Consider the following 115,343-nt stretch of genomic DNA (forward strand, 5'->3'; position numbering starts at 1 on the left):
TAATCTCACTGATCATAAATCAGACCTTCTATGAAAATTATTTATTTCGCTAAATAGCCTTGACGAACCATCAAATGCAAGTAACTACAAACTTGCACTTGCTGATTTTAATGCCCAATTCATTTGTGAAATAAATAACGGAGGAAAAGAAATGGGAAAACAATATGACGCAATAGTAATCGGAGCTGGTCATAATGGTCTAACGGCTGCTGCATATCTGGCTAAAGCGGGTTTGAAGGTCGGAGTTCTCGAAAAGAACAACTTTATAGGTGGTGCCACTAATACAATCGAATGTACCTTACCGGGTTTTAAACATGATGTTGGCGGCATCATCCACCATATCATTAGAGAGAATCCGATGTTACGGAATGACGAATTAGGGTTGCATAGTAAGTTCGGTCTGAAATATGTACAACCTGAGATTAACACGGTTAACTTATTCGATGATGGCACATCAATGGTTTTGCATAAAAGTGTGGAGGAAACCTGTAAACAGATCGCACAATGGTCTGAAGAAGATGCAGAATCATATGCAAGGTTTATTGATTATACGATGCCGATGATGCCACTAATCAATCAGGGAATGTTTAATCCTCCGCCTGATTTCGGTGCTATGATGAACCAATTGGATAAATCACCTGTCGGACGGGAATTGATCCGGATTATGATGATGAGTATATGGGATATTGCTCATCAATGGTTTAAACATCCAAAAACTTTAATGCATGTTTTGAAAGCCCCCACTGAGCCAATGGTTGGTATGGAGGAAAAAGGCACCGGGGCATATCTTGTTGTTGTTATAACCGGAAATCATGTAGAGGGAGGAGGAGCCTCTTTAGCTGTTGGTGGTAGTGGAATGCTGGCCAAAGCATTGACAGACTGTATTGAATCGTATGGCGGGGAAGTATTAACCAACCAGGAAGTGGTGAAAATCACAACTTCCGGCGGTAGAGCAACGGGTGTCGTTACCGCTGAAGGCGAAGAATACACAGCCAAACATAGTATCATTGCCAATATTGACGCACGTATTGTTATAAATAGGTGGTTGGGTGAAGATGCGGTCAGCAGCAATTTGAGGGCCAAAGTAGACAGAATACAAAACGCCAGTTTCTCGGGGATGATGATTGCCGCAGCCCTTGATGAAGCTCCGCGGTATAAAGCAAGCGATACGGCTCATAAGGCTACTTATGTTGAACCGTTGCCAACCGATATAAATGCATTCCGTTCGATGTTTGATGATTTGCGCTATGGCCGTTTGCCGAAGAAAGAAGCCATGGCTCCTATGGTAGTTGTACCCACAGAACACGACCCGTCAAGGGCACCGGAAGGAAAACATGTTCTCTATCTGTGGTACTACTGTCCTTATGAGTTGGCTGATGGCGGCAAGGAAAAATGGGCAAGCATTAAAGAAGAATTTGCGGACACAGTACAGGACCGCTATTTCTCCTTTACTACCAACATGACCAAAGAGAAAGTCCTGAAGCGCACCGTTTTCTCCCCTGTGGATCTGGAAAATTTCAACAACAATTTGTACCAGGGTAATATTGTAGGAATCGGTGCTTTTATGAATCAGATGTATTCATATCGGCCTATCCCTGAGCTTGGTCATTACAGGACTCCGGTTGAGGGACTCTATCTTAGTGGAATGCATACGCACCCCGGAGGCTCTATCATCGGTGCCGGACGTGCTCAGGTTCAAGTAGTTTTGGAAGATCTGGGCATCGATTTTGATGATGTAATCAGCTAATCGAATACAGGTCTCCATGTAAAACATAAGGAAGAACTCATTTGCTTCATCTAAAAATTTATAGGTGAAGTAAATGAAGTTCTTGCAGTCTATCAATGGAAATCAAAAGGGAAGAGATTTATGAAGCAACAAGGTCAAGAAGATAACATGAGTCGCTCGAAGCCGGGAACCGCTGGCCCTCTCTCAGCTAACGCAGAGTTTGACGAATCCAAAATGAGAGCGTTTGCAAAGCACTTTTTCGATTCGGCTGAATCGGATGACAAGGACAACTTCCTTGCCTGTTTCGCCCCTGAGGCAATCATTTGGATCAACACTGGCGAACTGGAACTAACCCCAAGCCAAACGGCGGAAGTACTGATGGTACAATTAAGCGGTGCTATCACTGACAAGAAATATGAGCAGCGCCGGGTCAATGTATTTCCCGGAGGCTTTGTGGAGCGGCACCTGTTGTGCGGTACCCGTAAGACAGATGGTTATCGTGTCGAGATGCCTGCCTGTTTAGTGATCGAGGTAAATGATGAGGGCAAGATCACGAGGATCGATAATTATGAAGATTCCGCAAAAGCGGCGGAATTTTACGAATAGTTTTTAACCGTAGCATGCTAAGAGATCAGATAAAATAAATCTACACACGGAAAAATCGGCCATTCAGCCTGTTTTCCTTCAGAACAAAACACCTTAATAAGAGAGGAAAAATATGGTAAACTTATTTTATTGTTTGTTGATGTTATCATCAGTGATTTTAGGGATCCTATCACTTGTATTCAGTAAAGGTGCATCCTTAAATACTATTATTATGGTTACTGGTTCAATTCTTGTAATCGGTCTGTCGATAATAGGGATGATTAAAAAAACTTCATCTCCGGGCAAAACAATCATTTTTATAGGCATCTTTCTAACTATTTGGCCAATCATAGGTTTGGCTTCTCAATATATTAGTATGTCGTTAGGTATCTGGGAAATTATCTTAGGTCTTTCAATTATACTTACCGCCTTTATTCCTACCCAAATCTTTCGGGCACCTTTTATTTCTGCAATTGACCGAAGCGGCGATACACTAACCACAGTGAGCAATATCAAATGCAAGAACGATGATATTGTAGTTAAAGCCGTTTTACTTGGCTCGATGCCCTCTACCATCATTATTAAACCTGAAGAACTATGGAAAATGCTTGGTTTGATAGAAAACAATGTCTTATCAAATATAATCAGATTGCTCTTCATTGGCTGGAAACGTACACGAAAAACAACTGATAATAAATAAAAACAAGAGGGTGATCCTTAGGATATAATGTTGCAAAACATTGCTAAACCAACTGCTTATGGAAGCAAAAGGACTTGGGCAAGATTATGAAAGCAGACTTGCTATGAATAGCTGGGTTATAAATCAATATGTAGTACAGGTAATTTTTAAAAATTGAAATAATATGAAACGATTAGAAAACAAAGTAGCCATTATTACGGGAGCAGCCAGTGGTTTTGGAGCAGCCGATGCCAGATTATTTGCCAAAGAAGGCGCTAAAGTAGTACTTACCGATATCGATGAGGAAAACCTAAATCAGGTAACTGACGGAATAACTCAAGAGAACGGTGAAGCAATGTGTGTAATCCTGGATGTTACCTCGCCAGACGATTGGCAAAAGGTTGTGAACAAAACAACGGCTGAGTTTGGTGGCATTGATATTTTGGTTAACAACGCAGGGATAGCCTCTCAGGCTCCTTTTTTAGAAAGTAACTATGAGACTTACAAAAAAATAATCGATGTCAACCTTAACAGTCATTACCTGGGTATTATGGCGGTAGCGCCTTCAATGATAGAACGTAAAGGTGGTTCTATTATCAATATGTCGTCTACTGTTGGTATGGTTGCCCTCCCTGGTGGAGATCCGGGGTATACTACTTCAAAAGGAGGAAGCCGTGCACTTACCAAACAAGCAGCGGCAGAGCTGATAGGCTTTAATATCCGTGTTAATTCTATTCATCCCGGACTTTTTAAAACGGCAATGACTAAGAACCAGGGCTTGCTTGATAATCCAGAAATATATAGTCAATTAACACAGGCAATTCCCATCAAACGGTTTGGTGAACCGGAAGAAATAGCCAATGTTGCGTTGTTCTTGGCCAGTGACGAATCTTCATACATGGTTGGTTCAGAACTGGTCGTGGACGGTGGATTAATTGTCATATAATTGAAGTATGTATATCGGGAGAACAAGAGAAAAGAAAATGCTACCTATAGGTAGGAAAGCTTCGGGCGGATAATCTTACTGCTAAAGGCAAATATATTCGAGTACGCTGAACGGAACATTAACTCATAATAAAGAAAGACAAAAATTACGTTTTTATTAATCTAAATTTAAAATCATGAATAAGATTGAATTACTTAAACAAATTTACGAGAACCAGGCACTCGACCCTGCTACTTTGCATCCAGATTTTACACTCCATTCGTATGGGAATAACTTACTGGCTGGTGAGTTTAGTAACATAGAAGATGTGGTAAAACACCTCAAAGCTATTTATGAATTAACGAACAATACCTTTGAGGAAAAACCATTTAACTTTCTTGCAGATGATAATTTCGGCATGGTTTCACATCGCATGACCGGCGAAAGAAACGGCAAAAAACTGGATGCCGGGGGCTTTGGCCTCTGGCGATTTAAGGATGGGCTCATTATTGACCACTGGGAAATTACTACCGATCCTGACCACTGGGATGATTTCTGGTCATAAAATAATTAATCAATAAGGAACTTTTGCCGGTTTAGCTGTCTCAAAACCTCCAAAGTGCTGGTTATTCGAATCAGGATAATCAAAAAATGCTCTCGTAGAAAGCTGCGGGGTCAAATTGCGGCTCATGCTGTCAGATCTTGGTTAGCAGACATCTTAAAATCGGCCTGACTCGGTTTTAGTAATTAAAAAAGTTCTGGATACCGTCAATATCCAGAACTTTCAGCCATATTATGAATGGCATGCTTATCTATCTATCAATGGTGCAATAGATATAGTATTCCAGCTACGGAATTTTTTTATTTATTGAAAATTTTAAAACCATTGGTCTTCTATTAAGACTCCCTCCTTGAAAATTTAGGAACATAGGCCTCTTGCTGACGACCAGATTTTATGAACAAAATTTGGAAAAAAAGATAAGCAAGCGAATCGTTTACCTTATAAAAATCTACTATTTAATAAAATAGTAAGAAAACAGACGTAAGGCTGGAAAGGTAAAATGAAATGCATAGATATTTACTTTTTAAGGCTCTCAAAAAAGCCCCATCATTACCATAAGCAATCCATTGATTTATGTTTCGATCTTGATTTGAAACCTTTGTACCGTCTTGTAACCTTCTTCCAAATTCTTGTGGTTAATTTTTTTCTACAATATATTAATATTTGTATGATTTATCATTTAAATATAAAGTCAATGAAAGCACTTATAATCCCTTTTCTTATATCTTTTTTAATAACAAACCATCTTAAAGTTACTGATGTTGACACTTTAAGCGTCTTTAGTAAATCTATGGATAGGAATATTCCAGTTGCTGTAGTACTCCCTTCACATTATTCAGAGTCTGAAAAAAAATATCCTGTTTTGTACTTGTTACATGGTGCTAATGGAAATTTCACGAGCTGGCTCAATTCACCACCCAACAAAAGTACTGTCCACAAATTATCTGATCAATATCAGGTAATAATTGTATTACCAGATGGAGGAAAAAGAAGTTTTTATTTTGACAGTCCTAATATTCCCGATAGTCAATATTCCACCTTTATTGCTAAGGAACTTCAGACTTATATTGATTCAAACTACCGGACTTTTAAAAAAAAAGAGGGCAGACTCATTGCAGGTTTATCTATGGGTGGGCATGGTGCTTTTTATATAGCTTCGGAGTATCCTGAACTTTATACCGCAGCAGCAAGCATGAGTGGGGTTATGAACCTTGATACTAAAACCTGGATGGTTCCTGACAGCCTTGCAGAAGAATACACTTCCTATTTGAAAGTGCTATTAGGGCCAGTAAAAAACACTAACCAACATTTTTTCGAATCCTCTATAATAGGACGAGTAAATAAACTTAAAGCAGGTGGGATTTATCTATCCTTTGACTGCGGAACCGAAGATTTTCTTATTGAAACCAACAGAAATTTACATGCCAGATTATTGGATCAAAAAGTCCCTCATGTGTATATAGAAAAGAATGGGGATCATTCCTGGGAATACTGGCAGAATTCTCTTCCATTTCATATGCTTTATTTTTATGGCATTTTGAAAAAAAATGGAACCACAGTAGTAGATGAATAAAAAGGATTCAATTCCCTTATTCTATTTTTCATGTTGCCAGATCCACAAGCCTTTTAAAACTGATCAGTTCTGAAAGATGAAGCAGGTAACCCCGCTCTATTATACAACGAGGCATCCGGGCAATTTTCAAATCCATACCTTACAGCTGTAGGTATTCCAATATTATTGGACCATACGGTAATAGTGCTGTCGTTACTTATCTCAGCTTCTGCAGGATAAAATAGATTGTCTTCCCCTGCAATGCTAAAGCCGGTCAAGGTTTTCCCATAGCTAACCAACCCACCAAAAAAATTGGTAAATGTCAGTTCTGCCTTCCCGCTATCATTAATAGTCATTTTTTTAAATATGGGTCCCGATGTACTTAATTCCTCAAAACCATATTCATTTGTCAGAGCCCACAATGAAAGCCTTTCTCCCACTTCTTTCTTCCGGCCGGGATGGATATCGTAACAGTTTCCCAAGTCAATTGTTGAAGCCATCCCGGTATTTGGAACATTCCGGGCAGTTTCTAACTGAGCTTCTCTGAGATAGGCTGAATTTTCTCCTTTATAATTGAAGGGAGCAATTTCTACAAAATAAAAAGGTAATTTCTCATCGCTCCAAAGTTCTCGCCAAAAACGTATGAGTTCGGGAAAAAGAAGCTTGTACTGACTGGCATCAGCAACATTTGATTCTCCCTGGTACCATATTACTCCTTTTATACTGTATGGCACAATAGAATAAAACATGCCATTATACAACAGTGTCGGTTCTTTATGTTCCCATTCATCCGGTACCTGATCAGAAATTTTTAATTCAGGAAATGATCTTAAATGATTTTTATCTATCCACGCTTCAACTTTTGAACCTCCATAGGCATCTACAATTACTCCAACGGGAGCATTAGTTGCGTCAGATATCTCCCTGGCAAAAAAGTATGCTGTTGCACTATAATCCCAAACATTTTCAGTATCGATTTCTTTCCATTCACCTACAATATCTGCTAAAGGAAATGTACTGGCTTTGCGGTTTACATAAAAAATTCTAATTCCACTATTATTGGCGTGCACCTGTACATCTTTTCTCACTCCAACCGGAATGTTCGCGTATGTTCGAAGAGGTCTATCCATATTTGATTGTCCTCCGGCAAGCCAAACTTCGCCTATCATTATATTTGATAAATTTACAGACGTACTTCCTTTTACTTTCAGTTCATAAGGCCCACCGGATTTTGGAGTTGAAATATAGGTCATCCATTTCCCTTCACTATCTACATTGGCTGTAGCTTCATGTCCCCAGGATCCAGAAACATGTATCTCTTGACCCGGTTTATCGAATCCCCATATCGCAACATCATCATTTTGTTGGAGTACCATTCCATTACTAAAAATCGACGGCATAGATATTTGTCCTTTAACACTTGAATTAGTAAATGTTATGACAAAAATAAGCATGAAAAAGGATGGTAGTTTCGTTCGTGCAAACGAGTTGATACTAACAGCGCTTAGTATCATCAGAAGATTTATTTTCCAAAATATATTATTCATCATTCTTCTCATTCACTTATTTTGATTTGTATACATTTCATCCAGCTCAGACATTTTAAACCGTGTGCTTATGATAGACTGTTGTTCTTTGCCGGGTTTATATTTGATATAAGTAGTTGCCGCAATGGTACCGTCCGGTAATAATTCCATTCCGGGATACCCACAATCTCCACCCGCATAACTGTGAAGCAGTTTCACACGGTACTGACCACGTCGGCCTTTTTTGATATCTTCATACGTTCCCACCCATGCACAAAAATGTCCTTTTGTATTGCTTGATGGTGCCATATCCCGGAAAGCAATCATCAATCGGCCGTCATTTGTGTATAGTCCTTTGTGTCTATCTCCGGTGAGTCCCCATGGAGTTTCTTCAGGAGTACTCCACGTTTTTCCTTCGTCGTTGCTGAACATCATCAGACTGAGGCCGCTTCGGGTATTATCCCGCATAATGCAGCATAATTCGGAGTGATCAGGTGATCGAAATACAAATGGTTCACAGGGATCTTTGTCTTCCACAACAGCAGTAATTACAGGCTCAGACCAGTTCATCCCTCCATCCTTACTGATACTTTTTAAAACCACTAATGGAGAATGATCGGCACCCTCTGGCCCGCGATGATACATTCCGAGATAACTTCCATCTTTCAGTTTAACCACACTGCTAAATGTCATCACGCACTTAAATCCTAGCGGAGTCATTTCGCGCCAGGTTTTTCCACCGTCATCACTCATAATTCTGGGCATTTCAGGATGGGCGGAAAAAACCCAGAGCCGTTCCTGACCTTCAAAATCTACCATCCGATAAATACTCGGACAATTGGAATGCTTTTGGAAACCCTCAGGCAGTTGATCATCCATTCTTGTCCAGGTCAGGCCGCTATCATTACTTCGTGCCATTGGGCCGGAAAATCCACCGTGACCTTTCGTCCACACTGCGAACATCGTTTTGCCATCCGACATTAATAAGGTTGTTGGATGTCCCTGGTATATTTCCTCTGTTCCGGCAGCGATTACTACATGTCGATCAAATTCACCAGATATATCTATAATGGGTAATTTCGATTTATTCCGGGTGATTTTAGAAAATCCCAAGAAAGTGTCAGAGAAAGGAATACAGAATATACCTCCAACAAATGAGAAGGAAGTTTTTAAAAAAAATTTTCTTGAAAATGACGATTTACTCAAGTTTTCATTCATAATATTTCACTCTTGTCTGCTCACACCTGTTATTTCTTATTCGAAAAAAAAGCTGTATACCTTTCCTTTCTTTCCACTGAATACAACTCTTACTTGTTGTCCTTTAAGGGATGAAAGATCACTGTGGTTTTTCCACGAGACTTTTGCTTTTGTATCATTGGTTCGCAATACATTACAATCCTTGCTGCCAAATCCTGGAATGGCTTTGCCTTCTGCATCCTCCAACCCCACACAAACTGTTCCCAGTACTTCTGTATCAATATTTACGTAAAGGGTTTTTCCGATTACTTCCACCGATTTGGTTTTTGCTAATCCGCCTTCAGAAATAAAATTGAGTGAAACTAATCCGTCCTTTCGGATCACATGTCGATAGATTACTCCATCCCCTTCTTTGTCCGGTCCCTCAGTATCGCCGTGGCGGAATTTATAACCGGTGCCGTACAGCCAAAGCTTTTCTCCTCTTTCTATAATTCCCGGCCCTATAAATGTCATATTTGCATTTTCACTGTCCGCTAATCCGGTCGTTACAAATGGAGACCTGTCATATCGGTTCCAGTGAATTCCATCTTTGCTGCCGACAAAATGAGTCTCCAGCCGGCCATCACTGATATGCGCTTCACGCAGAAACATGGATGGAAAAGCAACATACCACTGGGGGTCAAGTGGATACGGTTGTGCTGAAATCGTATAAACATCCATATTAGACGGATCTTGTTCATCTGCAGCAAGAACCGTTGGAATTTCATCTACTATTCTTGGCAGATCATCGGGTTTATCAGGATTATCACCTTTGCCGGATGGTTGGACTCCAGTTGGAGAATCCAGAGAATTCAGTTCAAGCCGGACTACTTTTCTCAGCCTGTCCGACCATTCCCCCTCCACATTCCAGCCACGCAGATACAGCACATACTTGTTAATTCTACTATCCCAAAAAACATTATTCTGTGTATCCGCCCGGAAGGGTAACAGAGCTTTTTCATCCCGCTGCCAGCGTAACCCATCTGGTGAGGTAAAACGAAAAACTCCTTCTCCATATACATGTGCGATATAAATATATCTCTCACTTTTTGATGCATTTGGATCTTTATACACCGTTCCGTCGAGGTATGGGATTCCCACTAAATTGTTGTTGGTGGAGCCATGATATTCTACAATTCCCAAATCCGGCTTTGTCCAGTTCACACCGTCCTTTGATTCGGCATAGGCAACATTGGGCTTATTGTCTGCATCCCGGCAGATATACCACATTCTTATTATTCCCTCCTCTTCAATCACCGTTGTATAGAACGTGATCATTCGTTCCTCCCAGGGACGATCTCGCCGGATCACAATTTCACTTTTCTCGGGTGAATTGACGTGAAGATTCGCATTCTCACTTTCTGCTATAAAAGATGGATCAAGGAATAAATGGCGCTGAACGGATTGAGAAAAAAGAGGACTGACCGCTCCAAAAAAAAATAATAAATACAAAAAAATAACAGATCTCCAACCAAGGAAACATGTCTTCTTCAGCATTATTTGTCGCGGAAATTTTGTAATGGCAGACATAAAATAATTCGTTAAAATGCTTCTCAGGATATTAGAAAGGCAATAAATGACCTACCTTTAACTCCATTTAATATCTGATATTACATAAATATTATTTGTAAGACAAATAATATTTATGTAGCTTGATTTATCTACTATAACGATGTTCAAGCTTTTTTAGATGACATCCACCTCTAATTCAAAATCAGATTACATGAGTCATCTTCATCCCAAAGTGATTGTCTTTTCATTCATGTTTTCAGGATGCTTTTTTTCTTTTATTCCTCAGAATAGTTCAGCTCAGAATTCTTCCTTTATTAGCGGAGAAATCGCCAATAGTACCCCTTCAATCGTCATACCATCTCCGAATGATTCCCGGATTGCACATCTTTCGTGGCCTAAAATAATTCGAACTGCTAAAGGAAATCTAGTAGTTGCATATAGTGCTGGTGTTGGCCATAACCGAGGTGGTTCAGGACCAGCCGTTTCTGTTTCCCGGGATAATGGTAAAACATTTACGCCACCCAAGTTGCTGGGATATTATCCTGAAGATGACGAGCGTTATAAAGACGCAGGAAATTTTGCTCTTGGAACTGCATCCGATGGAGCTATTATTCTCCTGGCAATGGCGTATAGTGGAAACGAAAATAATACTATTATTGGCTGGCGTTCAGAAGATGAAGGAAGCACATGGAAACCTGTGAATACCGATAAAATCGCCCAGAATAAAACAGGATCTATTTATGGAGAGATTTTAAATGTACCTAACGTTGGTTTAGTTGTTTTCGGTCATTACCGCCGCCCAAGTACACCTTCGCAAGGTATTTATATGTCCGTTTCCAAAGATAACGGGCAAACCTGGGGCTCCCCTCAAACGGTTACCGAGCAGGTATATGTAGAGCCGGCAGTTACATTTTCGAATGGCCGGTTTGTCGGATTGTTCAGGAACTCTGCAAGCGTAGGAAATAATAAATATGATTTGGCGGTATCGGATGATCTGGGAAAAACATGGACAATTTCACCGTCTGTTATCAAGATTCCTGAAGAGCTTGAAGGAGTGCAGCCCAGCCCTTTTATAACTGTGTCGAAAAAAAATCCGAACAAATTATTTGCCATTCAATCCATTCGGGGAGATATGGAGAATACCCGCGGGCGAATGTATTTGTGGTCGGCCGAGGTATATGAACTGGAATGGAAAAACCTTGGAATGATTGTGACCATAGACCGCCAGGCTGATCATCTGCATGATTGGTCGTACCCTTGGATGACATCCCTCAATGAAGATGAATGGCTGATGGTTTTCTATGCAGGAAAAGGTAACGGATCTAACTCCATTTATGGATTGACGCTTCGTCCGGATTCACATTAAAAAGGATCGAACTTTAATCAGCATTAATAAAAGAATCAGTTTTAGAATGAAGGAAAAATTTTTATCGCTGTTCACTCTTTTGTATGTACTTCTGCCCATTTCAGCCGATATATATGCTCAGAATGCATCATCAGAAAACATACAATCCATTCCCCGGGTTGACGGTACATTTGACTGGAAAAAGATAGATATCTCCACTCCTACTTTTCGTATCACTGGCTCGTTTACCGCTTTCTTCAAAAATCAACTGATCGTAGCCGGTGGATATGATCAGGATGAACAATCATTCACAGATGCAATCCATGTATACAACCACCTCTCAAACCAATGGGAAACGTTAGATATAAAACTTCACGAAAAAGCAGGTTATGGATCTACATCGGTGGCTGACGGTAGAGTTTATTTTCTCGGAGGGATGAGTACAGAAGGTGTCAGTAAAAAAGTCTCTTATTTAGAATATGATGAACTCACCAACTCATGGAAAACAGAATCAATCGCAGATTTACCGAAAGCTGTAGCTTTAACCGGCTCATGCGTCTTCAATAATAATATTTATCTGGCGGGGGGAATTTCTCATCCCGATTCTACCCCACTATCGGATTTTTACCGATACAGCAGTAATTCCAATAGTTGGGAAAAACTGCAATCTCTTTCTGAAAATCCGGGACAATCGCCCTCTCTGGTTGTTCAGAATAACGGTGAAAAAGATCTCCTTTACCTTTTCTCAACTGCTGAAAGGGATCGTTCTGTTTTGATGAGTTATGATTTCTCGTCGGGAAACTGGAAAAAAGGAACATCGCCACCGGTTTCTCTCTCACGACCGGCCGGAGTAGCAAAAAACAGTTTCAATCTCTTTTTCCTACCGCGTCAAAAAATTAACATTTTTGACAAAGAAAGCAGCACAGAGCCCGTGTCCAACCTCGGCCTCATTTATCACACCATCACAAATAACTGGATGGTTGTTGAAAATCCTGATATCACAAGTGCTACAACTTTATTTGCAGATGAGAGTGGGCTGACCCTGCTTCAAAATTCTGGCGGAAATCTCTCTTTTCATATGGTGAACTCTCCGGACGAAGGGTATAGTCTCCGGTTTTTAGACTTGCTCTCATTTATTATCTATATCGCTCTGCTTTTATACATCGGGTATTGGTTTTCCCAGCGTTCCAATGATACTGAAGATTATTTCAGGGGAGGTAAAAGAGTTCCGGCATGGGCTGCGGGAATCAGTATTATTGCCACAAAGTTAAGCGCCGTAACTTTTATGTCGATTCCTGCAAAAGTTTTTGCAACAGACTGGCTATACATCCTGATTCCTCTCAACGGATTATTCTTGGCCTATTTTGTTGTAAAAGTCGTTCTGCCATTTTTCCACCGGCTCAATATTACATCTGCTTACGAATATCTGGAAAGAAGATTTAATGTTGTGGTCCGTTTCTTGGGAAGCTTAAGCTATTTACTGTGGGAAATCAGCCGCATTGGAATTCTACTTCTACTTCCGGCCATTGTTATTTCTGTGGTTCTGCAAATTGATATTTATTTATGCATAGCGTTGATCGGAATTGTTGCCACACTTTATACACTTCTCGGGGGCATTGAAGCCGTAGTCTGGACAGATGTGTTACAGGTATTGATTATGTTCGGTGGAATTGTACTTGCGCTGATCATCATGATTTATAAAACAGATGGAACTATTCCGGAGCTAATTCAAACGGCTGCAAGTCAACATAAACTAAGAGTTTTTGATTTTAACTTTGATTTTACAACAGCAACCGTCTGGGTGATTATGATTGGCTGGATAGGCAGAATCCAGGAATACGTTTCCACTCAATCCATTGTTCAGAGATTTGTAACCGTGAAAGATGAACGTGAAGCGGGTAAAAGCATGTGGATTTCCGCCATTGTTGTACTTCCAATTATTGTATTCTTTTACTTAGCCGGAACAGGTCTGTTTTTGTTCTACCAGGAATTTCCTCAGGCTCTTGATCCCAACCTGGAACAGTTAGACGCTATTCTCCCCTATTTTGTGATTACTCAACTGCCGGCAGGTATTGCCGGGCTTGTAATTGCAGCTATTTTTGCGGCGGCCATGTCCAGCCTGGACAGCGGTATTCACAGTATGTCTACTGTGATTACTACAGATTGGTATAGACGATTTTCATCAAACTACACAGAAAAACAATCTTTGAAACTGGCCAAATACCTGGTTGTAATTTTAGGGATTTTCGGAACAGTTTCTGCGATGTTAATGGCCGGGCTGCCTATCCAGTCACTTTTTGATCAGCTTATGCTAATTATGGGATTGTTTGGAGGAGGATTGGCAGGTATGTTTTTATTGGGAATGCTGAGCAAACGGGCAAATACAACCGGCGTATTAATCGGTTTCTTTGTAAGTGCTTTTGTACAGTATGCTGTCAGTTTTCACACAAATATCCACTTTCTTTTGTACTCCGTTACAGGATTGGCTTCGTGCTTTGTAATCGGGTACATCGCCAGCACGTTTTCCCCCACAAAAGGTAGTAACAATCAGGAATATACTGTGTATGGCTTATTAAAAAACTGAATGGAAACGAGAATCTCTGCAATTCGGGAATTCGTTCTGATCCATTAATCTTCAGTAAAAAAGCTGAGGGTTAATTCTCGGTAGGCCAAGTCGGTTTTTGTGGGATTATTCGTTTCCTTATCCCAGCCGGTTTTCCAGTGAAAGATGTGAACAGTGTTGTCATCAATCAAAATTGCGGGATAGGAATACTGGTTCTCTCCGTCGTACTCAAGCTGTTTATAATGATGCCAGGTAATCCCCCCATCGTCACTGATTCTTGAGGCAAGAATATATCGATCATCAATACCCCGGTTACTTGTTAAATTCTTCATGGGATTGTGAATCAATAGAATTTTATTTGTACCGGGAATCAATTCAGCTCGTGCGGGCGCCAATGGATGCTGAATCCCAACTTTTTCCGGAGTACTCCATGTTTTTCCAAAATCTTCTGAGGTTGACCTCAGTAAAAAACCGGTCGCACTTCGGCCAAACAAAACCAATTTTCCGGGTTCATACTCTACTAACGACGCTTCATAAAAACCAAATTCCCCCAGTCCATACGGATTTTCATAGTTTACGATGGTTTCATCATTTAACCGAAACCATGTTAAGCCCTGGTCTCGCGAAGCAAACAAATCTGTTCCCAACAGCTTCCCTTTTACCCGGGACTCCCCTTTCGGCAACACGCTGTGTACAACGTTCACCACCAGGTGATTACTTAACGTCACAAAGCGATCATGGGAGCCTGTTGTATATTCGTGAAAATCGCCGGACACTTTGGTTTCATCCGACCAGGTTTGTCCTCCGTTGGTCGAATACCGAAAAACTTTGAATGCCGTCCATACATCTTTTATCATTTTTGAATAGGCAATCCCGATTTTACCGCCTTTAAATGTTACAACGGACGGATGTAAAAGAGAGACCCCATCTTCGTGGAAAATGATTTCTTTATCGCTCCACGTTTTCCCTTCGTCTGAACTTACAATCCGTGCAATTTGCGAAATATCTCTGTCACCCATGCCGGATATGGAGTTGTAATACATCTGGATATCCCCGTTGGCAAGTTTCAGCATGGTGCCTTCACCCTGGCGGGGTGTTGAACTCTCTACAACTTTGCTCTGCTGAGAATTCGGATATTGAAGAGTTGTACTGCTTTTTATTTCGGAATATTCGCTGTAAATACTGCCTTTGAATGCCCTCACACGAAATGCATATTTAGATTCCGCCAAACAACCTCCTGCCTGAAATTGAGTTGTATTCACCGGTACAAAACCAATCTTTGCCCAATAGTTTTCGTCTTTTTTCTTCCTTTCGATGATAAACCCTTCCTCCCCTTCGGATTGATCGGTCCATTCCAAATTGAAGTGAGAAGCAGAACCCGGCTCAACCTTCAAGTTTCCAGGCCGTGAAAAAATGGACTGTCCAAATATCGGATCATTTAGAAGTACATATAAAACAATACTTATCAATAACTTAAATATTTTCATTGGAAAGGGTGCGTGTAGTGTTAAGATGGATCATTAAGAATGATTCTGTTAACAGGCATAGTTATCTCCAAAAGTTCGGGCTTTTTTGTTATGCTGATCTGAACTTTTGCTTATTGAACCCAATGCTCTGCATTTTCAGTTGCCTGATCTTTTTCTCCGGTCGTAGGAGGTTCTTCCAACGGAAGTTGACCATACCTCTCAATCGCCTCAAGGTTTGGTCTTCCGATAGATTGACCGAATTCAGCTCCCTGGCTATCAAGCTGATCATGGAGTTTTGAAATGGAAACTTCCCGGACAGATTTATTTCCTTTGATCGCAAGACCGGCAGCAGTTCCAGCGGCTTCTCCCTGGGCCATACAGATGGGAATCACCCTTGTTGAAGCTACCGCTTCATGGGTTGCTGACAGGCATTTTCCAGCCATCATCAGGCCATCCACTCCTCTGGCAATTAAGCTTCTTAGCGGAATCGTGTAAGCCACTACATTTTTCGATTCAACCCAACTTCCGGATGGGCGATGAATATCAATATGATATCCGCCCATTGCCACGGCATCATCAAAAACTTTTCCTTCAAATAGATCGTCCGCTTTGAGAACGTAATCACCCATAATTCTTCGGCTTTCCCTCACGCCCAGCATCGGAGCAATTTCAAGCAGATAACAATTTTTTCCGCCCGGAATATATTTTTGAAAAAAACTTACAATTTGTGGGATTTGGGAATAGACTTTACTGTAAGCCGTACTCAGGCTATTCACATCCGTGGGATCTAAACCCAATACACGTGTCATTACAATGCTAACCTGATCAGGTTGATGTACTTTTACTCCTACCACTCTTGTTTGGGGAATATCAAGATCTCCGGCTTTTCTGGCTTTTTCCATTAATCCTGCAAACCCACCCAATACAAATACATCGGTCGTATTCAGATTGTTTTGGAGTTTCTTCCATAAATCCGGGAAAGGAGCGAACCACTCCCTGTAGTTCAATGATTTATCCTGGCACCCTGCCACGAATTCTTCTTTATTCAAGCCACCTAACCTAAACACAAGCGTAGGAGCCTGAACAAGACCGTCTGCCGTTCTCCCTTTTTCCCACGCTACTCCACCTCTTGCAGCTACATCTCCATCGCCACTGCAATCAATGGTTATATCTGCATAAATTTTTTGTCGGCCTGATTTATGTTCAACGACGATTCCAGCAATACGATCATTCTCACGGATAGTATCGACCATATGTGTATGAAGCATCACATCCACACCGGCTTCTTCCGCCATTTGAATGGCAAGGATTTTCCAGGAATGGTTATCCACACTGACCAACGAACTGCACTTTGGATCAAATACATAGCCGGATGCAGCACTTTTTTTCTGCAACCGTGAAACGTACTCGCCGGGCAGCCCCTTTACCACCTGCCTGTATTCCCGGTCATGAAATCCCAGCCAAGGAAGTGTGGCAGAGATGCCTCCTAAAAATCCATTGTATTCCACCAATAACGTTTTCGCACCCTTTCTTGCCGCTGAAATGGCCGCTGAAACACCCGCCGCTCCAGCACCAACTACTAACACTTCTGTTTTTAAATCATTCATATTTTTCACGATTTCTTATTTAAAACTTGTCACTCACTTTTTTTCACTTGCCAATTTCAGATTTCCGCTAACTGAATAAAGAGTAGCATTCGATAATTGGAATTTTAGTTGAATATTTGATCCTGTTAAGTCAGACAGAGTTTTATCAGACCAATGAATTTCTTTATCAGTAACTTCTCCCCTCGTAATTGGCTCACTGTCATCAAATCCAAAGCCTTCAAATGGATTTCCGGATTCATCTAATACTGCCACGTGTATTTCTCCTTCATCTTGAATATCGGCCGTGAGTTTTAGGTCGCTTCCTGTGATTTCAAAAGGGTTTGTTGTGATGAAACCCGGAGTATCATTTTTTGAAGGTGTAAATCCTGCAAAGCGGTCCGACTCCAGTGTAGCCAGATTTAAAGTAGTTGTTCGGGTATCGGGAATATGTCTTTCCGGAAGACCGGCATAGTAGATTTTAATCTGATCATCTTTTACGATAAATGATGATGGATAGATCATGCCATAATCGTATCCGGTTGAATCTTCAGCGTTAGGAATAAAAGGTGTACCTGCATTAATTCGCTGCCAGTGATACGTGTCTGTACTCCAAGCCAGTTCCACGTGCACTTGGTCTCCATCACCATGCCTGAAGACACTTATTAATCCGATATAATAACGATCTGCATATTGCTGAACAGGCATGGAATACGTTTGAGCTGTATCGGTTCCGCGAATAATTTCTACCGGATCAGACCAATTCAAAAAATCCTTGCTCTCCATTCGCAGCATCGTGCGGTTTGTACCGGGCCCCTCGCTATAGCCACGGGTAAATAGCACATATTTATTAAGTTCGGGTACCCAAAGAGCATTGTTGTGGGCGTCTCCATACAAGTTAAAAGGTTCTCCGTCTTTGATTTTTACAGGCTTCTCCCAGTGAATTCCATCCGGCGAAAAAGAGACTTCCAAATAATAGGGGAACCTCTGTCGGGAGACCATTTTATATTTCCGGCTTTCATCCTGGTAATTTGGATCTTTCAAAATTCCTATTTCATTCCCGCCGATATTCACCAGGTTTGTCGGTTCTCCCTCATAGGTAAAAACATCCAGATCAGGACGTGTCCAATGGAGTCCATCCTCAGATGTCATGTATGCTTCTGCAATCCTCATCCCTTTCCACATACTGTCTTTGGGTTCAATTTTATCCACCCAATCATCTTCAACCCACACGTGGTACCATAATTTGTAGATTCCCTCCTCTTCATCATATTTTGCATTTGGATAAAGGATAGAGGTTCGTTTTTCCCACTCGGGCACATCGAGGTCTGTCAACGTCGGTGGATGGTCAGAATCCCAGTTGGCATACGACGGATGATTTGTCCACCGTACCAAAGGATTTCCTGCATACTTTTCTACCTGATGGACCAGCAATTCTGCATTCTGTGTTTCAGCTATAATCTCAGAATCAAACATCAAAAACTTTGATGCTGGTGCAGACGCCTGTTTGCAGCTACTAAAAAGAAGGAGAGTAAGTAAACCAACCACGAGATTTACAACCGTGTAATAGCAGAATTCATTTTTTGAGTTCACGATCTGAGCATTCATATTTTTATTAATATAATATTTGTATGACAAATTAAACAGCCAGACTTCTACTTAGAATAATTTTATTTCAAACCTGATCTTTCCGGGGATAAATAGGGGGCAATTTTTCCCGGTCTACAATTGCATTGTTTTCTCTTAATTGATTACGAAGCAATTGGATATTAATCGAGCCGAAAGAGACCGCACTCTCTATTACCTGCCGGCTTGCAAGACCTGCCGCCTCACCCATTGCCATGCATGGAGCCATCACCCGAACCGGCCCCAAAACCTGTCCTTCTACACTTACCGCCCTGCCGGGACAAATTAGGTTTTTGATAGGCTTCGGAATCATCATCCTGTATGGGAGCGGCGTACTCAACCCCTTTGTTACTTTGTGTTTGTAGCCTGTTACTTCATCATCGGCGAAAGGCTGCTCACTGGGTTTATCCGGATGAGGCAAATCCCATCCGTACATGCTGAATCCGATACAATCATCAAACGATTTATCTGTCTGCAAATCTTCGACTGTCAAAATAAAATCGCCCACAATTCGCCGGGTCTCCCGGATACCCAATTGCGGGGCAATCGCTTTAATTTTTGCATCCTTGAAACCGGGAAAATATTTCTTAAAAATCCGCATTAACTCATGGATTTCCTTTCTACCTCGCTTCATCCCATCGGATATAGACTCGCCATCCGTTCCGTCCACACCAATAAGGCGAATAGTATTGATATAGAATTCCCCTTTCTGAGGTAATTGTGTACAGATGAAAATATCATATGGAAAATTCCATTCACCTTGGTCTTTAAGTTGATTGATCAGGTTTCGAAACTTTGGATCTCTCTCTTTTTCAATGCCTTGTGTAAGTTCTTCTTGGTCAACATCATAGACATGGAATATCAGGGACGAAGGCGTCATTTTCCCGTCTTCTTTTCTTCCTTTGATGGTTTCGCAACCACTTCTGGCTGCCACATCAGCATTTCCGGTAGCATCAATCACAGCCCTGGCCGGAACAGCAATCAGGCCACTCCGATTAAATACCACTACATGTGTAATGATATTATTCTTCGTCATTACATCGACGATTTGAGTGTGGAGTAAAACGTCTACACCGGCTTCTTCCATTTTTTCGTCTAAAAACATATCCACCGAAAATGGGTCCAGAGGAATGCCATGAATAAACCAGTCATACCATCCAAACGGATGATATTTTTCATCATGGTTTAGAAGCGGAAGTAACGCATGATTTTTCGACGTAGCTTCTTCAGCTAATTCTTTAAAAATGCCGCCAACTACCCATTCACCCTCCTGGGTTCTGCCACCTAACCATTGAGAAACGAGTCCTGTAACGGCCATTCCGCCCAGCTGTCCCATGCTTTCAATGAGCAATGTTTTTAAACCGGCTCGTCCGGCGGATAAAGCAGCTGCACATCCGGAGGGACCACCTCCGCATACTACAACATCATATTCCCCGAATTCTGAAATGTTAGATTTGTAACTGATTCGTTTGTTAGTCATCAATAACCTGTTTAACTATTTTCATTTTTTTGAGGCATTGTATAGATCGTCAGCCCGTCAAGTGATTTGCCTGATTTAAAAGGAAGACTTGCTACATAGCCGATCACCACACTGCTTATAATTCCAATCCCGCTATACAGGAAAAAGTGGATGGGCGTATAATTCCGCACATACAACAGAATCAACGCACTTCCAATTGCCCCGATTATTGCACCCGTTCCATTTGCCCTGATACTGAAAATTCCCAAAATAAACATGCCGGTCATGGCTCCTGTAAAAAGACTAGCGAACTCAAGAATCACATCCCAAATAGAAGTAATCTCAAAAAATGTCATCAACACAGCCGTAATGGTAGACATCAACCCTAAACCAAGAGTTAAGAACCGGGAAAGAGAAAGTTTTTTTGCTTCGGTATTCAATGCTTTTGTGCCTTGTAAAAAATCGCGCATAAGAACGGTGGTGCTGCTGTGAATCGAACTGTCTACGCTGGACATGGAAGCTGCAAATATTCCGGCTATCAACAAGCCGGTTATTCCGGGTGGTAAATTCTGAGCTATGAAAAAGGGTACAATTCCGTCGTTTGATAATGAAGGATCAATCAACCCGGGGTTTACCTTATAAAAAACGAAAATTGCCGTTCCTAACCCGAATACCAAAACCGCCCACGGAATATTTGCAGCTACACTGGCCCACAAAGCTTTTGCAGTTTCCTTTTCATCCCGTGTAGTGAGGTAACGCTGCACACTGGACTGATCGGAAACAAGAAGCCCTGTTCGGTTAAAGATGTTTCCGATAATCACAATCCAGAAGACCGGGGCAACATAACTCCAGTCCATGCTCCCCAAGCTAAACTTTTGACTCTCGTTAGCTATTCTTATGAATTCACCGAAGCCACCATCTATACTTAAAAGAATGTATATGATACAGACAATAATCCCACCAAAGAGTACAATGGCCTGTAAAACATGGGTCCAAATAACAGCATGCATTCCTCCCAAAGCAGTGTATGCAGTAGCAAGAATGCCTATCACAATAATACAAACTCTTGCATCGATACCGGTAACGGCCGACAGCGCAATGGCGGGCAAATATATGATGACCCCCATTCTTCCAATCAACTGAAACAACAAATAGAGTCCGGCAATAAATTTTCGAATGATGTTGTTAAACCGTTTTTCGAGGTACTCGTATGCACTGACTACATTTAACCGTCTGTAAAAAGGTACAAATGCATAAATCACAATGGGCACCACGATAACCCAGGTAAAAGCGCCAGCAAAATAACTCCAGTTTGTGGCAAAGGCTTTGGCCGGAACAGACATAAAACCAATCGCACTGGCCTGAGTAGCCATCAGACTGAGACCTGCTGCCCAAAATGGCATTTTTCGTCCACCCAAAAAATAATCATCTGTGGTTTTATTGTAGTATGAGAAATAGTATCCCATGACGATAATAAGTACCAGATAAATCACAATAACGGCATAATCCAATCCCTTTAAATGACTTTTTGTGAGGGCCGGCACAGAAGCCGTATAAATTTTGGTCGTTCTTACACTCGGATTTATCTCTCCTCCGGGAATGACTATTCTGTCCCGAAAATAGATAGCAGAGGTTCCCACGAGCCCGGTAGAAATTTCGCCGGCTTCTCTCCATGTATCCGTAATAGTATTATAACTCAGAACGGTGTTCGTAAATTTATAGTCGTAACCGAGTTCCAGTACACGGCCTGTATCATAACCGTCTGATCCGCTGATTACAAGAATTTGTGAACTACCAACCGGCAGAACGGATGCCACGTGTGCGGGTCTGGGGAGGGCGGTTAGTTTTTTCCAGGAGTTATCCATGCCACTTTTGGCAGGATCGTACATGTAAGCGTCAGTAAGATAGTCTGTGTCAGATTTACCACTAAACAGAAAAAGACATTCATACTCACCATTGAACTGTTTTACCAGCGAAGCTCCGAATCTCTCCTTCCCCGGCCAGGGCGTTAATTCCTGCCATTCATTATTGCCGCCAAGATTAAGTTTCCAGAAATTTTGTAATGGTACTTCCTGATTTTTGATGCTGGCTGTTCCGCCGGCAATGTAGATACTATTGTTCAGGATAGAAGCCGAAGCGTATGATATTTCCCTGGGAAGAGGTGGTAATTCCCGGCTTATCGAAATGCTCTTGTCTAACTCATTCCATTTCAGGTACAGGACGTCTTTCAACTTTTCTGATTCATTTTCTCCCCCTAAAAGAATTAACCCATCGTTTACAGAAACAGTTGCTCCATGTGCTGCAGGATACGGTAATGTTCCTGCATCTTGCCAATGAAATGATTCATTCTCCTCCATTAAAAGATAAATGGAATCATGATATTTTTTTGATCCTCCCTCCCATACCGGCTGATCAAAATTAGAACCTCCGGCAACGATAACCATATCGCCCACGGTTCCAATAAAGGCTCCCGATAACCCAAGGCTGTCAGGTAAATCGGGCAGACTGGAATTTTCGAACGTAATCCAGCTTTTTTTTGCACTTTTTTGATAAGCCAAAACAGTATTTGTACAACAGCTAATAATTACAAAAAACAATATGATGCGAACTACCTTCAAACTCAACCAGATCTTCTTTTTACCAATACTATTCTTTTTGATGAAAATGATAATCGCTAAAAATGACGTGTATTAACTAAGAAATCATTCCCGGTATTGGTTTTATATTTTATAGAAATTAAAAAACCATTGGAGTTTATTAACTGCTCACTCCAATGGTTTTTATCATTTTTAATCCATGAAAATTTATGGCTTACAACGGATTTTATGGAATGATCAGTTGAACAGCGCCTTCTCCGGCACTACCTACCTGCATTCCTGTAACGGCATACGCATGGATTACCCCATTCGTAAACTGAATATTTTGAGTTGCTACTTTTCGGGTATTAACCACCATATCGTAATAACGTCCGCTCGCATTAAAATCTACATAACTAATCGTTAAGAAATGGTCTGCAAGCTTTGTGGGATACTGTTCGGCATTTACAGTAAAATCCTGGCGCAGATGTTTACCGTCCATCATGTTGTATAACAAAATGTCCCTCAGTTCATCTACAGGAACATCCTGCATTGTTTCATAGTCGTGATCTCTTAGAAATAATTTCCAAGAAATATTGCCGGGCGCAAAGAGTGTATACTCTACACTTTCGCTTGCAAGCAATTCATCAAGACCGGTAATTTCTAACGCCTCAATCAACATGGTAAAGTCATTACTGCCATCTGCATGAACATGGGTAGGCAACCACTCCATCATGGTCATATCAAACTCGCCTATATAAGGTTCTGCCTCTGGCAGCTCATACAATTCACACTGACTGAGGAACACCATCAACAATGGAAGCATAAGAACTTTCGCTACTTTAGACGTAGAGTAAGTGCTTTTCTTATTCATCTTTTTTGTTTTCATAATTATTTATTACTTAAATTTTTTAGAAGAGTGTTCATTGCTCGGATTAGTAGTATGAATTTTGATCCAAATTTGGATTTTGGGTCAATTCTTCAACATGGATTGGCCAAAGAATCTGTTCTTCAGACAAAATCTCGGATAGCTCTATTGCTTTTCCATTTCTTACCAAGTCAAAGAAATAATGCCCTTCACCCACCAATTCAATGAGTCGTTCATGCAGAATTATGTCAGTCGCTTCGGCTTTGCTTGCGGCGGAAATAGCTGCTAATCCGGCTCTTTCTCTTATTTCATTCACCAAAGATACTGCACCTGCCGTGTTCCCGGTTTCATTCAGTGCTTCTGCTTTTAACAACAGGATATCTGAGTATCTGAACAAAGGGATATTTGAATCACTATTGCTGTATCCTTCACTATCGAATGTTTTTCCGGGAAACTTAACGAGGAACGGATGTTGAACAAGATCTTCCGGACGTTTTTCTCTGTAATAAACGTCGGTTCGTTCATCTTCAGGATATGCAGCTACATGATCGTGCACAATCTGGTCGAATTGCACTCCAGCTCTTAAACTGCTTGAGTATGGCTCTACAAAAAAGTAAGATGCAATCGAATTGGTTTGCTGATACGAATTATCATAAATCATCGCGAAAATATATTCTGGTGTATCTTCTTCACTGAATATCTCCGCGAAGCTGTCAACCAATTCATATTCAGGGCTATTTATGATATAGTTAGCAGATTCAATGACTCTGTTGAAGTACTCTTCACCACCATTTTCCCGTTGTGCAATCCATAAAGATACATGGGTATTTAAAGCATGAGCTGCTCCAACGGTTGCCCGTCCTCTGGTTTCCGTATTTGTAGAATAGCTCTCTGGCAAATCACGGATAGCTATATCAATATCCTCCTCAATTACATCAAAAACTGCGGAAATAGGTGAGCGGGATAATTGCAGTTCCTGGGCCACAGACGTATATGCTTTGGTTGGCAACGGTACATCTCCCCAAATCCTGACAAGCCAAAAATAACTTAAAGCCCTCAAAAAATGAGCTTCAGCAATTATTTGACTTCGTTTGACTTCTGTAATGCCCTCGGTAATCCCCGGAACCACATCTATAATCTGATTGGCTCCATTAATTACCGCATAGAATGGACCCCAGTCTGCCTGAGACATCGTTGGCTGCAATTTGCTTTCGTCTATCGTTTCCAGCGCTGTACCATCAAAGGTAACTCCGTCACCCCGGATTTCGCCGTATACAAAGAATCGATTCCCACCTCCAAGTGCATTCAGCAACCGGTTGTAGACACCAAAAATACCTGCTTCTGCATCTTCTCCATTTTCGAAAGAAATTTCCGGAGTCAATTCACTTACCGGTGATGTATTCAGGATATCATCACACGAAACGAATAAAAGCAGAAAAATGAGTGATAATCCTTTTAAATAAGTTTTCATAGTATATTTTTTAGAAGTTAATATCGATTCCAGCGGTTACAGATGTAGAAATAGGATACTGATAACCAGATACCTCAGGGTCGTAACTTCCCCTCCAGTTTGTAAGCGTCCATAAATTATGTCCCGTTACAAAAATCTGTGCATTTCTTACAGAGAGTTTATCTGTTAAACTTCCGGGAAAGTTATAGGATAAAGTGATGGTTTTGAGACGGAGGAAAGAAGCGTCGTCTATCCATCGGGATGTTCCTCCCCGGTCATTATCTACACTGAAATTCCGGGCTCTCGCATTAATGGGTACATCGGTAACATCTCCGGGTTGTTGCCATCTGTTCTCATACGCATACAGAGTAACTGCTTGGTAAAGCCCGTTCCAACTCTCCAGATCTTCGCGGAGCACATTATATTTTTCATTTCCGTAGGAGAAGTTGAAGAAAACATCCAAGCTGAGATTTTTCCAGGCAAAACTATTGGTAAAACCACCTATAAAATCAGGTTGTTCATTCCCAATGATTTGGCGGTCGTCTGAATCTATAATTCCGTCTGAATTCAAATCTTTCAGAATGATATCCCCTGCCTGAAATTCAGGACCATTTGCCTGGTTTCTCAGTTTAGTTCCTGGTTCGGGACCAGCCGGCACATCATCGTCAGTAGAATAAACTCCTTCAAATACGTATCCATAATAAGTGCCAATGGACTCTCCTTCCCGATAAACCTCATTCCCAAAAAAGACATCTTCTCCATTGGGTAATGAAAGAATTTTATTGCGGTTAAAAGAGATATTAAAATTGGTTGTCCAGCTTAGATCACCAGCCAGGTTTCGTGTGGTAAGATCAAACTCAAATCCTTTGTTTTCAATTTCTCCCAAATTCACTAACACAGAAGAAAAACCAGTACTACTTGGCAGTTCTTTATTAAAAAGAAGATCTTTGGTGTTCTTATTGTAATAATCCACTGAAAAGTTTAACCGATCTTCCAGCATGCTAAGATCCACACCTAAATCAAACTGACGGGTACTTTCCCAAGCTAATTCCTGGTTGGGCATATCCACAGATCGAATACCACCTCTGCCTAAATAATCGGCACCGGTAACAATCACTCCCTGTGAAACAAAATTTTCGATTCCCTCCTGGTTCCCTGTTAGTCCGTAACTTGCACGAACCATTAAATTGTTAACCGGCTGGATATTTTCCATGAAATCTTCTTCAGAAATTCTCCATCCCACAGAAACGGATGGAAAATTACCAAACCGGTTATTCGAACCAAATTTGGATGATCCGTCCCGCCGGAAAGTCGCAGTCAGGTGATATCGCGAATCATAGTCGTATAACAATCTGGAAAAATAAGAAACCATAGCCCAGCTGGTTGTTGCTGATGATGCATTTTCCAATATAGATCCGGCATTGACAGTAGGAATTTTGTCAGAAGCAGCCTGGCTGGCTTCGGCTACCATAAACTCACTGGTGTTTTTCTGTTGGCTGAATCCCAGAAGCCCTGTAAGGTTGTGTCCCTCCGCAATGGTAGTTTTATAAGTGAGAGTGTTTTCGTTAATCCAGCCGAAATCCCTGCCAGAATATGCACTTGACCTTCTCTCCGAGCCAACAGGAGCTACTGTGCTTGGGAAAAATATACTCTCCCGAATCTGCATATTATCAATCGCAAAGTTACTCCGAAGTTCAAGACCTTCAATAAATTCATATTGAGCGTATACGTTCCCAATCAATCGGTCCCGTTTATTATCCTGAACCGGTTCCGTTAAATTAATTAATGGTTCATTTTTCCATGTTCTTCCCTGGTCATCTACTGGTGGCTGGAAGGAAGGTTGATTGGTCCAGTTTGCCCAGTTACCGTTTCCATTTCCGGATTGCCGAATCATGTCGTGCTGAGAATTCGCATAGGACAGATTGCTTCCGAGTGTAAACTTATCAGATCGATATTCTAAATTCGATCGCCCGGTTATCCTGCTGAAACCACTATTTGCAACAATCCCTTCCTGATCTGTGGCACCAACACTTAAAGAATATCGCAACTGGTCTGAACCACCTGAAATAGATAAGTTTGCATTACTCATCGGGGCTGTATCAAACATTCTATCCTGCCAGTGTGTGTTTGCACTATACATGGTATTCAAAGTATCGGTCATCCAATCTCGTTGAAGCTGCTCATAATTTCCGAAGTAGTTGTAATAAGCTTCCGTCAAAAGTTCTCTTTTCTGATTTCCGTTTACTACTTCTATGTATCGGGTAATTCTCTGAACTCCTGAATAGGCTGAAAAATTAATTTGTGGTCTGCTGCCCTGAACTCCTCTTTTTGTGGTAATCAACACAACCCCACCACTGGCCCTAGAACCATAAATAGAAGCAGCTGAAGCATCTTTCAACACCTCAATAGATTCGATATCATTTGGGTTAACATCGGCCAACGCATTCAGGCTACCGCCAATTTTTAATCCGGAGGCATCCCCACTTTTAATGGGAACTCCATCCACTACATAAAGCGGATCATTTCCGGCCTGTATGGAGCTAAGCCCCCTGATGTTAACGGACATTCCACCGCCAGGTTCACCTGTTGTCTGAACTACCTGGACTCCAGAGGTTTTTCCCAGCAAATACCCGTCCACACTTGTTACCGGTTGATTCTCAATTTCACGGGAACTTATCGATGAAATTGAGCCGGTTACCTGCGAACGTTCCTGTTGGCCGTAACCAATTACAACCAATTCATCTAATGTACCCGTAGACATTGTCAGGGTTATATCAATACTTCTTCTTCCATCAACCGGAACCTGTTGGGTTTCATATCCAACAAATGAGAATATCAAAATAGCATCCCCACTTACATTAACCTCATACAGGCCATCCAGATCTGTGGTTGTGCCATGCGAGGTTCCTTCTACCATTACTGTAGCACCAGGTAGTGGCTCACCATTATCATCGGTAACACGGCCTGTTACAGTAATATCTTGCTGGGCATAAGCGGTGCCCATGAAAAGCAATACGATCAGAAATGAGCTGAGAAAAGAAAAGTATCGAGCTTGTAAAAATTTCTTCCGATTGTTCGCTCCAATGTAGTAACTCATGTTCATTGCATTCTATTTATGATTTAAAGCAAAAAAAGACGCTAACTATTAAAAGCGCTTTCAAGTAATTAACTGAAATTTGTTTTGTAATACAAATAATATTTATACTTTTTTTCTTAAAAATATGTTAATCAATGTACTTCAGAATGGTTCTGGCACCTCGGAGATGAACATTCCTAAAGGCTATCGAACAACAAGAGTGGCTTATCAATATGAATGGTTTTACTTTTAAAAGTCCTTGTCAGAGCAAATCCTGAATATTCTTATCCTGGGTTCTCTCTGCCAAAATTATCTTCAACTCTAACAATGTCATTTTCGTCAGATGGATTTTGAGGATCCTGATGCTGCCATATTTCGGCTACCACAGTCCAATCATACAGCCCAATCAGCCTGTGCCGCTGGCCAAGTGCAATGCTTGTTTTATCTCCGGAAAATAATTCAACCATTGGTGTCTGCTCATTAGTATTACTTATAATCAACCCAATGGAGCCTTCAACGATTTTCCAGTGTTCTGAACGCCGGTGATGATACTGCCAAGAGAGCCGTTTACCAGGTTCAACGATTAATATTTTGGGACTGTATGAGAGATTTGCATCATCAGTCACAAAATTTGTATTGGGGAAAAAGTTGTTGATAAATACCGAAAGTGAAGAGTTGTCGATCACAAAAACCCACCCCAGGGACGGGTTTTATCTTTCTTCACTATTTTGATATTCCTTTTTTTCAGATCTTCTTCTACCCAATCAAAAATTTTAGATTTATTTGAACTACTTGACATTTCACCCACTACTCCTCTTTTTTTTATCTAACGCTTAACAGATCTGTTTACACGATCAGTGGTATATTTCATTGTATTCAATTTTCAAAAAATCCGGCTTCCAGCAGATCATTTTTAAGGGATAAACTCTCTTCTTCAGAAATCTTTTTAAATGGTAACCGGCATGGCCCGCAGTCCAACCCTATCAATTTCATAATCTCTTTTCCCCCACGAACACCCCCTCCGTATTTGATAATTATCTCGACAATTTTTACAGAGAATTGCTGCTGTTTTCTCACTTTAGCCATATTGCCCTCCTTAAAAGCTGCCATCAATTCGGTATAAACCGGTGCCATGTAATTATACGTGCTGCCTACTGCAGATTGAACACCCATTCCCAGTCCACACATTAATATTTCGTCTGACCCGAATAAAAGTTCGAAACGCCCATCACTAACTCTGATCGATTGCTGCAAGTCCATCATATCGGAATGAGTATATTTTACCCCTGCAAAATTTGGAATAATCTTCCCTGCAATTTCTAAAATCTTGGAGACCGGAATATTCACACCGGTCATAGAAGGAATGTGATAGTAGTAAAATGGCAGGTCTGAAGCCGCCTCTGCAATGGGTTGTAAGAAATAGAGAAGTTCAGAAGCTGTCTGAGGTTTAAAAAAGAAAGGAGCCATCGCTGCTGTGGCATCTGATCCAATCCCGGAAGCATATTTTGCCAATTCTGCACTTTCCGACTGGCACACTCCACCTACATGGGCAATTATCTTGAGTGCACTTTCTGAACATTTTGCCCATTCTTTCATGACTGCTTTCTTTTCCTCAAAACTTAATGAAGCCCCTTCTCCGGTAGTTCCGCAGACAAAAGCACCACTCACCCCACTTTTTACTAACCAATCTCCATACTTTGGAATCACTTCGTAATTGATAGCTCCTGCCTGATCCATGGGTGTAAAAGGTGCCGCTATTAAGCCGTTTAAAAAATTTTCCATATCTAAATGTTTCTTCGGTTTATGTGTTGAAATTTCATGGTCCCCTTCATTAACAATCCGCGATTTTAATCCTATAGTGAACTGATATTATGCTTCTCAATCCTTTGAACCTTAGTCACTTAGAGATGCATAAGAAGAGTGTATTATTTGCTATTTTTTTCTAAATATCTTTTCGTTCTACCCTAATTTCTGCTTGCTTTTGCAGAAGTAATTTTTCTTCCTTCTTATTATTCATCCCTACTCTTTGGGAATTGGAAACGAATTCCTGTTTGTCTTTCTTTGACCGTAAATTGTCAGGCGTGAGATATCTTTTTCATTTGTTGATATAACCAGGCTGGCCAGATATCCGATTATAAAACAGGAAACAAATCCTGTTGCGGCAAACAGTAAAAGGTGTACAGCCCCGGACTGACTGATCCATATTTGCACAAAAATACTGCCGGCTAACCCGATTATAGCTCCTACTCCATTTGCCCGTTTGGTTAACAATCCTAAAAAAAAGAGTCCGCCGATACCTCCTAAAATCAACCCTAAAATTCTCTGGAATTCATCCCAAAGTGACTTGATATCCCATGTGGCCATCATCAACCCTACTACGATCCCTGCGATCCCTAAAACAAATGTGGCAATACGGGCAAGTTTTAGTCCGTCCAGTTTATCCGACCAGTCAAACCGAAAATGTATATCTACGACATAAGCCGTTGCGGCTGAGTTCATACTGCTGCTAAGAGTAGACATCGCAGCCGCAAAAATTCCCGCTATCAAAAGCCCCACAATTCCCGGCGGCATCTGTGTATAGATAAACCAGGGGAAAATGGAATCGCCACCTGTGATTGTCGTACTTAAAAGCAGGGGATTTTCCTTATAAAACACATACAATGCCGTTCCAACGAAAAAGAAAATCAATGTACCGGGAATCGTCAGCAGCGCATTCGTCCAGAGACTTTTTGCAGCCATTTTTTCCGTTTCGGTACTTACGTATCGCTGTACCATCGTCTGATCTGTTCCGTATGTCGTCAGATTCACGAACAGTGCAGAAATCACTAATGTGAGAAGAGTTGGATTTTGAAGATCTGTACTTGCCTCTCCCAAGCTGAATTTGCCATCTGCCATCCCTTTTGATATGATTTCAGTAATCCCTCCATCAACTCCCTGGGATATCAAAATCAATGCAAGAACAGCTCCACCCAAAAGAACAATTACCTGCAAAGCGTCCGTCCAGATCACCGCTTCAATTCCGCCAAGCATGGTATAAACAAGACTAAAAATTCCCATCATACCAATACAGAGATAAATATCGATACCGGAAACAACATTCAGCGCAATGGCCGGGAGAAAAAGAACCACTCCCATTCTGCCAATCTGAAACAGGATAAAACATATACTTGCAAATAACCGGGCTGCTACGTTAAAACGTTGTTCTAAATATTCATACGCCGTTGTAATGTCCAGCTTCCGATAGAAAGGAATACAAACCAATATGACAATAGGTGCCACCACAATAATTCCAATATTAATGATAGTGTAACTCCAGTCTGTAGCGTATGCTTTGGCGGGAATTGCCATAAATGTGATTGCACTCAAGGCAGTTCCAAAAATACTCAATCCTACCAGCCACCATGGAACCCGTTTGCCTCCACGGAAAAAATCATTTGTATTTTTTTGGCGTTTAGAAAAGATCCAGCCTATCCAGATTAACACCCCGAAGTATAGAATAAGAACGATTGAATTTACCCATCCAAAACCCTTTCTGAATTCCAGGAACTCGCCTCTGATCACATCCGGCGTTCGTATTCCCGGCTTTATTTCTCCGCTGGTGAGAAAAAGTCCATTCTCTGTTGGAATCAGGTTAGAAGTTACCGGAAGATGAAAGGAAACATCATCACTTTTGGTGATGGTATTTGTAATGGTATGATAAAGAAAAATACTGCGACTAAACCCCGGATGATTGTTGAGCTTATCATTTATTTTGGTCCGCAAAACTTCTATAGAATCCCTGGTCTGAGGAGAGATTGAAGTCTGGCTTAAAGAATCGATTTCCTTTTGAAGGTTAATTCTCTCCATAAATAAGGAGCCATCATCCCCTCCCACTAATAAAATATGATTTTCTCCGGATGCGACCGCCGTACCAGCCATGATGGAAAAACCAAAATCGTCCGGCGTTGAAAGAGGTTTCCACGAGTTTAAACGTGGATTGTAGACATACCCATCTGTCAGGATTTGAGTAGGAGTATCCGGGCCGAAATTTCTTCCGCTAAAAAGATAAAATGAATTATCAAATCCGTCACTTTGTCCCGCTGAAACTGCAAATGCTCTCGGTGGACCGGGCCAGGGCGCAAGCGCTTTCCATCCGTCAGATTTTTTTTGGAGATCGAGAACAAAAAAATGATTGGTTGCGGCGGCATCTTCCAGCGATTCTTGCCCACCTGCAATATAGATTTTCTGATCAATAACCGTGCCGGTCATATTGGTTAACGGAACCGGAAGAGTTGGCCACTTTTCGAAAACCAGCTTTTCTTCTTCATCAAAATGCATCAGGTAAACATCACTTAAAACCCTTTCTGTATTCTCTCCTCCAATAAGTAATATTCCTTCAGGAAGTGTAATTGACTCCCCATACCCCATTTTTTTTGGCAGAGCATTTGGCATTACAGACCAGTCTTTGACTCCATCCAACGGCAAAACATATACATCGGCCCAGTAGTGTTTTGTCCCACCTTCCCATGGGAGAGCATCTGGAAAATTTGCTCCCCCCGCAATAACAAGACTATTATGAATCACACCTGCATAAGCTCCTGCCAACCCGGGCTGACTATTATTACCGGGGACTGGGGGAAGTGAAGAGTGGACAGACCAGGTTATGGATTTTGCTTTCTCATTCTCAGATTGGCTTCCAAAAAGGGGCTGGCATATGAAAAAAAAAGCAAGAGATAAAAATGCTACTTTCATGGAAACCTAATCCAAATATAAGTTCTAACCCGTTGCTTTGTTTTTCTTTAGATTTTCGCCGTTTTTGCTTGCTTTTAAAAACTTGCTATATGGAGCAAAGTGTTGTTCCATTCCTTTCCGGAGTCCCTCTTTATCTTTGTTTTTAATATATGACAACAAATCCTGATGGGTTATCAGAGCATCTTTTTGAAGTAACTCTCTATTAATAGGCTCAAAAAAGTCTTTGAACTTATCCCTGATAAATAATGATACCGGATAGATAATCTCCTGGAATTGCATGATGCTTTCATTTTCCGTGATTTCATATAATTTGGAATGAAATGCATTTTCACTTTCAGCTTTATAGAAGTTGAGCTCGTAGCTACCCCCTTCTTCCACAATTTTTTCGAGATCAGCAATATATTTATCGTTTACATTGTCGATAATGCTACTGCAAATCCCTAGTTCAAGAGCTACCCTAAATCCCAGAAGATTAATAAGAGACTGTTCCCCCAAAATCATTGGATCGGTTACGCGTTGCAGTCCTCCGAACATATGGGGTTCACTTAGAACCATCCCTCTTCGTGTTCTTGATTCAACCACGCCAAGCATTCTCAATCGGCTCAAAGCCTCTCTTAATACACTTCGTGAGACGCCAAGCGCCTCCGATAATTCATTTTCATTGGGCACCGAATCGCCCACCTTCATATTATTTTGGGCGATGTATTCGAATAGTTTTTTCTCTACCTGGTCAACCAAAGTGACCGCCTGGTTTTTGATTTTTAAATCCATAGACATATATATATTATTTGTATAACAAATATTGGAAATTATACCTTTAAATCAAAATAATTGGTTCAAATAATCCCTCAAAAATCATTGGGTATTATTAAGTGCAGTTCTCTTCGACCGTAATTTTTTGATTTATTCTACGCTTACAAAGTAATAAATAGCAAGCAGTTAAGGTAGGCGCTACTGTATGCTTGGTTTTTCATTCGAACATAAAAAAATCCCGGTCCATGTCATTGACCGGGATTTTGGTGCTTGTCTGTCAAACATGGGTTACTTATTGACAGTTTTCCAGCTACGGATTTCTCTCTGGTTGTTAATGGGATTTGCCAAATACAGGCCCAAAATTACCACAGGCCCTGTAGTCGGCGCTTTCAAGATCGCTGGTTCCAAAGGCCGCCCACGCACTCGGACGGAAGACCCTTTGTTCGGGTACATTGTGCATCGATACGGGAATTCTCAACATCGAGGCCAGGGTGATAAACGCATCCCCGACATGCCCATAATTGATTACTCCGTGATTGGATCCCCAGTTGTTCATCACCGAATAGACATCTTTGAATGCTCCTTCATCGGTCAGGTTGGGCACAAACCACGTGGTGGGCCAGATCGGATCGGTTCTTCTATTTAATGTTTTGTGAACATCGCCCGGAATATCCACGGTAAATCCTTCGGCAATTTGCAGAACAGGTCCCAGCCCTTTCACCAGGTTGATCCGCGTCATGGTTACCGGCATTTCCCCCTGCGTACAAAACTGGGAGGAATATCCCCCTCCCCGAAAATATTCCAGGTTAGCCGGACACCATCGCGTGGCGTCCAAACAGGCTTCGGCTTCTTCCGGGGAAATGTCCCAATAAGGCTTCATCACAGAGGCTCCGTTTTCTTTTAGGCGGCCGGTACCATCCAGGGTCGCAGAACCGGAGTTTAAAAAATGAATGATTCCCCCGGAGGCTTTGCCCTCAAGTTCGTGCCCGGTCACCCGCTTGACAGATTCCGGACTCCAGTAGGTTCGGATATCTCCAAAGATAGAGGCCGAGTTGGTCATCAAATGCCCCAGCAGCATACAGACGGCATTGAGTGTATCATTCTCGGTGGCCACTACAAACGGCTCCCGGATTCCATTCCAGTCGAACGACGAGTTGAGGATTGCTTCCGAGAAGTCGCCGTTGGGAAAGTGATCCGTCCACTGCCGTTGTCCCTGGAATCCGGAGGCAATGGCATTATGGCCTAACGCTTCTTCTTCATAGCCCGCCTCATTTAACGTTGGATTGCCAATCATCAAATCGCGGATGATGAGGGTCATCTTGACCACGGTTTCCCAATTCTCATCCTTTTTCTCCCGGCTCTGCTGAATGGCTTCTGCATTGATATCTTCGCCTTCTTTGCAGTACTGTTTTACCCATTCCATTGCCAAAGAGAACTCCTGTTGATCATAAATCTCTTCGTTCATCCGGCGGGTTAATTCCGACATATCCACCGCCTCGCACCTCATCCCGAAATAATCCTCAAAAAAATCTTCCTGGATCATCGAACCCACAATCCCCATGGATACCGAGCCGATCGACAGGTAGGATTTTCCACGAACTTCAGCCACGGCCAATCCTGCCTTTACAAAAAGAAGCATTTTCTCCTGTACATCTTCGGGAATCGTCTCATCCCCGGCATCCTGGACTTCGCTTCCATAGATGCTAAACACCGGAAGACCTTTTTGCTCGTGAGCGGCTTTGGTGGCTGCTAAATAAACCGCCCCGGGACGCTCACTTCCGTTAAATCCCCAAATGGCCTTGGGATACCAGGGGTGCATATCCATGGTTTCCGAGCCATAGCACCAGCACGGGGTCACCGTCAGGGAAACGCCCACTCCTTCTTCCTCAAACTTCTGAGCAGCTCTTGCTGCCTCAGCCACGCCGCCGATACAGGTATCGGCAATCACACACTCCACCGGCAAACCATTGGAATGAGTGATATTCTCCGTGATAAAGGCCGCCGCATTTTTGGCCATGTTCATCGTCTGCTCTTCCAGGGACTCACGGACTCCTCTGCGACGTCCATCAATTACAGGGCGAATCCCGACCTTTGGCGTTCTGCCGATCACTCTTTTCTGCCCTTTCTTACCTTCACTTATCTTCATAGTATTATTCCTTTCGTTGCTATTTATATTTCTTTATCCGGCCCCTGAAAAATCATGAAGAAAAATCACTCTCCTTCATAAGTTCATTGTAGGATCTTTCATCCTCATACATTTTGTGAAAGACTTTATATTTTAAATCGTGATATTTCTTCACCAATTGATTCTTGTTGGGTTCGATGATCTTCCCCCGATGATTCATGGAAAACATCGCTTCGGTTACATTTTCATAAGTCCCCGAAGCTACAGAGGCCAATACCGCACTGCCAAGCAGAACGGCTTCAGGTTCTTTCGGAAGAATAATTTTGCAACCGCATATATCTGCATGTTGCTTTAAAAAAATCTCGTTTTTCGTACCTCCTCCCGTCGCCGAAATCTGATCAATCACATATCCTTGCTTGTTCATCTCTTCGATAATATGACGAGTTCCGTACGCCACAGCTTGTATTGTTGCGAGGTATTGCAGGGCCAGGTCATCCACAGTGGATGAAAGTTTCAATCCGACCATTCCGCCCCGCAAAGAAGCATCCGCTCTGGGAGATCGATTTCCATGGAAATATGGGAGCACGTGTAATTCTCTCGTCAGCATACCGACATCTTTCAAACTCATTTTGTTTGCAAGAGCTTCCAGCCGGTTATTTAACAATTCATAGACGGTGTTATCTTTTTTTTCAGCTTCTTCCTTTAAATCATTTGCGTGGTTTGATGAAAAAATAACGTGATCAACCAGAGCGCCGGTAGCCGATTGTCCGCCTTCATTCAGCCACATTCCGGGAATCATGGCTGAATAATACGGTCCCCAGACCCCATCGATAAATCGTGGTTTTTCAGAAACTGCCATGTGGCAACTGGAGGTGCCTCCAATCAAAGCGATCTGGTTGTCGAATGATGAGCCATTTTCTGTCATTCCAAGAAGTCCCAATCCACCGGCGTGTGCATCGATAATCGAAACACCAACAGGAGTGCCGGCTATCAATCCAAGATCTTCAGCCGATGTTTCGGTAAGTCCCTTACCGACCGGTTCTCCCATCGGGCGAATTTTAGTGCCTATTCTTCTATATCCTTCATCAGACAGATCTTCAAGACCAATTTCTTGGAAAAAAGAATTGTCCCATGAGCCAATACTTGCTGATGAGTCCGAATCTTCATGAGCGAGATAGGTCCACTTACACGTAGTAGTACAAGCCGAACGGACATCTTCGCCTGTAGCCCTGAAAACCAGATAATCAGGCAGATCAAAAAAGCGGGTGGCTTTGTTCCAGGTATCCGGTATATTACGCTTCAGCCATAAAAGTTTAGGCGTTTGCATTTCCGGGCTGATCACACCTCCCACATATTTCAAAACATCATGCCCCATTTGGTTGATCTCTTCGGCTTCTGTCTTTGCCCGATGATCCATCCATACAATAATATTCTGTTCATTTTCCTTATCAGGACTTACGGTCAGTGGTTTATTTTCGTCCCCTAAAACCACAAGAGAGCAGGTTGCATCGAATCCAATTCCACCTATAGATTCAGGTTTGATATTCGCTTCATTTATCGCTGTTTTTACAGAATAGCATATCGCTTGCCAAATATCTTCGGATGACTGCTGAACAAAGTCTGCCTCTGGCCGCCACATCTGAATTTTTTTACTGGCCTGAGCCAGCATCATTCCTGACTGATTAAAAATTCCAGCCCTTGCCGAACCGGTTCCAACATCGATACCTATAAAAAACTTCTCGTTCATAACTCTTCAGAATTAGTTGTAAATATCAGGATTCACGATGGTCGCTGCGATGTATCGATACGGTTTTGCACCTTCTTTAAGAGCATTATTCCAATAATAGATAACTACAAGATTTCCATCTTCCCGCTGAACCATTCTCGGGTAACCAACATCTTTGGTCGCACCATCTCCGCTTCGCAGCGTAATTTCGTTACTCCATGTTTTACCATTGTCTTCACTCAACCGAAGCTGAACTCTCGATCCGTAATCACTTCGGAAAATGTATGCCAGTGCAAGGCGACCGTCATCCATTTTTACCAGTGCCGGTGGCGAGCCTCCATTTCCTGTATCAAATGCGGGATTAGGTTCTTCAGTCCAGGTAGCACCATTATCGGTTGACCGAAAAGCTTTCAGAAAATCGCGGCGGGGTTCCGGTTCTCTGCTTCGCATTACCGTATACAATTCCGTATCGGATAGCCGAACAGTTGACGGCATGATATTAAATCCTTCCGGCTCTCCACCGATGTAGGACACTAACTCCCAGTTCAGTCCACTATCAGTCGTTTTGGTGTAGACAACCTGGCCTTCACGCCCGTTTTCTTTCCCGACATTCATAAACGCACTCAATTCCTGCGGACCTTCCACAATGTAATCTGTTCGGGTGGCCACACCTGGAGTATCCAGATTTGGAAATTTGTAAGGGCCGTTCCACTCTTTTCCGCGATCCATGGAATAGTAAAATGTGGACGGACCATTGTGATAGTTGTCGCGCATAAATGTGATCACAAACCCTGAATCTGTAAAATCTTCAATGGGTTCCGCAAGATCTACTGGCTGATCGGCTTCATCTTCCGGTATCTTATGATCAAATGCGATCCCCGTCTGTCCCTGTTCGTAAGCATCTTCTATCGTCCACGTTTCACCTCCATCAAGACTACGCGCATATTTATTCTGAGCTGATTCGCGGTTGTATGAATGGAAACCATCAGTATCGAGATGTTCTGATTCCACAAATCCAACAAGAATTTCATCCTCCCAAATCCAGATACCATTATTCGCCGGCCAACCTGCAAAACGTCCTTCCTTGTAGTAAACTTTCAGATGTTTTATGCCGGACACTTCTTCATTATCTGTTGAAATATCAGCCTTCTGCGTACATGAAATGCTTGCAAAAAGGATTAGTATCGTAATGAAGTATTTACTTTTTCTGTGCATGATTTTTTGTGTAATCGTTTACAAAATCAGTTATGTAGATCTTTTTTTATTAATCATCATTTCTTCGTTCTTGGATTCTCTTTGTAATAGAGGAATCCGTCTTCCCCGCCAATCAGTAGATCCGGTATTTCATCTTTATTAAAGTCTGCTGTAACAGGATTTGATGTGTGTCCGCCAATGGGATTATCATCAAGCCGTCCCCTTCCGTGAAAAATAAATTCTCCCGGATTTTCAGCAACGTTTTCCATCAAATCCGCATTTGTTCCGCTGTTGATAATCAAGTCTAGTTTTCCGTCTCCTGTCCAGTCAACCAAATGAAATTTTCTTCGTCCGCTCGATCCGGCCCATCCGGCATTCAGTCTTAATGGTTTTCTGTCAAGATCTTTACCCGAATCATTCATGTATTCTTTTATTCCCGGCACTCTAAAAATCGTTGAAATCGTCATTGGAGAAACAGGTCGGCGTGCCCTGGCCAGATAGGCGAGATCTCCTTCTTCATTGTAGGAAACCAAATCTTCGGGGTGACCAACGGTACCAATTTCAATCGCATGATGCCCGCTTTCATAAACAGAAGGCACGCCTTTATCTGCGTAGAAAATGCGTTTGGGTGGCATCAGCTTAAGCTCACCGTTTACTTTTTTTCGTTCATAAAATGCAAGAAATCCTTCCTGATCCAACCCAACCAGATCCGTCAATCCATCTTCATTCAAATCGATAGCCTGGGGCGTACTTCTCCATTGGGTCACAAGATCTTTTCCTACCGGTTCCCACCAGAACCAGGCCGGCTTTGGATTAGCCCGCTGCCATTCCACCTGAACAGGTTTTGCAGCAGCAAGCTTTGGTTTACTTCGGGTTCCGATATTTTCATACCACATTATTTTTCCCAGAATGGAATTAATGATGATATCTGGCAGGCCATTTCCATTCCAGTCAGCTACGGATAATACCGTGTAGCCCCATTTTGCTTCTGCCGGTCCCTGGATAGAACCATTTTCTCCGGCAAGAATCCGGATCACGTCACCGTCCGCTTCCAGGTATTCGGGTGCGGCCCATTTCGGCGGATATCCACCAAGATTTTCAACAAACAAGAGATATCCCGCGGTGTTGCCCGCAATGATATCCTGGTTGCCGTCGCCATTCCAGTCGTACGCAAATGGCGTTGCAAGAGCTCCGATTTTTACTTCATCAGCTTTTTGTTTGAAATAAACAGGATCTTCAAATACAGGTACATCATTCACAATGCGACCGGTATTTCGCACAAACGCCACGCGGCCATCTTCATCTCCAACAATCAAATCCACATTTCCGTCTTTATCCCAGTCGAGTGCGGAGGGAGTGATCATTTCGAGATCCATTTTCACAACATTGCCATTATTTTTCAAGAGTTTACCCGGAGCATATTTCGGATTCGTACGAGTCCCGATATTTTTGAAAAACGTAAACTTGTCTAAAAATTCACCCAGCATAAGATCTGGTAACCCATCGCCGTCAAAATCTGCAAAGTTTGGGGATGGCATTCCGTATACTTCCACCGGCTCATCTCCGGCCATCACTTTTTTCGGTTCAGCATAGTCGGGATTTTCATCCGTGCCTTTATTTTCCATCCAGTAAATGAATGCCCGCAATGGACCATTTACCCATTTTCCCTCTTTTGTGTATGCATCATCCCAGCGATAATCCCGCCAGTCACTGGCACCGATAATTAGATCTGTGGCACCATCTCCGTTGTAATCAAAATATTTCCATTGGTTAGCCCGGCCGATGTAAAATTCGGGATCAAATGGAATCTCTACAGGATTTTCGAGGAATGTATTTTTGTAATCGGGATAGGCTTTTCCGGGTTGTGTAATCACCCAGGAATCCTCTAAATGTGAAATCTGCATATTATAGCTGGCAGTGGAGGCACTCAGCCGTTTTCCCTTTTCGAAAACAAGTGGGCCTTTTTCATCGGTTGTTCCCTCAAAAAGGTAGATTCCGTTATAGGGGCGTCCGCCGGAACCTAATAGAAGGTCATTCTGGCCATCTTCATCAAAATCCACCGGAAAAGGGGTTGCCCATAACCCAACTCCGAGGTCTACGGTAATATCCGGATTGTTGTAACTGAGACGCGTAAGTGTACTGAAATCCTTTTCTTGCTCTGAGGGTTGAACCTGCCCGGTAGAATCTGCCCGTAAAACCTCGGATTCTGTACTTTTATTAAACTCAAGAGGTTCCGAATTGACCGCACTCACCAAAAATATCATGAGTGTAATCGTATACATTATGGAAGGGAAGTGAGACTTATTTTTCATGATTTACAAAATTATATTGCTGAAATTAATTCATGTCTTTTTGAGGCAGAACAATCGAAAGCAGAAATCCCGTGAGAAAAATTACAAGAGTTCCAATCACGATCGTGAGATAGCTGTGGAGTGAATATTGATAAGCTTCCAGAGAACCGCCGAAATAGGCCGGTGAAAGGCTCATCCATATAATGATCAACAGGCCAATTCCAACGCCAATCATTGCCGGTAAATTGGATACTTTTTGAGAGAAAAAACCAAGCAGAAACAGGCCCAGCATACCGCCGCTGAAAATTCCCGCAAGATTCCACCAGATATCCAGAGCACTTTCTACTCTGATGATCAAAAAAGAGATCAAAACGCCGAGCAAGCAAATCGCGGCCGAGGCTGTATAAAGTACTTTAACGGACTTATTTTCGCTTACTTTTTGTTTTGTATATCGCTTATAGAAATCATTCAGAATAACTGTGGCACCGCTGTTCAGGCTGGTTGAAATGGTACTCATTCCCGCTGCAAAAATAGAGGCAATCAACAATCCGGTAATGCCAGTTGGAAGTCCGTTTACAATAAAATAAGGAAAAACACTGTCGGCCATTCCGGCTTCTTTGAACTCGGCAGGAAGCAGATCGGGATATACATTATAGTAGACAAATAATCCTGTGCCGATCATAAAAAAGAGCAGTGAAACGGGAATGTATAGCAGTCCTCCGCCAAACGCCGATGAGATCGCTTCTTTCTCATTTCGGGCAGTCATGTACCGCTGAATGTAATTCTGGTCAATTCCGTAATTTTGGAGATTGATAAAAATGCCATAAATGAAAACAATCCAGAATGTAGATTCGGTCAGGCTGAGGCTGAAATTTCCGAGGCTGAATTTATCATATTGAGCAGCAACATCGAAATATTGAGAAGGTCCTTCCGGGAGTGAAAACATTAACACAGCCAGCGTGATGATGGCTCCAAAAATCAAAATAATGGCCTGAATAGCATCGGTCCAGATGACCGCTTTTATCCCACCGAGAATGGAATAGATCATCACACTGATTCCTGTAATAATGATGATAATTCTCATATCCCATCCGAGAATTACGTACATCGGTAGTGCAAGCAAATAGAGAATCACGGCTACGCGCATTACCTGAGTGAGAAGCCAAAAGGAAGCGACATAATTTTTTGCCCACGGACCAAACCGTTCTTCCAGATAGGTATAGGCTGACGGACTTCCCACCTTTCTATAGAGTGGAATAAAAAACTTAATGGCCATAAAAATGGCTACGGGAATAGAAAGACTGAATACAAATGAATTCCAGTTGGAGGAAAAGGCCGATCCCGGCAATGCAAGAAAACTGATACTGCTTACAAATGTGGCGAAAATAGAAAGTCCGATCACCCATGCCGGAAGTGTTCCGGAACCCGTAGAATAATCATCAGAGGTTCGTTCTTTCTGATAGAATGAAATCCCAAAAAGAATAATCCCCAGCAGGTAGATGATAAAAATAATGATATCTATTGTACTCATTGAATCACTTCTCCCAAATCGAGTTGTTTTAAAGCCTCACGGATTTTTTCTTTTTCCTGTCCTTCAAAAGCATGAAATGGCAAGGCAAAGGTGTCGCTGCAAATTCCCATTAAAGACAGAGCACATTTCACACCCTGTAAATATTTCATGGGTGAATTACCCACCGTATAAAGTCCGGAACTGATGGCAAGGATTTTCTTCTGAAGCTGCTGCATTCGGTTAAAATCTTTCTCTTTGGCAGCATTATACATATCCACATACACGGTGGGAAACATATTGGCGCCACCATTCACGCCGCCGTGTCCACCTGAGAGCATGGTTTGCATCAGAATTTCTTCCGGCCCGACCAGAACCGTGAAGTCAGGATTGTCCTTCAAAAGGCTTAATACTTTTTGGAAATAAATTACATCACCCGAACTGTCTTTAAACCCAATAATATTAGGATTTTTGGCTAATTCCTGAACGGTCTCCGGGGCAAAATTTACTTTAGTATGAGAAGGCATGTTATACAGAAACAGCGGCAACGGTGACTGATCCGCAAGTGTCCGGAAATAGTTCAGCAATTCAGGCTGATTCGCTGCAAAATAGTAAGGCGGTGCCGCAACTACCGAATCTGCTCCGGCATCCGAAGCTTTTTCAGCCAGACGTATGCTTTCTGTGACAGATGTATCTGTAATCCCCACTAAAACAGGAACGCTTCCATCCACTTGTGCACAAACTTTTTCTGTGATTTCAGCGCGGAGATTATAACTCAGACCGGGGCCTTCTCCGGTGGTGCCGAGAATGAATAATCCATGAACACCGCCTGCAAGAATGTGATCGATCAAACGCTCCAGACCTTCGTGATCTAAAGTGTTCTGATCGAGTAATGGGGTAACCACCGGAGGAATAATTCCGTGATATTTTTCAGATTGATTTGAAGTCATAATTTTTTTGATATCCTTATTTCAATTCTTTTTAGAGTTAACTCTTGGAAATCTGGCTCCGGCTTCGTGTAATTTTTGAAGCAGTTCAGCTTTCATCATTTGAGTGTCCCAGGGTCTTTCAGAACTCAAGTCGTTCTGCTCTGACGGATCTTTTGCTAAATCATACAATTCAGCTTTATCACCATCATAAAAATAAACCAGTTTTAAATTTCCTTTACGCATCGCTGATTGCGGAAGCGTTTGGCTGACATATCCGGTTTCAAGCCCAATATGAGACTGCGTTTTTTCAAATTCGCCTCCTTCCGGATGGTAATAAGGAAAATGCCAGTATAAGGTTCGATTTTTAAACGTATCGATTTCATCATCATAAAAAAGCGGAACAATGGATTTCCCATCCAAACCTTGTTCATAGTTTTCCACACCGGCCAGGTCCATAAATGTAGGTTTAAGATCGACTTGTGAAACGGGTGCGTCGCTTTGGGAACCGGCTTCCACAACACCCGGCCAGCGGACAACAAACGGGACCCGAATTCCGCCTTCGTATACATTCCATTTACTTCCCCGGAACGGACGCGTAAACGCATATACCGGGTGGCCGCCATTATCAGAAGTTAAAATTACCACGGTATCGTCTGCCAGATCTTCGTTGTCAATAGCATCAAGTAACTCGCCTACATAGTGATCCACAATTTCTACAAAGGCAGCATACACAACACGTTCTTCGGAAAGATCCGGGCCTGCTTTTTTGCGATATTTATCGATGAGCCATTGGGCATTTACTTCCACCGGCGTGTGAACATAATAGTGGCTCACATACAAAAAGAATGGCTTTTTATGATCCTGTTTAAGAAAATCAATCGCCCGATTCGTCAAGGCGTCAACCGGATATTCACCTTTTTTATACTCTTTGGTGTCTTTCTTTTGCCCGCCAACGGTGTAACTATAGGGATGTGAACCGAAGGTTTCCTTGGCAAAATCAAACCCCTGATGCTCAGGCCCAAACTCTGTTGACCATCCCATGTAGTGCTTATTATGCGCGGCGACATGCCATTTTCCGGAAATTGCTGTTTCGTAGCCACCTTTCTTCAATGCTTCCGCCACGGTTACTTCTTCCAGGGGAAGATTCAGCGTAAATGGTGGGGGAACTAAATCGTAACCTTCAAATTTTTTGATCCACTCTTCATCATCCCAGGAATAATCGTCGGTTTCGTTTTTGGTTACGAATTCGAAATTGAGCCGGGCCGGTGTTTTTCCAGTCAAAAGTGCAGCTCGTGAAGGACTACACAACGGCGCCGAGGCATAGCCGTTCGTAAATTTCTTTCCTTCTTTTACCAATCGATCCATATTGGGCGTTTCTGTCAAATTCTGCCCAAATTCTTTTCCGTATGATGACACATCTGAATAGCCCATATCATCAATATAGATGAGGATGATGTTTGGCTTCTCCTGGTTTTTCGAACCTTGGGCTGATAACCGGCTGCTTAATCCGGCTATCATCAGGAGTGAAAAAAGGAAGTTTATAATGAGCCTGTTGTGTGCGCGTCTTTTCATTTAATCATCAATTTTTAGTCTGTCATTTTCAACGTCACGAGCCCATTGCCGGAGGTAAACCCGCATTTTTTGATACTGTGTTCTATTTTCGTCGGACACATCGACGGATTCGGAGGGATCATCTGCAATATTATAAAGTACCGGCCGGGCAGAAGACTCCGCATCCGGTACATTCCTTGTCACATATGGCCGAACCAGTTTCCAATCTCCATCTCTTATCGCAGCATTATGCGAATACATTGGTACGCCACGGTTCCACTGCCAATACCTGTAAGGAGGTAAATCACCGGCAGCATTTTTATCAAAAAGAATATCCCTGAAACTCCCGCCATCCCATTTCAGGTCTTCCTTCACGTCCAGAGAAAGCAGGTCTGCCAATGTTGGAAGAACGTCAGTAAATTGAATCACCTGGTCTCTTTCTCCCGGCTGAAGCGTATCGGGCCACCGCACCACAAACGGAACATGAATCCCGCCCTCATTCACCGTATACTTGGTGCCTTTCATATCTACATTAAACCGTTCTCCCGGAATGGGATCAGGTCCGTTATCACTTGAAAAAAGAATGATGGTATTATCATCGATTTCAAGTTTCTTTAATTCGTCTACAAGCTCACCAATTCCCCGGTCCATCACTTCAATCATTGCATAGATGGTGGACGTATTTTTGTTAAATCCTTTGTCTAAATAATTCTGGATGAGTTCCTCCGGCGCGCTTAACGGACGGTGAGGCGCATAATGTGCCAGGAACAAAAAGAATGGTTCGGCTTTATGCCGGTTCACAAAATTTTTGGCTCTTTCTGTCAGGTCATTGGTGAGGTATTTGTCATCCACATCATGATAGGTACCCTGAACATCAAGACTATATTTAAAATAGGTTTCGGATACATTAAAGCCGACAAAACCTTCAAATTCATCAAATCCCCTGTTAAGTGGATGATATTCTTCGCCGAGGCCGTTATGCCACTTGCCGATCAGCCCGGTTTTGTAGCCATTCTCCTGAAAAACATTTCCAATGGTTACTTCACTTTTAGCAATTCGGGAAAGTTCCGGATACTGCTGCATGTTTAATGTAACGGAGCCCGTTCGATGTGGATATCGTCCCGTCATTAGTGCGGCCCGGGATGGCGAACACACGGCAGAACCGGAATACGCATGATTGAAATAAACTCCTTCATCAATCAGCTTATCAAGAGAGGGCGTTTTGGTGATTCCGCCATTAAAGGATGCAAGATCTCCGATGGCAAAATCATCCGCTAAAATCAGGATGACATTGGGTGTTTGATGAACCTCTTCCTCTTTTTGAGATTCTGATGTGCATGAAACTGAACTGCCGCTCCAAAACAGAATCGTAATCACAACAAATAATTTCGCTGGAAATTTCATGGTTTCATCCTTTTTTGAATGGTGATTATTCATACTGCCTGAAGTCTTTGATCCGTTTGAAGATGATATAATTAGAATCATGAGCATTATGAGCGTTTCTGCCTTCATGATCGGGGTAAGCCGTCCGTATCACAGAAACAATGTCGTTGTTTTCAAACAGCCAGTCTGCGTACTGAAAACCAACATGTTTTACATCGGGATGTTGATAGATGATTTTGTTGATTTTCCAATCCGTCAGATTTTTTGATGAAACCAGGACTAAGGTATTGCGAATTTGATCAGGGCGGAATTCACTAAAATCAGCGTACTCTTCCGGTATATAATTCACTAAAGACCAATACTTTTGGGAGGTATCATCATAGCGTATCGTAAATTTTTTCGTTCCACCGGGTAAATCAATAAATCCTGTTTCCGGAGTAAAGGATACCGTTTCGCCATTCTCTGAAATATTAACAACCGCTGCCTTGCCATAGATGGGTTCCGGCCGGAAATCGGCACGCAAAACGTTTACCAATTCATCATTCGGTGTCACAACAATATTTCCTTCCAGCCACGCATACCCTTCCCATTTTTCGTGATCATATTGCAGGCGATTGCTGATCGTCCAACTGGAAGCATCCAATAAATCACTATCTACAGGTGCAGAAACAACTAACGCCCTGAAATTTTCGCCCCATTTTTCCGGCGGATACCGATCTTCCATGGCCCGCCAAATTCTTCCGTTGTGAGTGACAACCGGAACGGGAGCTGTATGATATTCATAATCTGTATTTAAAAGCCCGGTATGTTCGTCCACAGGAGTGGTCCATGTATGCCCTCCGTCTGTACTTTTCCGGATTGCCAGGTCTCCATATTCGTCTGTTGATCCCATCAGATATAAATCCCCATCCAGCGTAAAAAGACCAGCCCAAAATGTATTCGGGACGTCGGTTATAAACGTCCAGCTTTTGCCCTGATCATTCGAAGAAAATAGTTTAGCGGCACGGGGTTTCTCCGATTTGTTGATGGCAGGACCAAACGGATCAATCGAAACCACATATGTGCCGTTTTCTAAAACAGCAATAGATGGCGAGCCCAAATAAAGGCCTGTCTCTGCACTTGAATAATCAACAATCACTCCTTCTAAATCGAATGCTTGAGCATACAGTGAGCCCGAAAACAAAAATAAGATGAACAAGCACTGTACAGCCATTCTCTCTTTTGACATTCTTTTCATACGCCAGCTCCCATTAGAAACAGGTGCGCCGTTCTGAAAAGAACAGGCTGGAGAAAAATGTGTATGAGAATATTGACTGTTGATAATCATTGGGTTTTTATCAAAAAACTATCATTGTTGAATGATTCGTTTTTTTTAAAGCTCTCCTACCCCTGCCCCTTCTCCGGCGCGGGGAGTCAGGGCAGGGGAAACAAGAGAGATAGAATATATAAGAGACTATTTGTATTCGTTTCTGTTTAATCTATGGCTTAATATCCCTCATCCTGAACAAGTGCCGGATTTGCATCCATTATTGTTTGAGGTATCGGATAGTGCACATGATATGATTGAGCCGGCAAACCACGTTCCTGTGCTCTTTCAATCAGTTTACCAGTACGTATCAAATCTTCCCGGCGTTTTCCTTCATACCAAAATTCCCATCCTCTTTCGGTAAGAATATGGTCCCGAAGATCGGCTTTTGATCCAAAATCGGATAATTGAAGATCATCGATTCCTGCCCGTTCTCTTACCTGGTTGATAAGATCTATAGATTCCTGGTTCGGACCATTCAGCTCGTTAAGTGCTTCAGCCCGGGTTAAAAGAACATCTGCATATCGGATTACCGGAACATCATTTCCATATCCGGGACCTGCGGCTCCATCATCAGGCCAGTATTTAAATGGCCGTCTTCCAATGTTTTCGTCATCCACATTTGCCAGGTTATGAAGTTCACCGTCCTCGCCTACATATTCTGTTATGATCAGATCTTTGCGTGTATCGTTGGGATCGAATGTTTCATACCATGAATCGTAAACAAACAAGTTGGAGTCGTCGAAGTTTCGGGCTGATTCCGGGAAATACAATCCGGTACGCGGATGATAATAAAAGGGAGAGGGCGCATATGGATACGCAAAGTTCATAAAAGAATTACCTGCAGATCTGCCCGTATCTTTTTGTCCTTCTTTCACCCAGATCATCTCTTCATTTCCTTCATTGGCTACAAAAAACAGGCTAAAATAATCGGGAAACAGACCGTAAGCGCCCATATCCATAATGGTTTTTGCTTCATCGGCAGCTTTTTGCCACTGTTTTGTATTCAGGTAAAGTTTCATCAAAAACCCATGGGCAGCACCTTTGTTGGCTCTTCCGTACTGTGATTCTTCGCCTGGTTCGGGCAAGCCGGAAAGGGACGCTGTCAGTTCGCTTTCAACAAAGCTTACGATTGCTTCTTCGGAAGCTCTTGGGAGTTCCAGTTCATCATCACTGCTGGTTCTCAGAGGCACCCCGCCAAATCGCATATACAAGGTGTAGTATGACGCAGCTCTGATAAATGTAGCTTCAGCTTTAATCAGCGTTATTGACGATGCATCAATCGGTGCATCGTCTATTTCTTCCAAAATAATATTGGCATCCCGAATGGCTTCGTATGGTTTTGTATAGAAAAATGTGTGTACGGAAGCGGGATCCATAATAAAGTTCTGGTACGTTGGGGTCCAACTGGAAACCACGTATCCGTTATCTCCCATACATTCCTCAACTCCCAGAACATTTGCCAGTGAATTACCATTGTTTTCGGCAAGGTTGGCATATCCTGAAAAGAGAACTGATTCTATCCCTTCCAAAGTTTCAAAGAGATTATCGGGAGCTGTCTCTGAATACACTTCAGGCTCCAACGAGTCACTACAGCTCGCGAACAAAATCAAAACTAAAGCTATAGATGCGTAATTGAATGTTTTTAAAAATTTCATGATAGATATCCTTATAAATTGAAATTAAAAGCCAAGATTTACACCGACCAAGTAGGTCCTTGCGGATGGATAGCCATTCCAGTCAATCCTGAAATTAGCATCTCCATTTGGATTCAGTGCCGGATCAAATCCATCATAATCGCTTAATGTCAACAGGTTTTGTCCTGTTACATATATTTGGGCAGACCGGATAAATGTTTGCGGCAATGTATATGTAAGCCGTACTGTTTGCAGTTTAATGTAAGAGGCATCTACCACCGTGCGGGAATTAAGCGCATACGCTTCCTGATCACTTGAATCTATAAACGAAGGTTGATCGTTTGTTGGATTATCAACGGTCCAGCGGTTTAGAAGCGGCTCTGCCAATTTATTGGTACGTACCGTTGAAACATACGGGAAGTACGTTTCCAGCAGATTTCCATTTACCATTTTCACACCGGAAACTCCTTCGATAGAAACATGAAGCTCCCAGTTTTTGTAATTAACTGTATTCCCGAAACCCCATGTAAAATCAGGAATGGAATTACCGAGGTTTACCCTGTCTTCTGCGCTGATGGTGCCATCACCGTTTGTATCGTGGAATTTCCACTGGCCAGGCACGGCATCGTAACCTGCGGCTGCATCCGCTTCGTTGGTTTGCCAGACTCCGTCAACTTTGTAACCATAAAACGAATAGATAGGCAGACCGGGAGTTATGATGGCCGCATTACCTGATTTGGTTGGGATGCTTCCGGTTAGAATTCGCTCGATGTCACCTCCCAAATCCTTAACCTCATTATTCAAAGTGGCCAGGTTTAAATCTGATCTCCATGAAAAGTCTGTGGTTTCTACATTATAGGAGGTCAGAGATACTTCAAGACCTTTGTTTACCATCCTTCCAATATTTACCAATTTGCTGCTATAACCGGATGATCGTGGAACCGGCAAACTGATCAGCATATCCCGGGTATTTTTCCAGAACCAATCTACCGAACCCGACATGCGGTTATCGAAAAAGCTGATATCAAAACCGGCATCAAATTGTTCGGTGGTTTCCCACTTCAAATCGGGATTGGCAATTCGGGAAGGCTCTAACGTATTTACAAATTCGTTATCGAGAACAAGTGTACTACCGGAGCTAAATGTAATGAGTGATCGGTTGTTACCAATTTCCTGGTTTCCGGTTTCACCCCAGCTGGCTCTCAGTTTTAACATTGAGATTTTGTCCCGCAATGGAGCAAAAAATTCTTCCTGGTCAATTAACCAGCCTACCGATACGGAAGGGAAGAAACCGAACCTGTTATCTTCACCGAACCGGCTGGAACCATCAATCCTGTAACTCGCCGTTAGATTATATTTATCTTTGAACGAGTAGTTTACCCGGCCGAGATAAGACAGCAACGTATTTGTGTTTTTAGAACTGGATGCATCCAGAGTAGACTGCTCCGCCAAATCCATATTATACGCCTGGGTTGCATCGGTGCTAAAACCGGAGCCTTGCAGACTGCTGTATTCTTTTATGAATTTTTGGGTGGTAATCCCTACAACGGCATCAAATCTGTGATCCTCAATGGTCTGCTTATAATTGATGGTTCCTTCTGCGAGGTAATTATAAAGGCCCGCATCGTATACAGTGGCAATACCACCCAGTGATTTTCCTGTAACGGTTGTTTTATCTTTATAGATATTCTTTTTCTCATTACTAATATCTCCGCCGGCATTTACTTTGACGGATAAACTTGGAAGGATAAAATATTCACCATACAGAGTACCGAAGTACCTGTATCTATCTGCATCCATATTTGTACCGTTGATGAGAGCTACAGGATTATCAAGGTTTGCGAATTGAGTAACTACATATTCACCGGCATCATTATAAACTGCGATTGTAGGATCATAGAGTTTCGCTGCATTGACTACCCCGGATCGCTCATTTACATCGAAACCGAATGGGACAAACTCATCTTCTATATAGCTGACGTTTGTATTGAATCCCATTTTAAACTTGTCAGATGTATACTGAAGGTTGAAACGTGCATTGTACCTGTTATAACTTGATCCTTCAATCAGTCCATCCTGGGATGTATTATTAACAGATACCAAATATGTAGTGTTGGGATTACCCCATGAAAAAGACAAATCATGAGTTTGCATAGGAGCATTATCCCTGAAAATCATTTCCTGCCAGTCTGTACCACCATTTTGGATGCCTGTTACACGATCTGATTCGCCGCCTTCTCCCAAATCAATCAGGGAATTGACAACTTCTTGATATTCCTGTGCATTTAAAAGATCCAATCTGTCATGAGTGTTCTGAATACCAAAACTGCCACGGTAGTTGACTTGAAGAGCTCCTTGCGAACCTTTTTTTGTCGTTACCATAATTACACCATTCGCGCCCCTGGAGCCATAAATAGCTGTAGCAGAAGCATCCTTCAAGATTTGAATGGATTCGATATCAGAGGGGTTGAGAGCACTTAAAGGGTTACGGGGAGAACGATTTGTAGGAATCTGGTTTCCCGTACCGCTAATAAGAACAGAGTTATCAATGGGCAGCCCATCAATTACATAAAGAGGAGCCGTTCCACCGGTAATAGAACCAACACCACGAATGTTAATAGACATACCTCCACCCGGTTCACCCGTATTTTGCACGACCTGAACACCCGGCGCTGCGCCTTGCAAAAGTTCGTCTACAGATTCAACAACACCCTGGTTAAAACGGCTGTCATCTAGGTTCACAACAGAGCCGGATATGTCTCTTTCCCTCAGAGTTCCATATCCAACTACTACCAACTCGCCCCCCATAATTGCCGCAGGTGCCAGTAGTACATCAATAACAGATCTGCCATCAATGGGAATTTCACTTGTTTCGTATCCTACATACGAAAACAACAGTGTATCTGAAGGGCTGGATGAGGGCAAAACATACTCCCCATCTAAATCTGTTGTGGTTCCACGAACAGTCCCTTTTATCATTATATTAACACCTGGTAGTGTTTCACCAGTCTCACTATCGGTAACTTTACCCGTTACTTCGTGATCCTGGGCCATACCTGCTGTTGTCATAAGTAACAAGACAAAAACTAACAGCATCAGTTTGTTATAGAGCATCGGTTTCTTCATTTCTTCTCCAATTTAAAAGCGCTTACAATGTAATCGTTTACATTTAAAATGTAAATATCCCCCATACTTAAATCAAGAACTTGTTGAAAAAATAAAAACATTGGAATAATTGTTTTAAATCCAAAAAATCTACCTTTAACAACTTTTAACGGCAAATAATATATATTTCAGAGCAAGAGGAAAGACGTTTGAACATCTTTCAAAAAATGAAATACGTGTGTAATGGATTTGAAAGAATCAGAAAATAAATTAGATATTTGTAATCGTTTACAGACATAGGTGTCATTTATTTCCAATCTTTTCCATCAACTGATTATACATTCGTTTTTTGATCGGTTCCACTCCTTTTTTGTCTGCTATATTTTCCACATAGAACGGATCGGTTGACAGATCATACAATTCTTCTGCAATGATTTTATGATCTTCTTTGCGAACCCAAATATTGTAGCGATATCTTTCATCCCGGATGGAAGAGCCAATAATCTCATATGCCGCGCCTCCCTGGAGCGGCCGTGTTGTCTGGGAAACAGCAAAGGGTTTAACATCAGCCTCAGGATTTTTTAAAACGGGTACAAGCGAAACACCTGACAAATCTTTTTTCATGGGTAAACCCGCCCAATCAACCAGTGTTGGATAGATATCAATCATCTCCACAATGCTGTCTGATTTTTTCCCCGGATTTTTCAAATCGGGTGTTTTAATGATAAAAGGGACCCGGGTACCCAGCTCAAAAGTAGTCCATTTTCCAAACTGACCATGTTCGCCTGCGTGGTATCCGTGATCTGACACAAAAACGACCGCTGTTTTCTTATCAAGATTTAATCGTTTCAATTCGTCGAGAACCTTTCCTATCTGGGCATCCACAAAACTTATCGATGCCATATATCCATGCCGCAATTCCAGTTTTTTGGATTCAGGAATGGGTCCTTCCTTCGGCACATCGGTATAACTTCTGGCCTCGTTTGAATTTACATAGGCCAGATCAGGCACGCCGTCTACCGGGGCCGTGTAGCGTGGTGGTGAGGGTAAATGATTCCGGTCGTACAAATCCCAATATTTTTTGGGAGCATTGTATGGTAAATGAGGTTTCCAGAATCCTACCGCGAGGAAAAATGGTGTTTCCTGTAATTCTCTCAGTTTATTAACAGCAGCATTGGCAATTCGACCGTCAACATAGGCTTCGTCGGGAACATCTTCCCGCTGAACAGCTGGCCCTTTTTTTAAATCGTAATGCCACTGATAGGGCCGTCCCGGAACATACCAATCGTGAAAATGAGCAGCCCAGTGATAAAACGGAGTTTCAGACCACGACTCAGGATCTCCTTCCTTAAACTTCTCGCCCCAATTGTGATAAATTTTTCCAATGCCGGCAGAGTAATAGCCATTTTCTTTAAAATATTGGGGAAGTGTTTCTATTTGAGGATACATCTCCCGAAAGCTCTTACTGAGTCTCTGGATATCTAATTCATTTGGCCGTTTGCCCGTCATGATGGATGCGCGCGACGGATTGCATAATGGATTTTGCACATACGCCCTTGTAAAAGCACGTCCCTCAGAAGCTAACTTATCGATATTGGGAGTTTGCAATCCTTCTGCTCCATAGCTTTCAACAAGCATATTAAGGTCATCAACAATGATAAACAGTACATTTTGTTTATCTGATGGTGCACTTTTTGATTGAGCATGTATTGTGGTTGTCAGCGAGAGTAAAGCTACAAGGCAAAAAATTATTTTTTTCATGTCACATTTAGTTAACGGATAATGTGTCTAATAAAGAATCATTGAGTTGATTCATATGGTTTTTTATTTCACGATCCAGTTCTTTTTTGATGTCTTTCACGCTCTGTCGGGAATCGTAAATCAGGTTAATATTCTCTTCCGGATCTTTGGCGATATTGTACAATTCATCTCTTTCAGGATTCCTAAAATCTTCCACTAACTTCCACTCTTTTGTGCGATAAGCCCGCATATAAGACTGAGCATAGTTGATCATGGAATATTCAGCGTAAATATCGGTTCTCCAGTCATTTACAGTTTCACCCTTCAGAAGAGGAACCATACTTCGGCCGCGGACAATTTTCCCTTTTGGCATATCTGCGCCAGCCATTTCGAGAAGCGTGGGAAACCAATCGAGGCTGGATACGATCTCCGATACTTTTGTTCCCGGCTCTACCACGTCCGGCCAGCGGACAATTACAGGCACTCTTAATGACAAATCATATAAATTTGGCCTGTATTTCTGTCCAATATTTGGCTCTTTTGGTGGCAGATGCTTCGTTACCCAAATTCCATTTCCTTTATGGAAAATCCCGTTGTGGCCCATATTATAGCCATGATCGGACGTAAAAATCACAATGGTATTATCTGCGATGTTCAGCATATCAAGTGTATACAGCAAGCGCCCGACATTTCTATCCACACCGCTGACACTTGCAAGGTATTCCCGCATCATGCGTTTTACCCGTTCTACATCAAGATCCGGGAAATCAGGATTGGGGATATCGGGATCCAGATCTTTGTAAGGTTCCCAATCGGCTTCGGCTACAGGTAACCAGGCACCATGCGGAGCCCGGTAATGAACACTCAATAAAAATGGTTTATCCGAATTTCTTTTGAGAAACTCAATGGCTTCATCTGTAAGAATATCCGTTGTTAATCCTTTAAACGTTTTTACCTCTCCGTTTTTTTCAAGAGGTGGATCCACAGGTGACGTTCCGCCACCCGTCAAACCCATAAAATAGTCGTACCCGTTATTAGTAGGATGGTATTTGTTTGAAGGATCAGCCGTCCAATCCCCTAAATGCCACTTCCCTATCAGCCCGGTCGTATATCCATTATCTGACAATACTTCCGGAAAAGTAATGGAAGCGGGATCCAGTCCAACCTCATTTTCAGGATCATATAATCGATGGCCCGGCTGCGGAATAAAGTCGGCAATGCTAAACTCGCTGGCGTATCTGCCCGTCATCAGTGCAGCCCGGGCGGGACTGCATACCGGAGTGCTCACAAACGCATTTTTAAAATTCGCACCTTCGCTAGCAAGGCGATCAATATTCGGCGTGGAAGCCTGCTTGTTGCCATTCGCCCCGATCGTCCAAACGGCCTGATCATCTGTATAAATAAACAGGATATTTGGCTTTTTTTCCTGAGCATGAACGTGCGTTGAAATCAATAAAAGCAGAACCAGTGAGTGGATAAATTTCATTTTTGAAGTAGATCTAAATAGTAATAGAGGCCGATCCATTTGAGCAAAATGAACCAGCCTCCATTGTATAAAATTTCGACTAATTAATAACCAGGATTCTGCTCAAGATTTGGATTTGCATCTAAAGCAAACTGGGGAATTGGATGGCGTACATGATGAGGCTGAGCCGGCAGTCCTCTTTCCTGGGCTTTTTGAATGAAAAGTCCGTGACGAATCAGGTCATCTCTTCGTTTTCCTTCCCACCAGAATTCCCAGCCACGTTCGTCAAGAATATGACCGCGAAGACCGTCTTTGGATGGATAATCCGCCAAGGTAATATCTTCCAATCCGGCTCTGTTTCTTATCTGGTTGATTAAATCAACGGACTCCTGGTTTGGCCCGTTTAATTCATTTAGAGCTTCAGCTCGTGATAATAAGATATCAGCATACCGGATATCGGGAATATCATTTCCGTAGGCGGGACCGGCATAATCATCTGCGGGCCAATATTTAAACGGACGCACATTGTCATTTGGCGGTAACAGGTTGATGAGCTCACCGTTTGTATTTACATATTCCCGGATAATCAGGTCGGTTCGGTTGTCATTTGGCTCGAACGAGTTCCAGAATTCATCGCGAATCCGAAACATAGTGGCAAAATTTCTACAACCGTCACAAAACTCTAATCCCGTACGGGGATTACTCTGAAAACCTGTTGGCCATGCGAAGTTCATAAAACTGATGTTGGCAGATCGGCCGAGATCGGCACGTCCTGTCCGGGCCCAGATAATTTCCTCATTTCCTTCATTGGCAACCTGGAACAGGCCAAAGTATGAAGGGAATAAATCAAATGTTCCCAGATCCATAATTTGCTTGGCCATATCGGCTGTTTTTTGCCACTGCTTTGTATTCAGGTAAAGCTTTGTAAGGAATCCCATAGCCGCAGCTTTATGAGCCCGGCCATATGCTTTTTCTTGTCCGTAGGGTGGCAAGCCGGGAATGGCTGCAAGAAGTTCTGATTCTATAAAACTGATCATTTCTTCTTCTGTGGCCCGTGGAAGTTCCAGTTCCTGATCGGTGCTGGTGCGTAACGGTACGGGACCAAAAACCATATACAATTTATAGTATGCAACAGCCCTGATAAATCGTGCTTCTGCCCGGATCAGCTCTTTATTTGCGTCACTAATATCGGCATCATCAATATTTTCCAGGAGAATATGAACGTTTCGTATTGCCTGGTAGGGCTGGTTCCACATAACAGCATACATGCTGCTTCCCACGCCATCCATGATAAAATCCTGGAAGTTCAACGCCCAGTTACCTATTGCGCCGGCTGTTGCAAACCCAACATCCGTCATAATTTCCAGGGATGTTAACTGCTGGGCAGCATCATTTCCGCCTACCATGGCCAAATTTTCGTGTGCACCATATAACACAGCCTCTATTCCTTCAAGAGATGCAAATGTGTTTTCGGGAGCCGTTTCTGAGAATACCTCCGGATCAAGTGCTGATTCACCACATCCATTTGCTAACACAAGGGTTATTGCAAGTACTAATCCAAATGCGATTAACTTTGATAATTTCATAATTATTCGTTTTAAAGTTTAAAAAGGGTTTTTAGAAGCCGAGATTAACACCTATCAAGTAGGTAGTAGCTGATGGATAGCCATTCCAGTCGACTCTGAAATTTGCGTTACCATTTGGATTTAAAGCGGGGTCAAACCCTTCATAATCAGAAATGGTTAACAAATTTTGTCCGCTTACATATATCTCAGCCGACCTTGCTAAACCTTTGAGTATATCCGGAGAGAGGTTATAACTTAACCGAACCGTTTGCAGTTTTATGTATGATGCATCCACAACTGTTCGTGAATTCACAGACTGTGCAAGCTGGTTCACGTTCAAATACGATGGTTGATCATTGGAAGGATTCTCTGGTGTCCACCGATTCAGGAACGGTTCAGCCAGCCTGTTTACCCTTACGCCCGACCGTGGGAAATAATTCTCCAAAAGGTTTCCGTTTATCATGCTGATGCCGTGCACGCCTTTAAAGAAGAAGTGAAACTGAAAGTCCTTATAACTAAGCGTGTTTCCAATCCCCCAGCTAAAATCTGGAAATGAATTACCAAGAATTACCCGGTCATCACCGTCTATAATTCCGTCATTATTTACATCTTTAAATTTGAAATCGCCCGGATTGTTGATATTTGATACGGCCGAGAAATCATCCCCTTCCTGCCAGATTCCTGTTACTTCATATCCAAAGAACGACCGAAGTGGCTGGCCGGGAATAATAATGGCCGAATTTTCTGAGGATGTTGGAGTATTACCCGTAAAAATCTGGTTCAAGCCTCCGAGATCCGTCACCTCGTTTTTCAGCGTGGAAAAGTTTAAATCGGTACTCCAGCTAAACTCTTTTCCGGAAATATTGTAGGAAGTAAGAGCAAATTCGAGCCCTTTATTCGTCATCCCGCCAATATTAACCAACCGGCTGCTGTAGCCGCTTGATGTCGGAATAGGCAGGTTCAAAAGCATGTCATAAGTATCTTTTTGATACCACTCAATAGCACCGGAAAATCGGTCGTTCAGCAGACTGAAGTCCAGGCCAATATTATATTGCTCCGTGGTTTCCCATTTCAAATCCGGATTGGCAATTCGTGATGGATTCAAACTATTTGTGAACTGATCGTCCAGTACATAAGGTCCGCCGGAATTGAAAGTAGTTAAATAACGGTTGTTACCAATTTCCTGGTTACCCGTTTTCCCCCAGCTTGCCCGTAATTTCAGCATACTGAACGTATCACTGAGCGGACTGAAAAATTCTTCCTGATCAATCAGCCAGCCTAATGATACGGATGGGAAATATCCGAATTTATTACCGGGACCAAATCGGCTGGAACCATCAACCCGGTACGATGCAGTAATAATATATTTGTTTAAATACGTGTAGTTGATACGCCCGAGATATGACAATAATTTATTGCTCGACTTATTGCTGTCCACAACCAGCGTAGACCGGTCAGCTAATGAAAAATTATCGGCATTGGTTGCATCCGTAATAAAATTATTTGCCTGCATGCTGCTTGTTCGTCTCAAAAATCGTTGAGTAGTAAGCCCTAATACAGCATTTATCGTATGGTTTTCAAATGATTCCTTGAAGTTCAAAGTCCCTTCAACCAGGTAATTTGATTGTGTTCCTTCGTATGCGGTAGCAACGCCTCCTAATGAATTACCGATAATCGTGGTTCTGTCTTTATAAACGGATTTATCTTCATTATTAAAATCCCCACCAACATTCACTTTTGCCGATAGTTGAGGCAGAATAAAATATTCTCCGTATGCCGTTCCGAAGAATCTGTAGCGGTTTCCATCGATGTGATTTCCGGTTGTAATGGCTTCCGGGTTATCAATATCGTATAACTCGGTGATGTAATAATTTCCATCTTCATCCCTGATTGGCCGTGTGGGATCCCACAATTTTGCAGCATTAATAGCACCACCACGCAGGTTTACATCAAAACCGTTTGGTACCAGTTTATCTTTGATGTAACTGGCATTTCCGTTAAACCCAAAATTGAAGTTATCTGTACTGTGAGCGAGATTAAACCGAGCCCCATACCTGTCGAAAGAGGTATTTTCTACCAGGCCTTGCTGCTGCGAGGTATTCAATGCCACTAAATAAGTTGTATTAGCATTCCCCCAGGAAAAATTGATATTGTATTTTTGTGAGGGTGCATTTTCGCGGAAGATCACATCCTGCCAATCGGTTCCTCCACCTATTATTTCGGTCACTCTTTCTGATTCTTCACCACCGCCTGCATCAATCAAAGAATTAATACCTTCCATATATTCCTGTGGATTCAGAAGGTTCAATTTTTGATGCACATTCTGGAAACCAAATTGTGTATTAAAATTTACCTGGAAATCTCCGGCAGTCCCTTTTTTGGTTGTAACCAAAATAACACCATTCGCACCTCTTGACCCATAAATGGCCGTAGCTGAAGCATCTTTTAATACTTCAATCGACTCAATATCCTGTGGATTTAATGCACTTAACGGATTTCTTGGAGAAGGATTGGATGCCACTTGGTTTCCCGTTCCGGAGATCAATACAGAGTTATCAATAGGAAGGCCATCAATCACATACAATGGAGAACTTCCTGCATTAATAGAACCCACTCCCCTGATATCGATGGACATTCCCCCACCGGGTTCACCACTATTTTGTACAACCTGAACACCCGGCGCCTTGCCTTGTAAGAGTTCATCAACGGACGAACTTACATTTTGATCAAATTCATCCGGATTTACCCGCGATACAGAGCCGGATATTTCTCTTTCTCTCAGGGAGCCATATCCTACAACTACAAGTTCATCACCCATAATTGCTGCAGAAGACATCTCCACATCAATAACACGTCTTCCATTTACAGCTATCTCATTAGATTCGTAACCGACGTACGAAAAAATAAGTGTATCACTGTCTGCAATAGAGCTAAGATTATAGCTTCCCTGTAGATCAGTGGTAGTCCCCTGCACCGTTCCCTTTATCATAATGTTCACCCCGGGTAGTGTTTCTCCGGTCTCAACATCGGTAACCGTTCCCGACACCTCATGACTTTGCGCCATCCCCAAAAGAGGTATCGCCAAAAAAAAGATAATGGCTAATAGCATTGTATTTTTATCGAGCATAAAATTCTCCAATTTATCGTCGCTTTAGAAGCGCTTTTATAGATTTGTAATGTAATCGTTTACATTATAAATGTATAAGATTCACTTTTCGTTGTCAAGAAAAATATTCACGGAAGTTTTTTTTATTTTTTTAACCAAAGACACTTTTAAGGTATTTAAAAAGGCTTTTTTGGAAAGAAAGGAAATTTATTTTCATTATTCACTACATAAAATAAACTACATTTATGGAGTAAATTGTCTTGAATAATGATTTTACACGACCATGTACTGTAACCGTTTACATTACCAGAATATCTATTTTTTAGGATTTTTTTAGTTCGATTAACCCACATTACTCCCACATGATCCACGGATAACCAATTCCGGATTTAAAACAACGTCCACCCGATTTGAATCCCCATTGCTTAAGCGTTTTATTAACAGTTCTGCAGCATTTACTCCCAATTCAAAGCCAGGCTGTTTTACTGTTGTTAATGGAGGAATCAGAGCCTCTGACCACACGGAATCATCAAATGCAATAATAGCTAGATCATCAGGAATCGTTAATTCTTGCCTATAAATCTCTTTAACACATCCAAGAGTCATCAAGTTATTGGTTGAGAATACAGCTGTTGGAGGATTTTTCAAGCTCATAAATTTCTCGATGGCCATTCTTCCCCCGGCTTCTATATAATCGCCATAAAAAATCAGATCGTTGTCCACTTCGATTCCCGATTCTTTTAACGCCTCCCTGTATCCGAAAAGCCGTTCCTGTGTATTGCTGAGTCCTTTAATACCGGCTACAACTCCAATGCGGCGGTGTCCATTCTGGATAAGCCGATTTACTGCTTCGTAGGCTCCTTTTTTATTATTCAAGGATACTGAATCAATTTTCAAGCCCTTTAGCTTTCTGTCTACCATTACCATCGGAAAACCATCGTCAACCAACTCCTTGAAAAAATCTAAATTCCCGGTTGTAGGGACAATAATGACCCCTGATACTTTCTCAGACAACATGGCATTCAAAAAGAATCTCTCCTTCTCCGGGTTTTCATTGGTGTTACAAATCATCGTCACCAGCTTATTCTTCGATGCCACATCCTCCACACCTTTGGCAATACTTGAAAAGAACGGGTTATCAATATCCGTGATCACGAGTCCTATTACCAGCGAATCGGTCTGTTTCACTTTCATTCTCCTGGCAACATGATTCATCCTGTAGTTCATTTCATCAACTACTTTCATTACGCGTTTAGCCGTTGATTTCCTGACTTTATCGGATCCATTCAACACCCGGGAAACGGTTGCAGTTGAAACACCCGCAGCCTTTGCAATTTCTTTTACCGACATTTTTTAAACTCTTCTTGGTTGATAATTACAATATTCACTTCTGCTTTCCAGTGCTTTTCCAAGCCTAAGTCGCATAAACCTATTGGCTGCAGACAACTCTAAGTATAAGAAAAAATAATGTAACCGATTACATATTTGTTACATTTTGAATCAATCGCAGTAACCCAGGAATCGCTGTCCAGTTTTCGGTTATCGGCATGAATTAAAATGAGTTACAACTAACAGCAGAGACTCGAAAAATCAACGATTACTCCCCTAAACTGAAAGCAAAGCAAGTCTAATAAAACAAACAATTTATCTAAATTCAGCGAGTAAAAATGATTTGAATGATTTGAACTCTTTGTGAATCGGAACAGATTTCTTCTCTCTCTCAAGCCAGACTTTCAATCTTTCAGGAATCTCAATTCGATTGTTGATTTCCGGTTCAATCACATCTCTGAATTTTACCGGGTGGGCCGTGGCCAGCGTCACCAGGGGAACATTTTCTCCTTTCTCCTTTTGATATTCTTTTGCCGCACGGTAGCCAATAGCCGTATGCGGACAGAGCAGATATCCCTCTTCTTCAAACACTTCGCGAATGGTTTCGCGAGTTTGCTCATCGTTGTACGAATATCCGGTCAAATGATTTCGAATAGCTGAATCCGAGTAATCAAAAAGATGCTGGATTCGTGCGAAATTACTTGGATTCCCAACATCCATCGCATTGGAAATGGTTTGAATGGAATCCCGGACTTTAAACTGATTTCCGTTCAGATATTCGGGTACAACATCATTTACATTTGTCGCCGCCAGGAAATGTTGCACCGGCATTCCCATTTTCATGGCGAGAAGTCCGCCGGTCAGGTTCCCAAAATTACCACTTGGCACGGAAAATACCGGTTGACCGATTCCTTTCTTCTGAAGTTCAGCCAAAGCAAACGCATAGTAAAATGATTGAGGTAAAAGTCTTGCAATGTTGATGGAATTCGCAGAGCTCAACTGCATTCCATCATTCAGCTCCTCATCTGTAAATGCCTGTTTCACAAGGGATTGGCAATCATCAAAAACGCCGTCAACTTCAAGAGCCGTAACATTTTCCCCGAGTGCTGCCATCTGCTGTTCCTGGAGTTTGCTCACTTTTCCTTTGGGATAAAGCAGGCAAACATTTACGCCGTTCACCTTGTAAAATCCATGAGCTACCGCACTTCCGGTATCTCCGGAAGTGGCGACTAAAATAGTTACCTCCTGCTGTTCCTTTCGGGCCTTTTCCGAAAAGAGGCGAGCCATAAAACGCGCGCCAAAATCCTTAAATGCAAGTGTGGGCCCGTGATAGAGTTCAAGCACAAAATGATGATCTGCCAATGATTTGACCGGAACCGGAAAATTGAATGTATCGTCGATAACGGACTGAAGCTCAGCATCCGACAATTCATCTTTCAAATATGGTTTTGCCATTTCAAAGGCGATCTCATGAAAACTCAAATCGCCAACAGATGACCAAAAAGAATCAGGCAAGACAGGAATCTCCTCCGGCATATAGAGTCCGCTGTCAGGCGCTAACCCTTTTCGCATCGCTTCGAGAAAGGAAACCGGTTCAGATTTTTTATTGGTGCTTATAAATTTCATACTGCAGGAATGCAAATTTCAGGATACAGATTTTAGTGCTCAACTCTACACAATTGAGGCTCCGGCCGTATTAATTTTGGAGATGTGAAGGTCGTATTCCAGGCCAATACTTTGCAGAACGACACCCATCGCTTTTCCAATTTCTTCTGCTTGTTCTTGTGATGTGCTCAAGGCGAACAATGAAGGGCCCGAGCCGGAAATGCTACATCCAAGAGCGCCATGATCAAGAGCAGCTTGCTGCATTTCGGAAAATCCGGGAATGAGCACTGCGCGAACAGGCTCGATAATTTCATCATGTAAAGAGCGACCGATCAGATCATAATCATTTGTATATAATCCGGCTACCAGTGACCCCAGGTTCCCCCATTGGGTCACAGCTTTTTCCAGCGAAACCTGTTTTCTAAGAATCTTCCGGCTGTTTTTGGTCTGAATCTCAATTCCGGGATGAATGACCGTACAGTGTAATTTTTCGGGAGTGTTGAGGGAAATTACATCCGGAGGATTGTGGGTTTTAACGAGGATGAATCCGCCAATCAAAGCTGCCGCCACATTATCGGCATGAGCCGTTCCGCTGGCCGCCAATTCCCCCTGAACCGCAAAAGGTAAAAGCTCATTTGTAGTAAAAGGATTTCCCAGTAACTCATTTACCGCTACAACCGCAGCAGCAGAACTTGCTGCACTTGAACCGAGTCCGCTTCCCAACGGCATTTTTTTCTCAATCTGTAGTTCAATTCCTGTTTTCTTGGCTTCATCTACTTTTTCCAAAAGTGAAAGAACGGCAAGTCCGGCCGTATTTTTTTCCGCTTCTTTGGGCAGTCGTCCTTCATCACCGTTAATGGAAGTAATCCGCAATCCGGGTTCATCAGAAAAGGAAGCCGTCACATAATCGCCAAGACCGTGAATGGCAAAACCAAGCACATCGAACCCACAGGCAACATTTGCAACCGTTGCCGGGGCGAAAGCTTTGATTTTTTTTGATTTGGTTTTGGACATCGAATTTGATTGATATAAAATTTACTTGTCATTGTGAAGGATCCGTCCGATGGAAATCGTGACAAACCCCAAACTTGGAGATTACTTCACTCCGTTCGCAATGACCGTTATCTTGTACTTCTGCTACTCAAAACCCTGCATTACTGTACGCTTTGGTATTAGCCACCCGCAAAATATCGGCGATAATTCCGGCAGCCGTTACATTTGCGCCGGCTCCGGGGCCTTTCACCACCAACGGATTTACATCATAGTGTGAGGAGTAAATTGCCAGGATATTATCACTGCCGGACAGATTATAAAAAGGATGATCGGAAGCAATGGTTTCCAGCTTTACTTCGGCTTCTCCATTTTCAAAACGTGCAATATAGCACAATTTTTTTCCTTCGTCTGCCGCCTCTTTCCACATGGCTTCAAACTCGGAATCAAACTCTTTCAGCTTCTCAAAAAATTCGTCAATATCCTTGGCATCGCGGGCTTCTTCGGGAACAAGATTTTGTACGTCAATGTCATCAAAGTCAAGTTGATAACCGGCTACCCGTGCCAAAATGAGCAGCTTTCTTCCCACATCAAACCCGTTTAGATCTTCCCGGGGATCCGGCTCCGTATATCCCATTTCTTTCGCTTTCTTCACGAGATCGCTGAATCCGACCGAATCATCAAAACTATTAAAGAGATAGCTTAATGTTCCCGAAAGTACTCCTTCAATTTTATGAATGTGATCACCCGTGGTTACCATTTCGTTGATGGTTCCGATAACCGGCAAACCGGCCCCTACATTGGTTTCGTAACGGTATGCACAATTGTGCAGTTTGGCGGTTTCGTGGAGCTGATCAAACAACTCCTGACTCGTTGAATTTGCCAATTTGTTGGGAGTAACAACCGAAATACTTTCGGAGAGAATATTATTATAAAAAGCCTTCAACTCCGGACTGGCAGTACAATCCACAAAAATGCTATTGGGAAGATTCATGAGCCTCATCACATCCACAAACTCTTCTAAATCTGTATCACGGCCGTCTTGCTGCAGATGTGTTTCCCAGTCAGAAAGTGAAATCGATTCTTCACTCAGCAACATTTTTTTACTGTTCGCGAGCCCTTTAATATTCACATCGATCTGGTACTCGTTATAGAGTTCCTGCGCATGATCACTCAACATTTTCAGAAGCGTGCTTCCAATCAGGCCAACACCCACGAGGAAGATGTTCATCGTCTTCACCCCAGCCAGGAAAAAAGCGTCATGAAGAGTGTTCATCGCTTTTTTCTCATTCTTTCGGTCAATCACAAAAGAAATATTTCTTTCGGATGATCCCTGCGCAATGGCCACAATATTGATCCCATTTCTGCCAAGAGCGTTAAAAACCCGCCCGGCAATTCCGGGAATTTGGCGCATATTATCTCCTACCACCGCCACGATGGAAAGATCATTTTCAACCCGGATTTCGTCGAGAATTTCTTTCTTGAATTCCTCTGAAAATTCATCGGAAATAGATTTTTTGGCAATTTCTGCATCCCCGGGCAACACGGCTACTGTAATCGTGTGTTCGGACGATGACTGCGTAATCAAAATAATATTGATACTTACCTTGGCCATTGCTCCAAAAATTCGAGAAGCAACACCTGTAACGCCAATCATCCCGCTGCCTTTAATCGTTATTAAAGACACATTTTCGATGGATGATAAACCCCGTATAATCCCGCCCTTTTCCTTTACTTCTTTTTTGATTTGAGTGCCGGGATGCTCGGGCTTGAAGGTATTTTTAATTACAATTGGAATCTCAGATTTAAGCGCCGGCTGAATAGTGGGCGGATAAATAACTTTTGCTCCGAAATGAGAGAGCTCCATTGCTTCTTCATATGAAGCAAATTCTACGGAAAAGGCATTCTTTACCTTTCGTGGATCTGCTGTCATCAAACCATCCACGTCTGTCCAGATTTCAATAACCTCGGCATTGAGTGCAGCACCAAAAATAGACGCCGTATAGTCAGAGCCACCCCGCCCTAAAGTTGTGGACTCCTCATTGAGTGTTGATGAAATAAATCCGGTTGCAACAATTACACTCTCATCATTCTCTTCCAGGTAATTCTGAATGTTTTGATAAGTCTGATCCGTTAAAACCCGAGCTGCACCAAAATTATTGTCGGTCTTAATCAGGTTCCTCGCATCCGTATAAAGTGAAGATATTGCCTGGTTTTGCAGAGCGGATGCCAAAATCTGAGCGGAAAAACGCTCTCCAAATCCTACAACAAAATCGAGGGTTTTCAGAGTAAGTTCCCGGATCAGCCAAACTCCCTGCAGAACATCTTCCAGCTCATTAAACAGTAATTTAAAGGAAGTAATCACCTCGCTTCTTTTGCTGGCGGGAAACAAATCATTAATGGTATCGATATGTCTCTTGTCGATCTGCTGCAGCAAATCCTGAAAGCGTTCATCCCCGGAAGATGCCAAACTCGCCGTTTCAATCAATTGATCGGTAATTCCACGCAAGGCGGATACAACAACGACCAGCCGCCGGTCTTTTTGTTTGGATTCAACAATGGAGATGACCCGGCGCAAAGCATCCGGTGATCCTACGGAGCTCCCGCCAAATTTTAAAATCCTCATGTAAATGGTTATCAATTAAGCAAATTGTTCAGAAAAACAGCATCAAAAAACGTTTTTCACAAAATATTCTCTAAATATTGAGAACCTTAATTTTAGCTATTCGTGCCGCCGTCTACAAGATTTTTTTGATTTTCACCAATCAAAGTTACAAAAGCGCTTCCAGTTTTTTTGCGCTGTTTTTTTTGCACAACGGTTGTAGATTGAACCTGTATTGCTTTAGTTGGTTCCTGTAAACCATGACATTGGCAGTTCTTTTTTTGTTGAAATGTACTGTCGAAATACTCATTGCTCGAACTATAAATAAATTTTCGCCATGGATTTTAGTGAAAAAAAAGCCACCATTTTAGGCGCCGGTAATATTGGATGCTCAATTGCAAACGGATTGACTGCGTCCGAAATTTTCAAGCCAAGCCAAATGTATCTTACACGACGGCGTACGGATAAACTCAACGAATATGCAGAAAAAGGATATCTGGTTACGTCAGATAATATTGAAGCTGTTAAACATTCTGATGTCATCATAGCCTGTGTGGAACCCCATCAACTGGATGGTATTCTGAAAGAAATTGCACCTGCCCTCGATGCAGAAAAACATCTTTTAGTCTCCGTTGTGTCAGGAGCGAAAATCAAAGACATCCAAAAAAATGTACCTGAAGGAGTTGCTGTAGTGCGGGCAATGCCAAACACAGCTATTGCCATCCGGGAATCGATGACCTGCATCTGTTCTGAATCCAAAGATTCCGGTCCCATCGAAACTACCAAAGCTATCTTCGACACAGTTGGAGTAACACTGGAAATCCGGGAAGAACAAATGTCTTCGGCTACGGCTCTTTGTGCATGCGGAATTGCTTTCTTTTTGCGGGCCATTCGTGCCGCTTCTCAGGGAGGAATTGAGATCGGGTTTCACTCCAATGAATCCATCACGATGGCGGCGCAAACTGCGAAAGGTGCAGCTTCACTTTTAGGAGCCATGAAAAATCACCCTGAGTACGAAATTGATCGTGTAACCACGCCGAAAGGTTGTACTATTTCCGGCCTGAACCAGATGGAGCACGGCGGTTTCAGTTCGGCCATGATTAAAGGAATTCTGACTTCCGCAGAGAAAGCTGAGAAGCTTTATTAGACCCATAAAAAAAACCCACAGTCAAACGGACCTGTGGGTTGGGATTGGGAACTCTTAAAAAATCTCTACAGAAGAACCGTTTTTTTATCCGGACTTTTCAAACCGGCATCTTTCTTCGGCTCTACTGCACTTCTCTTATATTCCTCTAACGTGAATTCGTCGACCAGGATTGCATCATATCTTGCTTCTTCGGTCTTTCGAACCAGTTCGGCTTCATCCTGAGTTATGATATTTTTCTCAAGAGCTGCATCGAGTTGTTTAAGAACGTGTTTCTTTTCAAGCTCCCTTGCTTTGGTCGCTTTATACAACTTCTTGTATACCGGGAAGGATTTTTCGACCATTTCAAGGGCGTGTTCATACTTCCCTATTGCCTGATCCCGACCGGCAGGAATGTAAATGTCTTTTGTGATCCGGTCTCGCTGTTCACCCCGGGTCTGCATGGCCTGGGCTACTTTATGTCCCAGTTCATCCGAAGGTTTCTTCCCTATTCGGTTGATGCGTGACCACAGTGCTACCGGGCCACGGAACAACCAACTCAGTCCGGGTGCATCGATTTCAGAGTAGATCTCGTCAAATGCAGTCTGAATCCGTAAAAAGGCCTCTTCCATTGCCCATTCGAAATAGATCTGATCTTCTTCTTTTTTTCCCTCTGCTTCATATCGGCGCAAGGTGGCTACAGCCAATAGCATCCAGCTCAGAACATCTGCGTATCTGCCGGAAAGTTTCTCTTTCATCTTAAGAGCACCACCATATGATGCCAGAGCCATATCTGCCATAAATGCAAATGTTGCAGAAGACCAAGCCAGTTTCTTGTAATACCTTGAAGCAGGGCCTCCTGTCGGGGAGCTCGCCAGACGTCCTCGGGTTACGCTGAGAAGCACGGACCGAATCATATTTTGGATTGCATGACCAATGTGATTCCAGAAATTCTCATCGAATTTTTTTACGTCTTTATTCATCAGCGCCTCAATTTCATTGAACGCATAAGGATGACTTCGAATCGCTCCCTGCCCAAAGATCATGAGAGTTCGGGTAAGAATATTTGCACCCTCTACGGTTATTGCAATCGGCATAGCCGTATAGGAGTGAGCAAAAATATTTCTTGGCCCGCGGGAAATTCCGGATCCGCCCACGATGTCCATCGCATCGTTCACGATTTCCCGGCCCAATTCAGTAAAATTGTATTTGGCGATGGCTGTTACCACTGCGGGTTTGGCTCCTTTATCTAACGCTCCGCAAATGTAGGTTCGGGCAGCATCCAGCAAATATGTGTAGCCACCAATTCTAGCCATCGGTTCTTCGATTCCCTCAAACCGGCCAATATTAAGCCCAAACTGCTGACGAATGGCTGCATAGGCTCCGATTGCACGGGTTGCCGTTTTGGCTCCTCCAACGGATTGTGCGGGAAGCGAAATACCACGGCCAACGGCAAGTGATTCCATTAACATACGCCAACCGTTTCCCGCACCTTCTTTTCCGCCAATGATTGCACTAACCGGCACGATGACATCTTTTCCTCGAATCGGACAGTTGTAGAACGGAATTCCAAGCGGATCATGACGTTTTCCAAGAACCACACCGTCTGTGTCACTCGGGATAAGTGCACAGGTAATTCCCAATTCTTCGCCTTTTCCAAGTAAATTCTCAGGGTCGTACAATTTGAAAGCTAACCCGATAACCGTAGAAATGGCGGCAAGTGTAATGTACCGTTTCTCCCAATTCAGTTTGAGGTAGAGTTCGCCATCTTCACCTTTGAACACTTCACCCCGACTTTGCATGGAACCGGCATCCGAGCCAGCATTTGGTTCGGTCAACGCAAAACATGGAATCTCTTCAGCTTTGGCAAGCCTCGGGAGATAGTGATTTTTCTGATCTTCCGTTCCGTAGTGCATCAACAATTCAGCCGGACCAAGAGAATTCGGAACCATTACGGTTGTTGCAAGGGGTCCGCAGCGCGAAGCAAGTTTGGCAACGATCAAGCTGTGGGCATTAGCTGAAAAACCGTGCCCTCCATACTTCTCAGGTACGACCAATCCGAAGAAGCGTTCTTTTTTAAAATACTCCCATGTTTGTTTATCAAAATCGCGGCGCTGGAAAACATCCCAGTCAGAAACCATCGAACATAATTTCTCAACCGGGCCATCCATAAAAGCCCGTTCCTTTTCGGTCAATTCCGGATACTCTTCCCGGCTCAGTTTTTTCAGATCCGGCTTTCCGGAAAAGAGATCTCCTTCCACCCAAACGGTTCCGGCATCAATAGCGGTTTGCTCCGTTTCAGAAATTTTTGGCAAAATATTCAGTTTGTCGAGAAGTGACATCAACGGGCCTGAAAGCACCGCTTTGCGAATCGGTTTGATATTAAAAATCAGTGCCAGCACCACATACACCGCCAGCAGCCAAACGGGCGCGCCAAGTCCGGTTAAAGCAGCTAAACCTGCCCCTGCCCAGAGCCATAACGGCGCCCCGGTATATCCAAAAATCAAACCGATTAAAATGATGGATCCCCAGGCAATCCAGCCGGATAGTCCGTCAAAAAATGCGAGTTGCTCCAAGAAAGTTTCCATAATGTTCTCCTGTTATGCGGGTGTTTTCTGAATGATAAATCCCTGGATGATGTGCTCAATAGCCTGATCAATAAATTCCTTTTGAGGTATTCTTGTGTCCAGCCTCTTACTGAGAATGACCGAAACAATGCCATGTAATTGTGCCCATAGGGTGTATGCACTAATCATGGAATTTTCAACTTCAATCAACTCTTCCTGTTTTCCCTGTTCAATAATCTGGCCCAACAGCTCGTACGCACTTCTGATTTGCTGAAATTTTTCTTTGGGATATTGCGGCATCTCTTCCGGGCGAACCATATAGATTATTTCGTACTCCTGCGGATGTTCAAGTGCAAACCGCACATAGGCCCGGGCGAGATCTTCAAGCTGTGGTATGAGTCCCTTTGAGGAATCGATTTCGCGAATCAGTTGTCCCTTCAAATGCTCAATGCTTTGATCAATAAGAGAAAGCAAAAGATCATCTTTATTTTCAAAATGGAGATAGATGCTTGTTGCGGTTACATCAGCCCGTTTGGCAATATTCCTCATCGTTAATTTGCCAAATCCATGTTGGATCAAGAGATCGCGGCTTACTTCAAGTATTTGATTTCGCAGAGACATAATCGGATTAGGTTAACAGTGTTAAGTTAACTCTCATAAATTATTAAAATTGTACTCAATGTCAATAATTGGGTTTCTGCTTGCTTCCAGATGTTTTTACACTTTTCTAAAAATAGCTCAAAACTATTACCTTGGAAGAGTCTGAACTAACATCCACTCTTATCCGCTCCAATGAAAAATATTCACCTGATTTTAACCCTCCTTCTCATTCAAACTATTTTCATTTCATGTGGTTCCGAAGTCAACGAAATAGCTCCGCCTGAACCTGTAATGCCGATTCCCTCGGCCGCTCAAATGGACTGGCATGAAATGGAAATGATTGCCTTTCTTCACTTTACAACCAACACATTTACAAATAAGGAATGGGGATATGGTGATGAAAGTCCGTCGATTTTCAATCCAACGGAGCTTGATGTGGATCAATGGATGACAACTTTGAAAGAAGCGGGATTTAAAGGCGTGATTCTGACAGCGAAACACCATGATGGTTTTTGCCTCTGGCCGAGTGAATATACTGAGCATGATGTAGCGAATAGTCCGTACAAAAATGGGAATGGGGATATCGTAAAAGAAGTATCGGAAGCGGCGAGGGAGCATGGTTTAAAATTTGGTGTTTATCTCTCCCCATGGGACAGAAATCATGCCGATTACGGCGACCCTTCCTACATTGATTATTACAGGAATCAGCTTGAAGAAATTTTTACCGACTATGGTCCTGTTTTTGAAATGTGGTTTGATGGAGCCAATGGCGGCGATGGTTATTACGGAGGCGCCAACGAAACCCGAACCATTGACCGACAGACGTATTACGACTGGCCCACTACCATTGATTTTGTTCGTGAATTACAACCGGAACCTAAAGTTCTGTTTTTCAGTGATGCCGGACCGGACATCCGCTGGGTTGGGAATGAACATGGCGTTGTAGCCGAAACCAATTGGAATACCATCAACAATGATACACTCTATGCCGGGCAAGCCGGAATTAACGATTTACTTGCAACCGGTTCTGAAGATGGTACAAAATGGATTCCTGCCGAAGTAGACGTGTCCATCCGGCCGGGATGGTTCTATCATCCGGAAGAAGATGATGAAGTAAAATCACCCGAAAAGCTTTTCGAAATTTATATGACATCGGTTGGCCGCGGATCAACGCTTCTTCTGAATATTCCTCCGGACAGACGCGGCCTGCTTCATGAAAATGATGTAGCTGCACTAAAGGAATGGAGAACCATGCTGGATGAAACATTCAGTACAAATATTGCTGCCGGGGCTGAAGTCACAGCCGACTCCTATCGGGGCGAATTCGATATTTATCACCCCAACCATATTACCGATGACGATCATGAAACCTACTGGACCACGGGAAATGGAATTCCAACCGGTGTTTTAGAGATTGATTTGGGAGATGAAAAAGAGATCAGCTACGTAGTGCTTCAGGAATATATCCGGCTGGGACAGCGCATCCGCTCATTTTCGGTGGATGTCTGGCAAAACGATGAATGGCAAAACATTGCAGAAGCAACCACAATGGGTTACAAACGAATTCTGGATGTCGGGCCTGTTACCACAAACCGAATACGGATCAATATCAATGATTCCAAAGCCAGCCCCATTGTTTCAAATGTGGAGGTGTACTAATCTTCATCAACTCATTTCGAAGTAACAAGCCCTCATTCACTCAAACGAAATGCAATGTAATGAATCGTTTTTCCGGCCTTTAAATGCTTTTTTTCATAAAACGTCTGATGAGTCAAAAGTTCATTCCCCGGTTCCTCTTTGTAGATATCATCTACTTTTTTGATGATTTCGCATCGCTCCTCTTTAATCGTTTCGAGAGTAAACTCATAAAGCAGGTCGGAATCGGTTTTCAGGTGAATAGAGCTGCCGGGGTTTAAAAGTTTCCTGTAAATATTCAGAAATTTCGGGGATGTCAGGCGTTGCCTGGAACGCGATTCCCGAAGATGAGGGTCGGGAAATGTAATCCATATTTCATCAACTTCTCCTTTTTCAAAATAATCGGGCAGGTGATCGATCAACATTCGTATGAACCGGACGTGATTCATCCCATTCTGCAGGGCATAACTTGCACCTTTCCATATACGATTACCCTTGAGGTCAATCCCTATATAATTTTTATCCGGATTTTTCTCTGCCAGATAAATCGTGTATTCGGCTTTACCACAGGCTAACTCAAGAACGATTGGATTTTCATTTTCGAAAATCTCTTTGTGCCATTTTCCCTTTGGCGTTGGCTTGTCCCCGAAGTCAGTGTATTCAAAAACATTCTCAAAACGAGCAATGTCTTCAAAGCGCTTGAGCTTATTTTTATTCCCCATCTGGATTGAAAAATCTACCCGTACCAGGCCGGTTCATTCCCTTTTTTCCATTTGATATTGCAACCCATACTGGGAATCTGCTTCTCGGGCGCGGGTTCACCTGCCAGCATCAGATCGGTAGCATTTCGGAGGTCCTCGCCGGTTGGTTCCGTGTCGTTTTTGGGACGGGCGCTATCAAATTGTCCCCTGTAGAAAAGTTCAAGATTTTCATCAAATAAAAATAAATCAGGTGTACATGCAGCTTTGTAAGCGTGTGCGGCATCCTGGTCTTTATCGTACAGGTATGGAAACGGGTAGCCAAATTTTTCGGCGTCTTCCATCATTTTTTCCGGTCCATCTTCGGGATAACTTTCTACATCGTTGGAACTGATAGCTACGACTCCAATTCCCTTCGGCATGTAATCGGAAGCATACTTCACAAAATGTTCTTTGATGAGCTTTACATAGGGGCAGTGATTGCAAATAAACATCACCAGCAATCCTTTATTTCCCTTATAAGAGTCGCGTGAATAGGTTCTTCCGGAAACCACATCATGAAGCATAAAATCCGGAGCTTTTGTTCCCAGTTCGAGCATTGTTGATTCAACAGCCATATCAAAAATCTGTTTTTATTTTCTTGTTGATTTGATACGTACAACAAAGTGTACAACCATCTCATTCAAACCATCTGAAAATAAGAATTTTCATGAGGCTTGTAAGCTTAAAATCAACAACTATTCCATACCGTCGAAATCCGGAAAAGAAAATTCTTTTCCTAAATATTGATAAGTAAACTTAAGCGAATTGTATTGGCAAGGGGATGATCTTCTTCAAACGTGTAGAGGTAACTGAAATCCACACCGAACAATTTATACCGGATGCCCGCCCCGAGGGTTAAAAACTCGCGATTCCCGTTTTTGGGATGCTCATAATAATAACCACTTCGCAGAGAAAACAGATTGTTGTACCAATATTCTGCTCCAAAACCATACATCAACTGTTCGCCAAAACTGACGGTTATTGTTTCTTTTCCGTTAAATCGATCGTATGCATTCCAGCTTTTATAAAGCGCCTCAAAAGAGCTTGCCGCATCACGCCGGGCCAAAATTTTTGAAATATCATTCGAAAATGTGAGAGTATTTTTCCCTTGTTTATCCAGATCCATTGTATAGGCCCAACCGATCCTCAAAGCTGTTGGTAATGGATCGGTTTGGGTATTGTCGGTGTACTGAATTCCCGGCCCAAAATTGGACAGATTGATACCGACACTGATGTTGGATTCTCTTTCTCCCCACATGATTGGATTGCTTTTATAGAGTGCAGAAAGATCCACTCCCACACTTGCACCCGGATTAATATCCTGTCCGCTCACACTTCCATCTGCCAGCGAACTATAGATGAACCTTACACCCGTCCCCAACGAAAATCTATCGGATATTTTCAACCCATATGAAATACCTCCGCTGACTTCAAAGCTTCGAAATCTGCCGCGATCAAATCCTGTTTCGTCTGTCCGAATCTGTTCACCTAAATTCAGGTAGGTAATATGGGCTCCAAAAGTGCCAATATCTTCTATATGATAAGTACCCGCCAGGTAATCGTAAAAAAGGTCTACATTAAATGCGGGAAGCCAATTTGCATGAGTTACGCTAATCTGGTTCTGGTTTTGAAAGGCCAGTCCCGCCGGGTTCCAAAAAACAGCCGATGCATTATCCGCAATGGCAACCCCGGTATTCCCCATGCCTGCCGCACGGGAGTCGGGCTCTATTTGAAGAAATGGAACAGCCGTAATACCGATCTGCGCTGTTACGGATACTGGTGCAAACAGAACTACAAACAATAATACAATATGGATTTTTTTTGTTTTCATAATTTTGAGGATCTGGACTTTGAATTTTAATCACGCCCCATGTGGGTAACCTGGCCGGAAATTGGTTCACAATCCGTACACGGACACTGATATCGATATATGTACACTCCACTTGAGAGATGAGAGCCATCCATCATAAAATCATGTTCACCTGCGGTGACTTCCTCATCAAGAATTGTAGAGACTTTTTTACCCAGAATATTGAATAGGTCCAGCCTGGCTTTTCCGGCAGCCGGAGATGTGATACGAAACGTGGCATTATTCAGAAACGGATTGGGATAAACACTTTCCACACTGCAAGCAAACTCCTCCAGTGCAATAAAGCGTACCGTAGCGTGATCATCCACTTGCTCATCATTAAAGGTGGCTGTAACCATTGCCATACCCGGGTTTTCAGGAGCAACTATTTCTGTCCAATAGACTCCATCGTTGTTTCCCTCACGAATTTCATCATCCAAATCTCCCATTGTTGTTGAGAGGTCAAGATTTTCTTTGTTGATATCATCGGAGACTATTTCTCCATTTGAGTTGTACATTGTAACAACTATTCTCGCTGTTGAAACCCCGTCTGCGGGTATTTCACTGGGTTCTGCTCGGATGACAATAAAATCCGGATGGGGCTCAGTTTCATCAAAAATAAATTCGACTGAAGCGGTATCATCAATATTTTGTTCTTGCAGGGTACCCGATATTGTTGCTGTTTCAACTATGGTGGAGGAAGTCAGAACAGCTTTATAAGTACCATCTCCATTATCAATCACGTTGCTCAGCGTTCCTGCATTTGTTGTGAGATTTACATCAAATCCGCCTTCCCCAACGGGTTCATCATCCCTGTTTTTTAAAGTTACCTGAATTTGAGAAGTACTCTCGCCATCGGCTGCTATCTGGGTGGGTTCTGCCGTTATTAACGTGAATGCCGCATCGGGTGGTAAAACTTCCTGGACAAAATCGACGGTTGCAGTATCATCAATATTCTCTCCTTCAGCCATGCCTGAAATTGTTGCTGTTGCAATCCGGTTTTCGGACGTAAGAATAGCGGTATACGTGCCGTCTCCTTCATCAATAATCTCACCAAGCAGTCCGGCCGTTGTGGAAAGCGTAACATTGTATCCTCCCTGGCCCACAGGCTCATCATTTTCATCCCGAAGAATTACGGTAATGGTTGATGTACTTTCACCGTTTGCTTTAATGCTTACGGGATTGGCGATAATTGTGGTAAATTCTCCATCAGGCGGCAGCACTTCTAAAACAAACTGAACCTCGGCCGTATCATTAATATCATCCCCTTCCAGGGTTCCCCTGACAATTGCGGTTTCTTCATCGATAGATGATGTTAGCATCGCTGTAAAAGTGCCATCACCGTTATCGGTTATACCGCTTAAAGAACCGGCTGTGGTTGTCAGATCTACATTGACTCCGCCATTTGTGATACGGTTGTCATTTTCATCCCGAAGGGTGACCGTAATTGTGGATGTGCTGCTCCCGTCTGCCAGGATTTTATTCGGTTTGGCCTGAATAGTGGTAAAAGTAATGCTGGGTTGAAGTTCTGTAAATTCAACCTCGGCTGTGTCGCCAATAGTATCGCCATTTATTGTACCGCCGATTTGTGCTGTACCGGCCTCGTCGTCCGATGTTAAAATGAGCGCACAGGTTCCGTCACCATTGTCAACAATCTCATCCAGCATGCCGGCACTTGCAGAAATATCGACAAGATCGCAGTAACCGCCTTCTGTGATCGGATCGTCATTTTCATCTCGCAGGGTGATCGTAATTGTGGATTCAGATTCTCCATCGGCAGGAATTTCCTCAGGATCTGCTTCGATCTCTGTAAATTCCGCGCTTGGCTCCTGAAGTTCAGCCACAAAATTTACTTCTGCTGTATCTTCAATGTCATCTCCTTCCAATGAACCAGTAATCGTAGCTTTTTCTTCATTGATTGAGGAGGTGAGAATTGCCGAATAGGTTCCATCTCCATTATCAGTTACTCCGCTCAACGAACCTGCATCTGTCGACAGATTGACCTCAAACCCACCGATTTCAACAGGTTCATCATTTTCATTGCGGAGTGTAACCGTGATATCAGATGTACTGGAACCATCGGCCACAATATTGTTTGGACTGGCGGTAATTCTGGTAAATTCCGCGCTCGGTGGCAATGCTGTAAAGTTGATAACTGCAGTATCTTCAATGTCTTCGCCGTCAATTTGTCCTGAAATTTCCGCCGTTCCGGGTTCCTCCCCTGATGTTAACGGCAGAGTGCAAGTTCCATCGCCGTTATCAGAGATTTCCCCTAAAATTCCATCTGTTGTTGATACCTCCACACGTTCACAATATCCGCCATCTGTAATTGGATCATCATTCTCATCTTTGAGAAATACTGTAACCGTGGCTTGAGACTCGCCATCGGCCGGCAATTCATTCGGGTTTACATTTATCTCTGTAAACTGCGGACTGGGTTCCAATATTTCTGCCTTAAAATTTACCTGGGCTGTATCTTCAATATCCTCCCCTTCCAGCGAGCCACTAATTGTAGCTGTCTCCTCATTTGTTGAGGAAGTCAGAATTGCCGAATAAGTCCCGTCTTCATTGTCGGTTACACTACTGAGCGAGCCGGCGGTAGTTGATAAGGTTACAGTAAAACCTCCTTCATTGACAGGTTCATCATTTTCATTGCGAAGAGTTACGGTTATATCGGAAGTGCTTGCCCCATCCGCCATAATATTTTGTGGGCTGGCAGCAATCGTGGTGAATTCCGCGCTTGGTGGCAGAGCTGTGAATTCAATACTTGCTGAATCTTCAATATTATCGCCGTTGTATGTTCCGGTAATTTCAGCCATTCCGGGATCATTTGCGGCGGTCAAAGGCAATGTGCAGGTACCATCCCCATTATCTATTACATCTCCCAATGAACCACCAGTGGTAGAAATGTCAACGTTCGAACAATATCCACCGGCTGAAACCGGGTCGTCATTTTCATCCCGAAGGGTAACCGTAACCATTGCCTGGGATTCACCATCAGCAGGAAGTTCGTCAGGATTAACTTCTATTTGCGTAAATTGTGGATCTGGCTCCTGGATCTCTTCCTGAAATGTTACCTCGGCCGTATCATCAATCTCTTCTCCCTCCAATGATCCGCTTATAATTGCTGTTTCTTCATTGGTTGAAGAAGTAAGTATTGCGGAATAGGTTCCATCTCCATTATCTGTCACTTCACTTAATGATCCTGCAGTTGTGGATAGATTTACGGTAAACCCGCCTGAGCTGACCGGATCATCATTTGAATTTCTAAGAGTAACTGTAATATTCGATGTACTGGAACCATCGGCTAAAATTTCATTCGGGCTTGCAGTAATCGTAGTAAATGCAGCACTTGGCGGCAAAACGGTAAACTCAACTTCGGCTGTATCGTCGATTGAATCTCCATCAAGAGTTCCACTAATTTCTGCTACGCCCGGAGTTGTGGACGAGGTTAACGTGGCCGTATAAGTTCCATCACCATTGTCAATCACCTCACCTAAAGATCCCATTGTGACAGACAGATTAACCTCAAAACCACCATTTGTTACCGGATCATCATTTTCATCGCGAAGCGTAACGGTTATTTCTGATGTACTTGTGCCATCGGCAGCAATGCTACCAGGATTGGCCTGGATTATGGTAAATGACGGGCTTGGCGGAAATGTATCCTGAAAGAATTCTACTTCGGCTTCATCATCTATATAATTACCCGCTAAAAGTGCTTGCACTGTGGCAATTTCGGGTGTAGTGGAAGAGGTCAGCGGAATTGTATATTCTCCATCTCCTTCATCGGTAACCCCTCCTAAACTTCCGGCATTTGTTTCAAATTCAGGTGTGCCCGCCTCAAGTACACAAACTGATCCGTCACTTTTTCGGATAATCGATGTTATCGCAGACATACTACTTCCATTCGCCGGGATTGAATTGGGATCAGCCGAAAGTGTTGATTCAGAAAGGCTCGGAGAGGTCATTAGATCAAAATCAAAACTTACAACAGGTCTTTGGCTCGTTCTTTCCGGTGGAGTGAGACCGGCAGTAATTCCCAAAATATTTAAAAAATCATCACTGGCTTTGGTGAGATCATTATCTGCGCTGTCATAATTAAAATCGCCCCCAACATTTACATCGGCCAACACGACATATCGTGTATGGATGGCGATGTTTCCATTTCCTGAATAGTAAAACGGCGTTTCAAATTCGATCCGCAATCTACCCTGGCCGCTTAGCGTAACATTGGCAAGGGCACCGTTTCCACCGACAAAAGTATATCCGTCCAGTTCTACATATCCATCAGAAAGATCGTCCTGTGAAGTCTCTTTCACATAGATCTGGAAATTTTCAAGAGCTTCAACATTAATGTCATCAGTCACAAAAAACTCTATGGAATTTAGAAATCCAGGCTGATCGATTCCCAGCTCATTTTGAAGAAAAATTGTTTCGAACTGGTACGTGCCGAGAGTGAGTGATACCAAATTATTATAGAGTGGACCATAGGACGTAGTAGAAGAACTGGTTGGTGTTCCGATTTGTATCACATCATTTTCAAGATCGGTACAGTAGAGTTGAGAAAGAGACTCTACAAAATCTACTGATGCCTGATCGCCCACATTAGATCCGTTTAAAGTAGCACTGATCGTAGCTTCTCCGGGAGAATTTGATGATGTTAATGTAGCTGTGTACGTACCATCTCCATTGTCATTGGCGGAATTTATCGAACCCCTGCTTGTTGAAAACTGAACGTTATCGCCGCCACTATTTACATTTTCTCCGGTTGTGGTGCGTACCTGCAAGTTTACCAGTGTAGTTGAAGATCCGTTTGCCGGAAGCTCGTCACGCTGAACGGTTATAACAGAATTACTTGCACTTACTTGAAAATCAGATTCAAATTCCAATCGAACATTGGGACGGAGACTTGTTGTTTCCATTGCACCCCATCCGGGTATAGGTAATAGAGAGAAATCACTCGCTTTTGTAAGATTGTCGCTCCCCGTACTTGTTGCATAAAAATTCTCTCCCAGAGTTACATCCAACAACGCCCCTCCTCTCGTATGAATGGCCAAATTATCTCCCTGGTCTAACGGAAATCCATCATCCAGTTCAAACCGAACGATATCTCCATCATCCAAACTAAGACCTAATTGTGAAAACGATCCTTCAACTGCTGTGTAGCCGGCATCTTCCGGATTTGAAATATTTCCATCTGATAAACTGGACTGATTGGTCGTTTTTAAATAGAATTCAGTGTTATTTAATAAATCTACGCTTAATCCACCCGTAACATAGAACTCGATTGCCGTCAGTTCTGCATCTGTTGTTAAGTCTATTTCATCACTCAAATAGAGAGTTTCAAATTGATACTCACCGGAAAGGCTCACTGAAATCAATCCGGTATAAGAAGGACCCGCGACGGTTGTCTCATTGTCATTACCAATATTAACTATTTCCTGTCGTGTTTGAGATACAGCGTTTTCGGAAATAATGAATATCAAAAGGAGGCCAAAAATGAATGTGGTATTTTTTCTCATCATCTTCTCTTTTTATTTAGCGGAATAAGCCTAAGTGGAATGGCTTATTTTTAATAAAATTCATTTTTAAATAAAAAACAACTATATTTGGGTAAAATTGGTATATAACCAACTAATTACCCGTAAATGAATGTGTAGAGAGGGGTTGACGAGTAACCTTTGGGTGATAAAAATCAGCAGAAATGATCTTTATGGGATAATTCTCTATATTAATTTTAATGCTTTATTGATTCTTAAATAGAGAATTTCATTTATTAAATAAGTACGCTTTACATTATTTTCCTTTTTGCTTTTAATTGGACCTTCGCAAACAATCAAAAATGAATGCCGGCAAATAAAAATGCATCGGCATAGTTATATATGGGTAGTCTAAATTCCAGACTCCGCGAAATGCGGAAATATTTAAGGGTGAGCCAATCTGAATTTGGTGAGACTGGAGGTGTCAGTCAATCAACACAGAACAGGTATGAACAAACGGACGCTGACATTCCCATTTCTTATCTCGATAAAATTTTTAAAGAATATGGATCCGATTTTAATGAAAATTGGTTTTACTTCGGAAAGGGTGAAATGCTGGCCGCTTCCAAAAGTCTAACTAATGAAAGTAAAACTCCTTCTCTTCCAAATTTTGCAAATCTTACTCCTCAGGAAGCTCAGATACTCTCTGAAGTAACACAGTTTTCAGATTTTTTAAAAAATCGACCCTTACGCCCCGAAGTGAAGCGACGTCTGCTCGAGTTATTAATAGAGAGCATCGATGAAGCATTAGACGAGCTTCATGATGAGACTGTCTCGAAAAAACCTTAGGTTCCGTAGCTTTGTCACCCATATACAATTAATTAATTGTTTAGCAAGAATTTCAAGCTCCAACTTGACTCCCACTGCTTGAAATAAATAGCTGTTTTATTCTCGTACCGTAGTTGCTAAGAAAGTGTAAAAAATATTAAAAAAAAATAATTTTTTAGATTTAACGGGAATTCTACTCTCTATCGTTCCTTTCATAATATTTTTTTGAATGGATTCACCACTGACCATCTGGCTTCACTTTTATCAAAAAAGCCGAAGCTGATCTGTTTGAGGACGTCTGAAATGTTTGGCCTCGAGGGGAGAGATATCGTGATTTAGCCCTAAACGTTTCGTGTGTATTTGAAGGAGTTGTTTGATTTGCTCGGCATAAGGACCTTCAACCTGAAACCTCTCTCCAAATTCGTAGCGATTCAACTTTCCATCTTTCATATCCTTAATTCGGTTCACAACTTTCTTTTTCCGATCCGGATAATGATCCTCAAGCCATTTCACAAAAAGATCCTTGACGGCGAAAGGCAGTCTCAAAGGGACAATTGCAACAGATTCTGCACCAGCTTCTGCTGATGCTTCCATAATAGGAACCAGTTCGTCATCCGTTAATCCGGGAATTAGCGGTGCGATATTCACATGAACCGGAATACCTGCTTCGGATAATTCTCTCACTGCTTTTAATCTCCGGTTTGGCCGCGAGGTTCGCGGTTCCATGGTGTCGGTTATGGTTTTATCCAATGAAGTAATCGATACAACAACTTTCACCGCGTTCTTTTCTGCCAGTTTCGAAAGCAAATCAATGTCTCTTGTCACCTGGTAATTTTTGGTGATTATGACCAACGGGTGATTACATTCTGCCAAAACTTCAATGCAACCTCTTGTAATCCGAAGTTTCTTTTCAATGGGTTGATAGGGATCGGTCACCCCGCTCATGACCAATGTTTGCGGTTTCCAGTTTTTCTTTGCCAGTTTTTCGCGAAGGAGCTTTGCTGCATTGTATTTCACCACGATTTTGGATTCAAAATCCAGCCCCGGACTCATTCCCAGATATTCATGCGTTGGACGCGCATAGCAATAAACACACCCATGTTCGCAGCCACGATATGGGTTCAGACTGACATTAAAAGAGATATCCGGACTTTTATTCGTGGAGATAATTTCAGAGGTATGATCGGTCAGAAGTTGAGTATCCGGGCGTTCGAGTTCTCCGGTTTCCTCATCTACATCATACTCTAAATGAGTATCTAAAAATCGATTTTTGGGGTTATGAGCACTCCCCCTTCCTTTGATGGGTTCCATACTTGCATATATTTTTATATGTGCAATTTATGTGTAAAAATATCGGGAGTCAAACCCTTTCAAATAATTTTTTGAACAGCTTTCAAAATGATTTGAAATGATTCTTCAAGAAGATCTTTGTCAATAATCAGAGGTGGAGCAATTCGAATAAGTGTGCTTGAATGCAGCGTCCAGCCAAGAATCAACCCTTTATCAAAACAATCTTCTACTACTTTTTGGGTGAGATTAGTACTCTCGAGTTGAAGACCCAACATCGCTCCACGTCCCCGTACTTCCACAATTCCAGTGCCTTTCAGTATTTTCCGGGCTGTCTGCTCAATTGTTGAGGCTTTTTGAGGGAAATCATCGCTTAGCAACGTTTGAAGATTAGCATAAGCTGCTGCGCAACTCACCGGGTGTCCGCCAAAAGTGGTGACATGATTCAGGGGCGGATCTTTTTTGAAAACCTCAAAAATCTTTGATGAGGAGACAAAAGCGCCCATCGGCATCCCACCGGCCATTGCTTTTGCCAGGCACAGAATGTCAGGAACAACATCATAATATTGAAAAGCGAATAGGCTTCCCGTTCGAAAAAAACCGGTTTGAATTTCGTCAAAAATGAGGAGCGATCCGGTTTCATCGCATCGTTTTCTAACCTTCTTCAGCCATTCTTTTTGGGCCGGAATGATTCCTCCCTCACCCTGTATGGGTTCTAAAATTACAGCTGCCGTTGTATCATCAATTCTTTCCAGTTTGTCATCAGAGTTGAAATCAAGAAAATGAACATTGGGCAGGAGTGGCTGATATGGATCACGATACACATTTCTTCCGGTTACACTCAGCGAGCCGTGTGTATCTCCATGATAGCTGTTATGAAAAGCAACGAATTTATTTCGTCCGGTGAATTTTTTTGCCAATTTCAAAGCGCCTTCAACCGACTCTGTACCACTGTTCACAAAATACACGCGATCCAATGTGGCCGGGAGCTGATCGCAAAGAAGCTGAGCGAATTTACTTTGTGGAGACTGAATGAATTCTCCATAAACCATCACATGCAAATGCCTGTCCAACTGGGCCTGAATGGCTTTTATTACATTGGGATGACGATGACCAAGACTGCTGACAGAGATTCCCGAAATCAGGTCTACATATTTGTTGCCATTGGTTGTATAGATGAAAGGCCCTTCTGCCCGATCAATTTCGAGGCCCATCGGTTCATCACTGGTTTGGGCAATATGATTGTAAAACGATTGGCTCGATTCAGACATCCCTTTCAATTAGTGTTGGTCGGACCATTTTTCAATAAGCGAAACAAACTCCTTCTGAACAGCGATAGTTTTGTCATCCGCGTACCACTTATGAAGATGTTCAGCTCTTTCCCGTGATGAATATTCTTCATTATCCCGCAAACTCATAAAAAGTTGTTGAGCCGTTTCAGGACGGGGTCCCCAATCTCCCAAAACCTCAAGAGTTTGTGAATCCAGACAGATGAGTTTTGGAATGGATCTCGCCCTGCCGTTTGTAAGAAATTGATCTATAATCTCAAGATTTTCATCTCTCAAAATGTAGCGAGTCTGAATCATTCTGGTCTGATCGGCCATTTTTTGAATGACGGGTATTGTTTGAGCTGCATCGCCACACCAGCCTTCGGTTAAAATCAACCAGATCATTGGCCTATTTATATTCTGCAATTTTTCGGCGAGTTCTTCCACGAGTTCTGTCTGCCTGTCCAGCCTCTTCATTCTGTGCACATTCATTTTCGTGTAGTGCAGCATTTTTTCAGAATGATTTTCGCCGGTAGTTCTGTTTTTTTTTAGAAGATCATCGATAAACTGTCGGTACTCCTCATAATTGTAGGCATTTTCAATAATGCCTCTTGTGATAATAGCTGTTTTTACGCCTGTCATTTTTTAACTAATTACTTTAAAAATATCTTTTTAAAAATGGAATTCCGATCCACTCATATCTGATTGCATTCGAAATCAATAAGAAAACCACAAAGGACAACGACGCAAAAAGTTTTATGGACATCACTTTTTGATACTCGCTTGCAACCCCCTGTAATCCTGTTATCAATCTTTGAATAATAGCAAATGAGAATAAACCTACGATGAAGAGCACAATCGCTGGCACTGTATAAATCGCATATAATCCTGCACATAACATTGTTAAACCAGACAAATATGCAATCATAAAAAATCGCTGAACCCCGTTGCCTCCAAATCTAATAAAAAAGGTTACATCTCCTCGCCGGGAATCTTCATCTGCCTGGTAAATTTGTGATACCGGATACAAGCTCAAAAGTATGAGCGAAGCACCTATTCCACTCAACAAAAGAATCGGAGAAAACGCTCCGCCCGCAGCCCAAAATCCCAGAAAAACTGAATTGAAGCCGGTGCTTATTCCAATCGCAATCAAACTCAAAACCGGATGTCCTTTCCAGCGTGCCAGTGGAGTTGAATAGAGCCAAAAGAGTACAAGGCTGCTTCCATAAACAAAAAAGTATGGCCAACTCACCGTGTACGCCCAGATCCATCCAACAAACATAAAAATGAGGGAAACATCACGCATCCAAAGAGACATTTTGGGAGGATGTTTCAAACCACCGATGGGACCTTCGTCTTTATCCCACCAGGAATTGAAAACCGTTGCGCCTCCGTAAAGCAGGATATGAACATTCAAAAATTGCAGCCAAAACTGTGCAAACTGCATTTGATCTGCGATCAATCCGCCCAGTAAATATCCTCCTGAAAGAATAAAAAACTGGTAATGCAACCGGAGATGAAGCGTAAAGTTTTTAAGTTCAGTCAGCATTTGCGTCCGGAATTAAAAGAAAAATCCAGCTGTGATTTACATCCCAAACATAAGAATCATATTTTTAACGGATGGTAAAAGTTTATGACGAAATAACGACAAGACAAACTGTTCTGGAAAAAGCCGAGTGGATTGCTCAAATGAATGGCCATAAGGAATCTCTTTCCAGCGTACTTAATCCCTATCTTGACAAGCGATCGCGCCAGGAAAAAGATCCCGTATTGGATTTTTTGTTTGAGTACTATGCGTTTCGCCCCTCTCACTTGCTAAAATGGTCCCCGGGAATTGGAACATCTCTTCGATTTGATGATTCAGCTACTTTGCCGGAAATTTCTGAATTCATTGTGAAAGATGACCAGGCCCGTCTGAACCCCGCATTTTTCCCACAAAAAAGACTGCTTTCTGTAAAGTGGACTCTTGATCTGCTCGAAAAAAGCTCCAGGCAAAAACCAATGTTCGGCTGTTTTGGAATGCACGAATGGGCAATGGTTTACCGGGCTGAAGATGTTCGTCATCAGCAAATTCCTCTTCGGTTATCGGATGAAGAGATTGCTGAATTTGTTGAATCCCGGCCACTGGTTTGTACCCATTTTGATGCTTTTCGATTCTTCACCAAAAAAGCCCGGCCGATGAACAAGCATCATCTCAGTCGCGAAACATTCCAGGATACGGAGCAGCCGGGATGCGTTCACACAAACATGGACCTTTATAAATGGGCATTTAAACTGTTCCCGTGGATTTCCAGCGAGATTATTCGTGAAGCCTTCTTCAACGCTTTGGAAACCCGCCGGGTAGACATGCAGGCAAGTCCGTATGATGCGACTGAATTTGGATTAGAACCCATCAAAATTGAGACTGAGACCGGAAGAAAGGAATATATCGAGAGACAAATGGAGATTTATCAAAAATCACAACCGATTCGGCATCGGCTTATCGAAGCGTATAAAGAAGTGATTCAGATAGTAAATTAGATTTGCAACTAAATCATATAGAACAACTCCATTTTCGCCATGTCAATCAATCCGGAAACGAGATTTTTCCAAAATTGACAAACTTACTTTCATCTTCGATCTCCATTCCAAACCCTTTTCCTGCCAACATTTCATTCGCTAACACGGCAAAAAGCACGGCCTCTTTTGCATCGGGTGAAAGTCCGATTTCCGAGATGTTTTTTACTTCATTGGCCGGCATTAACTCTCTGATTCGTTGCATCAAATACGGATTGTGAGCACCACCACCACTCACATAAATTACAGCCGTTTCACTTGTGATTTTCTGTTGCTGAATACTCTTGACAATGGTTCTTGCTGATAACTCAGAGGCTGTTCGAATGATATCTTTCGGATCTAATTCATCCTGGTTGATCCCGGCTTTCTCCATTTTTTCCTTTAACCATGGAATGTTAAAAAACTCAGGTCCGGTTGTTTTGGATTTTTCTTCTTCAAACCAATCATCATTCAACAGCTCTCTCAAAAGACCCTCATTCAGATCTCCAGAAAACGCCACATTTCCATCCTCATCATACGGCTTATTGTAATAGTGCATCATCAACGAATCGATCAAAGTATTGCCGGGTCCGGTATCGGTTGTAAAGGTTTTTTCTTTCGGCTGATTTTTTGCCGGCAAATACGTGAAATTTCCAATTCCGCCGATGTTCAGCAAAATCCTTGTCTCCGTTTCATGTACAAATAAAATTTGATCCACCAGCCCGGCCATTGGCGCTCCTTCGCCACCGTGTGCCACATGCTTTTGTCGAAAATCGCTGATTGTTAAAATTCCTGTTTTTACTGCCATATGATCACCATCACCAATCTGCAATGTACTATTCACAGGGTCCATCAGTTCCTGTTGATCCCGCGCCGGATAGTGATAAATCGTTTGTCCATGACTGGCAATGCAATCAACTTTTTCAGGGGTGATCTTCCAGTTTCTCAATGCCGCTAAAATCATTTCGGAATGAAGATGAGCGAGCTTGGCATGCCAATACGTAACCTCTTTTAGCTTTACATTTTCTACTGAAGAAATTCGCTTTAATTGCTTTCTTATTTCTTCCGAATAGGGTGCCGTAACAAATTCAATCAGTTGAACAGTTGTGCTCTGTCCGGATCCGCTGATTTTGCAAAGTGCAATGTCTAATCCGTCAAGTGAAGTTCCGGACATCAATCCGATAATCAAACGACTTTTTTTTTCGGACAGATCGGCTAATTTTTTTATCAATGGATTCATATTTTAAACCTTCATTAAAACCCTATCTGAATCATACCAAAGATGCCTGAAGAAAACGAATCGGATTTTGAAGAATGGATCCAGGATGTTGAATTCCTCGTTCACACATTAAAAGAGAGTTTTGAATCCACAGATGCCCGGTATAATATCGACGAAATGAACGACATTCTTTATGTAGAACTCGAAGGACTGGATGAATATTCTGAGAATGAGATCATCGAAATTGCTGAGCCAATCCTGGAAGTAAGTGAATTGAATTTTGAAGATATCGTACTCCTTCCTTTAAAAAATTGAACCTAATTCGGCTTCCTAAGTCAAAAATTAATCATCTGTTAGAAGTATTTATATGGAGAAACTTCAGCAGAATATGATCGTTATCCAATCGTTCACAAAACCTCACAGTGAATGATCATTAAAAAAACGATCAAGATGAATTTTTCAAGAAAAGCAATCTACCTGATAACGATTCTATTGCTGGCTTTTTTCACTGCCTGCAGTACGAATACAGACGACGATAACGATGCAAGATATTACGAATTTACTCACGAAAATGATGATATCAGCTATACAATCGTAGCAAAAACTTCGGAACCTGAAGTAATTTCAGCCATTGAAGATGAGCTTCAGAAACCTTTTGATGAGCGCAATATGCATATTAATGGAGAAATTGCCCGAGGCAATGAAGGGTATAACTCTGACTGGAGCTGGCATTTCATTGAAAACCAATGGAGCCTTGCAGAAATTTCGACCGAAGTTTGTGACGGACGGCCCGGTTTTGTTGAAGACGATCTCGACTATTGGGTTGATCAGGTCGGCAATTTTTGTCCCTGGAGTGCACATGTGGTTGGAGAAGTGAATCCGTAATTCTTCATATATCTCAATTTATAACGCATGGCTAATTACCAGATTGGTCATGCGTTTTTTAATGCTTTTACCATTTAATTCATAAAAACTGCAACATTGCCTTAGTTATGGTGTATTAGTATACTAACACTGTATTATAAATTGATAAAATAATCTATGGTTTCTGTTGAAAATCTAACTTTCTCGTTCCGTAAAAACGTTCCTCTCTTTACAGGGTTGAATATGAATTTAGAGCCGGGCAATACATACGGATTATTCGGGCTGAATGGAGCAGGAAAAACAACTCTTTTGAATCACCTTTCCGGAATGCTTTTTCCTGAAAAAGGATCTTGTACTATGCTGGGAGAAAATGTTAAAAAGCGCCTGCCGGAAACCATGAGTGAAATCTATATTCTGCCCGAACAGTTTGATCTTCCTAAAATGAGTGCTGAAGTCTATGTAGAACTGCAGGCCCCCTTTTATCCCCGGTTTGAAAATGACTACCTCACAGAAGTTTTGAAGGAATTTCAGGTAGATACGCAGAAAAATCTTACTGAACTTTCTTATGGCCAGCGCAAGAAGTTTTTAATTGGGTTTGCACTTGCCACTCATTCAAAACTGGTTTTGATGGATGAACCCACAAACGGACTCGACATACCTTCCAAGAGTCAATTCAGAAAAATCATGGCGGCAACGGACCAGTCCGAACGATGTTTTCTGATATCTACCCACCAAGTTCGCGATCTCGATAGCATCATCGACCATATCATTGTACTCAATGACGGTAAAATCATTTTCCAGGAAAGTGTCTTGAAAATTTCTGAACGGCTCAGTTTTGAAAAAATCACTGATGAGAGTGAAAGGACTCCTTTATACAGCGAGGATGTATTTGGAGGAAAGGCAGCCATTCTGCCTAAACGAGAAGGATCAAAAGATACGCAAATTGATCTCGAACTGCTGTTTAACGGTATCATTCAGAAACAGGATCTTATTAATAACCAATTTAAAAACTGATCGAACTATGAGTACTTCCAAGTCCATCAATCAATTTTCTTTGGATAGATTCCTGTTGGTTTTAAAGAGAACCATCGTTCTGAATCAACGAATGTGGGTCATCGGATTTTTAAGTGTGGGAGGTTTCCTCTTGGTCGTTGGGATATTGCCTTTTATATCCAACATGTTCAACATTACACGGCCGGGATTTGCTGCCGTTCGTGAACCGGCCATTTTCTTTTATATGCTTGGGGGATTGGTACTTACAAGTATGATTTTTAGTGAGTTACATACCCCAACCAAAGCCTTTCAATTCTTAACTCTCCCCTCCACAACATGGGAGAAAATTACAGCGGCATGGTTTACCGGAACTGTAATCTACACGGTAGTAACAATGGCTTCCATCTTTGTGTTGAGTGCGATGATTGAAACCGTAAAAGGGATCAATACCGGGGTTTGGTCACCATTTTTCATCTTTAATCCATTCACTTCAGAAATCTTCAGCACAATATTACTTTATACTTTCTACCAAAGTATTTATTTGTTGGGAGCTGTTTATTTCCATAAAAACAATTTCCTGAAGACTCTCCTTGTTATCATTGGATTTTCCCTCGGGTTTATTTTCTTCTTTAATATAGGTTTTCTGATTTTTGGATTAGCTCAAAGCGAAGAGTTTTTCATCAATATTCAAATTGGCAGCCAACCCTGGTTTGTTTATGCAAAGTATATCATTGGCACCGGCTTAACGATGCTGTTCATCTGGCTTAGTTACCTGCAATTAAAAAACAAACAGGTAGCATGATGGATTTTACGGACAGACAGCCCATATACAAACAGATCTCCGATTATTTTTGCCAACAGATTCTCAAAGAAAAATGGAAACCGGATGACCGTGTTCCGTCCGTTCGCGAAATAGCCGTGCAGATGGAGGTCAATCCCAATACGGCAATGCGGGCTTTTCAAATTCTACAGGATGAAGAAATCTTGATCAATAAGCGCGGCGTCGGACATTTTATTGCAGAGGGCGCCTATCAAAAAACACTTGAACTTCAACGAAGTGAGTTTATTGAAAATGAGCTCCCTGTATTTTTTAAAAAAATGACTTTGCTTGGCTTTTCTTGTACGGAGCTTGAAAATTTATACAATGAATAATGAGTGGCCTCCCTATTTTCATTTTCTGATCAAAATTTGTTTTTGTCGAACTAAAAAGCTTCTCTAACTTCTGGCAAAAACAAACATGATGGCATGCTCCTTGAAAATAAAGATAAGATCATCTTTAATGATTTCTCTTTCGAAACTGAAGAAAGATGAAACTTGACGACTTATTTTTCACATCCAACCAAGCGATTCTACCCACTTCGCACGATCCGTTTTGGGTGGAGAGGTGTGATTAATATAAATTAGAATCATTTTAACCAGAAACCTTTCTAAATTCATACTAAATTAAGGCGAAGAAAAATGGAGTACGCAAACGCAACGTATGCAACGAATTGATTCGGCTATTCAAAAAGGGATAGACTTTCTCTACGACCATCAAATGGCGAACGGAGAGTTTATGATCTATATATCAGATAACGAGGAGATGAAGGGATGGAACTCTCCCGAAAGCACGATCGGCGCAATGTTTATCGCAAACAGTCTCCTTTTTTTAAAAGGTGAGAAAAAAGTGGATAAGATTCTGAAAAATATTGCTACGTTTCTCCGTGATCAGATGAGAGTTGGGGGTACCTGGAATTTTTTTACGCGAACTCACGTGGCTGGTAATTTAAGTCCTAATGATGTAGATGACACAGCCGTAGTTGCACGGTTTTTAAAAGAAATGGATCATCCGTTTCCGGAACATATGACAAAGAATATTTTACTGGCCAATCGAAGAAGGGACGGCCTTTTTTATACATGGTTTACCTTTCGTTTCAAGTGGAATATTAACAAACACTACTTATTTTTATCAGCCCAGGAATTTAAACATCCATTAAGAAGTTTCGCTTTTTGGAAAAGGTTTCCGTGTGAAAGGGATGATGTTGATGCCGTGGTAAATGCAAGTGCTCTATACTATTTTGGAAAAATTCCCGAAACGGAACCGATAATATCTTACTTGATAGATATCATTGAGAATAAAAAGGAAGAAATCTGCGACAAATGGTATTGCAATCCGTTTTCTGTTTACTATTATTTTTCGCGTATATATGCATCTGGCGTTAAAGATCTTGAAAAAATAAAAAATCCAATCATTCAAAGAATAAAGGCTCAATTGCGGGAGGACGGATGTATTGGTAACTCTTTTTTGGATACAACTATTGCACTCTCTTCTTTATTCAACCTTGATTTTACTGATGATGCTTTCTTAAGTAAGTCAATTGATTATCTTCTTTCAAAACAAAATAAGAATGGCAGCTGGAATCGGGGAATTCATTTTTATGCGGGTCCCGGCAAAGAGCTGGGTTATGGATCAGAAGAATTATCAACAGGTTTTTGCCTTGAAAGTTTAGCCCGGTATCGCCAGATTACCAGCAAAAAAAATTAACCTGTTATTCCAATGTTTTCCCTTATTTGACATGCCCAATCATCTAATCCACATCGGATATCCTAAAGCCGCATCCAGCTTTCTACAGGAGTGGTTTCGCCACAATCCGAAGCTTCATTATTCAATGAATACCTTGGCCGGTTTCAGGAATACTTTTGAAATCTGCCGATATAAACCAGAAGACAATACCCGTCAGACAAAATACTTTGTAACCAGTTCAGAGCATTTTATTTTCCCAAACCTGAACGCCGATGGCCCCGTAGTAGAAGGGATGCCTAAAAAAGGATTTCCAAATTTTACAGATATTAAGCTTGCCCAAAAAAAAGTCTGTTTAACTTTAAAAGAACTTTTTCCCAATGGGAAAATACTCATCATTACACGAGGTTTCAGGGGCGTTCTGCTTTCGGGTTATTCACAGTTTATAAGAATGGGTGGTACATTAACATTCGATCAATTTTGTAAGCTTACAGATCAAAATATCGATGACTTCTACAACTATGATTACTTAATTGAAATATATTTTCAAATTTTTGGGGAGGATAATGTCATTGTTCTGCCTTTTGAATTGCTGCTTCAAAGCAAGTCTCAATTCCTAGCTCATCTTGAGGAAATTTTAGGCTTAGAACATTTTGAGGAGGAAATAGGTGTTCACAATAAATCCATGACCGGCCAGGATTTATTTTGGCATCTATGGCTCTCTGGTATAACAAGCAAATTGCTTAGTATATTCGGCAAGAGGGTTTACAATTTTGTCTTTGGCAAATATGTTCGCTTGCTATTGCATTTCAAATTACAGCCTCTTTTTGTTTTTCTTAAAAAAATGATGCCGAATAAATCAATCAACAATAGAAGCGTTCCTGAAAATATTTTATATAAGGCAGGTAAACATGCAACTATTCTTAAAAAAATTCCTATTTATAAACCCTTTTTAAAAGATTACTATTTACCAAGTGATAACTAACCTGAAAAAAGTCGTACTTAAATCTGCTGTTCTGAGAAATCAGCTTCATTATATCAAGCCTTTTGTAAACAGAATCCGCAGGTTTACAGCAGATACAAAAACCCTCTTTTTATTTAATGGCCGCAGTTCCTATTGGCTTCATATGGGAAGTAGTCTCTATAAACACGAACCTGCTTTTAGAAAATCAATTGATGAATCTCGAGAGATTATCCTGGAATTAGCTAAAACGGACATACTTCCTAATTTTGATGAAACTGCAGACGAATTCTTTTGGGCCGAAAACAATATATTTTTCGCTATTGTGGCTGTTCAAATTGCAATGTGCGATTTATTCTTTAGCCGGCAAATATATCCATATGCTACCGCGGGCTTCAGCCTTGGAGAAATAGCTGCAGTGTATGCCACCGGCGCAATCACCAAAAAAGATGCCTATAATATTGTATGCAGCTCTTTCTTGCTTGCTTCTAAAGCAAAAAAGGAGTTTTTCATTATCTACATTGATGAGGATAAAAAAGTAACAGACAGAATAGTCGAAGAGTGTCCGTTTCAGCTTTATTTGGTTAGTGTGATTTCTCAAAACAGATCAGTCGTACTTACCAATAAGGAGTCTGTGGAAGATGTTTCCGAATACCTGAACAAAAATAATATTAAATGGAATATTGATCTCGAAAAAAAGATCTGGCCATACCATTCCAAACACTTGAATGCCTTTAAAGACGAGATCTTACCTTTCTTTGATGAAATTGATTCGATTCCTCTGCGATGTGAGTTCTATTCGGCTACATATGGGAAAAAATTACCGAAGGGTTCACTTCTTGAAAAAGACTATTGGTATAAATATCAACGCTATTCAGTTCAAATGGATGGTGTTTTTGAGGAACTAAATAATGAACTAATAAACTATCAAATAGTCCAGATTGGACCTGACTTCTTCACCGTCCAGACAAAAAATCTCTTTATCCAAAAAAACAGTTTAAAACCTCTCTCCACTCTGAAAAATGAGCACGAACTGCAAAATTTTCAGAACACCTTAACGGTTGTGAAGCACATTGCTAAAAACAGTCATTATAAAGAGAGCAAAACAGATGCCGTACAGAGAGTAATTAATAATTATATCTCGCCGCGATATCACTTTTTTCAAAATCCTCACGTGTATTTTAAATACCTGGAAAAGCATGGAAAGGTGCATTATTTACCGGATTTGAATGCTTACTTACTGCTGGACTACAAAGACATAAAATATGTGCTTGAAAATCCATCAAAGTTTTCAAGTAGTATTTTCAGTTCAATGGACCATTTGTTATTGGGTGCAGATCCCCCTGATCACAAAAAAATAAGAACTCTACTACAGCCGCTATTTAATCGCAAAACTTATAAAAATATTGAGGAATACGCTGCGATAGAAGCCGAAAACCTTATCGCAAATTTTCCCGTTAATAGAGCATTCAATTTTGTAAATGAATTTTCTATTCCGTTGACAAAAAAGGTTATTTCTGAATTCCTTGGATTGACCCATCAGGAGGCTCTTGAAATTGAAAAAAATATCACTGACCATTTATACAGCAATACCTATTTTGATCAACTTCTTGCTCTTCTTTCAAGTTATTTGACTTCAAGAAACCATTCTACACCTAATGGAGGTATAAATCATCTTTTAGAATTAACAGCAGAAGGCATCTTTTCTGTTGATGATGCAGCCCGTTTGTTAAGGATACTTTGGCTTGCCGGAACAACAACCACAAGTATGTTAATCAGTGATGCGACACTAAAACTTTTGCAAAGCCCCTCACTTACACAAACACTCCTTAATAATAACCAGCTAATCGATCCTTTTATTGAGGAATGCTTGCGGCTCGAAGCTCCTGAATCTAATTTAAAAAGGCTAACAACTGAAGATGTAGTCATAAGCGGCCAGGAAATTCCAAAAGGATCAGTATTACATTTGAGTTTTAGTGGCGCCAACAAAGACATAAGCTATTTCGAAGATCCTGATCAAATTCGATTTGACAGGCCATCAAATGCTCACCTGTCCTTTGGTGGTGGAATTCACCACTGCCTCGGAAAAGTAATGGCAAGGTTTGAAGCACAGGCAGCTGTTCGAGCTCTTTTACCAATAATTTCTTCCATGAAATTGAAAGAAGGGTTACACGCAGTCTCCTATTTTTCTTCTTTACATTTCAGAGGATTGGAAAACTTAGACGTGATTTTTGAAGGAGAAAGTGGCCAAGGAAGTTAAATCTGGCAATCGCATAGCGATTCTATCCACCTGTAGTGACCCCTGGGGAGGAAGTGAAGAGTTATGGGCCCGTAGCATTCCACATCTGCAAGAAAAGGGTTTTGAGATTACTCTTTTAAAAAAGAAAATTCATTTTGAGCATCCCAAAATTCAAGATCTCAAAAAGATGAATGTTCATTTTATAGAATTGGATTCAGCACCTCAAGGTAGCTGGCTTGGTATGGTTAAAAAAGGATGGAATCAGCTACGGTATCCCAAAAGGGATATAGCTTCTGTTCGATTCGGACATTTCATTCAAAAACATAAACCTGCATTATCAATCATCGCCCAAGGCAACAATTTCGATGGACTTCATTTTGCCAAAGTATGCTCTGAGACCCAAACACCTTATATTATCATCTGCCAAAAAGCCATTGATTATTTATGGCCTCGTGCCGAAGACAGGCAATGGATGCAGAAAACCTTTGTGCATGCAAAACGGTGTATTTTTGTCTCCCCTCAAAATCAAGTATTAACTGAAGAACAATTTGGTTTTCGCTTTTCAAATGCACAAACCATAGGAAATCCCCTTAAAATTAAACCCGAAGTATTGCCTTATCCGTCTACAGATACCGGATTTCATCTTGCATGTGTGGGTAGATTGTTTGTTGCAGAAAAGGGACAGGATATTTTGTTGAGAATTTTAACAAAAAAAAAGTGGCAAGAACGCAATCTAAAAATTACTTTTATTGGCGATGGCAAAGATAGTGCTGGCCTGAAGGCTTTGGCTGATTTGTTAAATGTAAAAAGCGTAGTTTTTTCGGGTTTTAAAAATGATATTAAGGCGGTTTGGAAAGAGCATCATGCTCTTATTCTTCCATCAAGAAATGAAGGACTCCCATTAGTTATAATTGAAGCAATGGCAGCAGGCAGAATGGTTATTTCTACCAATGTTGGTGGAAATATAAATCTTATTGAAGAAGGTAAAACAGGTTTTATCGGAGACGCAACAGTAGAAAGTCTTGACTCAGCTCTGGAAAGAGCCTGGGATAGTCGTACTCGCTGGAAACAGATGGGAATTGAAGCATATGAATGTATCAAAATATACATTCCTGAATTTCCAGAACTTGAATTTGCGGAAGCAGTATCCTCCATTTGTAATGAGTAGAGCTTATCCTTTAGTATCTATTATCATTCCAACCTTTAACCGTGCACAGTGCCTGGGGAGAGCTATAGAAAGTGTCATCAAACAAACCTATCCGAGTACTGAAATTATTGTTGTAGATGACGGATCGTATGACGAGACGCCTCATGTTGTATCTAAATACAATAACATAATTTATATCAGGAAACCAAATGGAGGGCAAGCCTCAGCAAGAAATGCAGGATTGCAACATGCAAAAGGAAAGTATGTCGCTTCACTTGATTCTGATGATCAATGGGAGAAGAATTTTCTGACCGAGTGCATTTCGATGCTTGAACAAGAAAATCTGTCTTTTGTATTTGCAAATTGGAATCAGCAGTATGGAGACGCGAAATTTCGAAATTATTTTTCATCCTGTACATTACTTGAACCCTTTTTACCTAAATCTGAAACCGAAGAATCCTGGATTTTTTTAGATCGAAAAAAGATCCGTAAGATTTATACGGATGGTTGCCCATCTCCTTCATCTTCTCTTGTTTTACGGGCATCACTGCTTGAGGACGGTTGGAATGAAGAAATGAGTATTGGTGATGATTGGTGTATGCTGCTGGATATTATTCTCCGCAAAAATGTAACCGCTGCTTTCACTACTCAACTTCTGTGGAATAAATTCATTAATTACAACAATATTGTTGACGGCAGAGACCCTCTGGAAGTATATAAACTGCTCTGGGTGGATGATGTTCATCGCCTCATTAAACGCCATAAAAAAAACTTATCGCCTGAAGAGTTAGCAAATCTTGAAAAAAAATACATCAAAAGCCTTTTGATGAGCGCAAAAATGAATTTTTTCAAGAATTCTAAGTACAAAAATAGCATCAAATTTTTCAAACAAGCTTTAGAAGAGTATCCTCTTTGTACTACCCAAATCTTTTACGAGCAACTCTATAAATATACTACCCGTTTGGTATCCCCTTCCCTAAACAAAAAATAGAAGTGAAATTATATAAATTCTTCAGGGCTAATGACTGGTGGGAACCGAAACTCACTCCGCTGCTAACAGCGGTATATGCCACAGTCACTATTATAGGAGTTGATCTTTTTACAATATTGCCACATTTACTCTTTTTGATTGGAATTTTCTTAGTGGTGGCAATCTACGTAAGTGTAATCAATGATTATGCCGATTTGGAAGAGGATAAAATAGCTGGCAAAAGAAACAGGCTGACTGCTATTTCGCACCCCAACCGACTGGTACTGATCATAGTTTCACTTATCCTCAGTTTTTTCCTTATTTACGTTTCTGGCATTGGCACTCTATCTTCTCTTTTTGCCTTAGGAGCTATAGTATGTTTTAGCCTCTATTCACTCCCGCCATTCCGGTTAAAAAACAGATCTGTTTTTGGAGTCATTGCAGATGCGAGTGGTTCTCATTTATTTCCAACCTTATTCTTTGTTTCATCCGTTTACTCTTTAGCTAATTTACAAATAAATATAACCTTACTTTCAATATTTGGAATTTGGTCATTTGCATATGGTTTGCGGGGAATTTTATGGCACCAATTCCAGGATAAACATAACGATGTATCGGTAGGTTTAAAGACGTTTGCTGTAAATGCCGTGGCTTCTCAAACCACATCTTTGGGATCAGTCATCATTATTATTGAACTTTCGGCACTGGCTGTTATTCTTTTTTTAGTAAAAAGCCTTCTGCCAATTATAGCTTTGGCCGGGTACTTCATTCTTCTTGTTATCTACCATAGATTAGATAATGAGATAACCTTATTCGTATCCCACTCCGACAACTGGTATATACTCATGACGGACTATTACCAGGTTTTTTTACCGGTTTCCCTTATTATTTTGGCCTCCTTCACAAATCCGGAGTGTCTGCTACTATTAATTTTCCATGCCTTATTCTTTCCCAACAGATTGAAGCACATTGCGGTTAGTTTGTTTAAAATTAGTGCGGATAGTAAGGAGCTCTCTGCTGAGTAGGTTACTTTTATTCATTCCATTATCTTAAGAGATTCGTCAACACCAGGATAATGGAAATCATCGAACTGAGCTTTTTAGCTTGCAATCGGTTTGTTTCCTTTGGGAATCACATGCCTGATCCTTCTATTTATAAAAAAACCTAATTCCACTCTTCCTGCCAGTCAGGTTAATTTTCCAACTGCTGAAGGATGTGCTGAATGGCTCTCTGAAGCTGCGGATCCTTCTCCTCAAGCCTGTCCTTAAATGTATTTTCTATATAGATATCCGGAGAGACTCCCGTTTTTTCAAGATTATCGCCATCCAAAGTATAAATGCCCCATGATGGCAATCGGTAAAACGAGCCATCCACCAAACCTTTTCCTGACGTAAAAATAATCCAGCGATAGGTTTCTGTACCGATGATGGTACCTAATCCGAGTTCCTTAAATCCACCGGCCGTCACTTCAGCATCGCTCAACGATTGCTCATTAATCAGAAGCACAATTGGCTTTGCAGCCGGCGTAAAATTGGACTGTGTGGTTAATTCCCCTTCGCGATATCCCCACTGCATATATGGTTTGCTGGTTAAAAACCGGAGGACCTCATCATGTACATTTCCGCCGGTGTTGTATCGCAAATCAAGAATGAGGGCGTCTCGTTGCTGTCCCTCGGAAACCATTTGTTCCTCAAAATGCTCGAGCTCGCCACCGCCCATATTTTTCATGTGAACATATGCGACTCTTTTGTCGGTACTTTCATCTACAATTTGCTGGCGCTCATCCATCCATTCATCATACAGGTTATTTTTGATGGCCCAGTAGGATTCAGGTTTTAGCTTAACATCATGTTCATCAGAACCTCGCCGGAAAGTCAAAACCAATTCCTCATCCATTGACGGATGATTAAAATACATCTCCCTGTTTTGATCCGTCTCCACAGCTCTGCCATTTACTTGAATTAATCGATCACCCGGCTGAATATCTGCGCCGGTTTGATACACCGGACTTTCATGTACAACCCGTTCAACCACATATGGATTCTCTTTCTCAAAAAGGATTCCGGTTGCCAGAGTTGTGCTTCCGTGATAAACGTCTTCTTCATCTCCCGACGAATAAAAACCGGTATGAGACGAATTCAACTCTCCGAGCATATCATTCATCAGTGTTCGGAGATTACTCCTCGACCGCACATTCGGCAAAAATTGGTGATAATACTCGCGGACAGATTCCCAATTTTCGCCATGAAAATCGCTGCTGTAGAAATTAGCTTCCAAATTTGCCCACATTTCATCAAACATCTGGTTGAACTCTTCCCGGAGATTGCGCCGGAATGTGTAATTCATCTCAACCTTCTCAATCTTGCCGGATTCAATATTCAGTGTATGAATATCACCGTTCAGAATGAGCCAATGTGAACCGTCCACTTCTAAAATTCCACTACTACCCATTTGGGTTCCGTCGATTTTTTCTGTTTTAGGAGATTCAAACGGTTCGTACACGGTTTTCCACCAGTTGTATTCGCCCTCATCGTGATTCGATCGAAATAACACATACGTTTTATCATCCTTTTCGAAAACATATGGAGCCATTTGAGATCCAAAAGTTGGCCCAATTCTTTCCCAGCGTTCGCTTAAACCATCTTCCCGAATGGTAATTTCAACAGGTTCTTCTTCTGAATCTTCATCACCATTCTCATCATCCGAATCGGATTCATCCTCTTCTTCAAAAAGTTCGTCAACTTTATCAGAACGAAAATCTGGTTTGATGACATCCAGAGCTACCCGATAAAGGTCCGGCTCCTGCATTCCATAGGGATAAGACGGCTCCGTACGATTGGTTTGAAAGTAGATGTATTTTCCATCGGGCGACCAGTATGGATTTGTTTCCGATACAAACGTATTCGTAATTGCTGTGGTGACACCATTATCAAGATGATGCACATAAATATTTTGCTCAAAATTTCGGAAAGCCGTGAAAAGGATATATTCATCATTCGGTGAAAAGGATGGTGTTGACGAAAAGAGATCCCATATTTCATCTTCCACGACAACTTCACTTTCAAAATCCTCAAGATCCATCACCACAACTTCGCCCCGTCCGCTTAGATAAACTGCTTTCGAACGGTCACTGTTTAGTGAAATCGCGCGGTTATTCTGGTTCTCATCCGTTAACTTCTTTTCTCTGGATGAGCCATCGGCAGAGATTGTGTACAGGTTTTGATATCCATCTTTGGTTTGATTGAAAAGGATGGTTTTGTTGTCATCCAGCCAAAGGGTTTCCATTACCCGGCCGTCCGAACTGGTAGGAAGCTGGCGAACAAATTTGCCCTCCGCATCTGAAATGAACAGCTCGCCGCGGGATGAAAAAACGAGCTTCTTTTTATCGGGTGATACATTAAACGAGGTAATATTTCCCTGAACTTTGAAATCCTGTTCTTTTGCAAGGGTTGAATTTCCATACACGGAGATCGGTACTTTTTGAGATTCTCCCGACTGTACATCATACAACCATACCTGGTAATCCCGCTCAAATACTACTTTTCTACCATTTGCACTTACTTTTGGAAATTTTATGGAGGATGAAAAATCAGTCAGATTCTCTTTTACTCCCATGTTAAACCGGTAAAGATTATACTCTCCGTTCAATTCATCTGATATAAAAAAGACAGTACCATTTTGGTCAATTGTTGGCCACATATCTTTGCCGGTGAAGTCCGTTAGAACTTCATACTCACCGGTCTCGGGATTATATGTTCGAATTTGCGGGGCAAATGCACCCCGATACCGTTTTCTGTGATCCTGAGATTTACTCTCCCACGAAGTGTTAAAGAAGAGACGACCATCCGGATGTGCTGCCAGATTATGGTCGTTATTGTGATAATTCCTGAACAATCGTGATGGAGTTCCTCCACCCCGTGAAACTTCCCAACTACTAAACCGGTTTTCGCGATCGGACGTGAAATAGATTTTCTCCGAATCCCACGACCATCCTTCTACTTCATCCGTAGATTGGTGCCAGGTCAATTGCCGTACTTCTCCTCCATCAATGGCCATAATATATACATCATGATTTCCATATTGATTGGATGAAAATGCAATCCACTTTCCATCCGGTGAAACGGCAGGTCTCGTTTCTTCTCCATCCATCGCCGTTAACCGAATAGCTGTTCCGCCTGCGGCAGGTACTTGCCACAAATCACTTTCGTAATTGAAAATTATCGTTTGGCCATCCGGTGTTAACGTGGGATGAGTTGTAAAGAAGGGAGTATTGTTTTGGAAGGAAAAAGCTGTGTTAACGAATAAAAAACTTAATAGAATCAAGAGAAAGGATCGAGGATTCATCGGAATGTGATGTAAGGTTATTAGAAATTAAATCTCGTAAACAATTATAATCTACGGATTGATTTGAAGAAAGGTTACCGCAACTGCCAAAAAAATAGCGGCAGCATCCTGGTGCTCAATCAGGTGCTGCCGCATTTCTCGTCTCCCTCTAATATCATATATGACAGAGTGATAGAGCCGTTGGATACCTTACCAGTGATCAGCAAGAATCCAATAAGAGTACCCAACTTTTATAACTGTTAAACAGTTACTCTATAAAGGACTTATCACTTAAGCTTCATATATAGGTGTGCTCAAAACCTATAACTCAACCTCCTATGTTGGTAAAGCTTAAGCTTTATCCTCTGTGTTAAGATTAACCCAATTCGCAGGGAAACTCACTACATAACCATGTAGTTTTCTCATTTTGGAAGGACTTTCGAAATTTTTCCCCAAGCCAAACCATTCCCGGATGACGTCTTTTCGGTTTCTCTCTGATACTCTTTTTGAATACAGTTGCAACTCGACATCTCAAAATTCTGTCTGGATGTATCCCCTTTAGAAACTTCTCCGGCCAATCGAACCGGTGTTAAAATGATTGCATGCGGATACTCATCAAAACTGATTCGTTCATTGGCCTGTGCTGTCAACTCCCCACGGGCAATAATGAAACAACAAATACACAGAATAAAACCCATCCATTTTAAGGACGTTTGTTCATGCAGATCTTGAAAGAATTTCTTCATCGGTTTTACTTAATTTTTACAACGGTTAAGAAAGATGCTATCCCATTGTTTTGTACCCTCTCTTAACTTACTTGCAGATCTGCGTACAATCACTACATATCCATGCAGTTTTCGTGTAGGTAGCAGATCAAAACCGATTTAATGTGGGGCAAAAATAGAATTTCAGTCGAATAAGAATAGTTTTTTAACCTAACGGAATATCTAAATTCCAGCCCGTTCCCTCGCCCGGTGTACTCTTCAGATTATATGTTCCATTCAACTGCTCAACTCTCTCTTTGATATTTTGAACACCATATCCGTCAGCTCTCACTTTTGCCTGATCGAAACCCTTCCCGTCATCTTCAATTTGGATATTCAAATCTTTTGAATTCAGGCTAAATTGGATGTCGACGTGGGACGGTTCTGCATGACGAGCAATATTGGTGAGAATTTCCCGGAAAATAAGCCAAATATTTTTACGCTCGGTGATGGTGGGCCTTCCTGTAAATGATCCTTCCACGGTGAAATTGTGCTTCACTCCCCTGGAATCGAGCATATCGGCTGCGAACCTCTTACATCGCAGGAAGAGATTTTGCCAGTCATCGTTCTCGGAGTGGATTACCCAAACAATATCACTAACCTTTTCTTTAGCTTCCCGCGAGGATTTATCGATGAGCGAAAGAAACCGGTTGCTCTCTTTCTCACCAAGTTTCCGCGAATTAATGGCCTCCGCAAAAAAGTTGATACTACTGAGAGTAGAGCTTAACTCATCGTGTAAATCGCGTGCAATGCCATCACGTATGCGATGTTCTTTTAAAATGGAATTGAGCCGCAAACGATATCCACCATAAATCATACCGGCGGCGATCAACAAATATCCTAAATAGGCCCAAATGGTTCGATACCAAGGGGGCAGAATGATGAATGTATACGAGTCGATACTTCCCTCTTTTTCATAGACATTACGCCCCTGAACTTCAAACGTGTAGGTTCCTTCGGGAATAAACGTATAATCTTTCTGGTTTTCCTCCGACCAACTGCTCCAACCGTCATCATAGCCCCGCAGGCGAACACGATACATATTGGCTTCAGGTTCGATGTAACTGGCGGCGGCATACCTGAATCGAAGATCATTATCCTCGAAACTAAACTCCGGTGGTTCTGACAGATCTCCGTGCCCTCCGTAGATCAACGAATCATTTTGCATCAATACACCGGTAATATTGGTGTTAAAATTATGATCATACGTCCAATCCGGATCGGATAAATGAAAGAGCCCGTCCGTGCCACCAAACCACATGCTGCCGTCCGGATTGCAATGAATTTCCTGTATTGTACCTTCCTTTCCAATGAGGTTATATGGACTTTCATAAATCTCCCAGGAATTATTTTTTCGAAGAGTCCTTTTGAGTTTTTGGCCGCTTAAAAACCAAATCTCACTCTCTGAGCACTGTTCAAATTGAAAAACCTGAGAAGTGACAATGCTCGAATTACCGGAAGGAGGTTTGTACAAACTAAATGTGGAATCTGGCAGAAAGGAATCTGATTGTTCATCATAAGTATACAATCCACCATCTGTAGCCAAACTTACCTTCTCATTAATCAAAGAAATGTTTCTAATTGTGGTATATTCACCCTTGATATCGGGTATATATTTTTTTTGCTGATTTCCCTCAAAAGCGTTGAACAGAACTTCATTTTGATAGGTAACAACCCATAGCCCATCAACCCCTACATAAAACTGACGGATTTCTGAATCACTGCGTAACACTTCAAAACGCTCAACGGATCCATCTTGGGTGGTTATTTTCTCGATGGAATTTGGGAAAGCACCGAAAAAAGTATTTTTAATATCTTGAGAAATTTCCAGTTTCCTGTAGCTACCATCTTTAAATACGTTTTCAAACTCATTCCCAAATATTCGAAAAAGCCCGGCGGGGAAAGATACATAGAGAGTATCGTTTAGTTGGATCCCATCATATACAAATCCATCAGTCCCTGCATGTTTTCGAATTTCATTTCCATTTTCAAGAAGAAACAATCCATGACTCGATCCTATATAAACCACATCATTTATAGGTTCTACAAACTTTACACTGCCGTCAAGGCCCTGTTGTTCTTGAATCAAGGTAACCGGATTTTCGATCAGAATTTTTATAACTCCATCCGAAGACGTTGCCCAGAGGGTTCCTTCCTGATCCGTAAAAATATCATAAATTACATTGGTAGGAAGCCCATTTTCCTCGGTCAGGATATTTTTTACTGTACCATCGTTTCCCATCACCAAAATCCCCCCATTCAAAAATGCCAAGGCAATTTCCGTTTCATTAATGGCAATGGCCCTGTAGAGCGAATGATCCTGAAAATATTCTTCAGCCTCTGTGGGTATATTGGTAAACTGCCCACCTTCGTACTTTACAAATCCGTGGTTTCTGTAAATCAATAGATCATAATCAGAATAAGAAAGTATAGCGATCAGCCGGTCATCAATAAATGGTTCTGTTCCCCGGATGGGTACCCATTCATTATTCTCAAGACGGTTCAATCCAATGTTTTCTATTTGCGCCCAGAGTTCATTCCCCACCTTAAATATCCCTCTGAATCTCTCGTCATTTTCAAGAACTCTTATTGTATCTTGTTCTAAAACCAAAATTGCATTTGTTGTACGATGGTACAGCTTATCTTCCAACTCTACCATTTGCCAAACATCTGTAAATGAACGATATGTAGAATCCATTCGGTTTTTCAGGGAAACAAGAGTAAAGTCATTAAGTGAGTCACTCTCCAGATATCCCAGATTTCCCACTCCGCCCCAATGAATTTTTGAATTAAATATCTGAAGGGACCGAATAGCCCCTACATCCGGCTTATATTTAAACCGCCCCCAATTTATACTGTTAAATTTAAGAACAACTTCTGCCTGACTTCCGAAATACAGATACCCTGAGTCATCCTGAGTAACAGCCCAAATTTGAGGATGAGACTGGATGACTTCTGAGCTATAATGGTGGATAAGAGGTACACCCTGCCCCAAAATTATTGAAGGATAAAGAAGAGTAAGCAGAGCAACGCTTATCCACCTGACCATTTTAGAAAATTAAATTTTGAGATCTTCCTCTTCTTCCGGGTCTCCTACTTCTACTAAAACCGGGTCATCTCCATCTCCAACATCCCCATCCACATCATCACCATCTCCTGTAATTGATGTAATTCTAATAAAGATTGGGCTTGATGTTTTTGAGACAAATGTCAGGTCAAGTAAATTTTCATTGATGAGTGGTTTCATTGAATGCGGAGAGATCGGTTCAATCGTTTTTTTTGCCGCGTCAATAACATCCAGTTGTGCGTCTGTATTATTTATTACCTGTTTTACAGTATAAGCCATTATATAGTCCTTTTTTCGTTCGTTATAGGTTGTATTAAGCCAACTATCTCTATTAAAAATCTCTATAATTTTCTGCAACTTAAAAAGAAAAAATTCAGAAAATTTCTACGTCTAGGAATTGGCCATTTTTATCAAGCCGCTTGAGATGCCTTTTGCCACAGCCTCGGCTTTGCTGTTAACCTGCAGCTTCCTGTAAATATTGCGGATATGATATCCGACGCCATCTACAGATAAATAAATCTCGTCTGCTATAGCCTGGTAGGAATGTCCTTCTGCGAGAAGTTTTAAAACTTCTTTTTCGCGATCTGTCAGGTCAAGTTTGTGATCTCTCTTTTTGGGTTGCGTTTGCATAGAAGCAATCACCTTCCGGGCAATAACCGGCGACATGGGCGAGCCGCCTTCATACGCATCTTTTACAGCCCTTACCAATTCATCCGGCCCCACTTTTTTTATCAGGTAACCAATCGCACCGTTTTGAAGAGCCTCAAAGATGTGCTGAGAATCTTCCATGACCGAAATCATGATGATGGCCAAACCTGGATTTATCTCTAAAAACTTTTCAACACCTTCGGTTCCCAAAATTCCCGGAAGTTGAATATCCAGCAAAATAATATCACACCATTCTATATCTTCGGATTCCAGAGCGTCTTCGCAGCTTCGATAGGTACTTTTAACAACCACTTCCGGGTCGCTATCCAAAATTGTAGTCCATCCCTCCCGGATATATTGATTATCCTCTATAATGACGACGCGAATGAGTTTTTGATCTTCCAATGTTTCTACCATGATCTTTTTCGCTTAAAATGGCAATCATTCACCATCCCAACACTACATGTTTGTGTAGTTTAGATAATTGAAATTGATTACCAAAACAAGTCCTTAGAAGAAATGATAAATAAGAATTATCCGGAAGATCTTATACAACGCTCAAAAACGATTTCTCATCCCGTTTTGCAGCAATTACCAGCGGACATTGATAATGTGGATGTTGCATGATGTGAACGGGGCAATCAAACGCCATTTCGATGATTTCGCGCTTGAAAACATCGTTGGGCGTTCCGAGGGCAAAACTTCGCCCTTCTTTCATAATATTGATTTCATCGGCATATTGGGCAGCGAGATTCAGATCATGGAGAATCATCAGGACAGCCACATTTTTTCGGGAAAGACGTTTTACCAGATGCATGATGGTGTGCTGGTAAGCAAGATCGAGATTGGAGAGAGGTTCATCGAGGATCAGGCAGCAAGGGCGTTTTTCTTCAATTCGATCCCAAAGCTGGGCCAGCATCCGGGCAAACTGAACACGCTGTTTTTCTCCCCCCGAAAGCGTTGGAAAACTGCGATTCATCAAGTGATCGACACCGGCTTGTTTCATGCACTCCCTTGCAATTCGCTGATCGCGCGGCGTTTCAAATCCCCGTGAGTGCGGGGTTCGTCCCATCAAAACCACTTCAAGAGATGTAAAAGAAAACGACAGATTCGCGTTTTGCATCATAACGGCACGTTTTCTGGCAAGGTGACCGTGAGAAATGGTTGATAAGCTTCTTCCCTCAATTAAAATCTCTCCGGAAGTGGGTTTCATATCTCCTGTGAGCGTTTTCAGGAATGTGGATTTTCCCGCGCCGTTCTTGCCAAGAATCACAGAAAATTTACCCGGTTCGATATTCATGGAAACATCACGAACCAGTTTTTTGTCGCCAATCTGAACAGTTATGTTTTTTGCTTCAATCATATCTACGGAAAAAGTGAAAAGACAAAAGTAAAAAGTGGCATTATAAATAGCCTCCGAATTCTCTGTTTCTTAGTAATAGCCACAGAAAAAATGGTGCTCCAATAAATGCCGTAATTACGCCTATGGGCAGCTCTGCCGGGGCTACAATGGTTCGGGCGAGTAAATCTGAGCTTAACAAAAGCAGTCCGCCCAAAATGGCCGATCCGGGAATCAAAAAGCGATGGTCAGGACCGATCCACAATCTCAAAATGTGTGGCACTACAAGTCCCACAAAACCGATCACACCGCTCACAGAAACTGCGGCTCCAACAACCAATCCCACAAAGACGATAATCATTTTCTTCAAACGCTCAACTCTCACACCAAGGTGTTTTGCTTCGGATTCACCAAGAAGTATTGCGTTCAATCCTCTGGATAGCCGCGGCAAAAATATCATGGCTGCCACCAGGAATGGAAGTATCACCCAAACGGAACTCCACATGGCTCCGCCAAGGCTGCCGAGGGTCCAGAAAGTTAGGTCGCGGAGCTGGTCGTCATTCGCCAAAAAAATCATGAAACCGATCATGGCATTTGCCATCGCATTGATAGCAATTCCTGCCAGGAGCATGGTGGCCACATTGGTTTTTCCATTTTTTGTTGAAAGCTGGTAAACCATAATTGTGGCAGTAGTTCCTCCCACAAATGCGGCAAGAGGCAGCAGAGCGGTTCCCAGAAAATCTATAACAGGCGAGGTTATGGAACTCAAAATCACCATAGCTACTGCTGTTGCCAGTGCGGCACCGCTGGACACGCCAATCAATCCCGGATCGGCCAATGGATTTCGAAAAAGTCCCTGCATGGAAGCTCCTGAAACAGCAAGTGCCGCGCCGATTAATACGGCCAGGATAATGCGGGGTAAGCGAATATTCAGAAGAATAGCCTGTTGAACAGCTTCAAATGACCAACTTGTTGATATACCGATTTGATCGAGAAGAATCGCCAATACCTGTAACGGTGAAATGGAAACCGCTCCAATTCCAACGGATATTACAATCATCCATAGTAAGAAAATGGTCAGACCGGATATCACGAGAATCGATAGCCGAAATCGTGGTGCCGATTTCCAGATGGACAAATATTGGGTTATTGTGCTCATTTCAAAAATTCATAGGATTCTCTGCAAAAAGAGAAGGTTCGATTTTAGGAAGAGTTGACAAATTATCTCCTTTGAATCAACCTGGTTGAGTTTCAACTTTTGAAAAAGAATTCCTTTAATCTTAAAAATTCTCAGTCAGTTCAATTCCAGGATGTAACATTTCCATCAAATCGAGTGCGGCCTGACCCACCCGCGGACCAAAATTCAGAAGATAAATCCCTTCCATCGAATAAATTCGATCATTCCTGGCGGCATTGGTTAAGCTGATTCCCGGAGCCTTTAAAACACCTTGTTTACCGCCTACACTTTCAATTCCGGCATTCATCATTAAAATTGCATCCGGGTTCGCCTCCACCACAGCTTCTGCTGTAAGAGGCTTGTACCCATCAAAAGAGTCGAATGCATTCACGCCTCCGGCAAGTTCAATCATGGTTTTTGCAGAGTTGTTATTCCCTGCAACCATCAACATGTTAGCGCCTCGAGCATAGATGAAAAGAACCTTGGGCTTTTCCGGCATTCGTTCTCTGGCTGCAGCGGCTACATCCAAATCTTTTTGAATATTTTGAATGATCTGGCCGGCGGCTTCTTCTTTTCCAAAGATTTTACCAAGCTGTTCAATCCGCTCGAAAGCTCCCTCAATCGTTTCGTCAGCCGTCAATTTTAAAAAGGGAATGCCGGTACTTCTGATTTGTTGAATAACTGATTCTGGTCCTGCAGCGGCACTTGCCAAAATTACTGTTGGAGATACAGAAAGCAGCCCCTCTGCCGAAAGATTTCTTGTAAAGGAAACTTTGGTGTAATTCTCTGTTTCTGTCGGATATGTGCTCGATTCATCCACGGCGATAAGATTTTTCGTGGCATCAAGAGCAAAAATAGTTTCCGTCACCGCGCTGCCAATGGAAATCACCCGTGACAGATCCTCAATCGTGACTTCCACTCCGTCTGACCCGGTAATAGTTTGCTGAGCATTTGCTACCGGAACGGCTAATACCAGCATCAAAAGAAAAGCAACTATCTTAACAATGAACCCGTCAGTTGCGTTGAGTTTTAAAAACCTCATCATACCCCAACCTCCATTTGCTTCAGTTGATTTGTGATCGCTCTCCAGGAATCCAGTTCGGGTTTCCCCGGTTTGCGTGCTCCAAAAAATGTGGTGATGGCATTTCCCTCTTCATCAAAAATTTCCAGAGAAGTCACAATTCCATCTTCCGTTGGTTTCTCCACAATGAAGGATTCGGCGATATGATCTTCCCGAAGGTGGAGATTAAAACCGGGATCAAGAACATTCAACCAGTTGTCCATCACTTTTATCCGGTTGACCGGGCCACTGTGAATTTGAATCATTCCCGGACTGCTGACAAATACCATAATGGGCACTTCGTTTTGTGAGGCGAGATTCAGCATTTTCTGTGTCGCATCATTCGAAAGCTTCCAGGTAAATTTCTGGTCAGCCAACTTCAGGGCATCTGTTCGGTCTACTTTATACTTTCGCAAAAGTGGATAAAAATCATGAGTATCTTTCAGTTCCGACCATTTACCAAGGAATTCTTCTTTATTTACATCTTCTGCAGAAATAGTTTTATCTTTTTTGATTGTCTCCGAGATCTCGATGGCTGATGACTGATCTTCTGATCGAAATTCCTCAACAATAGCCTGATAGAGATGCTGCCTTTCCGGTTCTTTGAGATAAATCTTGTGAACAGCTGTTCCCGCCTTATCAAAAAACTGGAGGCTGTAAAGTGTTCCCCTCGGATTTTCTACCGGAACAGCAAACCCAAATCCCCAGCGTTTGTGAAATACTCGAAGATCAATCTGTTCATCCAAAACCAATCCTACGTGGCCGGAAAATGAGATATTCTGATAGGTTCCGGTTTTTTCGTGAACCGCAGATTCGTTCCGGGTTAAAGCCATCACTTCGCCCAGTGATTCAACAGCTTTAAGAATTTCCTCCCAATCAGGCTTCAGCCGGATTACCGTTTTGCCATCGCAAATAGAAGCAACCAGCTCGGCTTCTGAAACGCCCAGTTCATCTGCCGCATTTTTGGTTCTAAGCCTGGGATTATCTGCCTTTAGCTGGTCCCAGCGTTCTTTTAGATTATTGGATGTGGAACGTTCTTCTACTGTAGTATTCATGGATGTGTATCATTCATTAAAAAAGAAAAGACCAGCCTCAATTTTCTAATGATGGAAGAATAAAATCGAAGCTGGTCTCGTGGGTTGGATAAATTATTCTAAGTCTCTTACCCCTTCTTGGAGTTGGATGGTGTATTCAAATGTATAATGTCTACCGGGGTTATCCTCATCATTAAAATCTTCGCTAGTAACGTCGGGATTACCCTTGTAGTAACTTAGGATTTGTACTTTAGCGTAATGATTGCCATCCGCAGTCCTCACTACAATAGTCTTGTCAGGTAAAGGAATAATTCCATGGGGAGGAGTTCCTTCAAAGCCAGTGTAATGGTACCACCCATTATCAGTGCCGGTAGGTATTGCAAGTATTTCTGCTTCATCAATATTATATCCCTCTGCGGGTGCAATAGCAACGCTATTGAATGATGCATCAAGAACAATGGCTCCTCCTGAACCCGGTCCACTTATACCACTATTTGTTAGAATGGTTGTAGCATTAAATGCAAGATCCCATTCCGTTGAGGCTGAGTCAGCGGAATCTACAATCTCGCCGGTTCTGAGACTGAAAAAAGCATATTGACCATCTGCATTAAGATCTTCTACAGTATTTGCTTCAACTTCCGGTTCTGGTTCGTCGGAGCCGCTCCCATTGTCATCGCAAGAGCTGAAGAAAAGCAGCCCAAAAACGGTTAACAAGGAAAGTAAAAATGAATGTTTGGTTTGTATTGATTGAATCATCTGTTTATTTGCGTGATTTGTTTTAGTGATATGATTTTGTGTATTACTGAAAAATGGTTTAGAATCGGACAGAGGCTTGCAGATACCACAATCGACCGGGAAGATTTGGTGTGTTGACGTCGGTATGATCGAGCAGGTTATCTACGCCCGCCTGAAGGGTGAATTTTTCGAACAACCTTTTTGAAGCCGATGCATTCCAAAGCATATAGGAATCTTCGTATTCACCGCCATCTACATAGCTGTTTCCGTTGCTGTCATACAGTCCGTATTGGCCCCGGAAAATTCCGCGTAAACTCGCTCCCCATCCGGCTTCATTATCATAGAAAAGCTTCACATTGCCGGAATGTTTAGATCTGTTGAACATCGGTTCATAGGAAGAAAATGTTCGTGTAACCACTTCTCCCTGTTCATCCTGTACCGTTCGTTCTTCTTCAAACAGGCGTCTGGCATCCAGGAATTGATATCCTACAGATGCCTGGAAATTTGGATTCAACGTCCATCGAACTTCTGTCTCAATCCCCTGTGTGTACACATCATGCAGATTGAAATAGCTAAAGACTGACTGTCCATTGGTTTTCCGCGCAATCGGGGAGGTTTCAATTAAATCGGTTACATTATTTCTGAAAAGGTTGATGCGCCACCGGATGCGTTCGGTCACATCCAGATCTACACCAAAGTTGGCCGCCCACGATGACTCTGCTTTGATTTCCTCCAGATTACTCAGCGGAATCAAAATCTGGGCGATGTTTCCTTCACTTTGCAATTGCTCAATTCCTTCTGTAACCGTGCTTGATCCGAATACGCTGTAACCGGCTGTAGGATTGGTAAAATCGAGGAAGAGCTGCCGAAATTCAGGAGCTTTAAAACCTCTTCCGATGGAGCCACGAAGCTGAATCCGGTCCGTCAGATTAAACCGGGCTGAAAATTTCGGACTAATCTGTGAACTGTATTCACTGTGAGAATCAAACCGAAAGCCACCTGTTACTTCAAATTTTTGAGTCGGAATCCAGCTATGCTGAAGAAATACAAATTGAGTCGTAAAATTCGGTTGGCTGGGATATCTCTCCGCGTCCAGCCTCTCTAAAACCACGCCGGTTCCAAGTACAGAATGGTGTTGCTCCGTCCATCGGTAAGTCGCCTGCAATTCCGGCTTGTTGTAATATTGGTTGAACTCCGTGTATTCATAAACCTCTCCCGATTCCCGGAATGTCAGATCCGTCACGGTTTTATAGAAACTGGTCATCCAGCTCAGGTCAAAGTTTAAGCGGTCAACCGGAGTGTAGGTCAGCGTGGGTTTTGCTACAAAATCATCCTGGGATGCATATGAATCCAGTATTTGCTGATCGCCATCGGATGAGCTAATAGAACTCAGATTGTCCTGGGTTTCTGTGAAATACCGTGCAGAGGCATCAAGAATAAGCCTGTCCGAAATTTCCAGATCCGTATTGTAACTAAATGTATAGTTTTCAAATTCGGGAACGGTTTGGGAAATGGAATTCGGATTCAGGCTATAGCCGCCAGAGCTGTTTCTGTTGATGAATAAATCATTTTGCCATTGCGATGTGTTAAAGCTCACATCTCCGCTTAAATCGAGGGTATTATTTTCGCCATAACGCGACGTGAGGCCCGCTGAAAAAGGAGCGGCGCTGTTTTCTGTAATAATATTAATGACACCAGCCAGTGCATCACTTCCCCAAAGTGCAGACGAGGGGCCCTTCACAATTTCAATCTGTTTCACATTCCTGACTGAAATTCTCGTCAGGTCCAGGGTTCCGGCTGTTCTTCCAATGACCGGGTTTCCGTCAATCATGATAAGTGTGTAATCTGATGCAAAACCCTGCACCTGGATTCCGGTACCATGATCGTTAACCACTTGTAAACCTGTTTGTTCACCTAAAATATCACTCAGCCGCAAGCTGCCGGATGACTGAATTTGCCGATCAGGGACAACAGTAACAGGGATTGTAACCTCTTCAATATCGCGCTGCGTTCGGGTCGCTGTTACCACAACCGTTTCAGATTCATAAATAGAAGGCCTCATTTCAAGTGAAATCGTTTCGCCCTCAATTTCACTGAGTTGATATGTATGCTTTGCAGATTCATAGCCAACGCGGGAAGTTATCAGGGTGATTTTTTCACTCCCCGCCGCTTTATTGTTTAAGCTTATCTCAAAAAAACCATCAGTATTACTGACGGTGGTTATTTCTAGATCTCTTACCTGTATGTGTACATCTTCAATAGGTTCCTTGTCTTTATTTACGACAATCCCCCGAATGATTTGTGCCCCCGCTGAGCCGGTAAAAAGTATCATCATTATGATGACGAGGAAAAATGTTCGCATGAAAAATCAGTTGCGTTTTATTTGTTCTGTAGTTAAATAAGGGTCTAAATTTATTTAGACTGAATCTAAACAGAAAATTATTTTATTCAAATATTTGGTTCTCCATTTCGAGAAAAAGAGGCAAGAATAGAACATGACTATTTCAAAAGAAATAAATCATGGTAAATATCTGATTATTAATGAAAAACAAGTACGTAAATCGTTCAAAAATTAGCGAAGCAAAATTCCGGGAAATTGTACGGTTTTTTTCCATTGATTTAACCGCTATACAAATTGCTGAACTAACAGGTTTAAATCGCAATACCATAAACCGGTATCTAACTGAAATTCGAAAAAAAATTACTCGTTATTCCGAAATATCCTCTCCCCTAACCGAACAAAAAATACCTGAATATAAGCTTCAGGACACCGACCAATTTTCCATTCTGATCAAAGAACTTGAATCCAAAATTTATACGGAAATCATCCCAAAGAGAGTTGGATTTAAGGGAAATAGCTTACATAACCCAGCTTTTCTAAATCAATCAGGATACGATTTGATTATCACTCTTGATGATGGAAATCACTATTTTTTGGGAGAAAAAAACTCCGATTCTTTAAAACACCGAACCAAACTCAACAGGATTGAGAGCTTCTGGGGAAATGCAAAATCACGGCTGGCAAAATTTAAAGGAATGCATTCTTCAACTTTCCGTTATCATGTAAAGGAGTGCGAATTTCGATACAATAACCGGGACAAAGATCTCTACCAACTTCTACTAAAAATCCTCAGGAAAGACCCGTTGTTTTAGTCATGCTCCAAGATTGGAACTTTAAAAACCGAAGGAATACATGACTATCTAAATGTAAAAGGTTGTTTCTGCCCGCTGTTATGTTATCAAAAATCAGGACGATTTCTCCACACACATCGGGCATTCCACCCACTCTTCACTTGGAATATGTTCAATCGCCTTTGGACTGTTGCCGCGTTCAAACACAGGTTTGAAAAGTACGTTACCTTCTGCCTGCTCATTTCCGCAGGTATGGCAAGCCACATCATGATCAATTCGGAGAGGCGTGTACCCGGTAATC

General features: G+C 41.9%; 81 protein-coding genes (1 of these 81 only partly in view). 24 read left to right on the forward strand and 57 right to left on the reverse strand.

The genetic code is table 11. From position 1 onward, the window contains the following. Window positions 1-151 precede the first annotated feature (151 nt). From L0B18_RS00235 to L0B18_RS00260, 6 genes are all read left to right on the forward strand, one after another. Entirely contained in the window at window positions 152-1,747 is a 1,596-nt protein-coding gene (locus L0B18_RS00235; protein WP_234567079.1) for a phytoene desaturase family protein, read from the forward strand. A 120-nt stretch (window positions 1,748-1,867) separates the two neighbouring features. After that, a complete protein-coding gene (locus L0B18_RS00240) occupies window positions 1,868-2,332 on the forward strand; it encodes a nuclear transport factor 2 family protein (RefSeq protein WP_234567080.1) in 465 nt (154 codons plus the stop codon). 112 nt (window positions 2,333-2,444) lie between these two features. After that, a complete protein-coding gene (locus L0B18_RS00245) occupies window positions 2,445-3,011 on the forward strand; it encodes a hypothetical protein (RefSeq protein WP_234567081.1) in 567 nt (188 codons plus the stop codon). A 163-nt stretch (window positions 3,012-3,174) separates the two neighbouring features. After that, on the forward strand, window positions 3,175-3,936 hold the full coding sequence (locus L0B18_RS00250; RefSeq protein WP_234567082.1) for an SDR family NAD(P)-dependent oxidoreductase: 762 nt from the start codon (window positions 3,175-3,177) through the stop codon (window positions 3,934-3,936). Window positions 3,937-4,111: 175 nt separating this feature from the next. Continuing rightward, on the forward strand, window positions 4,112-4,480 hold the full coding sequence (locus tag L0B18_RS00255; protein ID WP_234567083.1) for a nuclear transport factor 2 family protein: 369 nt from the start codon (window positions 4,112-4,114) through the stop codon (window positions 4,478-4,480). Between the two features lie 691 nt (window positions 4,481-5,171). Beyond that, window positions 5,172-6,050: an alpha/beta hydrolase gene (locus L0B18_RS00260; protein WP_234567084.1), complete on the forward strand. Its 879-nt coding sequence runs from the start codon at window positions 5,172-5,174 to the stop codon at window positions 6,048-6,050. A 53-nt stretch (window positions 6,051-6,103) separates the two neighbouring features. Here the strand turns inward: L0B18_RS00260 and L0B18_RS00265 are convergent, their stop codons facing one another. The 3 genes from L0B18_RS00265 to L0B18_RS00275 form a co-directional block, all read right to left on the reverse strand. Continuing rightward, on the reverse strand, window positions 6,104-7,429 hold the full coding sequence (locus L0B18_RS00265) for a sialate O-acetylesterase (RefSeq protein WP_234567086.1): 1,326 nt from the start codon (window positions 7,427-7,429) through the stop codon (window positions 6,104-6,106). Between the two features lie 159 nt (window positions 7,430-7,588). Next, window positions 7,589-8,668, reverse strand: coding sequence for a sialidase family protein (locus L0B18_RS00270; RefSeq protein ID WP_234567087.1), 1,080 nt, complete (start codon window positions 8,666-8,668; stop codon window positions 7,589-7,591). 141 nt (window positions 8,669-8,809) lie between these two features. After that, window positions 8,810-10,243, reverse strand: coding sequence for a hypothetical protein (locus L0B18_RS00275; RefSeq protein WP_234567088.1), 1,434 nt, complete (start codon window positions 10,241-10,243; stop codon window positions 8,810-8,812). A gap of 271 nt (window positions 10,244-10,514) precedes the next feature. Between L0B18_RS00275 and L0B18_RS00280 the strand changes: the two genes are divergently transcribed. Together L0B18_RS00280 and L0B18_RS00285 are read left to right on the forward strand one after the other, a co-directional pair. After that, window positions 10,515-11,669, forward strand: coding sequence for a sialidase family protein (locus L0B18_RS00280; protein ID WP_234567089.1), 1,155 nt, complete (start codon window positions 10,515-10,517; stop codon window positions 11,667-11,669). A 46-nt stretch (window positions 11,670-11,715) separates the two neighbouring features. Then, window positions 11,716-14,232 (forward strand): sodium:solute symporter family transporter, encoded by a 2,517-nt coding sequence (locus L0B18_RS00285; protein ID WP_234567090.1) that lies wholly within the window; start codon window positions 11,716-11,718, stop codon window positions 14,230-14,232. A 44-nt stretch (window positions 14,233-14,276) separates the two neighbouring features. Here L0B18_RS00285 and L0B18_RS00290 read toward each other — a convergent pair whose 3' ends face one another. The 31 genes from L0B18_RS00290 to thrA form a co-directional block, all read right to left on the reverse strand. Continuing rightward, complete coding sequence (locus L0B18_RS00290) at window positions 14,277-15,698, reverse strand: exo-alpha-sialidase (RefSeq protein ID WP_234567091.1); 1,422 nt, start codon at window positions 15,696-15,698, stop codon at window positions 14,277-14,279. Window positions 15,699-15,808: 110 nt separating this feature from the next. Beyond that, window positions 15,809-17,284 carry an FAD-dependent oxidoreductase gene (locus tag L0B18_RS00295; protein ID WP_234567092.1) on the reverse strand — a complete coding sequence of 492 codons (1,476 nt, stop codon included), beginning with the start codon at window positions 17,282-17,284 and terminating at the stop codon, window positions 15,809-15,811. A gap of 33 nt (window positions 17,285-17,317) precedes the next feature. Next, entirely contained in the window at window positions 17,318-18,868 is a 1,551-nt protein-coding gene (locus L0B18_RS00300; RefSeq protein ID WP_234567093.1) for a hypothetical protein, read from the reverse strand. Window positions 18,869-18,935: 67 nt separating this feature from the next. Then, on the reverse strand, window positions 18,936-20,366 hold the full coding sequence (locus L0B18_RS00305; RefSeq protein WP_234567094.1) for an FAD-dependent oxidoreductase: 1,431 nt from the start codon (window positions 20,364-20,366) through the stop codon (window positions 18,936-18,938). An 11-nt stretch (window positions 20,367-20,377) separates the two neighbouring features. Beyond that, complete coding sequence (locus L0B18_RS00310) at window positions 20,378-22,903, reverse strand: sodium:solute symporter family transporter (RefSeq protein ID WP_234567095.1); 2,526 nt, start codon at window positions 22,901-22,903, stop codon at window positions 20,378-20,380. 265 nt (window positions 22,904-23,168) lie between these two features. Continuing rightward, entirely contained in the window at window positions 23,169-23,810 is a 642-nt protein-coding gene (locus L0B18_RS00315; RefSeq protein WP_234567096.1) for a fasciclin domain-containing protein, read from the reverse strand. Between the two features lie 46 nt (window positions 23,811-23,856). Then, entirely contained in the window at window positions 23,857-25,260 is a 1,404-nt protein-coding gene (locus L0B18_RS00320; protein WP_234567097.1) for a RagB/SusD family nutrient uptake outer membrane protein, read from the reverse strand. A gap of 10 nt (window positions 25,261-25,270) precedes the next feature. Beyond that, the gene (locus L0B18_RS00325; protein ID WP_234567099.1) at window positions 25,271-28,336 is read right to left on the reverse strand and encodes a SusC/RagA family TonB-linked outer membrane protein; all 3,066 of its coding nucleotides are present in this window, start codon (window positions 28,334-28,336) and stop codon (window positions 25,271-25,273) included. Between the two features lie 263 nt (window positions 28,337-28,599). Next, entirely contained in the window at window positions 28,600-29,001 is a 402-nt protein-coding gene (locus tag L0B18_RS00330) for a phosphoheptose isomerase (RefSeq protein ID WP_234567100.1), read from the reverse strand. Window positions 29,002-29,191: 190 nt separating this feature from the next. Beyond that, a complete protein-coding gene (locus L0B18_RS00335; protein ID WP_234567101.1) occupies window positions 29,192-30,097 on the reverse strand; it encodes a dihydrodipicolinate synthase family protein in 906 nt (301 codons plus the stop codon). Window positions 30,098-30,334: 237 nt separating this feature from the next. Continuing rightward, window positions 30,335-33,046 (reverse strand): sodium:solute symporter family transporter, encoded by a 2,712-nt coding sequence (locus L0B18_RS00340; protein ID WP_234567102.1) that lies wholly within the window; start codon window positions 33,044-33,046, stop codon window positions 30,335-30,337. 24 nt (window positions 33,047-33,070) lie between these two features. Continuing rightward, the gene (locus tag L0B18_RS00345; protein WP_234567103.1) at window positions 33,071-33,817 is read right to left on the reverse strand and encodes a FadR/GntR family transcriptional regulator; all 747 of its coding nucleotides are present in this window, start codon (window positions 33,815-33,817) and stop codon (window positions 33,071-33,073) included. Window positions 33,818-34,130: 313 nt separating this feature from the next. Further along, the gene (locus L0B18_RS00350; protein ID WP_234567104.1) at window positions 34,131-35,945 is read right to left on the reverse strand and encodes an L-fucose isomerase; all 1,815 of its coding nucleotides are present in this window, start codon (window positions 35,943-35,945) and stop codon (window positions 34,131-34,133) included. Between the two features lie 52 nt (window positions 35,946-35,997). Next, a complete protein-coding gene (locus L0B18_RS00355) occupies window positions 35,998-37,671 on the reverse strand; it encodes an FGGY-family carbohydrate kinase (RefSeq protein WP_234567105.1) in 1,674 nt (557 codons plus the stop codon). A gap of 12 nt (window positions 37,672-37,683) precedes the next feature. Beyond that, window positions 37,684-38,865 carry an exo-alpha-sialidase gene (locus tag L0B18_RS00360; protein WP_234567106.1) on the reverse strand — a complete coding sequence of 394 codons (1,182 nt, stop codon included), beginning with the start codon at window positions 38,863-38,865 and terminating at the stop codon, window positions 37,684-37,686. 56 nt (window positions 38,866-38,921) lie between these two features. Then, on the reverse strand, window positions 38,922-41,156 hold the full coding sequence (locus tag L0B18_RS00365; protein ID WP_234567107.1) for an FG-GAP repeat domain-containing protein: 2,235 nt from the start codon (window positions 41,154-41,156) through the stop codon (window positions 38,922-38,924). Between the two features lie 25 nt (window positions 41,157-41,181). Then, on the reverse strand, window positions 41,182-42,666 hold the full coding sequence (locus L0B18_RS00370) for a sodium:solute symporter (protein ID WP_234567108.1): 1,485 nt from the start codon (window positions 42,664-42,666) through the stop codon (window positions 41,182-41,184). Continuing rightward, on the reverse strand, window positions 42,663-43,592 hold the full coding sequence (locus L0B18_RS00375) for a dihydrodipicolinate synthase family protein (protein WP_234567109.1): 930 nt from the start codon (window positions 43,590-43,592) through the stop codon (window positions 42,663-42,665). Before L0B18_RS00375 ends, L0B18_RS00370 begins: the two co-directional genes overlap by 4 nt. A 21-nt stretch (window positions 43,593-43,613) precedes the next feature. Further along, window positions 43,614-45,143: a sulfatase gene (locus tag L0B18_RS00380; RefSeq protein ID WP_234567111.1), complete on the reverse strand. Its 1,530-nt coding sequence runs from the start codon at window positions 45,141-45,143 to the stop codon at window positions 43,614-43,616. Further along, the gene (locus tag L0B18_RS00385) at window positions 45,144-46,526 is read right to left on the reverse strand and encodes a sulfatase-like hydrolase/transferase (protein WP_234567112.1); all 1,383 of its coding nucleotides are present in this window, start codon (window positions 46,524-46,526) and stop codon (window positions 45,144-45,146) included. It lies immediately after the preceding gene. A 25-nt stretch (window positions 46,527-46,551) separates the two neighbouring features. Continuing rightward, window positions 46,552-47,742, reverse strand: coding sequence for a sialidase family protein (locus L0B18_RS00390; protein WP_234567114.1), 1,191 nt, complete (start codon window positions 47,740-47,742; stop codon window positions 46,552-46,554). A 248-nt stretch (window positions 47,743-47,990) separates the two neighbouring features. Beyond that, window positions 47,991-49,469 (reverse strand): RagB/SusD family nutrient uptake outer membrane protein, encoded by a 1,479-nt coding sequence (locus tag L0B18_RS00395; RefSeq protein ID WP_234567115.1) that lies wholly within the window; start codon window positions 49,467-49,469, stop codon window positions 47,991-47,993. A 24-nt stretch (window positions 49,470-49,493) separates the two neighbouring features. Further along, window positions 49,494-52,574, reverse strand: a complete 3,081-nt coding sequence (locus L0B18_RS00400; RefSeq protein WP_234567116.1) for a SusC/RagA family TonB-linked outer membrane protein — start codon at window positions 52,572-52,574, stop codon at window positions 49,494-49,496. A gap of 282 nt (window positions 52,575-52,856) precedes the next feature. Then, window positions 52,857-54,314, reverse strand: a complete 1,458-nt coding sequence (locus L0B18_RS00405; RefSeq protein WP_234567117.1) for a sulfatase — start codon at window positions 54,312-54,314, stop codon at window positions 52,857-52,859. A 7-nt stretch (window positions 54,315-54,321) separates the two neighbouring features. Further along, window positions 54,322-55,779 carry a sulfatase family protein gene (locus L0B18_RS00410; protein WP_234567118.1) on the reverse strand — a complete coding sequence of 486 codons (1,458 nt, stop codon included), beginning with the start codon at window positions 55,777-55,779 and terminating at the stop codon, window positions 54,322-54,324. Window positions 55,780-55,862: 83 nt separating this feature from the next. Next, window positions 55,863-57,344, reverse strand: a complete 1,482-nt coding sequence (locus tag L0B18_RS00415) for a RagB/SusD family nutrient uptake outer membrane protein (RefSeq protein ID WP_234567119.1) — start codon at window positions 57,342-57,344, stop codon at window positions 55,863-55,865. 31 nt (window positions 57,345-57,375) lie between these two features. After that, window positions 57,376-60,450, reverse strand: a complete 3,075-nt coding sequence (locus L0B18_RS00420) for a SusC/RagA family TonB-linked outer membrane protein (RefSeq protein ID WP_234567120.1) — start codon at window positions 60,448-60,450, stop codon at window positions 57,376-57,378. A 321-nt stretch (window positions 60,451-60,771) separates the two neighbouring features. After that, window positions 60,772-61,779, reverse strand: a complete 1,008-nt coding sequence (locus L0B18_RS00425; protein WP_234567121.1) for a LacI family DNA-binding transcriptional regulator — start codon at window positions 61,777-61,779, stop codon at window positions 60,772-60,774. A 294-nt stretch (window positions 61,780-62,073) separates the two neighbouring features. After that, on the reverse strand, window positions 62,074-63,384 hold the full coding sequence (gene thrC, locus L0B18_RS00430) for a threonine synthase (RefSeq protein ID WP_234567122.1): 1,311 nt from the start codon (window positions 63,382-63,384) through the stop codon (window positions 62,074-62,076). A gap of 45 nt (window positions 63,385-63,429) precedes the next feature. Beyond that, entirely contained in the window at window positions 63,430-64,377 is a 948-nt protein-coding gene (locus L0B18_RS00435; RefSeq protein ID WP_234567123.1) for a homoserine kinase, read from the reverse strand. Window positions 64,378-64,504: 127 nt separating this feature from the next. Further along, a complete protein-coding gene (thrA, locus tag L0B18_RS00440; RefSeq protein WP_234567124.1) occupies window positions 64,505-66,979 on the reverse strand; it encodes a bifunctional aspartate kinase/homoserine dehydrogenase I in 2,475 nt (824 codons plus the stop codon). Between the two features lie 313 nt (window positions 66,980-67,292). Here thrA and proC point away from each other — a divergent pair, with 313 nt between their 5' ends. Then, window positions 67,293-68,102 (forward strand): pyrroline-5-carboxylate reductase, encoded by an 810-nt coding sequence (gene proC, locus L0B18_RS00445; RefSeq protein WP_234567125.1) that lies wholly within the window; start codon window positions 67,293-67,295, stop codon window positions 68,100-68,102. 65 nt (window positions 68,103-68,167) lie between these two features. Here the strand turns inward: proC and L0B18_RS00450 are convergent, their stop codons facing one another. Both L0B18_RS00450 and L0B18_RS00455 read right to left on the reverse strand, forming a co-directional pair. Beyond that, a complete protein-coding gene (locus L0B18_RS00450; RefSeq protein ID WP_234567126.1) occupies window positions 68,168-70,666 on the reverse strand; it encodes an acyl-CoA dehydrogenase in 2,499 nt (832 codons plus the stop codon). 12 nt (window positions 70,667-70,678) lie between these two features. After that, window positions 70,679-71,266 carry a TetR/AcrR family transcriptional regulator gene (locus L0B18_RS00455; RefSeq protein WP_234567127.1) on the reverse strand — a complete coding sequence of 196 codons (588 nt, stop codon included), beginning with the start codon at window positions 71,264-71,266 and terminating at the stop codon, window positions 70,679-70,681. Window positions 71,267-71,437: 171 nt separating this feature from the next. Between L0B18_RS00455 and L0B18_RS00460 the strand changes: the two genes are divergently transcribed. After that, the gene (locus L0B18_RS00460) at window positions 71,438-72,904 is read left to right on the forward strand and encodes an alpha-L-fucosidase (RefSeq protein WP_234567128.1); all 1,467 of its coding nucleotides are present in this window, start codon (window positions 71,438-71,440) and stop codon (window positions 72,902-72,904) included. A 32-nt stretch (window positions 72,905-72,936) separates the two neighbouring features. Here L0B18_RS00460 and trmB read toward each other — a convergent pair whose 3' ends face one another. The 4 genes from trmB to L0B18_RS00480 form a co-directional block, all read right to left on the reverse strand. After that, entirely contained in the window at window positions 72,937-73,602 is a 666-nt protein-coding gene (gene trmB, locus L0B18_RS00465) for a tRNA (guanosine(46)-N7)-methyltransferase TrmB (protein WP_234567129.1), read from the reverse strand. A 14-nt stretch (window positions 73,603-73,616) separates the two neighbouring features. Next, entirely contained in the window at window positions 73,617-74,195 is a 579-nt protein-coding gene (locus L0B18_RS00470; protein WP_234567130.1) for a thioredoxin family protein, read from the reverse strand. Window positions 74,196-74,356: 161 nt separating this feature from the next. Then, the gene (gene porV, locus L0B18_RS00475) at window positions 74,357-75,451 is read right to left on the reverse strand and encodes a type IX secretion system outer membrane channel protein PorV (protein ID WP_234567131.1); all 1,095 of its coding nucleotides are present in this window, start codon (window positions 75,449-75,451) and stop codon (window positions 74,357-74,359) included. 26 nt (window positions 75,452-75,477) lie between these two features. Then, entirely contained in the window at window positions 75,478-80,997 is a 5,520-nt protein-coding gene (locus L0B18_RS00480; protein WP_234567132.1) for an invasin domain 3-containing protein, read from the reverse strand. 357 nt (window positions 80,998-81,354) lie between these two features. Between L0B18_RS00480 and L0B18_RS00485 the strand changes: the two genes are divergently transcribed. Beyond that, complete coding sequence (locus L0B18_RS00485) at window positions 81,355-81,801, forward strand: helix-turn-helix domain-containing protein (protein WP_234567133.1); 447 nt, start codon at window positions 81,355-81,357, stop codon at window positions 81,799-81,801. A gap of 243 nt (window positions 81,802-82,044) precedes the next feature. Here the strand turns inward: L0B18_RS00485 and L0B18_RS00490 are convergent, their stop codons facing one another. From L0B18_RS00490 to L0B18_RS00505, 4 genes are read right to left on the reverse strand one after another with little or no spacing between them, the layout of a single operon-like run. Next, entirely contained in the window at window positions 82,045-83,091 is a 1,047-nt protein-coding gene (locus L0B18_RS00490) for a PA0069 family radical SAM protein (protein WP_234567135.1), read from the reverse strand. A gap of 59 nt (window positions 83,092-83,150) precedes the next feature. Next, window positions 83,151-84,338: an aspartate aminotransferase family protein gene (locus L0B18_RS00495; RefSeq protein ID WP_234567136.1), complete on the reverse strand. Its 1,188-nt coding sequence runs from the start codon at window positions 84,336-84,338 to the stop codon at window positions 83,151-83,153. A 9-nt stretch (window positions 84,339-84,347) separates the two neighbouring features. Continuing rightward, complete coding sequence (locus tag L0B18_RS00500; protein ID WP_234567137.1) at window positions 84,348-84,977, reverse strand: thioredoxin family protein; 630 nt, start codon at window positions 84,975-84,977, stop codon at window positions 84,348-84,350. 16 nt (window positions 84,978-84,993) lie between these two features. Next, window positions 84,994-85,884, reverse strand: coding sequence for a UbiA family prenyltransferase (locus tag L0B18_RS00505; RefSeq protein WP_234567138.1), 891 nt, complete (start codon window positions 85,882-85,884; stop codon window positions 84,994-84,996). 71 nt (window positions 85,885-85,955) lie between these two features. Between L0B18_RS00505 and L0B18_RS00510 the strand changes: the two genes are divergently transcribed. Continuing rightward, window positions 85,956-86,855: a 3-methyladenine DNA glycosylase gene (locus L0B18_RS00510; RefSeq protein ID WP_234567139.1), complete on the forward strand. Its 900-nt coding sequence runs from the start codon at window positions 85,956-85,958 to the stop codon at window positions 86,853-86,855. A gap of 46 nt (window positions 86,856-86,901) precedes the next feature. Here L0B18_RS00510 and L0B18_RS00515 read toward each other — a convergent pair whose 3' ends face one another. Beyond that, window positions 86,902-88,110 (reverse strand): anhydro-N-acetylmuramic acid kinase, encoded by a 1,209-nt coding sequence (locus L0B18_RS00515; RefSeq protein ID WP_234567140.1) that lies wholly within the window; start codon window positions 88,108-88,110, stop codon window positions 86,902-86,904. A 42-nt stretch (window positions 88,111-88,152) separates the two neighbouring features. On the opposite strand from L0B18_RS00515, the gene L0B18_RS00520 reads away from it, so the two are divergent. The 11 genes from L0B18_RS00520 (at window position 88,153) to L0B18_RS00570 (ending at window position 98,788) form a co-directional block, all read left to right on the forward strand. Beyond that, window positions 88,153-88,404, forward strand: a complete 252-nt coding sequence (locus tag L0B18_RS00520) for a hypothetical protein (RefSeq protein WP_234567141.1) — start codon at window positions 88,153-88,155, stop codon at window positions 88,402-88,404. Window positions 88,405-88,539: 135 nt separating this feature from the next. After that, window positions 88,540-88,974: a BP74-related protein gene (locus L0B18_RS00525; protein WP_234567142.1), complete on the forward strand. Its 435-nt coding sequence runs from the start codon at window positions 88,540-88,542 to the stop codon at window positions 88,972-88,974. 222 nt (window positions 88,975-89,196) lie between these two features. Beyond that, the gene (locus L0B18_RS00530) at window positions 89,197-89,967 is read left to right on the forward strand and encodes an ATP-binding cassette domain-containing protein (protein ID WP_234567143.1); all 771 of its coding nucleotides are present in this window, start codon (window positions 89,197-89,199) and stop codon (window positions 89,965-89,967) included. 7 nt (window positions 89,968-89,974) lie between these two features. Next, window positions 89,975-90,748 carry a hypothetical protein gene (locus L0B18_RS00535; protein ID WP_234567145.1) on the forward strand — a complete coding sequence of 258 codons (774 nt, stop codon included), beginning with the start codon at window positions 89,975-89,977 and terminating at the stop codon, window positions 90,746-90,748. Beyond that, entirely contained in the window at window positions 90,745-91,098 is a 354-nt protein-coding gene (locus L0B18_RS00540) for a GntR family transcriptional regulator (protein ID WP_234567146.1), read from the forward strand. The genes L0B18_RS00535 and L0B18_RS00540 overlap by 4 nt, the downstream gene beginning before the upstream one ends. Window positions 91,099-91,426: 328 nt before the next feature. Continuing rightward, the gene (locus L0B18_RS00545) at window positions 91,427-92,470 is read left to right on the forward strand and encodes a prenyltransferase/squalene oxidase repeat-containing protein (RefSeq protein ID WP_234567147.1); all 1,044 of its coding nucleotides are present in this window, start codon (window positions 91,427-91,429) and stop codon (window positions 92,468-92,470) included. Window positions 92,471-92,594: 124 nt separating this feature from the next. After that, a complete protein-coding gene (locus tag L0B18_RS00550; RefSeq protein WP_234567148.1) occupies window positions 92,595-93,431 on the forward strand; it encodes a hypothetical protein in 837 nt (278 codons plus the stop codon). Then, a complete protein-coding gene (locus tag L0B18_RS00555) occupies window positions 93,421-95,667 on the forward strand; it encodes a cytochrome P450 (protein WP_234567149.1) in 2,247 nt (748 codons plus the stop codon). The genes L0B18_RS00550 and L0B18_RS00555 overlap by 11 nt, the downstream gene beginning before the upstream one ends. Continuing rightward, the gene (locus tag L0B18_RS00560; RefSeq protein WP_234567150.1) at window positions 95,639-96,814 is read left to right on the forward strand and encodes a glycosyltransferase; all 1,176 of its coding nucleotides are present in this window, start codon (window positions 95,639-95,641) and stop codon (window positions 96,812-96,814) included. The genes L0B18_RS00555 and L0B18_RS00560 overlap by 29 nt, the downstream gene beginning before the upstream one ends. Beyond that, window positions 96,807-97,784 (forward strand): glycosyltransferase family 2 protein, encoded by a 978-nt coding sequence (locus L0B18_RS00565; protein WP_234567151.1) that lies wholly within the window; start codon window positions 96,807-96,809, stop codon window positions 97,782-97,784. The genes L0B18_RS00560 and L0B18_RS00565 overlap by 8 nt, the downstream gene beginning before the upstream one ends. 2 nt (window positions 97,785-97,786) lie before the next feature. Further along, window positions 97,787-98,788 carry a UbiA family prenyltransferase gene (locus L0B18_RS00570; protein ID WP_234567152.1) on the forward strand — a complete coding sequence of 334 codons (1,002 nt, stop codon included), beginning with the start codon at window positions 97,787-97,789 and terminating at the stop codon, window positions 98,786-98,788. Window positions 98,789-98,954: 166 nt separating this feature from the next. Here the strand turns inward: L0B18_RS00570 and L0B18_RS00575 are convergent, their stop codons facing one another. From L0B18_RS00575 to L0B18_RS00625, 11 genes are all read right to left on the reverse strand, one after another. After that, the gene (locus L0B18_RS00575; RefSeq protein ID WP_234567153.1) at window positions 98,955-102,107 is read right to left on the reverse strand and encodes a S41 family peptidase; all 3,153 of its coding nucleotides are present in this window, start codon (window positions 102,105-102,107) and stop codon (window positions 98,955-98,957) included. Between the two features lie 401 nt (window positions 102,108-102,508). After that, window positions 102,509-102,832, reverse strand: coding sequence for a hypothetical protein (locus L0B18_RS00580; protein ID WP_234567154.1), 324 nt, complete (start codon window positions 102,830-102,832; stop codon window positions 102,509-102,511). Window positions 102,833-103,016: 184 nt separating this feature from the next. Continuing rightward, window positions 103,017-105,899, reverse strand: a complete 2,883-nt coding sequence (locus tag L0B18_RS00585; protein WP_234567155.1) for a sensor histidine kinase — start codon at window positions 105,897-105,899, stop codon at window positions 103,017-103,019. A gap of 9 nt (window positions 105,900-105,908) precedes the next feature. Then, complete coding sequence (locus L0B18_RS00590) at window positions 105,909-106,196, reverse strand: hypothetical protein (RefSeq protein ID WP_234567156.1); 288 nt, start codon at window positions 106,194-106,196, stop codon at window positions 105,909-105,911. A gap of 111 nt (window positions 106,197-106,307) precedes the next feature. Further along, window positions 106,308-106,982: a response regulator transcription factor gene (locus tag L0B18_RS00595; RefSeq protein ID WP_234567157.1), complete on the reverse strand. Its 675-nt coding sequence runs from the start codon at window positions 106,980-106,982 to the stop codon at window positions 106,308-106,310. 130 nt (window positions 106,983-107,112) lie between these two features. Next, complete coding sequence (locus L0B18_RS00600) at window positions 107,113-107,928, reverse strand: heme ABC transporter ATP-binding protein (protein WP_234567158.1); 816 nt, start codon at window positions 107,926-107,928, stop codon at window positions 107,113-107,115. A 40-nt stretch (window positions 107,929-107,968) separates the two neighbouring features. Continuing rightward, window positions 107,969-109,063, reverse strand: coding sequence for a FecCD family ABC transporter permease (locus L0B18_RS00605; protein ID WP_234567159.1), 1,095 nt, complete (start codon window positions 109,061-109,063; stop codon window positions 107,969-107,971). Window positions 109,064-109,184: 121 nt separating this feature from the next. Beyond that, window positions 109,185-110,126: a heme/hemin ABC transporter substrate-binding protein gene (locus L0B18_RS00610; protein WP_234567160.1), complete on the reverse strand. Its 942-nt coding sequence runs from the start codon at window positions 110,124-110,126 to the stop codon at window positions 109,185-109,187. Beyond that, a complete protein-coding gene (locus L0B18_RS00615; protein ID WP_234567162.1) occupies window positions 110,123-111,196 on the reverse strand; it encodes a hemin-degrading factor in 1,074 nt (357 codons plus the stop codon). Before L0B18_RS00615 ends, L0B18_RS00610 begins: the two co-directional genes overlap by 4 nt. A 93-nt stretch (window positions 111,197-111,289) precedes the next feature. Further along, on the reverse strand, window positions 111,290-111,931 hold the full coding sequence (locus tag L0B18_RS00620; protein WP_234567163.1) for an HmuY family protein: 642 nt from the start codon (window positions 111,929-111,931) through the stop codon (window positions 111,290-111,292). Window positions 111,932-111,989: 58 nt separating this feature from the next. Next, a complete protein-coding gene (locus L0B18_RS00625) occupies window positions 111,990-114,272 on the reverse strand; it encodes a TonB-dependent receptor (RefSeq protein ID WP_234567164.1) in 2,283 nt (760 codons plus the stop codon). A 179-nt stretch (window positions 114,273-114,451) separates the two neighbouring features. On the opposite strand from L0B18_RS00625, the gene L0B18_RS00630 reads away from it, so the two are divergent. Next, on the forward strand, window positions 114,452-115,063 hold the full coding sequence (locus L0B18_RS00630; protein WP_234567165.1) for an IS1595 family transposase: 612 nt from the start codon (window positions 114,452-114,454) through the stop codon (window positions 115,061-115,063). A gap of 93 nt (window positions 115,064-115,156) precedes the next feature. Here L0B18_RS00630 and L0B18_RS00635 read toward each other — a convergent pair whose 3' ends face one another. Further along, on the reverse strand, window positions 115,157-115,343 hold the 3' portion of the coding sequence (locus tag L0B18_RS00635; RefSeq protein WP_234567166.1) for a hypothetical protein. 146 nt of this gene lie beyond the right edge of the window; only the last 187 of its 333 coding nucleotides appear in the window; the start codon falls outside the window, past its right edge — the gene reads right to left on this strand; it ends in the stop codon at window positions 115,157-115,159.

Origin of the sequence: Rhodohalobacter sp. 614A, assembly GCF_021462415.1 — a bacterium.
Classification (GTDB): Bacteria; Bacteroidota; Rhodothermia; order Balneolales; family Balneolaceae; genus Rhodohalobacter.

Excerpts from the sequence above, each read along its gene's own strand:
- L0B18_RS00235 (WP_234567079.1), top strand. The coding sequence starts at position 152 with ATGGGAAAACAATATGACGCAATAGTAATCGGAGCTGGTCATAATGGT.
- L0B18_RS00240 (WP_234567080.1), top strand. The coding sequence starts at position 1,868 with ATGAAGCAACAAGGTCAAGAAGATAACATGAGTCGCTCGAAGCCGGGA.
- L0B18_RS00245 (WP_234567081.1), top strand. The coding sequence starts at position 2,445 with ATGGTAAACTTATTTTATTGTTTGTTGATGTTATCATCAGTGATTTTA.
- L0B18_RS00250 (WP_234567082.1), top strand. The coding sequence starts at position 3,175 with ATGAAACGATTAGAAAACAAAGTAGCCATTATTACGGGAGCAGCCAGT.
- L0B18_RS00255 (WP_234567083.1), top strand. The coding sequence starts at position 4,112 with ATGAATAAGATTGAATTACTTAAACAAATTTACGAGAACCAGGCACTC.
- L0B18_RS00260 (WP_234567084.1), top strand. The coding sequence starts at position 5,172 with ATGAAAGCACTTATAATCCCTTTTCTTATATCTTTTTTAATAACAAAC.
- L0B18_RS00265 (WP_234567086.1), bottom strand. The coding sequence starts at position 7,429 with ATGCCGTCGATTTTTAGTAATGGAATGGTACTCCAACAAAATGATGAT.
- L0B18_RS00280 (WP_234567089.1), top strand. The coding sequence starts at position 10,515 with ATGAGTCATCTTCATCCCAAAGTGATTGTCTTTTCATTCATGTTTTCA.
- L0B18_RS00285 (WP_234567090.1), top strand. The coding sequence starts at position 11,716 with ATGAAGGAAAAATTTTTATCGCTGTTCACTCTTTTGTATGTACTTCTG.
- L0B18_RS00290 (WP_234567091.1), bottom strand. The coding sequence starts at position 15,698 with ATGAAAATATTTAAGTTATTGATAAGTATTGTTTTATATGTACTTCTA.
- L0B18_RS00295 (WP_234567092.1), bottom strand. The coding sequence starts at position 17,284 with ATGAATGATTTAAAAACAGAAGTGTTAGTAGTTGGTGCTGGAGCGGCG.
- L0B18_RS00300 (WP_234567093.1), bottom strand. The coding sequence starts at position 18,868 with ATGAATGCTCAGATCGTGAACTCAAAAAATGAATTCTGCTATTACACG.
- L0B18_RS00305 (WP_234567094.1), bottom strand. The coding sequence starts at position 20,366 with ATGACTAACAAACGAATCAGTTACAAATCTAACATTTCAGAATTCGGG.
- L0B18_RS00315 (WP_234567096.1), bottom strand. The coding sequence starts at position 23,810 with ATGAAAACAAAAAAGATGAATAAGAAAAGCACTTACTCTACGTCTAAA.
- L0B18_RS00320 (WP_234567097.1), bottom strand. The coding sequence starts at position 25,260 with ATGAAAACTTATTTAAAAGGATTATCACTCATTTTTCTGCTTTTATTC.
- L0B18_RS00325 (WP_234567099.1), bottom strand. The coding sequence starts at position 28,336 with ATGAGTTACTACATTGGAGCGAACAATCGGAAGAAATTTTTACAAGCT.
- L0B18_RS00335 (WP_234567101.1), bottom strand. The coding sequence starts at position 30,097 with ATGGAAAATTTTTTAAACGGCTTAATAGCGGCACCTTTTACACCCATG.
- L0B18_RS00340 (WP_234567102.1), bottom strand. The coding sequence starts at position 33,046 with ATGAAAGTAGCATTTTTATCTCTTGCTTTTTTTTTCATATGCCAGCCC.
- L0B18_RS00345 (WP_234567103.1), bottom strand. The coding sequence starts at position 33,817 with ATGGATTTAAAAATCAAAAACCAGGCGGTCACTTTGGTTGACCAGGTA.
- L0B18_RS00350 (WP_234567104.1), bottom strand. The coding sequence starts at position 35,945 with ATGAAGATAAGTGAAGGTAAGAAAGGGCAGAAAAGAGTGATCGGCAGA.
- L0B18_RS00355 (WP_234567105.1), bottom strand. The coding sequence starts at position 37,671 with ATGAACGAGAAGTTTTTTATAGGTATCGATGTTGGAACCGGTTCGGCA.
- L0B18_RS00360 (WP_234567106.1), bottom strand. The coding sequence starts at position 38,865 with ATGCACAGAAAAAGTAAATACTTCATTACGATACTAATCCTTTTTGCA.
- L0B18_RS00365 (WP_234567107.1), bottom strand. The coding sequence starts at position 41,156 with ATGAAAAATAAGTCTCACTTCCCTTCCATAATGTATACGATTACACTC.
- L0B18_RS00370 (WP_234567108.1), bottom strand. The coding sequence starts at position 42,666 with ATGAGTACAATAGATATCATTATTTTTATCATCTACCTGCTGGGGATT.
- L0B18_RS00375 (WP_234567109.1), bottom strand. The coding sequence starts at position 43,592 with ATGACTTCAAATCAATCTGAAAAATATCACGGAATTATTCCTCCGGTG.
- L0B18_RS00380 (WP_234567111.1), bottom strand. The coding sequence starts at position 45,143 with ATGAAAAGACGCGCACACAACAGGCTCATTATAAACTTCCTTTTTTCA.
- L0B18_RS00385 (WP_234567112.1), bottom strand. The coding sequence starts at position 46,526 with ATGAAATTTCCAGCGAAATTATTTGTTGTGATTACGATTCTGTTTTGG.
- L0B18_RS00390 (WP_234567114.1), bottom strand. The coding sequence starts at position 47,742 with ATGAAAAGAATGTCAAAAGAGAGAATGGCTGTACAGTGCTTGTTCATC.
- L0B18_RS00395 (WP_234567115.1), bottom strand. The coding sequence starts at position 49,469 with ATGAAATTTTTAAAAACATTCAATTACGCATCTATAGCTTTAGTTTTG.
- L0B18_RS00400 (WP_234567116.1), bottom strand. The coding sequence starts at position 52,574 with ATGAAGAAACCGATGCTCTATAACAAACTGATGCTGTTAGTTTTTGTC.
- L0B18_RS00405 (WP_234567117.1), bottom strand. The coding sequence starts at position 54,314 with ATGAAAAAAATAATTTTTTGCCTTGTAGCTTTACTCTCGCTGACAACC.
- L0B18_RS00410 (WP_234567118.1), bottom strand. The coding sequence starts at position 55,779 with ATGAAATTTATCCACTCACTGGTTCTGCTTTTATTGATTTCAACGCAC.
- L0B18_RS00415 (WP_234567119.1), bottom strand. The coding sequence starts at position 57,344 with ATGAAATTATCAAAGTTAATCGCATTTGGATTAGTACTTGCAATAACC.
- L0B18_RS00420 (WP_234567120.1), bottom strand. The coding sequence starts at position 60,450 with ATGCTCGATAAAAATACAATGCTATTAGCCATTATCTTTTTTTTGGCG.
- L0B18_RS00425 (WP_234567121.1), bottom strand. The coding sequence starts at position 61,779 with ATGTCGGTAAAAGAAATTGCAAAGGCTGCGGGTGTTTCAACTGCAACC.
- thrC (WP_234567122.1), bottom strand. The coding sequence starts at position 63,384 with ATGAAATTTATAAGCACCAATAAAAAATCTGAACCGGTTTCCTTTCTC.
- L0B18_RS00435 (WP_234567123.1), bottom strand. The coding sequence starts at position 64,377 with ATGTCCAAAACCAAATCAAAAAAAATCAAAGCTTTCGCCCCGGCAACG.
- thrA (WP_234567124.1), bottom strand. The coding sequence starts at position 66,979 with ATGAGGATTTTAAAATTTGGCGGGAGCTCCGTAGGATCACCGGATGCT.
- proC (WP_234567125.1), top strand. The coding sequence starts at position 67,293 with ATGGATTTTAGTGAAAAAAAAGCCACCATTTTAGGCGCCGGTAATATT.
- L0B18_RS00450 (WP_234567126.1), bottom strand. The coding sequence starts at position 70,666 with ATGGAAACTTTCTTGGAGCAACTCGCATTTTTTGACGGACTATCCGGC.
- L0B18_RS00455 (WP_234567127.1), bottom strand. The coding sequence starts at position 71,266 with ATGTCTCTGCGAAATCAAATACTTGAAGTAAGCCGCGATCTCTTGATC.
- L0B18_RS00460 (WP_234567128.1), top strand. The coding sequence starts at position 71,438 with ATGAAAAATATTCACCTGATTTTAACCCTCCTTCTCATTCAAACTATT.
- trmB (WP_234567129.1), bottom strand. The coding sequence starts at position 73,602 with ATGGGGAATAAAAATAAGCTCAAGCGCTTTGAAGACATTGCTCGTTTT.
- L0B18_RS00470 (WP_234567130.1), bottom strand. The coding sequence starts at position 74,195 with ATGGCTGTTGAATCAACAATGCTCGAACTGGGAACAAAAGCTCCGGAT.
- porV (WP_234567131.1), bottom strand. The coding sequence starts at position 75,451 with ATGAAAACAAAAAAAATCCATATTGTATTATTGTTTGTAGTTCTGTTT.
- L0B18_RS00480 (WP_234567132.1), bottom strand. The coding sequence starts at position 80,997 with ATGATGAGAAAAAATACCACATTCATTTTTGGCCTCCTTTTGATATTC.
- L0B18_RS00485 (WP_234567133.1), top strand. The coding sequence starts at position 81,355 with ATGGGTAGTCTAAATTCCAGACTCCGCGAAATGCGGAAATATTTAAGG.
- L0B18_RS00490 (WP_234567135.1), bottom strand. The coding sequence starts at position 83,091 with ATGGAACCCATCAAAGGAAGGGGGAGTGCTCATAACCCCAAAAATCGA.
- L0B18_RS00495 (WP_234567136.1), bottom strand. The coding sequence starts at position 84,338 with ATGTCTGAATCGAGCCAATCGTTTTACAATCATATTGCCCAAACCAGT.
- L0B18_RS00500 (WP_234567137.1), bottom strand. The coding sequence starts at position 84,977 with ATGACAGGCGTAAAAACAGCTATTATCACAAGAGGCATTATTGAAAAT.
- L0B18_RS00505 (WP_234567138.1), bottom strand. The coding sequence starts at position 85,884 with ATGCTGACTGAACTTAAAAACTTTACGCTTCATCTCCGGTTGCATTAC.
- L0B18_RS00510 (WP_234567139.1), top strand. The coding sequence starts at position 85,956 with ATGGTAAAAGTTTATGACGAAATAACGACAAGACAAACTGTTCTGGAA.
- L0B18_RS00515 (WP_234567140.1), bottom strand. The coding sequence starts at position 88,110 with ATGAATCCATTGATAAAAAAATTAGCCGATCTGTCCGAAAAAAAAAGT.
- L0B18_RS00520 (WP_234567141.1), top strand. The coding sequence starts at position 88,153 with ATGCCTGAAGAAAACGAATCGGATTTTGAAGAATGGATCCAGGATGTT.
- L0B18_RS00525 (WP_234567142.1), top strand. The coding sequence starts at position 88,540 with ATGAATTTTTCAAGAAAAGCAATCTACCTGATAACGATTCTATTGCTG.
- L0B18_RS00530 (WP_234567143.1), top strand. The coding sequence starts at position 89,197 with ATGAATTTAGAGCCGGGCAATACATACGGATTATTCGGGCTGAATGGA.
- L0B18_RS00535 (WP_234567145.1), top strand. The coding sequence starts at position 89,975 with ATGAGTACTTCCAAGTCCATCAATCAATTTTCTTTGGATAGATTCCTG.
- L0B18_RS00540 (WP_234567146.1), top strand. The coding sequence starts at position 90,745 with ATGATGGATTTTACGGACAGACAGCCCATATACAAACAGATCTCCGAT.
- L0B18_RS00545 (WP_234567147.1), top strand. The coding sequence starts at position 91,427 with ATGCAACGAATTGATTCGGCTATTCAAAAAGGGATAGACTTTCTCTAC.
- L0B18_RS00550 (WP_234567148.1), top strand. The coding sequence starts at position 92,595 with ATGAATACCTTGGCCGGTTTCAGGAATACTTTTGAAATCTGCCGATAT.
- L0B18_RS00565 (WP_234567151.1), top strand. The coding sequence starts at position 96,807 with ATGAGTAGAGCTTATCCTTTAGTATCTATTATCATTCCAACCTTTAAC.
- L0B18_RS00575 (WP_234567153.1), bottom strand. The coding sequence starts at position 102,107 with ATGAATCCTCGATCCTTTCTCTTGATTCTATTAAGTTTTTTATTCGTT.
- L0B18_RS00580 (WP_234567154.1), bottom strand. The coding sequence starts at position 102,832 with ATGAAGAAATTCTTTCAAGATCTGCATGAACAAACGTCCTTAAAATGG.
- L0B18_RS00585 (WP_234567155.1), bottom strand. The coding sequence starts at position 105,899 with ATGGTCAGGTGGATAAGCGTTGCTCTGCTTACTCTTCTTTATCCTTCA.
- L0B18_RS00590 (WP_234567156.1), bottom strand. The coding sequence starts at position 106,196 with ATGGCTTATACTGTAAAACAGGTAATAAATAATACAGACGCACAACTG.
- L0B18_RS00595 (WP_234567157.1), bottom strand. The coding sequence starts at position 106,982 with ATGGTAGAAACATTGGAAGATCAAAAACTCATTCGCGTCGTCATTATA.
- L0B18_RS00600 (WP_234567158.1), bottom strand. The coding sequence starts at position 107,928 with ATGATTGAAGCAAAAAACATAACTGTTCAGATTGGCGACAAAAAACTG.
- L0B18_RS00605 (WP_234567159.1), bottom strand. The coding sequence starts at position 109,063 with ATGAGCACAATAACCCAATATTTGTCCATCTGGAAATCGGCACCACGA.
- L0B18_RS00610 (WP_234567160.1), bottom strand. The coding sequence starts at position 110,126 with ATGATGAGGTTTTTAAAACTCAACGCAACTGACGGGTTCATTGTTAAG.
- L0B18_RS00615 (WP_234567162.1), bottom strand. The coding sequence starts at position 111,196 with ATGAATACTACAGTAGAAGAACGTTCCACATCCAATAATCTAAAAGAA.
- L0B18_RS00620 (WP_234567163.1), bottom strand. The coding sequence starts at position 111,931 with ATGATTCAATCAATACAAACCAAACATTCATTTTTACTTTCCTTGTTA.
- L0B18_RS00625 (WP_234567164.1), bottom strand. The coding sequence starts at position 114,272 with ATGCGAACATTTTTCCTCGTCATCATAATGATGATACTTTTTACCGGC.
- L0B18_RS00630 (WP_234567165.1), top strand. The coding sequence starts at position 114,452 with ATGAAAAACAAGTACGTAAATCGTTCAAAAATTAGCGAAGCAAAATTC.